The 115,343-nt window shown below is 54.7% G+C and carries 105 protein-coding genes, 3 tRNA genes, 2 rRNA genes and 1 pseudogene; 27 read left to right on the top strand and 84 right to left on the bottom strand.

Features of this window, described 5'->3' with window-relative positions:
* Positions 1-2: 2 nt before the first annotated feature.
* The 3 genes from ribE to nrdR form a co-directional block, all read right to left on the bottom strand.
* Positions 3-473 (bottom strand): 6,7-dimethyl-8-ribityllumazine synthase, encoded by a 471-nt coding sequence (ribE, locus tag QLG21_RS05615; RefSeq protein WP_006176874.1) that lies wholly within the window; start codon positions 471-473, stop codon positions 3-5.
* An 87-nt stretch (positions 474-560) separates the two neighbouring features.
* On the bottom strand, positions 561-1,664 hold the full coding sequence (gene ribD, locus QLG21_RS05610; RefSeq protein WP_282484034.1) for a bifunctional diaminohydroxyphosphoribosylaminopyrimidine deaminase/5-amino-6-(5-phosphoribosylamino)uracil reductase RibD: 1,104 nt from the start codon (positions 1,662-1,664) through the stop codon (positions 561-563).
* A 4-nt stretch (positions 1,665-1,668) separates the two neighbouring features.
* A complete protein-coding gene (nrdR, locus tag QLG21_RS05605) occupies positions 1,669-2,118 on the bottom strand; it encodes a transcriptional regulator NrdR (RefSeq protein ID WP_006176872.1) in 450 nt (149 codons plus the stop codon).
* Between the two features lie 153 nt (positions 2,119-2,271).
* Between nrdR and QLG21_RS05600 the strand changes: the two genes are divergently transcribed.
* Together QLG21_RS05600 and QLG21_RS05595 are read left to right on the top strand one after the other, a co-directional pair.
* Positions 2,272-2,811 carry a DUF3251 domain-containing protein gene (locus tag QLG21_RS05600; RefSeq protein ID WP_006176871.1) on the top strand — a complete coding sequence of 180 codons (540 nt, stop codon included), beginning with the start codon at positions 2,272-2,274 and terminating at the stop codon, positions 2,809-2,811.
* A 268-nt stretch (positions 2,812-3,079) separates the two neighbouring features.
* Positions 3,080-3,964, top strand: a complete 885-nt coding sequence (locus QLG21_RS05595) for a nucleoside-specific channel-forming protein Tsx (RefSeq protein WP_042321399.1) — start codon at positions 3,080-3,082, stop codon at positions 3,962-3,964.
* A gap of 161 nt (positions 3,965-4,125) precedes the next feature.
* Here the strand turns inward: QLG21_RS05595 and secF are convergent, their stop codons facing one another.
* Genes secF through queA form a run of 5 tightly spaced genes read right to left on the bottom strand, consistent with a single transcriptional unit; the run spans position 4,126 to position 9,589 of the window.
* Positions 4,126-5,097, bottom strand: coding sequence for a protein translocase subunit SecF (gene secF, locus QLG21_RS05590; protein WP_102891357.1), 972 nt, complete (start codon positions 5,095-5,097; stop codon positions 4,126-4,128).
* A 10-nt stretch (positions 5,098-5,107) separates the two neighbouring features.
* Entirely contained in the window at positions 5,108-6,955 is a 1,848-nt protein-coding gene (secD, locus tag QLG21_RS05585; protein WP_282484033.1) for a protein translocase subunit SecD, read from the bottom strand.
* Positions 6,956-6,982: 27 nt separating this feature from the next.
* Positions 6,983-7,315 carry a preprotein translocase subunit YajC gene (yajC, locus tag QLG21_RS05580; protein ID WP_042320789.1) on the bottom strand — a complete coding sequence of 111 codons (333 nt, stop codon included), beginning with the start codon at positions 7,313-7,315 and terminating at the stop codon, positions 6,983-6,985.
* 22 nt (positions 7,316-7,337) lie between these two features.
* On the bottom strand, positions 7,338-8,465 hold the full coding sequence (tgt, locus tag QLG21_RS05575; protein WP_006176865.1) for a tRNA guanosine(34) transglycosylase Tgt: 1,128 nt from the start codon (positions 8,463-8,465) through the stop codon (positions 7,338-7,340).
* A 53-nt stretch (positions 8,466-8,518) separates the two neighbouring features.
* The gene (gene queA / locus QLG21_RS05570; protein WP_101738171.1) at positions 8,519-9,589 is read right to left on the bottom strand and encodes a tRNA preQ1(34) S-adenosylmethionine ribosyltransferase-isomerase QueA; all 1,071 of its coding nucleotides are present in this window, start codon (positions 9,587-9,589) and stop codon (positions 8,519-8,521) included.
* A gap of 92 nt (positions 9,590-9,681) precedes the next feature.
* On the opposite strand from queA, the gene acpH reads away from it, so the two are divergent.
* Positions 9,682-10,263: an ACP phosphodiesterase gene (gene acpH / locus QLG21_RS05565; protein WP_282484032.1), complete on the top strand. Its 582-nt coding sequence runs from the start codon at positions 9,682-9,684 to the stop codon at positions 10,261-10,263.
* A 127-nt stretch (positions 10,264-10,390) separates the two neighbouring features.
* Entirely contained in the window at positions 10,391-10,993 is a 603-nt protein-coding gene (locus QLG21_RS05560; protein WP_006176862.1) for a peroxiredoxin, read from the top strand.
* Between the two features lie 43 nt (positions 10,994-11,036).
* On the opposite strand, the gene QLG21_RS05555 is transcribed toward QLG21_RS05560, so the two are convergent.
* From QLG21_RS05555 to phoB, 7 genes are all read right to left on the bottom strand, one after another.
* Complete coding sequence (locus tag QLG21_RS05555) at positions 11,037-12,410, bottom strand: DUF3999 family protein (protein WP_282484031.1); 1,374 nt, start codon at positions 12,408-12,410, stop codon at positions 11,037-11,039.
* Positions 12,407-15,022 (bottom strand): DUF2339 domain-containing protein, encoded by a 2,616-nt coding sequence (locus QLG21_RS05550; RefSeq protein ID WP_282484030.1) that lies wholly within the window; start codon positions 15,020-15,022, stop codon positions 12,407-12,409. The genes QLG21_RS05555 and QLG21_RS05550 overlap by 4 nt, the downstream gene beginning before the upstream one ends.
* A 90-nt stretch (positions 15,023-15,112) precedes the next feature.
* The gene (gene malZ, locus QLG21_RS05545; protein ID WP_282484029.1) at positions 15,113-16,930 is read right to left on the bottom strand and encodes a maltodextrin glucosidase; all 1,818 of its coding nucleotides are present in this window, start codon (positions 16,928-16,930) and stop codon (positions 15,113-15,115) included.
* A 139-nt stretch (positions 16,931-17,069) separates the two neighbouring features.
* Positions 17,070-18,443 carry a proline-specific permease ProY gene (gene proY, locus QLG21_RS05540; RefSeq protein ID WP_006176857.1) on the bottom strand — a complete coding sequence of 458 codons (1,374 nt, stop codon included), beginning with the start codon at positions 18,441-18,443 and terminating at the stop codon, positions 17,070-17,072.
* 80 nt (positions 18,444-18,523) lie between these two features.
* Entirely contained in the window at positions 18,524-19,843 is a 1,320-nt protein-coding gene (brnQ, locus tag QLG21_RS05535; RefSeq protein ID WP_282484028.1) for a branched-chain amino acid transporter carrier protein BrnQ, read from the bottom strand.
* 409 nt (positions 19,844-20,252) lie between these two features.
* The gene (gene phoR, locus QLG21_RS05530; protein ID WP_058609312.1) at positions 20,253-21,548 is read right to left on the bottom strand and encodes a phosphate regulon sensor histidine kinase PhoR; all 1,296 of its coding nucleotides are present in this window, start codon (positions 21,546-21,548) and stop codon (positions 20,253-20,255) included.
* Positions 21,549-21,569: 21 nt separating this feature from the next.
* Positions 21,570-22,259 carry a phosphate response regulator transcription factor PhoB gene (phoB, locus tag QLG21_RS05525; RefSeq protein ID WP_006176854.1) on the bottom strand — a complete coding sequence of 230 codons (690 nt, stop codon included), beginning with the start codon at positions 22,257-22,259 and terminating at the stop codon, positions 21,570-21,572.
* Positions 22,260-22,444: 185 nt separating this feature from the next.
* On the opposite strand from phoB, the gene sbcD reads away from it, so the two are divergent.
* Complete coding sequence (sbcD, locus tag QLG21_RS05520; RefSeq protein WP_282484027.1) at positions 22,445-23,650, top strand: exonuclease subunit SbcD; 1,206 nt, start codon at positions 22,445-22,447, stop codon at positions 23,648-23,650.
* The gene (sbcC, locus tag QLG21_RS05515) at positions 23,647-26,778 is read left to right on the top strand and encodes an exonuclease subunit SbcC (RefSeq protein ID WP_282484026.1); all 3,132 of its coding nucleotides are present in this window, start codon (positions 23,647-23,649) and stop codon (positions 26,776-26,778) included. Before sbcD ends, sbcC begins: the two co-directional genes overlap by 4 nt.
* Before the next feature lie 136 nt (positions 26,779-26,914).
* Here sbcC and mak read toward each other — a convergent pair whose 3' ends face one another.
* A complete protein-coding gene (gene mak / locus QLG21_RS05510; RefSeq protein WP_282484025.1) occupies positions 26,915-27,820 on the bottom strand; it encodes a fructokinase in 906 nt (301 codons plus the stop codon).
* 123 nt (positions 27,821-27,943) lie between these two features.
* Here mak and rdgC point away from each other — a divergent pair, with 123 nt between their 5' ends.
* On the top strand, positions 27,944-28,858 hold the full coding sequence (rdgC, locus tag QLG21_RS05505; protein ID WP_006176850.1) for a recombination-associated protein RdgC: 915 nt from the start codon (positions 27,944-27,946) through the stop codon (positions 28,856-28,858).
* Positions 28,859-28,903: 45 nt separating this feature from the next.
* Here rdgC and ppnP read toward each other — a convergent pair whose 3' ends face one another.
* The 5 genes from ppnP to QLG21_RS05480 form a co-directional block, all read right to left on the bottom strand.
* Entirely contained in the window at positions 28,904-29,191 is a 288-nt protein-coding gene (gene ppnP, locus QLG21_RS05500) for a pyrimidine/purine nucleoside phosphorylase (RefSeq protein ID WP_282484024.1), read from the bottom strand.
* 71 nt (positions 29,192-29,262) lie between these two features.
* Positions 29,263-29,940, bottom strand: a complete 678-nt coding sequence (locus tag QLG21_RS05495; RefSeq protein ID WP_282484023.1) for an AroM family protein — start codon at positions 29,938-29,940, stop codon at positions 29,263-29,265.
* Between the two features lie 236 nt (positions 29,941-30,176).
* Positions 30,177-30,368 carry a protein YaiA gene (gene yaiA / locus QLG21_RS05490; protein ID WP_006176847.1) on the bottom strand — a complete coding sequence of 64 codons (192 nt, stop codon included), beginning with the start codon at positions 30,366-30,368 and terminating at the stop codon, positions 30,177-30,179.
* Positions 30,369-30,412: 44 nt separating this feature from the next.
* Positions 30,413-30,937 carry a shikimate kinase AroL gene (gene aroL / locus QLG21_RS05485; protein ID WP_006176846.1) on the bottom strand — a complete coding sequence of 175 codons (525 nt, stop codon included), beginning with the start codon at positions 30,935-30,937 and terminating at the stop codon, positions 30,413-30,415.
* A 141-nt stretch (positions 30,938-31,078) separates the two neighbouring features.
* Entirely contained in the window at positions 31,079-31,540 is a 462-nt protein-coding gene (locus QLG21_RS05480) for a YaiI/YqxD family protein (protein WP_058609316.1), read from the bottom strand.
* Positions 31,541-31,635: 95 nt separating this feature from the next.
* Between QLG21_RS05480 and proC the strand changes: the two genes are divergently transcribed.
* On the top strand, positions 31,636-32,445 hold the full coding sequence (gene proC, locus QLG21_RS05475; protein ID WP_006176844.1) for a pyrroline-5-carboxylate reductase: 810 nt from the start codon (positions 31,636-31,638) through the stop codon (positions 32,443-32,445).
* Positions 32,446-32,461: 16 nt separating this feature from the next.
* Here proC and adrA read toward each other — a convergent pair whose 3' ends face one another.
* The 6 genes from adrA to QLG21_RS05445 all read right to left on the bottom strand — a co-directional run bounded on the left by adrA (position 32,462) and on the right by QLG21_RS05445 (position 38,103).
* Positions 32,462-33,565, bottom strand: coding sequence for a diguanylate cyclase AdrA (gene adrA / locus QLG21_RS05470; RefSeq protein WP_282484022.1), 1,104 nt, complete (start codon positions 33,563-33,565; stop codon positions 32,462-32,464).
* A 102-nt stretch (positions 33,566-33,667) separates the two neighbouring features.
* Positions 33,668-33,988 carry a phosphate starvation-inducible protein PsiF gene (gene psiF, locus QLG21_RS05465; protein WP_006176842.1) on the bottom strand — a complete coding sequence of 107 codons (321 nt, stop codon included), beginning with the start codon at positions 33,986-33,988 and terminating at the stop codon, positions 33,668-33,670.
* A gap of 91 nt (positions 33,989-34,079) precedes the next feature.
* Positions 34,080-35,495: an alkaline phosphatase gene (phoA, locus tag QLG21_RS05460; protein WP_282484021.1), complete on the bottom strand. Its 1,416-nt coding sequence runs from the start codon at positions 35,493-35,495 to the stop codon at positions 34,080-34,082.
* 99 nt (positions 35,496-35,594) lie between these two features.
* Positions 35,595-35,855: an anti-adapter protein IraP gene (iraP, locus tag QLG21_RS05455; protein WP_006176840.1), complete on the bottom strand. Its 261-nt coding sequence runs from the start codon at positions 35,853-35,855 to the stop codon at positions 35,595-35,597.
* 198 nt (positions 35,856-36,053) lie between these two features.
* Positions 36,054-37,280: a multidrug efflux MFS transporter gene (locus tag QLG21_RS05450; protein ID WP_042320776.1), complete on the bottom strand. Its 1,227-nt coding sequence runs from the start codon at positions 37,278-37,280 to the stop codon at positions 36,054-36,056.
* Between the two features lie 169 nt (positions 37,281-37,449).
* Positions 37,450-38,103, bottom strand: coding sequence for an extensin family protein (locus tag QLG21_RS05445; protein ID WP_137849272.1), 654 nt, complete (start codon positions 38,101-38,103; stop codon positions 37,450-37,452).
* A gap of 132 nt (positions 38,104-38,235) precedes the next feature.
* Here QLG21_RS05445 and ddlA point away from each other — a divergent pair, with 132 nt between their 5' ends.
* A complete protein-coding gene (gene ddlA / locus QLG21_RS05440) occupies positions 38,236-39,336 on the top strand; it encodes a D-alanine--D-alanine ligase (protein WP_137849229.1) in 1,101 nt (366 codons plus the stop codon).
* Here the strand turns inward: ddlA and QLG21_RS05435 are convergent.
* Positions 39,333-39,569 carry a DUF2754 domain-containing protein gene (locus tag QLG21_RS05435; RefSeq protein WP_282484020.1) on the bottom strand — a complete coding sequence of 79 codons (237 nt, stop codon included), beginning with the start codon at positions 39,567-39,569 and terminating at the stop codon, positions 39,333-39,335. The genes ddlA and QLG21_RS05435 overlap by 4 nt on opposite strands.
* A 248-nt stretch (positions 39,570-39,817) precedes the next feature.
* Here QLG21_RS05435 and QLG21_RS05430 point away from each other — a divergent pair, with 248 nt between their 5' ends.
* Positions 39,818-40,120, top strand: coding sequence for a YaiY family protein (locus QLG21_RS05430; protein ID WP_006176833.1), 303 nt, complete (start codon positions 39,818-39,820; stop codon positions 40,118-40,120).
* Here the strand turns inward: QLG21_RS05430 and QLG21_RS05425 are convergent, their stop codons facing one another.
* Both QLG21_RS05425 and sbmA read right to left on the bottom strand, forming a co-directional pair.
* The gene (locus QLG21_RS05425; protein WP_058609322.1) at positions 40,121-41,218 is read right to left on the bottom strand and encodes a DUF1615 domain-containing protein; all 1,098 of its coding nucleotides are present in this window, start codon (positions 41,216-41,218) and stop codon (positions 40,121-40,123) included.
* A 14-nt stretch (positions 41,219-41,232) separates the two neighbouring features.
* Positions 41,233-42,453 (bottom strand): peptide antibiotic transporter SbmA, encoded by a 1,221-nt coding sequence (gene sbmA / locus QLG21_RS05420; protein WP_137271661.1) that lies wholly within the window; start codon positions 42,451-42,453, stop codon positions 41,233-41,235.
* A gap of 353 nt (positions 42,454-42,806) precedes the next feature.
* Between sbmA and ampH the strand changes: the two genes are divergently transcribed.
* Positions 42,807-43,973 (top strand): D-alanyl-D-alanine-carboxypeptidase/endopeptidase AmpH, encoded by a 1,167-nt coding sequence (ampH, locus tag QLG21_RS05415; RefSeq protein WP_282484019.1) that lies wholly within the window; start codon positions 42,807-42,809, stop codon positions 43,971-43,973.
* A 1-nt stretch (position 43,974) separates the two neighbouring features.
* Here ampH and QLG21_RS05410 read toward each other — a convergent pair whose 3' ends face one another.
* Positions 43,975-44,601 (bottom strand): helix-turn-helix domain-containing protein, encoded by a 627-nt coding sequence (locus QLG21_RS05410; RefSeq protein ID WP_006176829.1) that lies wholly within the window; start codon positions 44,599-44,601, stop codon positions 43,975-43,977.
* Between the two features lie 83 nt (positions 44,602-44,684).
* Positions 44,685-47,423, bottom strand: coding sequence for an autotransporter outer membrane beta-barrel domain-containing protein (locus QLG21_RS05405; protein WP_282484070.1), 2,739 nt, complete (start codon positions 47,421-47,423; stop codon positions 44,685-44,687).
* A gap of 467 nt (positions 47,424-47,890) precedes the next feature.
* Here QLG21_RS05405 and hemB point away from each other — a divergent pair, with 467 nt between their 5' ends.
* Complete coding sequence (gene hemB / locus QLG21_RS05400) at positions 47,891-48,865, top strand: porphobilinogen synthase (RefSeq protein ID WP_042320773.1); 975 nt, start codon at positions 47,891-47,893, stop codon at positions 48,863-48,865.
* A 115-nt stretch (positions 48,866-48,980) separates the two neighbouring features.
* Positions 48,981-50,681, top strand: coding sequence for a GNAT family N-acyltransferase (locus tag QLG21_RS05395; RefSeq protein WP_282484018.1), 1,701 nt, complete (start codon positions 48,981-48,983; stop codon positions 50,679-50,681).
* Positions 50,682-50,782: 101 nt separating this feature from the next.
* On the opposite strand, the gene tauD is transcribed toward QLG21_RS05395, so the two are convergent.
* The 7 genes from tauD to QLG21_RS05360 form a co-directional block, all read right to left on the bottom strand.
* Complete coding sequence (tauD, locus tag QLG21_RS05390) at positions 50,783-51,631, bottom strand: taurine dioxygenase (protein WP_282484017.1); 849 nt, start codon at positions 51,629-51,631, stop codon at positions 50,783-50,785.
* The gene (gene tauC / locus QLG21_RS05385) at positions 51,628-52,455 is read right to left on the bottom strand and encodes a taurine ABC transporter permease TauC (protein ID WP_282484016.1); all 828 of its coding nucleotides are present in this window, start codon (positions 52,453-52,455) and stop codon (positions 51,628-51,630) included. Before tauC ends, tauD begins: the two co-directional genes overlap by 4 nt.
* Entirely contained in the window at positions 52,452-53,219 is a 768-nt protein-coding gene (gene tauB / locus QLG21_RS05380; RefSeq protein ID WP_088207874.1) for a taurine ABC transporter ATP-binding subunit, read from the bottom strand. The genes tauC and tauB overlap by 4 nt, the downstream gene beginning before the upstream one ends.
* 10 nt (positions 53,220-53,229) lie before the next feature.
* Complete coding sequence (tauA, locus tag QLG21_RS05375; RefSeq protein ID WP_058609327.1) at positions 53,230-54,192, bottom strand: taurine ABC transporter substrate-binding protein; 963 nt, start codon at positions 54,190-54,192, stop codon at positions 53,230-53,232.
* Positions 54,193-54,368: 176 nt separating this feature from the next.
* Positions 54,369-55,301, bottom strand: coding sequence for a homocysteine S-methyltransferase (gene mmuM, locus QLG21_RS05370; protein ID WP_102891374.1), 933 nt, complete (start codon positions 55,299-55,301; stop codon positions 54,369-54,371).
* Positions 55,288-56,685 (bottom strand): S-methylmethionine permease, encoded by a 1,398-nt coding sequence (mmuP, locus tag QLG21_RS05365; protein ID WP_006176816.1) that lies wholly within the window; start codon positions 56,683-56,685, stop codon positions 55,288-55,290. The genes mmuM and mmuP overlap by 14 nt, the downstream gene beginning before the upstream one ends.
* A gap of 237 nt (positions 56,686-56,922) precedes the next feature.
* Positions 56,923-57,831, bottom strand: a complete 909-nt coding sequence (locus QLG21_RS05360; protein ID WP_006176815.1) for a LysR substrate-binding domain-containing protein — start codon at positions 57,829-57,831, stop codon at positions 56,923-56,925.
* Between the two features lie 127 nt (positions 57,832-57,958).
* On the opposite strand from QLG21_RS05360, the gene QLG21_RS05355 reads away from it, so the two are divergent.
* From QLG21_RS05355 to QLG21_RS05340, 4 genes are all read left to right on the top strand, one after another.
* Positions 57,959-59,146 (top strand): MFS transporter, encoded by a 1,188-nt coding sequence (locus QLG21_RS05355; RefSeq protein WP_282484015.1) that lies wholly within the window; start codon positions 57,959-57,961, stop codon positions 59,144-59,146.
* Positions 59,147-59,157: 11 nt separating this feature from the next.
* Entirely contained in the window at positions 59,158-60,339 is a 1,182-nt protein-coding gene (locus QLG21_RS05350) for an amidohydrolase (RefSeq protein ID WP_282484014.1), read from the top strand.
* Between the two features lie 140 nt (positions 60,340-60,479).
* A complete protein-coding gene (locus QLG21_RS05345; protein ID WP_282484013.1) occupies positions 60,480-61,589 on the top strand; it encodes an AI-2E family transporter in 1,110 nt (369 codons plus the stop codon).
* A gap of 112 nt (positions 61,590-61,701) precedes the next feature.
* Entirely contained in the window at positions 61,702-63,486 is a 1,785-nt protein-coding gene (locus QLG21_RS05340; RefSeq protein ID WP_282484012.1) for a diguanylate cyclase, read from the top strand.
* Here QLG21_RS05340 and QLG21_RS05335 read toward each other — a convergent pair.
* From QLG21_RS05335 to QLG21_RS05240, 20 genes and pseudogenes are all read right to left on the bottom strand, one after another.
* Positions 63,483-63,779, bottom strand: a complete 297-nt coding sequence (locus QLG21_RS05335; RefSeq protein ID WP_058609333.1) for a hypothetical protein — start codon at positions 63,777-63,779, stop codon at positions 63,483-63,485. The two genes, QLG21_RS05340 and QLG21_RS05335, sit on opposite strands and share 4 nt — an antisense overlap.
* Positions 63,780-64,331: 552 nt before the next feature.
* Positions 64,332-66,632 (bottom strand): SIR2 family protein, encoded by a 2,301-nt coding sequence (locus tag QLG21_RS05330; protein WP_282484011.1) that lies wholly within the window; start codon positions 66,630-66,632, stop codon positions 64,332-64,334.
* Between the two features lie 554 nt (positions 66,633-67,186).
* Positions 67,187-67,399: a hypothetical protein gene (locus QLG21_RS05325; protein WP_282484010.1), complete on the bottom strand. Its 213-nt coding sequence runs from the start codon at positions 67,397-67,399 to the stop codon at positions 67,187-67,189.
* A gap of 308 nt (positions 67,400-67,707) precedes the next feature.
* The gene (locus QLG21_RS05320) at positions 67,708-68,448 is read right to left on the bottom strand and encodes a hypothetical protein (RefSeq protein WP_282484009.1); all 741 of its coding nucleotides are present in this window, start codon (positions 68,446-68,448) and stop codon (positions 67,708-67,710) included.
* Between the two features lie 82 nt (positions 68,449-68,530).
* Positions 68,531-70,054, bottom strand: a complete 1,524-nt coding sequence (locus QLG21_RS05315) for an SIR2 family protein (protein ID WP_282484008.1) — start codon at positions 70,052-70,054, stop codon at positions 68,531-68,533.
* Between the two features lie 712 nt (positions 70,055-70,766).
* Entirely contained in the window at positions 70,767-71,093 is a 327-nt protein-coding gene (locus tag QLG21_RS05310; protein WP_282484007.1) for a hypothetical protein, read from the bottom strand.
* 242 nt (positions 71,094-71,335) lie between these two features.
* Positions 71,336-72,121 carry a hypothetical protein gene (locus QLG21_RS05305; protein WP_282484006.1) on the bottom strand — a complete coding sequence of 262 codons (786 nt, stop codon included), beginning with the start codon at positions 72,119-72,121 and terminating at the stop codon, positions 71,336-71,338.
* Positions 72,118-72,291, bottom strand: coding sequence for a hypothetical protein (locus QLG21_RS05300; RefSeq protein ID WP_014830800.1), 174 nt, complete (start codon positions 72,289-72,291; stop codon positions 72,118-72,120). Before QLG21_RS05300 ends, QLG21_RS05305 begins: the two co-directional genes overlap by 4 nt.
* A 411-nt stretch (positions 72,292-72,702) precedes the next feature.
* Positions 72,703-74,466, bottom strand: a complete 1,764-nt coding sequence (locus QLG21_RS05295) for a primase-like DNA-binding domain-containing protein (protein ID WP_282484005.1) — start codon at positions 74,464-74,466, stop codon at positions 72,703-72,705.
* The gene (locus tag QLG21_RS05290) at positions 74,463-74,777 is read right to left on the bottom strand and encodes a DUF4222 domain-containing protein (RefSeq protein ID WP_282484004.1); all 315 of its coding nucleotides are present in this window, start codon (positions 74,775-74,777) and stop codon (positions 74,463-74,465) included. The genes QLG21_RS05295 and QLG21_RS05290 overlap by 4 nt, the downstream gene beginning before the upstream one ends.
* An 11-nt stretch (positions 74,778-74,788) precedes the next feature.
* Positions 74,789-74,992, bottom strand: coding sequence for a hypothetical protein (locus QLG21_RS05285; protein WP_014830796.1), 204 nt, complete (start codon positions 74,990-74,992; stop codon positions 74,789-74,791).
* 115 nt (positions 74,993-75,107) lie between these two features.
* On the bottom strand, positions 75,108-75,983 hold the full coding sequence (locus QLG21_RS05280; RefSeq protein WP_282484069.1) for a tyrosine-type recombinase/integrase: 876 nt from the start codon (positions 75,981-75,983) through the stop codon (positions 75,108-75,110).
* On the bottom strand, positions 75,976-76,221 hold the full coding sequence (locus QLG21_RS05275; RefSeq protein WP_089591343.1) for a host cell division inhibitor Icd-like protein: 246 nt from the start codon (positions 76,219-76,221) through the stop codon (positions 75,976-75,978). The genes QLG21_RS05280 and QLG21_RS05275 overlap by 8 nt, the downstream gene beginning before the upstream one ends.
* A 47-nt stretch (positions 76,222-76,268) precedes the next feature.
* A pseudogene (locus QLG21_RS05270) lies at positions 76,269-76,457 on the bottom strand (ash family protein); the annotation flags it as partial.
* Positions 76,458-76,684: 227 nt separating this feature from the next.
* Complete coding sequence (locus QLG21_RS05265) at positions 76,685-77,296, bottom strand: BRO family protein (protein ID WP_282484003.1); 612 nt, start codon at positions 77,294-77,296, stop codon at positions 76,685-76,687.
* A 21-nt stretch (positions 77,297-77,317) separates the two neighbouring features.
* On the bottom strand, positions 77,318-77,530 hold the full coding sequence (locus QLG21_RS05260; protein WP_074143186.1) for an AlpA family transcriptional regulator: 213 nt from the start codon (positions 77,528-77,530) through the stop codon (positions 77,318-77,320).
* Between the two features lie 209 nt (positions 77,531-77,739).
* Entirely contained in the window at positions 77,740-78,423 is a 684-nt protein-coding gene (locus QLG21_RS05255) for a hypothetical protein (protein ID WP_282484002.1), read from the bottom strand.
* Positions 78,424-78,432: 9 nt separating this feature from the next.
* Positions 78,433-78,804, bottom strand: coding sequence for a hypothetical protein (locus QLG21_RS05250; RefSeq protein WP_006809974.1), 372 nt, complete (start codon positions 78,802-78,804; stop codon positions 78,433-78,435).
* Positions 78,805-78,945: 141 nt separating this feature from the next.
* Positions 78,946-80,160, bottom strand: a complete 1,215-nt coding sequence (locus QLG21_RS05245) for an integrase arm-type DNA-binding domain-containing protein (RefSeq protein ID WP_020686322.1) — start codon at positions 80,158-80,160, stop codon at positions 78,946-78,948.
* Positions 80,161-80,326: 166 nt separating this feature from the next.
* Positions 80,327-80,402, bottom strand: a tRNA-Thr gene (locus QLG21_RS05240).
* Positions 80,403-81,122: 720 nt separating this feature from the next.
* On the opposite strand from QLG21_RS05240, the gene QLG21_RS05235 reads away from it, so the two are divergent.
* Positions 81,123-82,082, top strand: a complete 960-nt coding sequence (locus QLG21_RS05235) for a hypothetical protein (protein ID WP_006176802.1) — start codon at positions 81,123-81,125, stop codon at positions 82,080-82,082.
* Positions 82,083-82,318: 236 nt separating this feature from the next.
* Here the strand turns inward: QLG21_RS05235 and proA are convergent, their stop codons facing one another.
* Complete coding sequence (proA, locus tag QLG21_RS05230; RefSeq protein ID WP_282484001.1) at positions 82,319-83,572, bottom strand: glutamate-5-semialdehyde dehydrogenase; 1,254 nt, start codon at positions 83,570-83,572, stop codon at positions 82,319-82,321.
* A gap of 11 nt (positions 83,573-83,583) precedes the next feature.
* On the bottom strand, positions 83,584-84,687 hold the full coding sequence (gene proB, locus QLG21_RS05225; RefSeq protein WP_006176799.1) for a glutamate 5-kinase: 1,104 nt from the start codon (positions 84,685-84,687) through the stop codon (positions 83,584-83,586).
* Between the two features lie 304 nt (positions 84,688-84,991).
* Between proB and phoE the strand changes: the two genes are divergently transcribed.
* The gene (gene phoE / locus QLG21_RS05220; RefSeq protein ID WP_006176797.1) at positions 84,992-86,044 is read left to right on the top strand and encodes a phosphoporin PhoE; all 1,053 of its coding nucleotides are present in this window, start codon (positions 84,992-84,994) and stop codon (positions 86,042-86,044) included.
* A gap of 83 nt (positions 86,045-86,127) precedes the next feature.
* On the opposite strand, the gene crl is transcribed toward phoE, so the two are convergent.
* The 3 genes from crl to gpt all read right to left on the bottom strand — a co-directional run bounded on the left by crl (position 86,128) and on the right by gpt (position 88,394).
* On the bottom strand, positions 86,128-86,529 hold the full coding sequence (crl, locus tag QLG21_RS05215; RefSeq protein ID WP_006176796.1) for a sigma factor-binding protein Crl: 402 nt from the start codon (positions 86,527-86,529) through the stop codon (positions 86,128-86,130).
* A gap of 57 nt (positions 86,530-86,586) precedes the next feature.
* The gene (gene frsA, locus QLG21_RS05210) at positions 86,587-87,831 is read right to left on the bottom strand and encodes an esterase FrsA (RefSeq protein ID WP_202561720.1); all 1,245 of its coding nucleotides are present in this window, start codon (positions 87,829-87,831) and stop codon (positions 86,587-86,589) included.
* Between the two features lie 104 nt (positions 87,832-87,935).
* Positions 87,936-88,394, bottom strand: a complete 459-nt coding sequence (gene gpt, locus QLG21_RS05205) for a xanthine phosphoribosyltransferase (protein WP_003863205.1) — start codon at positions 88,392-88,394, stop codon at positions 87,936-87,938.
* 260 nt (positions 88,395-88,654) lie between these two features.
* Here gpt and pepD point away from each other — a divergent pair, with 260 nt between their 5' ends.
* A complete protein-coding gene (gene pepD / locus QLG21_RS05200; RefSeq protein ID WP_282484000.1) occupies positions 88,655-90,112 on the top strand; it encodes a cytosol nonspecific dipeptidase in 1,458 nt (485 codons plus the stop codon).
* 55 nt (positions 90,113-90,167) lie between these two features.
* Here pepD and dinB read toward each other — a convergent pair whose 3' ends face one another.
* Entirely contained in the window at positions 90,168-91,226 is a 1,059-nt protein-coding gene (dinB, locus tag QLG21_RS05195) for a DNA polymerase IV (RefSeq protein ID WP_282483999.1), read from the bottom strand.
* 241 nt (positions 91,227-91,467) lie between these two features.
* Here dinB and dpaA point away from each other — a divergent pair, with 241 nt between their 5' ends.
* Positions 91,468-92,208 (top strand): peptidoglycan meso-diaminopimelic acid protein amidase, encoded by a 741-nt coding sequence (gene dpaA, locus QLG21_RS05190; protein ID WP_006176792.1) that lies wholly within the window; start codon positions 91,468-91,470, stop codon positions 92,206-92,208.
* Here the strand turns inward: dpaA and QLG21_RS05185 are convergent.
* Both QLG21_RS05185 and lpcA read right to left on the bottom strand, forming a co-directional pair.
* On the bottom strand, positions 92,179-92,946 hold the full coding sequence (locus tag QLG21_RS05185; protein WP_006176791.1) for a class II glutamine amidotransferase: 768 nt from the start codon (positions 92,944-92,946) through the stop codon (positions 92,179-92,181). The two genes, dpaA and QLG21_RS05185, sit on opposite strands and share 30 nt — an antisense overlap.
* Before the next feature lie 57 nt (positions 92,947-93,003).
* Positions 93,004-93,582 carry a D-sedoheptulose 7-phosphate isomerase gene (gene lpcA / locus QLG21_RS05180; RefSeq protein ID WP_003863232.1) on the bottom strand — a complete coding sequence of 193 codons (579 nt, stop codon included), beginning with the start codon at positions 93,580-93,582 and terminating at the stop codon, positions 93,004-93,006.
* A 239-nt stretch (positions 93,583-93,821) separates the two neighbouring features.
* Here lpcA and fadE point away from each other — a divergent pair, with 239 nt between their 5' ends.
* On the top strand, positions 93,822-96,266 hold the full coding sequence (gene fadE / locus QLG21_RS05175; protein WP_282483998.1) for an acyl-CoA dehydrogenase FadE: 2,445 nt from the start codon (positions 93,822-93,824) through the stop codon (positions 96,264-96,266).
* A gap of 108 nt (positions 96,267-96,374) precedes the next feature.
* Positions 96,375-97,145: an amidohydrolase gene (locus tag QLG21_RS05170; protein WP_042320757.1), complete on the top strand. Its 771-nt coding sequence runs from the start codon at positions 96,375-96,377 to the stop codon at positions 97,143-97,145.
* Between the two features lie 55 nt (positions 97,146-97,200).
* Here QLG21_RS05170 and QLG21_RS05165 read toward each other — a convergent pair whose 3' ends face one another.
* The 9 genes from QLG21_RS05165 to dnaQ form a co-directional block, all read right to left on the bottom strand.
* Positions 97,201-98,802 carry a gamma-glutamyltransferase family protein gene (locus QLG21_RS05165; protein WP_282483997.1) on the bottom strand — a complete coding sequence of 534 codons (1,602 nt, stop codon included), beginning with the start codon at positions 98,800-98,802 and terminating at the stop codon, positions 97,201-97,203.
* 9 nt (positions 98,803-98,811) lie between these two features.
* Complete coding sequence (locus QLG21_RS05160; protein WP_137849251.1) at positions 98,812-99,687, bottom strand: ABC transporter permease; 876 nt, start codon at positions 99,685-99,687, stop codon at positions 98,812-98,814.
* 2 nt (positions 99,688-99,689) lie between these two features.
* Positions 99,690-100,631: an ABC transporter permease gene (locus tag QLG21_RS05155; protein ID WP_137849252.1), complete on the bottom strand. Its 942-nt coding sequence runs from the start codon at positions 100,629-100,631 to the stop codon at positions 99,690-99,692.
* A gap of 18 nt (positions 100,632-100,649) precedes the next feature.
* Positions 100,650-102,164: an ABC transporter substrate-binding protein gene (locus tag QLG21_RS05150; protein ID WP_171007394.1), complete on the bottom strand. Its 1,515-nt coding sequence runs from the start codon at positions 102,162-102,164 to the stop codon at positions 100,650-100,652.
* Positions 102,165-102,166: 2 nt separating this feature from the next.
* Positions 102,167-103,249 (bottom strand): oligopeptide/dipeptide ABC transporter ATP-binding protein, encoded by a 1,083-nt coding sequence (locus QLG21_RS05145; RefSeq protein WP_137849253.1) that lies wholly within the window; start codon positions 103,247-103,249, stop codon positions 102,167-102,169.
* Complete coding sequence (locus tag QLG21_RS05140; protein ID WP_102891391.1) at positions 103,246-104,259, bottom strand: ABC transporter ATP-binding protein; 1,014 nt, start codon at positions 104,257-104,259, stop codon at positions 103,246-103,248. The genes QLG21_RS05145 and QLG21_RS05140 overlap by 4 nt, the downstream gene beginning before the upstream one ends.
* Entirely contained in the window at positions 104,256-104,975 is a 720-nt protein-coding gene (locus tag QLG21_RS05135; RefSeq protein ID WP_088207889.1) for an FCD domain-containing protein, read from the bottom strand. The genes QLG21_RS05140 and QLG21_RS05135 overlap by 4 nt, the downstream gene beginning before the upstream one ends.
* 391 nt (positions 104,976-105,366) lie before the next feature.
* Positions 105,367-105,443: transfer RNA gene (locus QLG21_RS05130), tRNA-Asp, on the bottom strand.
* A 129-nt stretch (positions 105,444-105,572) separates the two neighbouring features.
* Positions 105,573-106,304 carry a DNA polymerase III subunit epsilon gene (gene dnaQ, locus QLG21_RS05125; protein ID WP_282483996.1) on the bottom strand — a complete coding sequence of 244 codons (732 nt, stop codon included), beginning with the start codon at positions 106,302-106,304 and terminating at the stop codon, positions 105,573-105,575.
* 64 nt (positions 106,305-106,368) lie between these two features.
* On the opposite strand from dnaQ, the gene rnhA reads away from it, so the two are divergent.
* Entirely contained in the window at positions 106,369-106,836 is a 468-nt protein-coding gene (rnhA, locus tag QLG21_RS05120; protein WP_101738193.1) for a ribonuclease HI, read from the top strand.
* Here rnhA and QLG21_RS05115 read toward each other — a convergent pair whose 3' ends face one another.
* On the bottom strand, positions 106,837-107,553 hold the full coding sequence (locus tag QLG21_RS05115) for a class I SAM-dependent methyltransferase (RefSeq protein WP_102891392.1): 717 nt from the start codon (positions 107,551-107,553) through the stop codon (positions 106,837-106,839).
* 32 nt (positions 107,554-107,585) lie between these two features.
* Between QLG21_RS05115 and gloB the strand changes: the two genes are divergently transcribed.
* On the top strand, positions 107,586-108,344 hold the full coding sequence (gene gloB, locus QLG21_RS05110) for a hydroxyacylglutathione hydrolase (RefSeq protein ID WP_282483995.1): 759 nt from the start codon (positions 107,586-107,588) through the stop codon (positions 108,342-108,344).
* Between the two features lie 68 nt (positions 108,345-108,412).
* A complete protein-coding gene (gene mltD, locus QLG21_RS05105; RefSeq protein ID WP_006176775.1) occupies positions 108,413-109,777 on the top strand; it encodes a murein transglycosylase D in 1,365 nt (454 codons plus the stop codon).
* A 52-nt stretch (positions 109,778-109,829) separates the two neighbouring features.
* Here mltD and QLG21_RS05100 read toward each other — a convergent pair whose 3' ends face one another.
* From QLG21_RS05100 to QLG21_RS05090, 3 genes are all read right to left on the bottom strand, one after another.
* Positions 109,830-110,603, bottom strand: coding sequence for a class I SAM-dependent methyltransferase (locus tag QLG21_RS05100; protein ID WP_101738195.1), 774 nt, complete (start codon positions 110,601-110,603; stop codon positions 109,830-109,832).
* A gap of 77 nt (positions 110,604-110,680) precedes the next feature.
* Positions 110,681-111,481, bottom strand: coding sequence for an endonuclease/exonuclease/phosphatase family protein (locus QLG21_RS05095; RefSeq protein WP_042320745.1), 801 nt, complete (start codon positions 111,479-111,481; stop codon positions 110,681-110,683).
* A 137-nt stretch (positions 111,482-111,618) separates the two neighbouring features.
* Complete coding sequence (locus QLG21_RS05090) at positions 111,619-112,794, bottom strand: MFS transporter (RefSeq protein ID WP_282483994.1); 1,176 nt, start codon at positions 112,792-112,794, stop codon at positions 111,619-111,621.
* Between the two features lie 104 nt (positions 112,795-112,898).
* Here QLG21_RS05090 and yafC point away from each other — a divergent pair, with 104 nt between their 5' ends.
* Complete coding sequence (gene yafC, locus QLG21_RS05085; protein WP_058609363.1) at positions 112,899-113,804, top strand: DNA-binding transcriptional regulator YafC; 906 nt, start codon at positions 112,899-112,901, stop codon at positions 113,802-113,804.
* 30 nt (positions 113,805-113,834) lie between these two features.
* On the opposite strand, the gene dkgB is transcribed toward yafC, so the two are convergent.
* From dkgB to QLG21_RS05065, 4 genes are all read right to left on the bottom strand, one after another.
* Positions 113,835-114,638 (bottom strand): 2,5-didehydrogluconate reductase DkgB, encoded by an 804-nt coding sequence (gene dkgB / locus QLG21_RS05080; protein ID WP_282483993.1) that lies wholly within the window; start codon positions 114,636-114,638, stop codon positions 113,835-113,837.
* 162 nt (positions 114,639-114,800) lie between these two features.
* Positions 114,801-114,877 (bottom strand) — tRNA-Asp (locus QLG21_RS05075).
* 55 nt (positions 114,878-114,932) lie between these two features.
* A 5S ribosomal RNA gene (gene rrf / locus QLG21_RS05070) occupies positions 114,933-115,048 on the bottom strand.
* Between the two features lie 70 nt (positions 115,049-115,118).
* Positions 115,119-115,343: ribosomal RNA gene (locus QLG21_RS05065) — 23S ribosomal RNA — on the bottom strand; the annotation flags it as partial.

The following is a 115,343-nucleotide window of genomic DNA, read 5'->3' as shown; positions in this document are numbered from 1 at the left end:
AATCAGGCCTTAATGGCTTTCAATACGTTGATCATTTCAAGCGCGGTCAGTGCAGCTTCTGCACCTTTGTTACCGGCCTTGGTGCCAGCGCGTTCGATGGCTTGTTCAATACTTTCGGTGGTCAGCACGCCAAACGCGACAGGAATTTCAGCGTCCTGGGCGACGTGTGCGAGACCATTGCTTGCACCGCCCGCTACGTATTCGAAGTGCGCAGTGCCGCCACGAATAACCGTACCCAGGGCAATCACCGCGTCGTATTTACCGGTTTTCGCCAGCGCGCCCGCTGCCAGTGGCAGTTCGTAAGCACCTGGAACCCAAACAACGGTAATGTTGTCATCTTTTACCTGGCCGATACGTTTCAGGGCGTCAATTGCACCTTCCAGCAGGCTGTCGTTGATGAAGTTGTTGAAACGCGCAATGGTGATGGCGACGCGAGCGTCCGGGGTAGCTACAGCAGCTTCAATAATGTTCATACTCTTCCTTTACGGGTTCATTTGGCCCCGCAGGGGGGCGGATTTTATCATAATACTTTGCATACTGCTTCCCTATTTCGGGAGCAATTATGCTGTCGTTAAGTGCAGGCAAACATCCGGGCCTACCGGACGGATCTCGCTGAATTTGAGTTGCGGTGCATCGGCCAGTTTTTCAAGGCCAGGCAGCACAAACAGGCCGCGCGCGTCGTTGCCCAACAGCACAGGGGCCACGTAGACAATCAGCTCATCCACCAGCCCCGCCTGCAACAGCGCACCGGCCAGCGTCGGCCCTGCTTCAACCCAGATGCTGTTCACCTGCTGCTTGCCCAGCAGCAGCATCAGCACCACTAAATCAAGATGGCCGTTGTGTTCCGGCACCATAATGCTGCGCACGCCTTCCGGCCATTGACGTGAATCGTCTTTGGTGCGGGCAAACAGCGTTTCACCGGGCTGGTGCACGATACGGTGTTCAGGCGTAACGCGGTTCTGGCTATCAATCACAATGCGCAGCGGCTGGCGCAGGTTTTCCTGCGGGTAGAGCGCCTGGGTATCGGCGTTCAGTTCGTCCCAGCGCACGGTCATCGCCGGATCGTCGGCCAGCACCGTTTCACTGCTGGTGAGGATAGCATGGCTTTGCGCGCGCAGACGTTGCACATCGCGCCTTGCCTGCGGCGAGGTGATCCACTGACTTTCACCGTTGGCCATCGCCGTGCGGCCGTCCAGAGACGCGCCCAGCTTAAGCTGAATATAGGGGAACCCGGTTCGCATACGCTTCAGGAAGCCTTTGTTGAGGGCTTCCGCATCCTGCATCATCAGGCCGTGGCTAACGTCGATCCCTTCCTGCTGCAAGCGGTACAGCCCGCGCCCGGCCACCTGCGGATTCGGATCCTGCATAGACGCGACAACGCGCGAGACACCTGCCGCAATCAGCGCTTCACAGCACGGCGGCGTGCGCCCGTGGTGGCTGCACGGCTCCAGCGTCACGTAGGCGGTTGCCCCCCGCGCCTTTTCGCCGGCCATCCGCAGCGCGTGGACCTCGGCATGCGGCTCACCCGCGCGGTAGTGGAACCCTTCGCCGACGATCTCGCTGTCTTTCACGATAACGCACCCGACGTTCGGATTAGGATGGGTGGTAAAACGCCCGCGCTGCGCCAGCTTCATGGCTCGCGCCATGTAAATCTCATCCTGCATGCGTTTAATCCTGTAAGCGGGCGATCTCTTCGCCAAACTCTTTGATATCTTCGAAACTGCGGTAGACCGAGGCAAAGCGGATATAGGCAACTTTATCGAGCTTTTTAAGCTGCTCCATCACCAGGTTGCCAATCATTTTGCTTGGCACCTCGCGCTCCCCTAACCCACGAAGATGCGATTTAATGTGGTTTAACGCCATTTCGACGTCATCTGCACTGACGGGCCGTTTTTCCAGCGCTTTTAGCATCCCGCTGCGCAGCTTCTCTTCATTGAACGGCTCGCGGACATCGTTGCTTTTGACCACGCGCGGCATCACCAGTTCGGCCACCTCAAAGGTGGTGAAACGCTCGTTGCACACCAGACACTGCCGACGGCGGCGTACGGAGGACCCTTCGCCCACCAGGCGAGAGTCGATGACTTTGGTATCCACAGCGGAGCAGAATGGGCAATGCATACGGTATCCCTGTTATCTGGTTAACTGAGTTTCATTTTACCCTGATCTGGCCCGACAACAAAGGAAGAGCTTTTTGAGACAAAGGATCTATGCCTGACGACAGGATGCTGGCTACCATTACACGCATCCGTTATTTCAAGGGAAATAAACGCAATGACAAGACGTTACCTAAGAATTCTCCTGGTGGGAAGCCTGTTCACCCTTAGCGCATGCGCACAGCAAACTGAAGTCCGCGAGATGAAACAAAGCGTGAATACGCTTAACACGGCGATGGACAAACTGAATAAAGAAACCGTGAAAATCACGCAGCAAAACGCGCTGAATGCAAAATCCGCCAGCGGTGTGTATCTTCTGCCCGGCGCCAATACGCCTGCGCGCCTGAACAGCCAGATCGGCATGCTGAAAATGTCGCTGGTTAACCTCGCGCCGAACGCCGAAGGCACGCGCGCCACGCTGCGTATTCAGGGCGAATCCAACGATCCGCTGCCGGCGTTTAGCGGCACCGTAGAGTGGGGCCAGATCCAGGGCACCACGGAAAGTTTCCAGGAGGTGAACGTGAAGAATCAGCTGATCACGGCCCCTGCCAGCACGCTCGCGCCGAGCGATGTTGATATCCCGGTTCAGCTGAACGGCCTCACGCCGGACCAGTTAGGCTTTGTTCGCATCCACGACATCCAGCCCGCCGCGCAATAATCCTCCCCTTTAGCGGAGTACGCTGTTACTCCGCTAACATTTACACGCTGAAAACATTGGCAACATAAATGGTTGTCGATACAATCCCCGCCGTTTAAAGTACGCAAACGTGAACGCAATCGATTACGTATGTGAGAGAACTGTGAAACAACACGTATTTTTGTGAGCAGGGATTCCTATAATAGGCTCCGCAGAAACACGAAATATTTAGAAACGCAATTCGCGCATTTTTCACTCCCGGAAGGGAATTTCAATCAGTGGCATGATTATGAAAAAAACATTACTCGCAGCCGGTGCAGCGCTGGCATTGTCCTCCTCTTTCACTGTTAACGCAGCGGAAAATAACAAACCAGAATATGTTTCCGACTGGTGGCATCAGAGCGTTAACGTGGTGGGCAGCTACCACACCCGTTTTGGACCGCAGATCCGCAACGATACCTACCTGGAATACGAAGCGTTCGCTAAAAAAGACTGGTTTGATTTCTACGGTTATATGGATGCGCCGGTCTTCTTCGGCGGTAACACCGACGCGAAAGGTATCTGGAACCACGGTTCTCCGCTGTTCATGGAAATCGAACCACGTTTCTCCATTGATAAGCTGACCGGCACCAGCCTGGCGTTTGGTCCGTTTAAAGAGTGGTACTTCGCAAACAACTACATCTACGACATGGGCCGCAACGCCTCCGGTCGTCAGAGCACCTGGTACATGGGTCTGGGTACGGACATTGAAACCGGCCTGCCAATGAGCCTGTCCATGAACGTCTACGCGAAATACCAGTGGCAGAACTACGGTGCAGCGAACGAGAACGAGTGGGACGGCTACCGTTTCAAAGTGAAATACTTTGTGCCACTGACCCAGCTGTGGGGCGGCAACCTGAGCTACATCGGCTTCACCAACTTTGACTGGGGTTCAGACCTGGGCGATAACGACTTCCGCGACCTGAATGGCCGTAAAGCGCGCACCAACGACTCCATCGCCTCCAGCCACATTCTGGCGCTGAACTACGATCACTGGCACTACTCTGTCGTGGCGCGTTACTGGCACAATGGTGGTCAGTGGAACGATGACGCCAGCCTGAACTTCGGCAACGGCGACTTCAGCGTGCGTTCTACCGGCTGGGGTGGTTACCTGGTGGTGGGTTACAACTTCTAATCTTTGCGGGATTCGCCCGGTGGCGCTGCGCTTACCGGGCCTGGGATCCAAAATGGTGCGGGCTGATGCCCTCACCCCTACCCTCTCCCACGGGAGAGGGCGCGAAGACAAAAAAAATCCCGGTCAACAGACCGGGATTTTTTTATGCGAAAGACGCTGTCTTACGGCAGAATTGACGGCTGATCCGCCCCTTCTTTTTCGACCTTCTGCTGCAGCAGGTGCTCACGCTTCATGCCGAGTTTCAGTGCCAGCGCGGACGCTACGTAGATGGACGACGCCGTACCGATAGAGACACCAATCAGCATGGTCAGCGAGAAGCCTTCCAGTACCGGGCCACCGAAGAGATACAGCATCAGGATAACCATCAAGGTGGTACCGGATGTGATCAAGGTACGGTGCAGCGTCTGGGTCAACGACACGTTAAAGATTTCGTACGGCGTACCGCGACGGATCTTACGGAAGTTTTCACGGATACGGTCAGATACCACGATACTGTCGTTCAGTGAGTAACCGATAACGGACATCAGGGATGCCACAATCGTCAGGTCAATCTCAATATGGAACAGAGACAGTATGCCCATGGTGATCACCACGTCGTGCGCCAGGGCGATAACCACGCCTGCCGCCAGTCGCCACTCAAAGCGGAAACCAACGTAAATCAGGATGGAAATCAGCGCCACCATCAGCGCCATCGCACCGGTTTGCGCCAGGTCCGCGCCCACGCTTGGGCCGACGAACTCAATACGCTTAACCGTCGCATTCTGGCTGGTCGTTTCGTTAATGACGTGAACGACCTTGCTGCCCAGCTCCTGGCTGCCGTTGGCATCGTGCACCGGCGGCATACGCACCATGATGTCGCGACTGCTGCCGAAGTTCTGCAGCAGCGGCTCTTCGAAGCCCGCTTTCTGCAGCGATTCGCGCATCTGGTCCATATCGACCGGTTTTTCCAGGGTGATTTCAATCACCGTACCACCGGTGAAATCGAGACCCCAGTTAAAGCCTTTCACACCCATAATGGCGATGGAGAGAATCAGGAGAAAACCTGAAATCCCGAAGGCCCAGTAGTCCCAGCGCATAAAGTCCCAGACTTTACGGCCATGGTTCAATTGTTCAACAGTATATTCCTGTGCCACAACGCACTCCTCAGATAGACAGCTTTTTGACGCGCTTGCCGCCATACAGCAGGTTCACGATGGCACGGGTGCCGACAATAGCGGTAAACATTGACGTTGCTACACCGATACCGGTCGTAATTGCAAAGCCTTTGATAGCGCCAGTCCCCACTGCATACAGGATTAGAACCTTAATCAGTGTTGTTACGTTCGCATCGAAGATGGAGCTGAACGCCCCTTTATAGCCTTCTTCAATCGCCTGCTGCACAGAGCGACCGTTGCTCAGCTCTTCTTTGATACGTTCGTTTATCAGTACGTTAGCATCGACCGCCACCGCAAGGGTTAAGACGATACCCGCAATCCCCGGCATGGTCAGCGTTGCCCCCGGCAGCAGAGACATGATACCGATGATCAGCACCAGGTTTGCCACCAGCGCGGAGGTCGCAATCAGACCAAACTTCTTGTAGAAGAAGATCATGAAGAGAATAGAGACCACCAGACCGGCCAGACACGCTTCCAGACCCTGTTTGATGTTCTGCATACCCAGGGTTGGACCAATGGTACGTTCTTCAACAATCTGGATCGGCGCAATCAGCGCACCGGCACGCAGCAGCAGAGAGAGCTGACGCGCTTCGTTCGGGTTGTTGATACCGGTAATACGGAAGCTGTTACCCAGACGAGACTGGATGTTGGCGATGTTAATCACCTCTTCCTCTTTCACCAGCACAGAGCGACCGTTAGCGTCTTTCTTACCGCTGTCTTTGTACTCCACGAACAGGGTTGCCATCGGTTTGCCGATGTTGTCCTTGGTGAAGTTAGACATGATGTTACCACCCGCGCTATCAAGCGAGATGTTAACCTGCGGCTGGTTGTATTCGTCCTGGCTGGAAGTGGAGTCGGTGATATGGTCACCGGTCAGGATCACGCGTTTGTACAGCACAACGGGCTGGCCTTCGCGAGTCTGTTTCACTTCGGAGTCGCCCGGCACACGGCCAGAAGCGGCAGCCGACTGATCGACGTTGGTATTCACCAGACGGAATTCCAGGGTTGCGGTTGCACCCAGAATCTCTTTCGCACGCGCGGTATCCTGGATACCCGGCAGTTCTACCACGATACGGTCAGCACCCTGACGCTGTACCAGCGGCTCGGCCACGCCCAGCTGGTTTACACGGTTACGCAGAATGTTGATGTTCTGCTGAACAGCGTATTCACGGGCTTCACTCAGACGCGCATCGGTCATGACCGCACGCAGCTGGTTGCTGCCCTGGGAGGTGATCACCAGATCGCGATGACGTTGAGACAGGTAAGTCACAGCCTGGTCGCGTGCCGCGCCGTTGCGGAACGCGATGCTCAAGCCGTAGTTATCTTCTTTACGCACGGTCGTGTAGGCGATGCCTTTTTCACGCAGATCGCTGCGCAGGCTGTCGATATTCTGTTCCTGCAGCTTGCCAAGGGCAGTGTCCATATCCACTTCCATCAGGAAGTGAACGCCACCACGCAGGTCAAGACCGAGTTTCATTGGCTCTGCGTTCAGCGCAGCCAGCCAACGTGGGGTTGCAGGAGCAAGGTTAAGCGCCACGACATATTTATCACCCAGCACGCCCATCAGCGCTTCACGGGCGCGGAGCTGCGTGTCGGTGGTGTCGAAGCGAGCAAGAATTGCGCCCTCTTCCAGTGCCACAGACTTAGCGGTAATTTTTTCTTCTTGTAACGTTTTCTGGACCTGGATCAGCGTTTGCTCACTGGCGGCGACACCGCGCGCGCCAGTGATTTGAACGGCCGGATCCTCACCATACAGGTTGGGAAGCGCGTACAGCAGGCCGACGATAATCACGACGACCAGCATGATGTACTTCCACAAAGGATAACGGTTTAACACGGCAGTTCCCTTTGGGAAAAGTTGGGATTACAGCGCCTTCATGGTGCCTTTCGGCAGAACGGCAGCTACGAAGTCACGTTTGATAACCACTTCAGTGGTGTCGTTCAGGGCGATAGCAATATAGCCGCTTTCAGCTACTTTGGTTACGCGACCGACCAGGCCACCGTTGGTCAGCACTTCATCGCCTTTCGCGATGGAGTTCATCAGGTTTTTGTGCTCTTTGGTGCGTTTCTGCTGTGGACGCAGGATCATGAAGTAGAAGATCAGACCGAACACAACCAGCATCAGAATCAGAGACATTGGGCTGCCCTGTGATGGCGCGCCAGTTGCTGCTACCGCATCAGAAATAAAAAAGCTCATTCAAATTCCCTCATTATTAAAATTAATCAACGTTCAACGGCGGAACATCCCGACCCTGACGTTGGTAGAAATCGGTCACGAAGCTCTCTAATTTACCCTCTTCGATAGCCTTACGTAAACCAGCCATTAAGCGCTGATAATAACGAAGATTATGAATGGTATTGAGACGCGCACCTAAAATCTCGTTGCAACGATCGAGATGATGCAGGTACGCACGAGAATAATTGCGACAGGTATAGCAATCGCACTCGGAATCGAGCGGGCTGGTGTCACTCTTATGCTTCGCGTTACGGATTTTCACCACGCCATCGGTCACAAACAGATGCCCGTTACGCGCGTTACGGGTTGGCATGACGCAGTCGAACATATCAATGCCGCGACGAACGCCTTCCACCAGATCTTCTGGTTTACCCACACCCATCAGGTATCGCGGTTTATCGGCCGGGATTTGCGGGCAGACGTGCTCCAGAATGCGGTGCATGTCTTCCTTCGGCTCACCCACAGCCAAACCGCCGACAGCGTAGCCATCAAAGCCTATCTCTACCAGACCTTTAACGGAGATATCACGTAAATCTTCGTAAACGCTGCCCTGAATAATGCCGAACAGCGCATTTTTGTTCTGCAGGGCGTCAAAACGGTCACGGCTGCGCTGCGCCCAGCGCAGGGACATTTCCATTGAACGCTTGGCGTAATCCCAGTCTGCCGGGTATGGCGTACATTCATCGAAGATCATCACGATATCGGAACCGAGATCGTACTGAATCTCCATGGATTTTTCCGGATCGAGGAAGATCGGATCGCCGTTGATCGGATTACGGAAGTGCACGCCTTTTTCGGTGATCTTGCGGATATCGCCCAGGCTGAAGACCTGGAAACCGCCGGAGTCGGTAAGAATAGGGCCTTTCCACTGCATGAAGTCGTGCAGGTCGCCGTGCAGCTTCATGATTTCCTGGCCCGGGCGCAGCCACAGGTGGAAGGTATTGCCGAGGATAATTTGTGCGCCAGTGGCTTCAACTTCTTCCGGCGTCATCCCTTTTACGGTGCCGTACGTGCCCACAGGCATAAACGCGGGGGTTTCCACCACGCCGCGATCAAACACCAGGCGACCGCGGCGTGCGCGACCGTCGGTGGTATCAAGTTCAAATTTCATTTTTTCTCCGACGTCAGAAAAACAGTCCAACGTTGTAAAACGGTGCCGCGGACTTATTCCCCGACACGCTCATTCAAAGCCTGCGGATTGTACGTGATAAACATCGCGTCCCCGTAGCTAAAAAAGCGATATTTTTGTTCTACCGCAGACTTGTAGGCCGTCATCGTGTGCTGATAACCCGCGAAGGCCGACACCAGCATAATTAATGTTGATTCAGGCAGATGGAAATTGGTTACCAGCGCATCAATCACTTTGTACTGGTAGCCTGGGTAGATAAAGATTTGGGTATCGCCAAAGAACGGCTCGATAAGATCGGTTTTTGCCGCCTGCGCCGCGCTCTCAAGGGAACGCACGGAGGTTGTCCCGACCGCCACAACGCGGCTTCCGCGCGCTTTCGCTGCCAGCACCGCGTCAACCACCTCCTGCGGCACTTCGGCATACTCGGAGTGCATGATGTGATCTTCAATGCTGTCTACGCGTACCGGCTGGAACGTCCCCGCGCCAACGTGCAGCGTGACGAATGCCATCTCAATGCCTTTTGCGCGCAGCTTTTCCAGCAGCGGTTCATCAAAGTGCAGGCCCGCCGTGGGGGCAGCCACCGCGCCAGGCTTCTGGCTGTAGACGGTCTGGTACAGCTCGCGGTCAGACTCTTCATCCGGGCGCTCAATGTACGGCGGCAGCGGCATATGGCCGATGGCGTTGAGGATATCCAGCACCGTGCGTTCGTCGTTAAACTCCACCTCAAACAGCGCATCGTGGCGCGCGGTCATGGTCGCCTTAATGCTCTCGTCATCGCCCAGCAGCAGCTCTGCACCCGGCTTCGGCGCTTTCGAGGCGCGAATATGTGCCAGAATACGTTTATCATCGAGCATACGTTCAACCAGCACCTCAATCTTGCCGCCGCTGGCTTTACGGCCAAACAGGCGCGCCGGGATCACACGGGTATTGTTAAAGACCAGCAGATCGCCAGGGTTGAGCTTGTCGAGCAAATCGGTGAAAGTACCGTGCGTCAGCTCGCCCGTCGGCCCGTCCAGTGACAGTAAACGGCAGCTACTGCGCTCAGGCATGGGATAGTGAGCAATCAGGGATTCAGGTAATTCAAAGGAGAAATCGGCGACGCGCATGACGTATACTCGTGACTTAAAAACAGGCGGCATAGTCTAGTGCTCACACCCTTTTGCTGCAACAACTAGCCGCCCCCGGACAAATAAAACGCATGAATTTTCTCGCTCACCTGCATCTTGCTCATCTCGCTGAAAGCTCTTTATCCGGCAACCTGCTGGCCGATTTCGTGCGCGGCAACCCCGCCGAGGCGTATTCCGCAGAGGTTGTCGAAGGGATCTTTATGCATCGCCGGATCGATGTCCTGACCGATAACCTGCCGGAAGTGACCGAAGCGAAAGCATGGTTCCGCCCCGAAACCCGCCGCGTCGCGCCAATTACGCTCGACGTCATGTGGGATCACTTCCTGTCGCGCCACTGGGAACAGCTGTCGCCGAACCTGCCGCTGCCAGAATTTGTACGCTATGCCCGTCAGCAGGTGGCGATAATTTTACCGGACTCCCCGCCGCGTTTTGTCAATCTCAACAACTATCTGTGGTCTGAACGCTGGCTGGAGCGGTATCGCGAGATGGATTTTATCCAGAACGTCCTGGACGGCATGGCCAGCCGCCGCCCGCGTCTCGATGCGCTACGCGATTCCTGGCACGACCTGGACACGCACTACGACGCGCTGGAGAGCCGTTTCTGGCAGTTCTACCCGCGCATGATGGCGCAGGCGAAAAACAAACAGCTGTAACAGGATCCGCATTGATAGGTAAAAGCTGGCTGAACGATTGTCAGCACCTCTTTGTCTTATGGCTGCACACTCTCTATACTGGCCCGCGTTGCGTTCCAAATAACCTTAGTATCTACAGGAGAATCATATGGTTCTGGTAACTCGTCCGGCTCCGGATTTTACGGCTGCAGCAGTTCTGGGCAACGGTGAAATCGTTGAAAACTTCAACTTCAAACAGCACACCAACGGTAAAGCGACCGTTCTGTTCTTCTGGCCAATGGACTTCACTTTCGTTTGCCCGTCTGAGCTGATCGCGTTCGACAAACGTTATGAAGAATTCCAGAAACGTGGCGTAGAAGTCGTTGGCGTCTCCTTCGACTCTGAATTTGTACACAACGCATGGCGTAACACCCCTGTCGACAACGGCGGCATCGGTGCGGTGAAATACGCGATGGTTGCGGACATTAAACGCGAAATCCAGAAGGCTTACGGTATTGAGCATCCGGACGCAGGCGTTGCGCTGCGCGGTTCTTTCCTGATCGACGCGAACGGCATCGTTCGTCACCAGGTTGTGAACGATCTGCCGCTGGGTCGTAACATCGACGAAATGCTGCGCATGGTTGACGCGCTGCAGTTCCACGAAGAGCACGGCGAAGTGTGCCCGGCTCAGTGGGAAAAAGGGAAAGAAGGCATGAACGCGTCTCCGGACGGCGTGGCTAAGTACCTGTCTGAGAACGTATCCAGCCTGTAATCGGCACGGTTTACGAAAAAGGCCCGCTTATGCGGGCCTTTTTTTATGCTTTACGCTGCGTCTCTCGCCAGATGCGCCAGGCCATAACGGCCAGCAGAATCACGCCCACAATCAGCACGCCCCAAACCAGCAACGCGTTCATCCGGCTCTCCTGCTCGCTCGCGAACGTGGCGGTCAAACGCCCCTCACCACCTAACGCAACATCATCCTCAATATCGACCTGCGGCAGATTCTCACTGTCATAGGTTTTGCGCAGGTCGGCGGGGATCAGCATCTCAGGCTCCACCTTTGCAGGTTTTGCCGCCCCGTTTCCCCATGCAAGCACGTACGGTGCTTTCCCCTGCGCGTTGAACACCAGGTCAACGCGGTCACGATGCCCGATGACGTCCGGAAGTTTTTCCGGTAAACGCGCATTCAGCGTGGTGATTTTTATCGCCTGGACCCGTTCTCCACCAAGTGAAACCGACGCAGACCTTTTGCCATTAAGACGGTAAAGAACCTCTTTTTTCAGGGGGTGCCATGTGTCTTTTTCCGTACTCCGCCACGCGATCTCCACGGGCAGGACGCCGTCGCCTTTCAAGAAAATGCTGACCGCGCTCAACGGCTGCGGATGCGCCCATTGCCACTGCGCTTCGCTTGTCGATAGCTGTTTCCCTTCCCCATCAAGGTCGATTGCTTCCGGGGCCGCCTGCGCCGGGGCGCTAATTGCGTTTACACCCGTCAACGTCATTCCCTGGCTTTGCGTATCCAGCACCACTATCAGATAGCGATTCGCATCGGGAGAAAGAACAATATCAGTATCGATCCGATCGAGCTTAAGACGATCCTGGCCGCTGACGACGTCCAGCAGCGGCATATCCTTGTACAGGGTAGACCAGCGCTTAAGATCCTCGCTGTAATAGACCGACGCCGTTCCCTGCCACGACGTCTGATGGGTATTCCAGAGCAACTCCAGTTGGGACAGGGCAAGTTCACCCGTCGTCTGTTCAGGCAGGGTGAGCAAATAATGTTGCCCGGCCGCAGCTGCTTTCGGCTCTTCCAGCACAATCTCAACGCCGTTTCGGGAACGGAGCAGGAGCGTATTGCCATCACCGGCGGTAAGCACTGACGCGTCCAGAGGAAAAAGGCGCAGCGCCGTGGATTGCGCTGTCGCCTGCGGGCGGGTCGCGGTAACCAGGCTGAAGGGAACCGGCTCGCCCGACTGATTAAAGACGCGGACATCATCCAGATTCGCCGACGTGCTCTGCGCGTAGACGGCGAGCGGCAACGTCAACCGATACCACAGTGAGGGAACAGACGTATTGAGTGAACGACCGAAGGCATAATCCTGCGGCGATTCAGTTTGTACCCCGTCGCAGAGCGCCGGGCCGGAAAACGCCAGCAGGGCGGTACACGCTACCGCTTTCATCCATTTCATTTTTCATATCCTGTTTTAGGCGGCAGTGGTGAGAAATAGCCCACGATCAGAACCAGTATCGCCACGCCGATAAACGCCACCGCACGCGACAGGCCGCCTCCGCCTGCGCTATCGACCAGCATCAGTTTAATTATCACCACACCCAGCAGGGCAGCACCGCAGAGCCACTCCTGACGGGAGGCTCTGCGGGTGGCATTCATCATGACCACCAGCGCACTCAGCATCCAGAACAGGGCAAACGTGGTCTGGATAAGCCGCGAGTCCCACAGCGACGCCATATTCCAGGCCACTTCCCCATACCAGGCCAGGGCGCGCATCAGCGCACCGTTAAGCCACCAGAAGCTCAATGCTGCGATCGCGGCGGCAGGCCACGGGCGAGCGTATGAAAGCAATGCGGGATAGTAGCGATCCACTGCCCGATAAAAGACTACCAGCCCCAGCAGCGCAAACGCTGCGCCTTCCTCAAGTGGGTTTATCAGCGGCAGCCATTTCTGACGATAAACGACGCCGTCCTGGAAATTGGTTAAGACCAGCATCAGCAGCAGCACCACGACGACGGGGATCGGTGCCAGGCAGGCGTAGAGCGCAGGCCACTCTCCGAACGGCCACGCGCGGCGACGCACCGCCGCAGAGACCGCCAGAATCACTCCGCCGCCTGCCGCCATCGCCAGTCCACAGCTCCAGGCCGCCATGCCCCACGGCAGCGCGCGAGCAAACCAGTAAAGCTCCGCCGCCAGCGCCAGTAAAATCATCCAGAATAGCGACAGGTGCAGCCCCATCGTGAAGCGCGGAAGGAACTTTTTAGCGTCGCGCCGCAACAGCATTAGCGCGGAAGGAAGCGCAATGCACCAGGCCAGATTTGACCAGCCGGCGGCAAAGATCTGCTGGTGCCCGAGCTGAAAAAGCACCATCAGCAGCATCACCGGCCACAGCAGCCATTTGCTGGCATCCAGCTCCCACCACGCCAGACGAGCGGCCACCTGACGCCAGCCCCAGACTGACGCCGCCGTCAGTGCCAGCACACTCGCCAGAATCGGTAATGCCTTCGTCAGCACCAGCTGCGAGGCACCCAGCTGCGCCACGATCCAGAACAACAGGCCGCCAGCCAACAGCGCCCGGCTGACTGACAGAAAACGACTGCGCCACAGCCAGGCCGCAGCCAGCCAGCAAAGGCTAAGGATGGCGAAGATGAGGAGCCGGCTCAGAGAGGTCACGCCGTTCATTTGCGACAACAGCGCGCTGCCGAACGCCAGCACCAGCAGCGCCGTACCGCTATAGCTCATGCGTTGCTGGTGCTGCTGTACGCCCAGCCAGAGGATACCCAGCCCCTCCAGCGCCCAGGCCATTGCCGTCCAGCGCGCGGAGAGCGCCAGCGGAATGGCAAGCGTGGCGAACCCACCGCCGATGGCCAGCGCCGCCATGACCATCGGTCGTCCGATGGATGGATAGCGCCGCAGCGCGAGGAACGCAAGAGCAAGATAAAATGCACCATATCCCAGCGCGCTCAGTGCCGGGCCATATTCCCAGTGCCGGGTCATGCCATACTGTATCCCGAAGCCGATCAGCGGCGGAGCGAACAGCAGTACGCCGTCAATGATCTGTTGCCCTTTTTTTTGCGCCCGTAGCGACAGCGCCACGCTCAGCACGCCGAATATCAGCGTATTGGCAATCAGGAACAGCTGGCAGAACCCATAGTCTTCAGGCTGATAGTCGTTCAGCCCCCACAGGCCACCCACACCGAACGTAAAAAGCAGCCCAAGCAGATTGAGCTCGCGCCAGTGCTGCCAGATGCTGATGGCGAGAATGCCGATGGAAAGCAGGAGATAGAAAGAGAACAGCGCCACAAAACTACCGCCTCCGGTAGACAGGAGCAGTGGGGCCAGATACCCACCAAGACTCGCCAGCATGGCAAGGCTCAATGCCTTTTGCAGCACGGCCAGCCCGACGCTCGCGGCGCAAATCACCACCAGCAACCCAAAAGCCAGCGTCACCGGCAGCATTTGCCAGAGCCTGAACGCACCAAACACGGTCAGGTAGAGAATGCCCGTTGCCCCGCCCTGTATGATAAGCGCATAAACCGGCTGGTTAGGCCGCAATCGCCAGCCAACCGCCAGCAAAACGATGGCAAACAGCGCCGTCGCCACCAGGCGCAACTCAAGCGGGAACTGAGAATGTTCAGCGGTATAGCGCAGCAGGAAAGAGAGACCGAGGAAAAGCAGCAGGATCCCCAGCTTCGCCAGTGGATTACCCTGCATAAACCAGCGCGCCAGCGATGTCAGTATGCCACCAACGGCAGAAGGCTGTTTTGCCGTAGGCGCAGGGGCCGGAGCGGGTTCTGCCACGAGAGTGGCGATTTCCCCACGCCAGGGATCCACAGATGCGGGAACGTCCGCCACCACAGGAGGAGGCACTCCCCCCGGCGCGGCGGTCTGCGCCGTCTGCGGTGCTATCTCAGCAACACCACATTGCTCGAGCGACTCAATACGCTGGCGAAGCCGGGCGATCTCCTGCCGCAACGCCGTACTCCGCTTAAAGCCGATAACCGCAAGCACGGGCGCAACCACCAGTGCAAAAACCAGGAACAAACAACCAAGGGTGTAGAGCACGTCCATGTTTCCACCTTCTACGTAAACGATCCGCGAAGATTGACATAAATAATTGCATTTACGCTATCCTAAAAGTTGGAAACACTCCCTGTCGCGTTAACTGCCGAGCCAGATCGTCGCGGATATCGTCGGCAGCGCCAGCACGCCGTCATGAATTGTCGCCTTGCCCTCTTTATTTTTCCACGTCGCCACCTTCAGCAGCGGGGAATCATCCAGCACCACCTCACAGGCTTCACCACGGTTTATCGCCACCAGCACGCGCTGCTGGTTATAGACGCGGACAAACACCACCACGTTATCGTGGGCGTAGACCACCTGACAGCCGCCGTAGCGCAGGGCGAGACTCTGTTTACGCACTTTCGCCAGACGCTGATAGAGGCTCAACAGCACCTTGTCCTGTTTTTCTGGCTCCCATGGGAAGGTTTTGCGGCAGAACGGATCGTTATTGCCATCCAGCCCCACCTCATCGCCGTAGTAAATGCAGGGTATACCCGGCCAGGTAAAGAGCCAGGTAACGGCCAGCGGCAGGCGTGTCACGTCCTTACCCAGTAGCGATTTAAAGCGGGCGGTATCGTGGCTGTCCAGCTGGTTGAACATCCTGAGCTGCTGCTGATGCGACAGGCCAGCGCGGTAATTATCCATCCACGCCATGCAGGTTTCAGCGTCGATATGCTGCGGATCGTAAGAGATATCCGTGTTGGCAAGGAATCCCCACAGTGGGAAGGTAAAGCCGCGATAGTTCATCGACGCATCTTCCGCATCGGCCTGCAGCCACTGGCGGGCGTCGCCAAAATGTTCACCAAAGACGAACGCGTCGGGGTTGGCGACTTTCGCCGAGTAGGTGATTGCGGCAACGTGGGTCAGGTTGTTTCGCGCCCCACCCGCTTCGCCCAGCATATGCACCACGTCCAGCCGCCAGCCGTCCATGCTCCACGGCGCCTTCAGCCAGTGGCGCACAATGCTCTCTTCGCCACCGTAAATCTCATTCACCAGCGTGGGCGACTGAAAATCCAGCTTTGGCAGGCTGGGATAGCCCAGCCAGTCGAGCGTGCGCCCTTCCTCATCGAAGCTGTACCAGTCGCGCTGCGGCGAATCCGGGTTGTGGCACGCGCCGCCCATCGACTGGTTATGGCGATCAAACCAGGCGTGCGAATCGCCGCTGTGGTTGAATACGCCGTCCAGAACCAGACGCATACCTTCGCGCTGCGTATTTTCACGTAAGCGCAGGAGCGCTTCATCGCCGCCAAACTGCTCGTCAACGTGACGATAGTCCTGGGTATCGTATTTGTGCACGCTCGGGGCTTTAAACACCGGATTCAGGTACAACGCGGTGACGCCGAGGGATTTCAGGTACGGAAGTTTTGCGCTGATCCCGTCGAGATCGCCGCCGTAAAAGGTCGAGCCGCCCGCCTGCGCGGTAAGCGGTTCATCCCATGCTTTCAGGATAATGTCGTGCCCTGCCGCATGGTGGTAATAGACCTTATCCTGATCCGCGGTCCGCTTTTCGCTTCGGGCAAAGCGGTCCGGGAAAATCTGGTAAAAGACCTGGTCATTAACCCACTGCGGGCCGTGATCGGGATAATCCACCGCGAACTGCTCCAGGCGCGCGGGCGGGAAACGGCTGAACCCCTGCGGAGTGAACCACAGCTGGCGGTTATTCCACAGCAGTTTAAAGCTATAGCGCCGACGCGGCTGGCCGCTGACCAAATCAATATTCGCCCGCCACGCCGTCACCCCTGGCTGCGGCTGGCTGCGCTGTTTGTGCATTTTCAGCGTCGTTTCTTCGTTATCCACTTCAGCGCGAAGCGTCACGCGTTCAGGCTGATTTTCTCCTGTCAGCCAGAGCGTAATCACCAGATTGTCTTTGTTTTGCTTAACAAATGGGGCAACCGGAAGGTGCCAGGCATTTAACATCACGAATCCCCTTTGATGAAATTGACGTCACCTTGCCACAGGGTAGTTAAGGTTAGCTCACCATGAGGGGATTTATTGGGGGAGGAGGACGGGGGAGGAGGCATTAGGCCCCTCTCCCACAGGGAGAGGGGAAAGAGGATTACTGCGCTTGCGCCAGCTGACGGTCATGGCGGCGTTTAAACACCCAGCCCACCAGCAGCAGGACGATCCACGCCAGGCCGACGTACAGCGAAATGCGGGTATCCGGGTGATAGCCAATCAGACCGATGATAAACACCAGGAAGATCAGCCCGGCCACGGTGGTTGGTACCCCGCCCGGCACTTTAAACTTCAGCGCCTTAACCTCGTCCGGCGGCAGCCGACGGCGGAATGCAATCTGCGACAGCAAAATCATGATCCACACCCACACGGTAGCGAACGTGGCCAGCGAGGCAATCACCAGGAAGACGTTTTCCGGCATGATGTAGTTCAGGTAAACCGAGAACAGCAGCGCAACGGTCATGACCACCACCGTCACCCACGGCGTACCGCGGCGCGACGTTTTGGCAAACACCTTCGGCGCGCTGCCCTGCTCCGCCATGCCGTGCAGCATACGGCCTACGCCAAACACGTCACTGTTGATCGCGGAAAGCGACGCGGTGAGCACCACGAAGTTCAGAATGCTGGCCGCAAAGGCAATGCCCATGTGCTGGAAGGTCAACACGAACGGACTGCCGTTGGTGCCCACCTGGTTCCACGGATAAATGGACATGATCACGAACAGCGTACCCACGTAGAACACCAGAATACGCATCGGCACGGAGTTGATGGCGCGCGGAATGGATTTCTCCGGGTCTTTCGCTTCGCCCGCGGTAATACCGATAATCTCGATCCCACCGTAGGCAAACATCACCATCTGCAGCGACATCACCATTCCAAGCCAGCCGTTGCTGAAGAAGCCACCGTTGGTCCACAGGTTATGGATCCCGGTCGGCTGCCCGCCGTTACCAATACCCCAGATGATAATGCCAAAACCGGCGAGGATCATGATGATGATGGTCGCGACTTTGAAGAAGGAGAACCAGAACTCCAGTTCGCCAAACACCTTCACGCTCATCAGATTCACGGCGCAGATGATCAGCACGACGCTCAGCACCCATATCCAGTGCGGGACGGCGGGGAACCAGACGCCCATATAGATACCAAACGCCGTGACGTCGGCAATTGCCACTATCAGGATTTCAAAGCAGTAGGTCCACCCGGTAATGAAGCCCGCCAGTGGGCCGAGGTTTTCCTGAGCATAACGCGAGAAGGAGCTGGCGGACGGATTATGAACCGACATCTCCCCGAGCGCGCGCATAATGATGTAGGCCGCCACGCCGCCGATGATATAGGCCAGCAGCACGCTTGGACCGGCCATTTTGATGGCATCTGCCGAGCCATAAAAAAGACCGGTACCGATAGCAGAGCCCAGCGCCATAAAGCGGATGTGGCGAGTGCTCAGTCCACGTTTAAGTTTGTTAGTGCTTTCCATTTAAGTCTTGCCATTCAACACGAAAAAACAAAAAACCACGGGGCCTTAAGCCCCGTGGTTAAACACTTTGTTGCCGTTGATTAATGGGCGTTCGATGTTACCTGACGCCCTGCTGCACGGTCCCAGACAATAGCCAGAACCAGCGCGACAACGGTAGGCAGCAGCCAGGCCAGACCTTGCTCGGACAGCGGCAGACGCTGTGTCCAGCCAGGCAGCACTTCACTGAATGCCGATGCTTTAATCCCGTCAAGGATACCAAAAATCAGGCTGATAAACATGGCCGGCGCAATAATTCGCGAGGAGTTGTTCCACCATGGACGGGTAAAGCTCAGCACCACCAGCACGATGCACGGCGGATAGATGGCCGTCAGCACCGGAATAGAGATTTGAATCAGGTGGCTCAGCCCCAGGTTGGATACCGCCATGGAGAAGATGCCAAGGATAAAGACCAGCGTGCGGTAAGAGAGCGGCAGATACTGGGCAAAGAACTCCGCACAGGCGCAGGTCAGGCCAACCGCGGTCACCAGACACGCCAGGAAGATCAGTACCGCCAGCAGCATGCTACCCGCACCACCAAAGGTGTGCTGAACGTAAGCATGCAGGATCGCCGCACCGTTGGCATTCTGATCAACCAGCGTTGCGCTATCGGACCCCAGGCGGAACAGCGCCAGATACAGCAGCGTCAGGCCCACACCGGCCATCAGGCCAGCCCAGATGGTGTAGCGGGTCAACAGACGCGCTTCGGTCACGCCGCGAGAACGCGCGGCATTAACGATAACAATACCGAAGACCATCGCACCCAGCGTATCCATCGTCAGATAGCCGTTTACAAAGCCGTTAGAGAAGGCTGCGTTCTGGTAGGCATCCATCGCGTGGCTGATAAGCCCCGCTGGCCAGATGATGGCGGCAACGGCCAGCACGATCAGCGCAATGATTTTCAGCGGAGCCAGGAAGTTACCCACGGTATCCAGCAGCTTGCCCGGATAGAGGGAAACCAGAATCACGATGGCAAAATAAACCAGGCTGTAGATAAACAGCGGCATCGCGCCGTCACCGGTCAGCGGAGCAATCCCCACTTCGAAGGAGACGGTCGCGGTACGCGGGGTCGCAAACAGCGGGCCAACGGCCAGATAGCAGACGGTCGCCAGCAGGACGCCCGCCACTTTGCCAATTGGCGTGCTGAGGCTATCGACGCCGCCACCCACTTTCGCCAGCGCGACCACGGTCAGCACCGGCAGCCCCACGGCAGTAATCAGGAAGCCAAACGCGGCGGTCCAGACGTGTTCACCCGCCTGTAAACCAACCATAGGAGGGAAAATGATGTTGCCTGCGCCAACGAACAGCGCAAATGTCATAAAGCCCAGCGCGATGATGTCACGCGATTTTAAGTGATGGGTCATAGAACCTTACTGCCTGTGGATGTGGTGTTGAAAACGTTGAGATTTTCGCCATCCCTCGCGGGACGATACAGCGGAAAATTTGCTCAATTTCAGCGGGATATGCTCCCGTCCTGGCGTGGCGAAGAATAGTTTTTCGATTTACCACGCAAATACAGTCGGTCTGACAGTATATGGGGGGCAATTTAAACGCTTATAACGTTTAAAGGCAAGGAGGGATCGTAAAACCAGAACAATATACCAGCATAGAAATTCAAGGTAGCACGATACGCCATATTCAGGAAAAACCCATGGCTAATCATGCGAACAAAAAAACAACAGCCGTATAATATTCACCCGCGTTTCGCTTGACTGCAAAGCAAACGGGCCAGCATACGCTGACCCGTGGAAAGGTAAAATGACACATCCGCCGTCAGGCGATCTTTTTGGCAATCAATCGTTCCGGCATGACGAAACTGAAACGGGTTCCTTTGCCCGGCGTACTCTGAATATCAAGACGGCTTTCGTGGTGATTCACCGCATGTTTCACAATCGCCAGTCCAAGACCGCTTCCCCCGGTCTGGCGTGAGCGCGCTTTATCCACACGGTAAAAACGCTCGGTCAGGCGCGGAAGGTGCTCCGGCGCAATGCCCGGCCCGTTATCCTCGACGCTAAACTCAGCCCCCGCCGGGGTAGGCTGCCAGCGCACTACGATATGCGTTCCCTCCGGCGTGTGATTCACCGCGTTATAGACCAGGTTGGAGATGGCGCTGCGCAGTTCATCCTCGCTGCCGAGCACTTTGAGGCTGTTATCCACCTCAAAGCTGAAGGTGTGTTTCTTATGGCTTAACGTCTGTGCTTCACGCTCCACCACGCGCAGCATCATCGGCACGTCTATGGTGTCAGTGAGCGCCAGCGACGGAGCCGCTTCAATTTTCGAGAGCGTCAGCAGCTGCTTCACCAGCCCTTCCATCCGGTGCGTCTGCTCGCGCATGGTGTGCAGCGCCTTCTCGCGCGGTGCTCCTTCCAGCGTTTGCTCCTGCATCATCTCCAGATAGCCCTGCAGCACCGTCAGCGGCGTGCGCAGTTCGTGGCTAACGTTGGCGAAGAAGTTGCGGCGCGCCCCTTCCAGCTGGTGCATCTGGGTCACGTCGCGCGCCACCATCAGCCACTGCCGATCGCTGTAGGGCATCACGCGGATCTCAAGATGACGGCCATTGTTGAGCTTCAGATCGTGCGGGCGGGTAAAGTCACGCTTTTTGAGGTACAGCGTGAACTCGGGATAACGCAGAAGGTTAAGGATATTCTGACCATTGTCATCCGGCCAGCGCAGGCCGAGCAGCTGTTGCGCCAGGCCGTTACACCAGAAGATGGTTCCCTCTTCGGTGGTTAAAATAACCGCGTCCGGCAGCGATTCTGCGCCGCTGCGAAAGCGTTTTATCAGGCTGCCCAGCTCGCGGCGGCGCTTTTTATTACGCATCTGCATCTGGTGCAGGCCGTACAGCAGCGGCTCCCAGCTTCCGCTTCCCGGCGGAGGGGTCATACTTCTGTCCACCCACAGCCACCAGGAGAGGCGCAGCAGATTCCAGAAATGCCAGATCAGCAGTCCGGTCACCGCGGCCAGTAAAAACCACGGCAGATAGCCAAAAATAGCCCCCAGAATGAAGGCCGGAATACAGCATAAGATCAGTTCAAAGACGAGCCTTTTCCATGACAGACGTTCCAGCACGCGTCACACTCCTGTCATTGTTCAGAAACGGGTCGAAAAACGATAACCCGTGCCGCGGACCGTCTGCACCATGCGATCGTGGCCGCTCAGTTCCAGCGCTTTACGCAGGCGGCGAATATGGACGTCAACCGTTCGGTCTTCGACATAGACGTTAGTTCCCCAGACGTTATTCAGCAACTGTTCGCGGCTGTATACGCGCTCAGGGTGGGTCATAAAGAAGTGCAGGAGCTTAAATTCTGTCGGCCCCATGTCGAGAGGATTTTCGCCGGTCATGACGCGGTGCGAGGTCGGGTCAAGGCTCAGGCCCTGCATCTCAATCACCTCTTCCACCGCCATCGGCGAAATACGGCGCATCACGGCTTTAATGCGGGCAACCAGCTCCTTCGGGGAGAACGGCTTGGTAATGTAATCATCCGCGCCGGTTTCCAGACCGCGAACGCGATCCTCTTCTTCACCGCGCGCCGTCAGCATGACCACCGGAATATCGCGGGTCATCGCTTCACGTTTAATGTGTTTGATAAACTGCAGTCCGGAGCCGCCGGGCAGCATCCAGTCCAGCAGGATCAAGTCGGGCCAGGGTTCATTCAGCTGATTCACCGCGCTGTCATAATCTTCCGCTTCAATCGGCTGGAAACCGTTTTGTTCGAGCACGAAGCACACCATTTCACGAATCGGAGCTTCATCTTCTACGACCAGAATACGTCTCGCCATACTTTGCCCTGTTTTGTCTTATTTAAGTTACATGTTGTAATTCGGCGCCATTATGCGTCAGATTTATGACAGATTTATGAAAAACATTACCATCATCAATGGCAAACTGTTGTTTTATTACAGCGGTTATTTTCCGTTCCCTGAAAGTTTATAATCCCCCCATCTTTTTTCGCCACGGATCTGATATGCGCATACTTCACACCTCGGACTGGCATCTGGGTCAAAATTTTTACAGCAAAAGCCGCGCCGCTGAACATGAAGCGTTTCTGAACTGGCTGCTGGAGACGGCCCGGTTGCAGGAGGTCGACGCAATTATCGTGGCAGGCGATATTTTTGATACCGGACAGCCGCCGAGCTATGCGCGCGAGTTGTATAACCGCTTTGTGGTCAACCTGCAGCAAACCGGCTGTCATCTGGTGATTGTCGCGGGCAACCATGACTCCGTCGCCACGTTGAATGAATCCCGCGATATTCTGGCGTTCCTCAACACGACCGTGGTGGCGAGTGCCGGGCACGCGCCGCAGATCCTGAACAAACGCGACGGCACGCCGGGGGCAGTGCTGTGCCCGATCCCATTTTTACGCCCGCGGGATATCGTTCAAAGCCAGGCAGGCCTTTCCGGCAGCGAAAAGCAGAAGCATTTATTGCAGGCCATCACCGACTATTATCATCAGCAGCACGCACAGGCCTGCACCCTGCGCGGTGAACAACCTCTTCCCGTTATTGCCACCGGCCATTTGACCACCGTCGGAGCCAGTAAAAGTGACGCGGTGCGCGAGATCTATATCGGCACCCTGGACGCCTTCCCGGCGCAAAACTTCCCGCCCGCCGACTACATCGCCCTTGGGCACATTCACCGCGCGCAGGTGATCGGCGGCTGCGAACACATCCGCTACTGTGGCTCGCCCATTCCGCTCAGTTTTGACGAAACGGGCAAGGCGAAATGCGTGCATCTGGTGAGCTTCACCGACGGCAAACTCAGCGCCGTTGAGCCGCTGGAAGTCCCTGTCACCCAGCCGCTGGCGGTACTGAAGGGCGATCTGGCCGCCATTACCGCCCAGCTTGAGCAGTGGCGCGGCGCAGAGCTTAACCCGCCCGTCTGGCTGGATATCGAAATCACCACCGACGACTACCTGCACGATATGCAGCGTAAAATTCAGGCGCTGACGGAAGATCTTCCCGTCGAAGTGTTGCTGGTACGCCGCAGCCGCGAGCAGCGCGAGAAACTTCTCTCAGGTGCCCGGCGCGAAACGCTTAGCGAACTCCGGGTGGAAGAGGTCTTCGAGCGGCGGCTTGCGCATGAAGAGCTGGACGATGACAGACGCACAAGGCTCAACGAGCTGTTTGTTCAGACTCTGCACACCCTGCATGACGAGGAAGAAAGCGCATGAAAATTCTCAGCCTGCGTCTGAAAAACCTCAACTCGCTCAAGGGCGAGTGGAAAATCGATTTTACCGCTGAGCCTTTTGCCAGCAACGGGCTGTTTGCCATTACCGGTGCCACCGGTGCAGGCAAAACCACCCTTCTCGACGCCATTTGTCTGGCGCTGTACCACGAAACGCCGCGCCTGCAAAAAGTGTCTCAGGCGCAAAACGACCTGATGACGCGCGACACCGCCGAGTGCCTGGCAGAGGTGGAATTCGAGGTCAAAGGCATCGCCTACCGCGCGTTCTGGAGCCAGAACCGGGCGCGCAATCAGCCGGACGGGAACTTACAGGCTCCGCGCGTGGAGCTGGCGCGCTGCGAAGACGGCAAAATTCTCGCCGATAAAGTGACGGATAAACTGGAACAAACCGCCGCGCTCACCGGGCTGGACTATGGCCGCTTTACCCGCTCAATGCTGCTCTCTCAGGGGCAATTCGCCGCGTTTCTTAATGCTAAGCCGAGCGATCGCGCCGAGCTGCTGGAGGAGCTGACCGGCACCGAGATCTACGGGCAGATTTCGGCCATGGTGTTTGAGAAGCACAAAGCCGCCCGCAGCGCGCTGGAAAAGTGTGAAGCGCAGGCCGCGGGCGTCGTGCTGTTAAGCGAAGAGCAACAGCAGCAGTTGCAGCAAAGTTTGCAGGTGCTTACTGACGAAGAGAAAACCCTGCTGGCAGAGCAGCAAAGCCACCAGAAAGCGTTCCAGTGGCTGACGCGCAGCGACGAGCTGATTCGTGAACAGCAGCGCGCCGCCGCTTCGCAGCAGCAGGCGCAGCAGGCACTGACCGATGCCGCGCCTGAGCTGGCAAAGCTCCAGCTGGCTCACCCCGCCGCCCAGCTACGCCCGCTGTGGGAGCGCCAGCAGGAGCAAACCACCCGCCTGGCGCAGACGACCCAGGTCATTGCTGAAGTAAACACTCGCTTACTCGACAGAGCAGCGCTGCGCTCGCGTATCCGCAACGGCGCGCTTCGCCATCGGGAGCAGCTGCAGGCAGAGCATACGGCTCTGGCGCAATGGCTGAGCGAACAGGATCGTTTTCGCCAGTGGGGACAAGAGATTGCTGGCTGGCGGGCGCAGTTCGCGCAGCTGAATCGCGATAACAGCCAGCTTGCGGCACAATCGGCGCGCATTGCTGAACTGCGCCAGAAGCTGGCTGAAATGCCGGAGAGCGCGCTGACGCTGACGGCTGAGGCTATCACCACGGCAATGGAGCAGCAGGCGCAGTCACGGGCGCTCCGTCAGCGTCTGACCGCGCTACACGCGCGCTATCAGCCACTGCAAAAACGGCTGCGCCAGAATGCGCAAAGCGTGCAGAAAGCGCAGGCTGAGCAGGTAAAACTTAACGAAACCCTGAGCCTGCGTCGTCAGCAGTACAAAGAAAAAAACCAGCACTATCAGGATGTTGTTACGCTTTGCGAACAAGAAAAAACCATCAAGAAACTGGAGGCGGAGCGGGCAGATTTGCAGGCAGGCAAACCTTGCCCGCTCTGCGGTTCAACCACTCATCCGGCCGTCACGGAATACCGGGCGCTGGAGCTGAGCGCCAACCAGCTGCGTCGTGACGCGTTAGCCAAAGAGGTTGCCACGCTAAAAGACGAAGGGTTGCTGGTGCTCGGGCAGGTGAATGCCCTGACCCAACAGATCCAGCGCGAGACAGAAGAAGCTCAGGCGCTCTCTCAGGAAGAGCAAGCACTCACTAAAGAGTGGCTGGAGGTCTGCACCTCCCTGAACATAGCGCTGAACATTCAGGATGATATCGCCCCCTGGATGAGCGAGCAGGAGCAGTACGAACGCCAGCTGTATCAGCTCAGCCAGCGCCTGACCCTGCAAAACCAGCTCAATGAACTGGACGCACAGGCGCGCCAGTACCAGCAGCAGCTGACGTCGACGCGTCAGGCACTGTCATCCTCGCTCCAGTCGCTGTCGCTTAACGTGCCCGATGACGGGACTGAAAGCGTCTGGCTCAGCGCACGCGAAACCGAATATGCTCAATGGCAGGAAAAACAGACCCAGCACGCCGCGATTCAGGAACGTATAAACGCGTTGATACCCATTCTGGATACGCTGCCGGTCGGCGACGACGCACAAGCCGAAGCGGTGATTCCTGAACACTGGCGCGCGATCCACGACGAATGCGTGTCGCTGCAAAGTCAGCTCAGCACGCTTCAGCAGCAAGAGACACTGGAGCGCGAACGGCTCCAGCACTCTCAGGCCCAGTTCAGCGCCGCGCTGGACGCAAGCTGCTTCACCGATCGCGACGCGTTCCTTGCCACACTGCTGGATGAGGATACCCTCCGTCGTCTTGAACAGCTTAAGCAGACGCGTGAAAATCAGCTTCAGCAGGCCACAGCGCTGGCCGGGAAGGCCAATCAGCAGCTTGCCGAACATCAGACGCTTCGCCCGCAGGGGCTGGAAGCCGATGCACCTGCGCTGCAGGCGACGCTGACGCAGCTGGCGCAAAAACTGCGTGAAAACACGACGCGCCAGGGTGAAATCCGCCAGCAGCTTAAGCAGGACAGCGACAACCGGCTGCATCAGCAGGTGCTGATGCAGCAAATTGAAGAGAGCGCCCGCCTGGCCGACGACTGGGGATACCTGAATGCGCTGATTGGTTCCAGTACGGGCGACAAATTCCGTAAGTTCGCGCAAGGCCTTACGCTGGATAATCTGGTGTGGCTCGCCAACCAGCAGCTTAACCGGCTGCACGGGCGCTACCTGCTTCAGCGCAAGGCCAGCGACGCCCTGGAGCTGGAAGTGGTCGATACCTGGCAGGCCGATGCCGTGCGTGATACGCGAACCCTTTCCGGGGGAGAGAGCTTCCTGGTCAGCCTGGCGCTAGCCCTGGCGCTTTCTGACCTGGTGAGCCACAAAACCCGCATTGATTCCCTGTTCCTTGACGAGGGCTTCGGCACCCTCGACAGCGAAACGCTGGATACCGCGCTGGACGCGCTCGACGCGCTGAACGCCACCGGGAAAACCATTGGCGTGATCAGCCATGTCGAGGCGATGAAAGAGCGCATTCCGGTGCAGATCAAAGTGAAGAAAATTAACGGACTGGGTTATAGCAGGCTGGATAAGGTGTTTGCGGTGGGGTGAGGGTACAGTGGTGCGGTCTGATGCCCTCACCCTAACCCTCTCCCACGGGGAGAGGGAATTGATCCCCCTCTCCCTCGAGGGAGAGGGCTGGGGTGAGGGGGAGCGGGCCGCACCACGGGCCGCACCACCCGATATCTCACTGTGGCCACAGCCACGCTGCGCCGCGCACGCCGCTGGAATCCCCGTGCACCGCTTTGCGGATGGGGGTTTCGCACTCTCCGCCGAAGACCCACTGCTTCACCAGGTTTGGCACCGTGGCGTACAGCCGATCAACGTTGCTCATGCCGCCGCCGAGGACGATAACGTCAGGATCAAGGATATTCACCACGTGCGCCAGCGATTTTGCCAGACGCATTTCGTAGCGGCTGAGCGCCAGTTCCGCTACCGGATCCTGCTCCTCAACCAGCCGCATGATCGCATTGCCCTTGAGCGACTGCCCGCTCAGACGATGGTAATCCGTGGCAAAACCGGTCCCGGAGATAAACGTCTCAATGCACCCCTGCTTGCCGCAGTAGCACGGAACCTCAGCACGGTATTTCAGCTCGTCTTCATCCATCCAGGGCAGCGGATTATGGCCCCACTCGCCCGCCGTGCCGTTACCGCCAATGTGCGCGCGGCCGCCAAACGCCACGCCTGCACCGCAGCCGGTGCCAATAATGACCGCAAAGACGGTCTGCGCGCCCGCTGCCGCGCCATCAATCGCCTCCGACACCGCCAGACAGTTGGCATCGTTTGCCAGACGCACGTCGCGGTTCAGGCGTTGACTTAAGTCTTTATCGAAAGGCTGTCCGTTGAGCCAGGTGGAATTGGCGTTTTTCACCACCCCGCTATAGGGCGAAAGCGATCCCGGGATGCCCATCCCCACGGTGCCGTGCTGCCCCGTGGCCTGCTCGGCCATCTCAATCAGGCTCGCGATTGTCTCGATGGTTTGATGATAGTCATCACGCGGCGTCGGCAGACGGTGGCGAAACAGCTGCTCCCCCTGCTCGCTCAGCGCGATAACTTCTGTTTTGGTGCCGCCCAAATCGATCCCAATACGCACAGGACACTCCTCTTTATTTTGATTATCAACAGAGTAGAAGCGGTCTACCCGATTAGCAATGCAAGCGATGCGACAATTCGCTATCATGCCCGCTGATTTAACGACAAGGCCGTGGAAATTATCATGCTGTGGTTCAAAAATTTGATGGTTTACCGTCTCAGCCGCGACGTTTCGCTGCGTGCAGAAGAGATGGAAAAACAGTTAGCCGCTTATACCTTTTCCCCTTGCGGTAGCCAGGATATGGCGAAAACCGGCTGGGTTCCGCCAATGGGTTCACAAAGCGATGCCTTGACCCACGCCAGCAGCACGGGCCAAATCATCGTCTGCGCCCGTAAAGAGGAAAAAATCCTGCCGACGCCGGTGGTGAAGCAGGCGCTCGAAGCGAAGATTTTCAAGCTGGAAGCCGAACAGGGCCGTAAGCTGAAAAAGACCGAAAAAGATTCCCTGAAGGATGAGGTGCTGCACTCGCTGCTGCCGCGCGCCTTCAGCCGCTTTAGCCAGACCATGATGTGGATAGACACCGTCAACGGGCTGATCATGGTGGACTGTGCCAGCGCCAAAAAAGCTGAAGATACGCTGGCTCTGCTGCGTAAAAGCCTCGGGTCGCTGCCGGTGGTGCCGCTGGCGCTGGAAACGCCGATTGAGCTGACCCTGACCGAATGGGTGCGTAGCGGCAGTGCCGCGCAGGGCTTCCAGATCCTGGATGAAGCCGAGCTGAAAGCGCTGCTGGAAGATGGCGGCGTGATCCGTGCCAAAAAGCAGGACCTGGTGAGCGATGAGATTGCGGTGCACATTGAAGCAGGCAAAGTGGTCACGAAACTGGCGCTCGACTGGCAGCAGCGCATTCAGTTTGTGATGTGCGACGACGGCTCCGTGAAGCGTCTGAAGTTCTGCGATGAGTTACGCGATCAGAATGAAGATATCGACAGGGAAGATTTCGCCCAGCGCTTTGACGCAGACTTTATCCTGATGACCGGCGAGCTGGCGGCGCTGATTCAGAGTCTGGTGGAAGGCCTTGGTGGAGAAGCGCAACGCTAAGGTAAAACACAGGCCGGGCACGCGTGAGCGCTACCCGGCTTAACGTTATTTCAGGTAGCGGCACAGATAAGAGGTCGGTTCAGCCACCTGCAAATGAAACTCGCTGTGGCCCGGCACGTTGAAAACCTGGCCCGCTGCAAACACTTTCCACTCTGTCTCGCCCGGCAGCAAGACGTTCAGCGCGCCGCTGACAACCGTCATCTCTTCCGCTTCTGCGGTACCAAAGGTGTATTCCCCTTCAGCCATCACGCCGATACTGGCACGGCCAGTACTGCTGCTGGTAAAACCAATGGATTTCACTTTACCGGAAAAGTATTCATTACTTTGAAGCATGGGCTGGCCCTTATATTTATTGATAAAAATTCACTATAGGGGCCAGGCTCATCGCCTGTCACGCAAAATCATCAGACCAGCAGTTCAGAGGCCAGGCGGGCCACCAGCACGTTGGACAGGAGCACCGGCACATCCAGTGCTTTTTGCAGTAAATCGCGATGCCGCTGGTGGAAACCCAGACAATCCAGCATCAGAACATCAGCACCCTTTTCAATCAGCTCCCGGCCCGCGGCAATCAGTTTTGTCTCGCTGTCCCAGAACGGATTGGCCAGCGCGTAGAGCGGGGTTTTCGGCAGGACCTTCCATTTATTGGCCTGGTTAGCCAGCAGCTCTTCGATAGGGACGATAACGCCCACCTGATGACCGTCCACAATAGAGGCAACCAGCGGCGGGATGATACGCATCGGTTCAAGGAGGATTGCATTACGCGCCACCAGGCCAGTAATGGGGGCGGTGCTCATCAGCAGGATGACGTCATAATTTTGATTATCAAGGACTTCAATGACGCCCTGCAGGGCGCGCTCAATTTTTTGTCGCGAGACGTGCGCTATTTCACCGTCACTTAACAATGTCGGCAGGGCATCCTCCCCCGGTTCAATAGCGTAGTCTTCCATGACCTCTTCCCGACTGATCTTACCCAACAGGCTCAGATGGACAATCTGTTGTTCAGAGATATGCTCGGTTAAGAGCGGTAACACTTCGCTTACGGGAACCACCCCAATAGTGAGGATCGCCAATGTTGCCTTCATTTTTTTCGCCTTCATTCACTACCACTGCGTTGACACAGGCACAGGCTCACTACGCTGCGCGCCTTCTGTTGCACTTTACCAGCACAAAAGCGTAGCAGCTGATCTTCAGACCGAAGTGTAAAGATCCCATGGCCTTTCCGAAAGCGCCTGTAATAACTAAATATTAACTCCTGCTTAACAACAACGCCGAGTTAAAAGTGTGATATCAACACAGTTGTAGCGAATTTAGGAATTTGTCAGGTCTTTTCAGGATCTTCGTAACGCCGTTTGGCGTCCCGCGCTTCCTGTTCAGTTTCATGTTCGCTGATCAGCGAGTCTGGTTTCGGGTGGTCAGCACGCAGCTGGTACCAGGTAACGGTTTGATCGCCGTTACCTTTTTCGACGGTAACAATACGGGCTTCACGCGGATAAGGGGGTCTGGTTGGCATAGTTCATCCTTTTTGACTGTCTGAACTATGAGTATAGACGGCGGCTAGCTGGCGCAAGCCAAACGCAGGGCGGTAATAATCTGAATTACCACCTCTTCAGGGGCAGCAGCGGCGTCAACCACGTGGTGTGCCGCTTCGCGGTAGAGCGCATCACGCTCCGCCAGCACCTCGCTTACCTCTTCGCTGATCGGCTTGCCGGTAAGCGTCGGGCGTTGCCCCTCTTCCGGGAAGGCTTCCAGTCTGGCCACCAGCGTGGAAACCGGGGCGCACAGATAGATTACGATCCCGTTCTCGTGCATAAACTGACGATTATAAGGTGCCAGAATGATCCCGCCGCCGGTAGCCACAACGGTGGAAGGTGCCGTTACCGCTTCGAGGGTTGCCGTTTCGCGTGCGCGAAAACTCTCCCAGCCCTCTTCGTCGACGATCTCCGCGATGGTTTTCCCGGCCTGCGTCTGTAGCCAGTGATCGGTGTCGACAAACTGACTGTGATTGATCCGCGCCAGTTCAAGACCAACGGTGGTTTTCCCACAGCCGCGGGGGCCAACTAAAAAGATGGGTGGGTTCATGACCAGGTGTTCCCCTTGAAGCCGGATGGCTGAAGACTGTAAAGAAATTATTGCAGAAGATGTTGCGTTTACTTTACTGCAAAGCGGTACGGAATGACAACCCTGTGGAGGCCACACTGTACCACAATTTAAGAAGGGTTCTTATTTCGCCGTGCGGCGCTTCACCTCGAGCAGCCATTTATCCAGTTCTGCGGCAAACTGCTGGCGGTCGCGTTGCGATAAGCTGTCTGGCCCACCGGTTTGCACACCGCTGGCGCGCATCGTATCCATAAAATCACGCATGGTGAGTTTTTCGCGAATGGTCGCAGGCGAGTAGCGTTCGCCGCGCGGATTCAGCGCCGCCGCGCCTTTCTCCAGCACTTCTGCGGCCAGCGGAATATCCGCCGTGATCACTAAATCCTCGGCGCTGCACAGGCGCACAATTTCATTGTCTGCCACGTCAAACCCCGCTGGCACGCGCAGGGAACGGATAAACTTCGACGGCGGTACGCGGATATTCTGGTTCGCCACCAGCGTCAGCTGCATCTGCACGCGGTCGGCCGCGCGGAATAAAATCTCTTTAATCACATTCGGACACGCGTCCGCATCAACCCAAATCGCCATATTGTCTCCCCTTGTTGATCTGTGACTATTGTCGCCTGCATTTCGTTGTTAAGCTATCCATCAGAGACGACAACGCATAATAACGGAGAAACGTGATGGATAAGAAAATCGGGTTTATCGGCTGCGGCAATATGGGCAAAGCGATTCTGGGCGGTCTTATCGCCAGTGGACAGGTCCTGCCGGGGCAGATTTGGGTCTATACCCCATCACCGGATAAAGTCGCGGCGCTGCGCGATGAGTATGGCGTTAATGCGGCGGAAAGCGCTCAGGAAGTGGCCCAGGTGGCGGATATCGTCTTCGGTGCTGTCAAACCTAACATCATGATTAAGGTCCTGAGCGATGTCACCTCCAGCCTGAATAAAGAGACGCTGGTGGTCTCGATTGCCGCGGGCGTGACGCTCGACCAGCTGGCGCGTGCGCTGGGACATGACCGCAAAATTGTCCGCGCCATGCCGAACACCCCTTCGCTGGTCAATGCTGGCATGACGTCCGTGACCCCGAACGCGCTGGTCACTTCTGAAGACATTGCCGATGTGCTCAATATTTTCCGCTGCTTCGGTGAGGCGGAGGTCATTAATGAGGCCATGATCCACCCGGTGGTGGGCGTGAGCGGCTCTGCACCCGCCTACGTATTTATGTTTATCGAAGCGATGGCGGATGCTGCCGTGCTGGGCGGAATGCCGCGCGCGCAGGCCTATAAATTTGCCGCACAGGCGGTGATGGGGTCTGCCAAAATGGTGCTGGAGACCGGCAAACATCCGGGTGAGCTGAAAGATATGGTCTGTTCACCGGGCGGCACGACCATCGAAGCCGTACGCGTGCTCGAGGAGCGTGGGTTCCGCTCGGCTGTCATCGAGGCGATGGAAAAATGCATGGAAAAATCAGAGGCGCTCAGTAAATCCTGATCCGCAGTGCCGGGCGTCAGGCGGCGACTTCAGTGCGTCCGCGCCCGGCGTTTTTCGCCTTATAAAGGGCAACATCAGCGGCTTTCAGCCATTCGCGATAGTGCCCAAACTGCGTCCTCCACGGCGCAACGCCGACGCTTATCCGTAACCGCACGCCGGGTGCCCGGGGTAATGTCATGTGATTCAGACGCTCATGAACGCGCGACATCGCCGCAATCGCACTCTCCGCAGGCGTGCCGGACATAATCACCGCAAACTCATCCCCACCGAAGCGGCCAATAAAATCGCCCGCGCGTAGCGACATCTGAAGCTGGCGGGTGATAGCAATAATGGCCTCATCGCCCACGTCGTGCCCCCAGGTGTCGTTAATGCTCTTAAAGTGATCGATATCGATCAGCAAAATGGTCGCTTCCCGATGGCTGCGTCGGCACTGCTCGTACTCATTGCGCAGGAGATTTTCCCAGTGGCGGCGATTGTAAACGCCGGTCATGCCGTCACGGCTGCTCATGAGTTCCAGCCGGCGCTTATGTTCGGCGAGGCGAATTGCCGTCTGGTGGCTGACCCAGGCGAAGAGCATGGGATAGAGGATCAGCACCGGCAGCGTCAGCCCCCACTCCAGCCCGCCGGGCGCGAAGGTTACGATGTTGCCGGTCAGGTGTAAGGTGATCAGCGCTGAGAGCACGGCCAGGATCGTGCCGGTTAAGAACAGGCGACAGCCGCCCGCCCCCATCATATTCATGCCGATCATCATGAACAGCGCGGCAGACGGCAACGCACCGATCCCCATCAGGCCAATCCAGACCCCGGCGATAATGGCTTCCACCTTCAGGTTGCAGACTTCCCGGCGGTAAGGCGCGGCGGAGCGGAAGGCGAGCTGCCAGGCCAGGTGCGGCCAGATAAACGCCCAGCCGACCAGCAGTAGCCACCAGCCGCCGGGCAGAAAATGGCTGACCAGCACGCCCGCAATCGGGAAAAACATCGCCGCCAGCCCCACGGTTCGCGCCAGCCGCACCCGCCGGGCAAACAGGATGCCGGAACGGTGTGAGTCATCCTGAAAAAGATCCTGATGCCACTCTTCCTGAACGCTCTCTTTAGTGTAAAAAATTTCATCATTGATCATTTTTGGGAATAGTCTGAAACAATTTCCCAAATTATAGAGAGGGGGTGTACGGGGGAAGTATGAAATTTCGGGTGAGCCACGGCACTGGCTCACCCGTTTGCACTACACCTGTTTCTTCAGGCAGGCACTCATGAATTTGCTGCGATCCTCGCCCTTAAGCATTTGCTGCGTTGCCTGGGCGCTGCATTCACGCATCTTTTGCTGCTGCGGCGTCAGGCTTTTCTCGCCCGGCTTTGAAGCGCCGTTTTTGAGGCAGTCGCTCATGTAGGTTTTACGCGCATCCCCTTTGAGGGTTTGCGCTGTCGCCTGCTGGTTGCAGGTGGTCATGCGCTGCTGCTGAGGCGTTAAGGTTTTTTCTGCCGCGTTCGCTGAAGCCATCAGGAACACGCCGGAGAGTAGCGTAATCAGTATTGTTGTTTTCATTGCACCATCCTTTTGTGAAATCACCCTTTAAGTCTGGTTCGTGGTGCAGAAAAAACCACCCGGCGGATCGCATTTCCGCCGGGAAAAACCGTTATTTCAAGCCCAGCGCCGCTTTCATGGTGTAGAAGAGATCCGTCTGGTCAGTCAGCCCTACCACGTTGGCCGCATGCGGGCCGTAGGCCGCAATGCGCAGCTGGGTGCCGGTATGCTCCATTGACTCTTCTTCAGCGTTGCCGTAGCTCATCACCATCACCGCGCCGTCTTTGGTGTTCAGCGCCTGGGTCAGGCCCGGGGCTTTAGCGTCTGACGGGATAATCTGGCTGGCATGCGCGTGGTCAGCGGTGACCACCACCAGGGTGTTACCGTCTTTCTTCGCGAACGCCAGCGCCTTCTGCACCGCTTCGTCGAGATCGACCGTTTCGCCAATCTGGCCGCATGGGTTGGCCGCGTGATCCTGTTTATCAATTGACGCACCTTCTACCTGAAGGAAGAAGCCTTTTTCATTTTTGCTCAGCAGCGAGATAGCTTTGTCCGTCATTGCCGCCAGGGTCGGCACTCTGTCATTGCGTTTTGGGTTGGGCGTGCAGGTCACGGCAGGTTTGTCGATGTTACCGTGGTAAGAGGCTTTCGGCCCTTCCCAGCGCACCGGCATATTCCCTTCAGAGAAGAGGCCCAGCAGCGGTTTGTCCTGATTCGCCTCGGCGATCGCATCCAGAGAGGCCGCATCGCTGACTATCTGGTAGCCGCGCGCCTGCGCCTGCTCGCGCAGGGTTTTACCCTGCCACTCGCCTGCCGTCGCAGTTTCTGCGAAGGTTTTCGCACCGCCGCCCAGCGTCACGTCTGGACGGGCGTTCAGCAGTTGTTCGGTAATCGAGCCTTTCCCGCCTTTTTCCAGCGCGTTACCCGGGCATTTCTCGCTGGTCACGGACGGGCCATAGCATTTCCGCGAGGTGACATGGGAAACCAGCGCCGCCGGGGTCGCATCCTGCAGCTCTGCGGTTGAAACGTTGCCCGTTGCCAGACCTGCCGCTTTGGCCATCTCAAGAATGGTTTGATGATCTTTTTCGTGGATATCCACGCCCAGCGCGCCATTGTAAGTTTTCACACCGGTTGACCATGCCGTTGCGGAGGCCGCAGAATCTGTCACGTAATCGGGTTTACCGGTTTTTTTATCCAGCGCGTAGTGGGTATATTGCCCGGTCAAGGGTAAGGCATCGATGCCTTTAAAAAATCCACCTGCCCCTTCGGCATAATTACGCGCGGCAGTAATTTCAGAATCGCCCATCCCGTCGCCAATCAGCAGAATAATATTTTTGGCGGGCTTGTCATTGAGCGATGCGCGAATAGCGGCAGTCTGATCTTCTGAAAGGCGGCGTGCTCCGCCGGGTTGGGTGATATCGCCCTGAGCCGCACGATTATCCAGCACCTGAGTATTGAGGGTATCGGCATGAATAGCGGGGGTAATTAACAGGGGAAGTAATGCGATGAAAAATGCGCTCTGTTTCAATTTATTTTCTCCATGTAAAAATACATAAAAATAAAAACAGAGCGACTATAGGCATCCTGCATGACAATTCAATGACACTGGCTCAGGCCCTGAAATCGTTTAGCTGCGAGGATGCCTTAAAAGCTTCTTTACGTATTGCTGGAGCATTTCGGCATCCTGGGCCGGAACCTGCAGGTCTGGCTTAGCCTTCTCCAGCGCCCCCTCAATGCTGTCTATCAGGGCCTGTTGCTCCTGTTTCGCCATATGCCGTAGCAGCGCCGTGACCACAATTTCCAGCGCCTCGACCTGGGCGACCAGCTCTTTTGACTCTTCTTCCTTTTCGGCAAGCTTCACCAACAACTCAGCAATGAGATTTTTCATCGTGCTATTTCCTTATGGGATTTTCCCTGAAATTAGCATTGTCATTGAATAATGCAAAGAGGAGAAAAGTATTATCTTATGCAAAAGTGATGTCGCTGCCAAAATAGAGTGAGGGAACGCGCAGCGAAACGTTTTTCTAAAAAAAGATGCTGCATTTAGTTATAAATAAACGCAGCGCACATAAGAATATATAATACATCATCCTTTTGATAATCGTGCTGACTTTGCCTCGGCTATTTGTCTGCGGCGGCGCAAGGCAATAGCGAGCTGAATAATATTCAGCAGCACCACGACAGCCGTGGCGGCGAAAACCCACCGGAACCCGGCCATCGCGGAAACTGACGCCCCGATAAGCGGGCCGGCCACGTTGCCCAAATACATAAACGACTGGTTGTATCCAAAAATACGCCCGGTGACCTGGTCACTGGAATATTTCACCAGCAGCGTCTGCACCGCCGGGAGCATGGCCCCATCGGCAAACCCGAGCAGGAATCGCAGCACGCCGAGCTGGAACGGCGAGGTGACGAACGACATGGCAAAAAACAGCACGACCGCAAAGATGAGCGTCGCCATCAAAATGCGCGCCGTGCCGATCCTGTCTCCCAGTTTCCCGAGCCGCGGCGCGGAGATCAGCGCAGAGACGCCCGGTACGGCCGCAATCATCCCACTGAGAAAAGCGATGTTGTTACTGTCTGGTGCCATCGATTTGATAAACAGCGCCAGGATCGGCCCGACGGAGCCGTTACACAGCTGGATCACCATGGTGGTGACGAAGAGGCTAATCATCAGCCCCGGATAGGGAAGCGACGCAAAGACCGCCTTGCCGCTCAGGCGCTCAGCTTTACTGACAACCGGACGCCCGCCCTCTTTGATGAGAAACAGCGTAACCAGAAAACTGACCACCAGCAAAATGGCGGTAATAAAGAAGACCGCGCGCAGGCCAACGTGGTCCGCCAGAAAGCCGCCCATCAGCGGCCCGCCAATCACGCCGCTTATCTGTGCGGTAGACAGCGTGCTCAGTGCCCACCCGCTGCGTTCGCGCGGGACCTGCGAGGCCACCAGCGCCATCGCGTTAGGGATATAGCCGGAGGTGAGCCCCATAATCGCGCGCAGAATAAACAGCTGCCAGACGTTGGTGGCAAAGGCCTGCAGCAGAATAGCGATTGCCATCCCCAGCGAGGCGCGCAGCAGCATGAGCTTACGCCCTTTGCGATCCGCCAGGCTGCCCCACATGGGCGAGACAATCGCGGAGACCAGAAAGGTGACGCTGAACGTCAGGCCTGACCACATCGACAGGGCTTCATGGGATGAAACCCCGAGTTGGGCAACATACAGCGGCAGGAACGGCAGGATCTGGCTAATGGCAAGCCCGGTAAAAAAGCAGCCGAACCAGACCGATATAAGGTTAACTTTCCACGATTCCATAACAGAGGCAGTCTTCATTTTTAGGCGAATTCGCCTGTAGATTAGCAAGTTACGCCAGGTCACGTAGCGCGAGAGATGCGGCCCGATCGACTTTGGTGTTTTATCTTCCCAGTCATCATATTTGTGAAACAAGTCACAAATCATACCGTTTTTGGCGGAGGATTATGCTTCAACGGCAGAGTCCGTACCCACGCATTCCAAGATGAAAATGGTTGGCGTGGGCGGCGTTATACTCCGGGCCGAGGCCATTGCCATAGTAGCCGCAACTTGCCGCCAGCAGCGCCTTAAGCCAGGGCTGGGTACGGGCTGAACGCCACCCGCTGAGGATGGTCACCCGCTGGCCATCTGCCAGACGAAACGCGCTGATATCCAGCGCGTCGGCCGTGGCGTGCTCGCTGCGTCGCGCGTCCGCACGATGATAGATATTGCGGCAGGCGAAGCTCCCCAGATGATCGATGCGTGTCAGCTCTGCGCCCATAAACTGTTTCGTGAGCGGGCGAGCCTGCTGACTAACGAATAACGCGGAGCTGAGCGCCAGCGGGCAGCTGGCCAAAAAGCTGCCGCTCAGGCTGACCGGGCCAAAGCTGCGCACGCGCACGACGTTGCTGAGAGGGCACTCTCCCGCACTGTCGGCAACCGGCTGCGAGCGGATGAGCTTTCTGTCGTTGGCCTCCGATAACAAATTCTCACAGGCCTCGGGCGTTAAACGGCGCAGTTTAAACTGGGTTATCTTGCCCGGCGGATCGTCAAGAGTAAGAGGCGCAAACGGGTTGTACCATGACGGCAACCAGCGGTAGCTCACCGTCACAGCAGCCACAATCATGATACAAATCAGCCATTTTATTCCTTTCACATATCCTCCTGACGCGGGTTAAAACATTATGGCAGAAGGCCGCGAAACCCGCCGGGCATCGTGGTATGTTATGGGCTTTTCGTCAGACTGGAAGAGAGTGAAATGGCAAAGCAGCGCGTAGGTATTGTCTTTGGGGGAAAATCAGCAGAGCACGAGGTTTCATTGCAATCGGCCAAAAATATCGTCGACGCAATTGATAAAAACCGCTTCGACGTGGTGCTGCTGGGCATTGATAAACAGGGCCAGTGGCACGTTAACGATGCCAGTCAGTACCTGTTAAATGCTGACGATCCGGCGCACATCGCCTTAAACCCTTCTGAAATCAGCGTCGCTACCGTACCTGGCGTCGTTCAGGGACAATTTATCAATGCCGGAAACGCGCAGGCGCTGGCCCAGATTGACGTGGTATTCCCGATTGTGCACGGCACGCTGGGCGAAGATGGTTCGCTACAGGGCATGCTGCGCATGGCTAATCTGCCGTTTGTCGGCTCTGACGTACTCGGCTCCGCCGCCTGCATGGATAAAGATATGACCAAGCGGCTGCTGCGCGACGCCGGACTGAATATTGCACCGTTTGTCACCCTGACGCGCGCTAATCGCGAAAGCTATACCTTTGCCCAACTCTCGGCCCAACTGGGCCTGCCGCTGTTCGTTAAGCCGGCAAATCAGGGCTCTTCCGTTGGCGTAAGTAAAGTGTCCAGCGAAACCCAGTATACCGAGGCGGTTCGCCTGGCATTTGAATTTGACCATAAGGTGGTGGTTGAGCAGGGAATTAAAGGCCGTGAAATCGAATGCGCCGTGCTGGGCAATGATTTCCCGCAGGCCAGCACCTGCGGCGAAGTGGTGTTAAACAGTGACTTTTACTCTTACGACACCAAATACATTGATGACCAAGGCGCGCAGGTGGTGGTCCCGGCGGATCTCGATCCGGCTATCAACGATAAGATCCGCGCGATCGCCGTTGAAGCCTATCAGGCGCTGGGTTGCAGCGGTATGGCGCGCGTCGACGTATTTCTCACCCCAGACAATGACGTGGTGATTAACGAAATCAACACGCTACCGGGCTTTACCAACATCAGCATGTATCCGAAGTTATGGCAGGCCAGCGGGCTTAGCTATCCGGACCTGATTACTCGTCTGCTGGAACTGGCGCTGGAGCGTCACGCGGCCGACAGCGCCCTTAAAAGCTCGGTAAACGGTTAATCGATCCGCTTTGCCGTTTCCGCCTCTTTCGCTGTCGTCTCTTCCGGACGGCGGCGGATAATCAACCCCGCCAGCCAGAAACCGATCACCCACGTCACCAGCCCGACCGCATAGGTTTGCCAGCCTTTCGCCTCGAACCCGAGCAGGCCCACCACACCGTTAAGAATAAAGATCAGCCCAATCGCAAAGGCATAGTAGTGCCAGTCACGGCGTAGTTTAGAAGTGAGTTTCATGGCAGCTCCGGCAGGAAAAATATCATCCTCTCACAGTTTTGCGGCCAGGTCTGTGGCGGATGCGGAAATTCTGAAACGAGCGCAAATTTCACCTAAGTCATAAATCTGTGATGCGCTGCAGAATTCATCAATCCAGGAGGATTCCCTGGCGTAAATTACCACGATTCTGATATTGACAAATGTTATGACCTGTCAAACTCACCTTGTAAGACCTATTTCTGAACTGGGTGATATTGTGGGAGGTCGTTATGGCTGATTTTACATTGTCGAAACCGATTTTTGGCGGTAAACAACCAAAAACCTCAACGCCGGGTAATATCGCTTACGCGCTCTTCGTGCTGTTCTGCTTCTGGGCCGGATCGCAGCTATTGAATATGCTGGTCCATGCGCCAGGCGTGTATGAACATCTGATGCAGGTTCAGGACAGTGGACGCCCGCGCGTAGAGATCGGCTTTGGCGTAAGCACCGTTTTTGGGCTTATCCCCTTCCTCACGGGTTGCATGGTGTTGGGCGCAATCGCACTCGTCATCCGCTGGCGTCATCGTCACTGATTACAGCCCCATACAGCGCGCCCGTCGATCGTCCACACGTTTGGCAAACCAGGCCGTCGTGAGGTTACGCGTGATCTTCGGGCTTTCAAGCTGAATGCCCGGCAGCATAGCTCTTGGTAATGCTTTCCCACTTTTCCGCTCGGCCAGTGCAAAGACCTGCTGATAGAGTTCGGTTTTCTCAAACGCCAGGCTGTCACCCTTTTCCAGCTGACGACGAATGTCGCTGTCGCTCATGCCCAACTTGGCGGAGAGCTTGCGCACCGCCCGCTCCGTGGTTCCGGCTTCGCTGCTGCCGTAGGCGATAAGGTCGCCGTCCAGCGCCAGCTTAACGCCGCTCGCACGGCTCACCGCATTCTGGAAAGCCGCGTTGCGGCTGGCGTACCATCCCGCGTTGAAGTCCGCGAAGCGATAGAGCGGTTCGTCATAGTTCGCGGGATAGTTCAGCAGATGATAGGTGCCAAACCACAGCCCGCCCCGCAGGGAGAACACTTCCTGACGCACCGTACCGTCGATTTTCCACGGGTATCCATCGGTATGTTTTTCCGCAAACGCAATGCTGACCTGCATCGGCCCGCCGGTATGCACCGGGTTAAGCGAGCCAAACAGCGTCTGGCCCATCGGCACCATATTGATGAAATCATCAAAAATAGCGCTCAGCTGCTTCTCGGTTTTGACCGTATCCAGCCGCTCGCTGTAGCTTTTGCCGTTCGGCGAGGTGATTTTGAGGGCGGTATGGACCAGGAACACCGGGATATGCATCGATTCGGCGCGCCTGTCGATCTCTTTCCAGGCAATTTTGTTCAGCCCGGGCACTGCCGGGTCTGACTGGTACATCGACTCCTGCTGCGCAACCGCCAGCACCGAGCAGATATTCGCCTCGGTGGGGGCGATCTTCTGGCTCTCAAAGGTTTTTGCCAGCGCATCGGCCCACTGATTGCGATCCTTCACGCTGGCAGGCATTTTTTGCCGCACCACGCTCGCCACATCCACGGGCTTCTCGCCTTTCTTGAGCGGCTCGGCCCCTTTCTCAGCACAACCCGCCAGCACGAAGGCAGCGAGTAAGGACAGCGGTAACGCACGCGGTACGGCAAATGGCATAGCAACTTCCTGTATTAACCTAAAGTATGGGTAACGTCCTGCAGTTCTTTATCGTCCAGCTCGCGTTCGAAGCTGCGTAAACGTTTATAAATGGACATCAGCTCCACCAGCGTAGTCCATGAGCTGATCAAATACTGGAACGAACCGCGTACCTGACCGAAAACGTTGGTGATCTGCGTCATCAGACCCAGCGTTATCGTACCCGCTACGATTGACGGGAACAGCAGGAACAAACCGAAAACATTATCGACCTGCAGGTAAAGAATACGGGCGATATTGAAATACATATAGTGGAAATAGAGGCGGAAGTAGTTTCTGCGCACCGCACCAAAAAGCTCGCGCACGGTAGGCGGCGACGCGCGATTGGCATCATCTTCGCCATACACCAGCTCTTTACGGTAGGCCGCTTCTACGCGCTGGTTTTTAAACTCCAGGCCCGGCAGCTTGATCCCGACGACCGCCAGCAGGCCCGTTCCCATCAGCGACCAGACGATCGCCGCAATCACCAGCCCGTACGGCAGATGGCCGACAATCGGCAGGTCCGGAACGTGCGCCGAGAGGGTGACCAGCACCGGCAGGAAGGCAATCAGGGTCATAATGGCGTTGATAAAGCTCACGCCCATATCTTCCAGCGTAGAGGCAAAACGCATGGTGTCTTCCTGCACACGCTGCGCGGCACCTTCGATATGGCGCAGGTGCTGCCAGTGCGCCATATAGTGTTCGTTCATCGCGGTACGCCAGCGGAAAACGTAGTGGCTGACGAAGAAGTTGTTCATGACGCCAATAATGACCGCAATCAGGGCAATGCCGAGGAAGATCCCCACCTCGTGATAGAACTGGTTAATCGAGACCTTGTGCGGCGAGCTGAGCGCGGTCTGGATGAGATCGTAGAACGGGGCATACCAGGCGTTAACCGCCACGCCCACCTCAACCAGAAACCAGGTCACAAAGATGATGAGCGCGGTGCCGAGAATCGACCAGTACTGCCAGCGGTGCGGCGAATAGATAAACCAGAACAGCGCGAAAATGCCGACGCAGAGCGCGTAATAGGCATAAAAAAGCAGATAGCTCAGCGACCAGAATCGCGCGGCGCTAATCGGCACGTCCTTCGTTGCGCCGATCAGATGCGACAGCCATGCGCCGCCGCCTGCCTGCCAAAAAATGACGGCAAGAATTGCCCAAATAAATGCCGACAAAAAAAACGGCCCCGGCTTTGGGAAAAAAGACTTAAACATGATGCTTCCTTCTTGTTGTTATGGCTGTTGCTACGTTCAGTAAATCACCACACGAAAACCTTGCCTGCGCCCATCTCATAGCGGAGGCAAAATGGTCAGACCCAACGGGTGAATATTAGTTCGCATCGGCGTTGACGAGAATTGTTTCGGTGCGTTTCAAACCCCGCCCCTCTGACCGGCCACTATCATAAGCCTGACGTCACAAAATGGGAGACGCGCCGCAGTAAAATTGCGCTTATTTACCCATGGTTACGTTTTTCTCGCTATGGTTATGCTATTCGGGTCATTGCGCCGTGTCGTTTAGTAGTATAAATACCCATTACCGTATTAATTCACTTCATGGATGCTTTTCGTTGAAACGTTGTCTGCTTACTCTTGCCGCGCTGTGTGCGCTAACGCTGTCCACCGCTCACGCTCAGGCAGTCCAGCCGCTGACGGCGCCTGTTCTGGCCTCTGATATTGCCGATCGCTATGCGAATCTGATCTACTACGGCAGCGGTGCAACGGGTATGGCGATGGTGGTTATCGACGGTAACCAGCGCGTGTTTCGCAGCTTTGGTGAAACGCGTCCGGGCAATAACGTCCACCCGCAGCTCGATTCCGTGATCCGCATTGCGTCCCTGACCAAGCTGATGACCAGCGAATTGCTGGTGAAACTGCTCGATCAGGGCGTGGTGAAGCTCGACGATCCTCTCAGCAAATATGCGCCCCCCGGCGCGCGCGTGCCGACGTATCAGGGTGCGCCGATTACGCTGGTCAACCTGGCTACCCATACCAGTGCGCTTCCACGTGAACAGCCGGGCGGTGTCCCCCATCGTCCTGTATTCGTCTGGCCTACCCGCGAACAACGCTGGAATTACCTGAGCACCGCGACGCTGAAAGCCGCGCCGGGGTCACAGGCGTCTTATTCTAACCTTGCGTTTGATCTTCTTGCCGATGCGTTATCCACGGCCTCGGGCAAACCGTATACGCAGCTGTTTGAAGAGCAGATAACGCGTCCGTTGGGCATGAAGGACACCACCTTTACCCCCTCTCCTGACCAGTGCGGTCGCCTGATGGTCGCCGAGAAAGGTGCCAGTCCGTGTAATAACACGCTGGCGGCAATCGGTAGCGGCGGGGTTTATTCCACGCCGGGGGACATGATGCGCTGGATGCAGCAGTTCCTCTCTTCTGATTTTTACTCGCGCAGCAGCCAGGCTGACCGTATGCAGACGCTGATGTATAAGCGCGCACAGCTGCACCGCGTGATCGGTATGGACGTGCCGGGTAAAGCCGATGCGCTTGGAATGGGTTGGGTTTATATGGCGCCGAAAGACGGTCGTCCCGGTATTATTCAAAAAACGGGCGGCGGTGGCGGGTTCATTACCTATATGGCGATGATCCCGCAATCCAACGTTGGCGCTTTTGTGGTGGTCACCCGCTCTCCGAACACGCGGTTCGTCAATATGAGTGATGGTATCAATAATTTAGTGGCTGAATTGAGCGCCAACAAAGCGCAGGTACTTACTGCGTCTAACTGATTTAATATTCCGTGGGCAAACGGTTGACGCTAACCAGTTTGCCCCGGCTCATATTAATATAATTTCCCCGGCGTAGCGCGGCGAGTATTTCCGCAACAACGGAACGGGAAATTCGGGTACTTCGCTGAATATGATTCATTACGCCTATTTTTGAACGCAGGGTTTCATCCCATTCGGCCATTTCCATGAGCATGGCGCGGATCTGGCTATACGAATTATTACCAACCAGCTGCATGTCGCGTTTTGCAAGAATATAATTCACCCAGGATAACCAGCCGAATGCTTCACGCCAAAGATATTCTTGCTGAATACGTTGGCGGGCCGTTACGGCGGGTAAATAAAATCCTGAACAGGGCGTCTGTGTGACCATAATATATTCTTTTAGGTTATCATTCATTCCAGCGGTCAAACCAAAAATAAACGGTGCCCTTGCAATGCCAATCAGTAATTCATCTGACTGACGGTAAATTTCTATAATGCCGCTTTGTATTACGAAGGTGTAGGGTTCTTCGCCAGAGACATTCTGTGAAATGCGTTGCTGCTTCGCAGTTTTAAAAGGCGTTCCATCGACTTTCAGGCACTGTTCGAGCCGGCTTAATTCAGAAAGTGGTTTAGCATCAACGTTCATGCAGACCTCAAGTCATCTGTATATGTCGGTTCTGTGATTTTTTCTAAAGAAAAAGCGGGGACAAAATCCCCGCTTTTCAGATGTTACCAGGTATATTTCACACCCAGGTTAGCGCCCCAGTTCTGGTCAACGTCGCCGCCGCCCAGATAGGTTGCATCAGTATAGGTACTGAAGTTTTTGGTGAAGCTGAACTGTGTGCCTAATCCAACGCGGACGGCAGAGCCCTTCACGCCATTGTCGATGTTGTCGTTATTAACATCGGCACTGTTGTTGGCATCGTCGTAGACGTACGCCAGTTTGAAGTAAGGCGTCAGCGCCTGCTCACCACCGTAATTGAAGGTGTAACCCGCATCAATACCCGCTTCGTAGCGCAGGCTATCGTAGGATTGACCATCGATACGCATATCGTTGCTCAGCTGGTAATCATCGCCAGACTGGAACAGGCCAGACACGGCCGCATACGGCGTGACGTAACCAGACAGGTTTGGTTTCCAGTCATAACCCAGCTTCAGGCCAAAGCCTACGGCATCGGTCGTGGTATTCCCGTCAACGTACTGACCATTGCTCATGTTAGCAGAGAGGTCGCTATTGAAGCGGGTATAGTTCAGGGAGCTGTCGAGGAACACATCGTTAGCAAATTTCGCCGATGCGTAGATCATCGCAGTCTGGCTATCCTGATCAACCTGACCGGTACGATCGCTAATGTCACCCTTCGCGAAACCAGCCGCGCCGCCGACAATCCACTTGGCATTATTGCCATCAATCTGGGTATCCAGACCGACCATAATGCCGCTGACGTCCTGATCGTAGCTGATGTCGCCATTATCCCCGTCAAAGTTCCCGCCGAAGTAGCTCACCCAGGCACCGCCGTTATCGGCCAGGCCATGACGGCTGTTGGTCAGACGCGTGCCTACGGTGTCCTGCTGCAGGTTCCAGATATTGGTGTTCGCAGAAGGAATGCTCAGCGCCATGTTAGCGGAGTCGGTCAGCTCTTTCTGCTGCAGAACCACGGTGTCGCCTTTCTGCTGTGCCTGGTAAGTATAAGCCCCCAGATCGGCTTTGTTTGCCGCCGTAAAGCTTGCGCTAGTCCCCGCGTTATTGTCGTAAACGCGAATAATTTCTTTGTTTTTGTAGTCCGCAACGGAACCTGCACCGGTCGCATCGTCGATACGCACGCTGTAGTTACCTGCGACATCTCCGTTCACGGCTAAGTGGCCGTCAGAGTTCATCGCCACGACGCCGTGGTCGTATTCCGCTTTGCTCTTATCGTTAGTGATATAGCGAGCGTTGTTCAGATCGGAATTCAGCACGTAATCACGGCTGGCCACGTTCAGCACACCGCCATCGGTCAGCACCATGTTATGGGTATCAACCTGGCCCAGACCCAGCGCCAGCTCAGCGCCGTTATCCACGGTGATGGTGTTGGCGTAGAGTTCTGCCGTTTCTTCCGTCAGCGCTGCACGGCTATCGCTGTCCAGATACAGGCTATCGGTTGCCACCGCACCGCTATCGCCCACGTTCAGGGTAGACGCGTTAGTCAGGGTGATGGAGTCGGCCAGCAGACCGGAGTTTTCAACGTTAACCTGAGAGTGATTATTCACCGTCAGCTTGTCGATGTTAGAGACCTTGTGGGTATCCCACTCGGAACCGTTGTCCAGCGTCACGTTGAACAGACCGCTCTGATACACCTCTTCACCCGCAACGTGGCCGTTGCTGTCGAAGGTAGAGTCAGGCCAGATGCTGTTCGGGGAGAGCGCTTTCCAGTCAACGTTGTTATAACCCTGACCGTACATATCAGAGGTGCCGATAGCCTCAACGCTGGATTGCGCTGCACCTACCCACTTGCTGCCGTTCGTCAGCGTGACGTCCAGTTTATCGGTACCATCCCAGCCGTTGGTGGTTGGGTTATACACACCGTCTTCGGTGGTATCGGTTGCCGGGTCGCCCTTCTCGTAGAAGTTGTTATCAAAGGTACTGGCGAAGAGGATATCGCCGGTAATGGTGGAGCGATCGAACGTCGCCGTGGTCTGCATCGCGTTGTCAGACGCGCCAGCGGCCACAATCAGCGCTGCATCATCAGCACCGGTCGCGTTAGTTTCGCCGTAATCGCTCGGCTTCGCAGTCTGACCGTAGAAGCCGCTGGTGCCCAGGTCGCTGTAGGCACCAGATGTCAGAACAGAGTCTTTCACCACCAGCGTATCGGTGAACACATTGCTGTTGTTCGCCACGCCCGTTGCATCGTCGTAAGGCGTATTATCCAGGTTTTGATAACCCTGCGTCAGGGTAATACCTGCAACGTGGGAATTATTCTGGATAACAATATCTGACTCCACGTCAAGGGTAATTGCATTACCCAGATCGTAAGTGTCCTGATAATGCGTTTCGCTGGTCTCCCCGTTCACCACATCATAAGCGTAGTGTTCGAAGGTATCATTGATCGTGGAATTATCGACGGTCAGGCTGAAACGGTCATATTGCGCATGCGCCGTGCCGTCTGTATCCACACCGTCAGCGCAGGTGGAGGTCATGCACTTCGAGGTGACCATACCATTAATGGTACTGTTAGAAATGCTCAGCGCATTCGCACGGCCATTTGCGCCATCATCCAGATAATAGGTTGAAATAACGCCGTTGACCGTCGATTTTTTGATAACGGGATAGATGTCGCCATCGTGTGCCGCACCGGAGTAATCCCAGTCGGCGTAACCGTAATACCATGGCGCAGTGGCCGTATTATCATATCCAAACGTATTAAACGTTGTGCCGGAAATATCTTTCGCATTTGCCTGAGAAGCGATCGCCACGGTGCAGGCTAATGCCAGTTAAGATACAACCAGTTTCTTTTTCCATGTTTGCATTGGGTCATCCCTCCTCAGGGACGTAAGCAAGTTTTTCCATCAAATCATTTGGCAATATTTTATTGCGGAGGGAATTATGCAATTGCACTTCGAAAAGGTTCAATGAATGATTCCATTAAGTCCGTATACAGACAAATAACGAAGAGAGTAACCTTGAGAGGCCAAATATTCTAGATAAATATTATAAAAACAGCGCATTAGAGATTAATCCCATAAACATTGAAAATATAAAAAATTAAAATAGATCATTATTAATTATATAATTTATCTAATATAGATATAATACAAATTATTCAGAGTTTCTTTTATCCCCTGCCCATGTTACCTATCGCGCAGCCGGGCGCTAAAAACAAAAAGCCCACTTTAGTAAAACGCCCCTTCTCACTTTCAGGTAAACTTACCCTCTTTGTTCCACAAACGTCAGGCATATCATGACCGATTTAATTGCTCGTCCCCGTCGCCTGCGCAAGTCACCTGCACTGCGCGCTATGTTTGAAGAGACAACACTGACCTTAAACGATCTGGTGTTGCCGATTTTTGTTGAAGAAGAGATCGATGACTACAAAGCCATCGACGCAATGCCGGGCGTGATGCGCATTCCCGAAAAACATCTGGCACGCGAAATCGAACGCATTGCCCGGGCGGGGATCCGCTCGGTGATGACCTTTGGGATCTCCCACCACACCGATGCTACCGGCAGCGATGCCTGGAAAGAAGATGGCCTGGTTGCCCGTATGTCCCGCATCTGTAAGGACGCCGTGCCGGAGATGATCGTCATGTCCGACACCTGTTTCTGTGAATACACCTCTCACGGCCACTGCGGCGTGCTGTGCGACCACGGCGTGGATAACGATGCAACCCTGTTGAACCTCGGTAAACAGGCGGTTGTGGCTGCTGCTGCGGGTGCAGACTTCATCGCGCCTTCCGCTGCGATGGACGGCCAGGTGCAGGCTATCCGCCAGGCGCTTGATGCCGCGGGCTTCACCGACACCGCCATCATGTCCTACTCCACTAAATTTGCCTCGTCTTTCTATGGCCCGTTCCGTGAAGCAGCCGGTACCGCCCTGAAAGGCGATCGTAAAACCTACCAGATGAACCCGCTCAACCGTCGCGAAGCGATCCGTGAATCGCTGCTCGACGAAGCGCAGGGCGCGGACTGCCTGATGGTCAAACCCGCCGGCGCGTACCTTGATATCCTGCGCGATATCCGCGAGCGCACCGAGCTGCCGCTGGGTGCCTACCAGGTCAGCGGCGAATACGCGATGATCAAGTTTGCCGCCCAGGCGGGTGCCATAGATGAAGAGAAAGTGATCCTGGAAAGCCTTGGCGCGATCAAACGCGCGGGCGCGGATCTGATCTTTAGCTATTTCGCGCTGGATCTGGCCGAGAAGAACATTCTGCGTTAATCCTCATCCCCTCTCCCTTCGGGGGGAGGGGATGCTCGTCATAACGTCACCAAACTGCAATACCACCGACATCTCCCCCTTCTACTGTCTTCGCAAGACGGCAGGAGGAGTGACCATGTTTAGTCTCGATAGCGTTCTCGATGACCTTTGGCCTCAGGCGAGGCCCGCACCCTGGCAAAAAAATCTCTTAAAAAGGCTGCTCTACGAAGAAGAATTCCAGCAATTTGCCGCCGCCCACTGCCACCTGAAAGGGCTGGATATGGTGGAGCAGGTTCTGGAGCATCTCGATATCCACTGCACCGTTTCAGCCCGCGACCTCGAACAGATCCCCGACCACGGTCCGCTCGTCATTATTGCAAATCACCCTACAGGCACCCTCGACGGGCTGGCGCTCATGTACGCCGTCTCCCGCGTGCGCCGTGATGTGAAAGTGGTAACCAACCGGCTGCTTACCCACCTTGAGCCGCTCGGCTCACTGTTCATCCCGGTCGATAACATCAACGGCAGAACGTCAAAGTCCTCGCTGATGCAGATGGAGCAGCATCTGCACAACGGCGGCGTACTGATTTTCTTCCCGGCAGGTGAAGTGTCGCGGCCAACGCGCAAAGGCATCCGCGATAAAAAATGGCATTCGGGCTTCATCAAACTGGCCGGTAAGCTGCGCGCCCCGCTGTTGCCGATGCATATTCAGGCGCGCAACGGCCTTTTCTTCTATGCCAGCACGCTGGTCTCGCCCACCCTGTCGATGCTTTTGCTGATGCAGCAGATGTTCCGCCGCCGCCACAGCACGCTGCCAATCACAATCGGCCAGCAGATTGCCTGGAGCCAGTGGTTTAGCGCCGGTCTTTCATCGCGTGAGATGGCCGAGCGATGCCGTCAGCACGTGATGCGTCTTGGCAAGGGCGTGCCGGACGTTTTCAAAACCCAATGCGCCATCGCCCGAGCGGAAGACCGGGCCACCCTGAAGCGCGCGCTGGCGCAGGCCGAGTGTCTGGGGAAAACCAGCGATGGCAAAACCGTCTACCTGTGGCAGCGCAACGGCCAGGAGGAGGCGCCAGTATTGCGTGAGCTGGGTCGTTTGCGGGAGATTGCGTTTCGCGCGGTCGACGAAGGCAGCGGTAAACGCCGCGACACTGACCGCTACGACGATGACTATCTGCACCTAATCCTCTGGGATGACGACGATCTTGAGATTGTCGGGGCGTACCGCTTTATGCCCACGGCGATGCAAATCGCTCAGCGCGGCGTGGAGGGACTCTACAGCCACAGCCTGTTCCACTATGACCAGCAGATGGAAGAAGTGCTGGAGCACGGCATCGAACTGGGGCGCAGCTTTATCCAGCCGCGCTACTGGGGACGGCGTGGCCTGGATTACCTGTGGTCGGGCATTGGTGCCTATCTGGCACGTTATCCGCACTACCGCTATCTTTTCGGGCCGGTCTCTATTTCTGGCGGGCTGCCGCCCGCCGCGCGGGATCTGCTGGTGGCGTTTTACCGGCTCTGGTTTCCGGCAAGCCACCCGCTCGCCGCCTCGCGCCAGCCTTATCCGGCATCGCTCCCGGACGTGCTCGCCCAGTTTGGCGGCGTGGATTACGCCGAGGATCTGACCAGGCTGAAATCCCTGCTCGGCAACCTCGGGTGCGGCATTCCCCCGCTCTACAAACAGTATTCAGAGCTGTGCGAGCCAGGCGGCGTGCAGTTTATCGATTTCGGCAGCGATCCGGCGTTCAGTCACTGCGTTGACGGGCTGGTGCTGGTGGATTTGTGCTATCTGAAGGCGAACCGTTATCAGCGCTATATCGCGGTGCACCTTTAGCCCCGCAGCCCGGTGGTGCTACGCATACCGGGCCTGCAAGGAAACCCAGGCCGGGTAAGGCAACGCCGCCACCCGGCAAGAACGGTGTACAAGCGGCGGGGTTAAGGACGATAAAACGGCTTATCCCCCAGAATCGTCGCCCGGTGCATAATCCGCCGCTGTGGCAGATAATCCGCATTCGCATAGTGCTGGGTGACGCGGTTATCCCAGATTGCGAGGTCATTCTCCTGCCAGCGCCAGCGCACCTGAAACTCTGGTTTGGTGATGTGCGCGAACAGGAAGCTCAGCAGCGCCTCACTCTCCTTTTCGCTCACGTCAACGATGCGTGTGGTAAACCCTTCGTTCACGAACAGCGCCTGTTTGCCCGTTACCGGATGCGTGCGCACCACCGGATGCAGCAGCGGCGGATGTTTCGCCACCGCCTCCTGCCAGCGCTGATGTTCCTCTTCGCTGTTCCGGTACTTGTACTCCTGGAAGGATTTTTTAAAGTCATGTTCCGCCCGCAGCCCGCTCAGTAGCGCCCTGAACGGTGCTGAAAGCGCTTCAAAGGCGGCAATCCCGCTGGCCCACAGCGTATCGCCCCCCGTTTCTGGCAGCTGCTTCGCCGCCAGAATCGCCCCGGCGGGCGGCGTCTCAATAAAGGTGACATCGGTGTGCCAGTTGTCATTATCCGGTGGATTATCATTGTGGGTATCCAGGACAATAATCTCCTCGACGCCTTCCGCATGCGGGTAAACCGGGTGGATATGCAGATCGCCGAAGCGCTGAGCCAGCGCCCGCTGCTGCTGGGGCGAGATCGCCTGCTCGCGCAGGAACACCACCTGATGGCGCAGCACCGCGTGGTAGAGCTGTTCAAACTGGTTATCGCTCAGCGGACGGGCCACGTCCAGGCCAGCGACCTGCGCGCCGATGTTTGGCCCCAGCGGGGTAATGATCAAACGTTCACTCATTGTATTTCTCCATGCCAGGGCGTCAGGCGGCGCTGTAACGCACGCAGCCCCAGTTCTAATCCAAAGGCGATCGCGGCGATGACCGCAATCCCCGCCAGTACGACGTCAGTCGCCAGAAACTCACCCGCCGACTGCACCATAAACCCAAGCCCGCGCGTGGCCGCGATAAGCTCTGCCGCCACCAGCGTGGACCAGCCGACGCCAAGACCAATGCGTAGCCCGGTTAATATTTCCGGCAGCGCACCGGGTAAAATCACGAACAGCAGCACCTGGACGCGGCTAGCCCCGAGCGATTGCGCCGCGCGGATCCGCACCTGCTGGGCACTCTTCACCCCCGCCAGCGCCGACAGGGCAACCGGCGCGAAGATAGCGAGATAAATCAGCAGGATTTTGGACGTTTCACCAATGCCAAACCAAATCACCATCAGCGGCAAATAGGCCAGGGGCGGAACCGGGCGATAAAGCTCAATCAGCGGGTCGAGAATGCCGCGCACCGTCGGGCTTAGCCCCATGGCGATACCCACCGGCACGCCGATCAGCACCGCTGCCAGCAGCGCGACCAGAATGCGTGCCAGGCTGGCCCCTAAGTGTTGCCAGAGCGTCGCATCCATAAACCCCTGTGGCCCGGCGATGGTGATCAGTTTTTCCAGCACCTGTCCCGGCGGCGGCAGGAACAGCGGGCTGATCCACTGCTGCGCCGCCACGGCCCACCACGCCACCAGCAGCACCAGCAGCGTGCCGACGCTCAGGGTGAGCTGACGTGAAAACGGCCAGCGCAACGCGAGGCGCGTGCGGCGCGCTTTTTCACTGAAAACGATGCTCATGAGAACGCCTCCCGCTGTTCAAACACGCGGCTCAGCACGTATTCACGTTTTTCGATAAACCGCGGATCGGACTTGATGCTGCGCACCGACTCCCCCGCCACGAAGCGGCGGGCAAAGTCGAGCGACAGGCGTTCCACCACTCGCCCCGGCCCCGGCGACAGCAGCACGAGGTGGGTCGCCATAAATACTGCTTCTTCGATATCGTGGGTGATCAGCAGGACCTGCTTACCGGTTTCATGCCACAGGCGTAAAAGCAGGGTCTGCATCTGCTCGCGGGTAAAGGCATCCAGCGCCCCGAACGGCTCGTCGAGCAGGAGCAGCTGTGGGCTGGCGGCTAAGGCTCTGGCAATGCCGACGCGCTGACGCTGGCCGCCAGACAGCTGCCAGATAAAGCGTTTTTCAGCGCCCTCAAGCCCGACTTTTTTCAGCATCTCCCGCGCGGTGGCAAGGCGCTGTTCGCGCCCGACTCCCGCCAGCTGTAAACCGAACGCCACGTTTTCCTGAACGTTGCGCCAGGGAAGCAGGCCTTCATTCTGAAAGACCACGCCGCGCTCGGCGCCCGGCCCGTCAACCTTTTTCCCTTCCAGGTGAATGCTGCCGCGCTGATAAGGGACAAATCCGGCGATCAGGTTGAGCAGCGTGGTTTTCCCGCAGCCGGAGGGGCCGAGTACCACCAGCAGCTCACCGCCATCCAGCGTCAGGTTAATCTCTTCCAGCGCCGGTTTGCCGCCGTAATCCGCAGACAGGTTCGTTATCGTCAGCATGGCAGCCCCCTTATTTCACAAAGCGATCGGTCACGTACTGGCTGTAATCCGCGGCCACCGCAGGCACTTTGCCCTGCTCTTTCAGGAACGTTGCCGTGTCGACGATGGCTTTGTTCACCGGCCCGGTTAACTGCTGTACCTGCTGAGCGGGCGTGAGATAGGTATTGCCCTTCACCAGCCCCGGCACGTCAGCCTCCGGAACGCCGCTCAGACGCGACAGTTTTTCCAGGTTAGCAGGCTGGCTCAGCCACGCATCGGGATTGCTGATATAGGGCTGCTGCGCGTCGAGGGCGCTTTTAGCAAAGGCTTTCACCACCTCCGGGTGTTTTTCGGCGAAATCCTTACGCACCACCCACACGTCGAGCGTGGGCGCGCCCCACTCACCGACTTTTGCGGAGTCAGTCAGAACGGTGCCGTCTTTTTCCAGCTCGTTCACGGCGGGCGCCCAGACGTAGGCGCCGTCAATATCACCGCGCTGCCAGGCTGCAATAATGGCCGGCGGCTGAAGGTTGAGAATTTGCACCTGGCCCGGCTTAATGCCCCAGTGTTTAAGCGCCGCCAGCAGGCTGTAATGGGTGGTGGAGATAAACGGCACGGCGATGCGCTTGCCAATCAGATCCTCGGGTTTGGTGATGGTTTTCTTCACCACCAGCGCTTCGGAGTTCCCGAGCTGCGAGGCCAGCAGGAAGACCTCAATCGGCACCTGCTGGCTGGCGGCCACGGCCAGCGGGCTGGAGCCGAGATTGCCAATCTGCACGTCGCCGGAGGCTAACGCCCGGACGATGGCCGCTCCGCTGTCGAACTTACGCCAGTCGACTTTCGCCCCGCTCTCTTTGGCAAAGGTGTTATCGGCCTGCGCGACTTTCGCCGGCTCGGCAGAGGTTTGATACGCGACGGTGACCTCCACCGCCTGCGCCTGAAATGCCCACAGCGCCAGCGCGCCGAGTAGTGTGATCCGCGATGAAATTGCCATAGTGCCTGCTCCCCTTGTTGTTATGGAGGCAGTATTTCCGGCGCAGGAATTTTGATAAAGGAATAAAAAAGAATCGCTAATGACGATTCGTTTTTAGATAAAAAGCGGGAAAGGATAGTTGGTTTTGTGCGGTTGTTTTGTGCCGGGTGGCGGCTACGCCTTACCCGGCAAAGCACTCAGCGCTGCGCGTTCAGCTCAGCAATGTCTTTCGGCGTGGTGCGGCAGCATCCGCCAATCAGCTTCGCGCCAGCTTCCAGCCACTGCGGCAGATACCCCGCCAGCGTCTCGCAGGCTTCACCGTGGTGATGCCAGGTTTTCGTCACCGCATCATAATGCTCCCCCGAGTTCGGGTAGACCACCAGCGGCAGCGCCGTCAGGCTGTTCAGGTGTTTCAGGGCCGCCGTGGTGTTTTCCAGCGCGATACAGTTAATCCCCAGCGCCACAATCTGCGGGTAATGACTCAGTGCAGAGACCACCTCGCGCAGCGCCGTGCCGTCGCTCAGATGCTCGCTGTCACGCAGCGTAAACGAGAACCACGCCCGGGCGCGGGGATACTCTGCCAACAGTGATGCCAGCGCTTTAATCTCCGCAAAGGATGGCAGCGTTTCGCAGGCCAGCAAATCGGCACCCGCATCCAGCAAGGCTTCCACGCGCGGACGGTGGAACCGGGTAAATTCCTCAGCGCTACGCACGTAGTCACCGCGATACTCAGAACCATCCGCCAGGTAAGCGCCGTACGGCCCCACGGATCCCGCCACCAGCAGCGTGCCCGCGTTTGCGTTTTCGGCGAGATACGCTTCCCGCGCCTTACGCGCCAGCTCCACGCTTTTGCCGATCAGCGCCCGCGATTGCGCCTCGTCCAGCCCACGCGCGGCAAAGCCCGCTGGCGTGGCCTGGTAGCTGGCGGTGATCGCCACCTGGGCACCGGCACGGTAGTAATCCAGATGCACCTCGCGGATTAGCTCCGGGTTTTCCACCAGGACTTTGGCAGACCAGAGGCTGTCAGCCAGGTTACAACCGCGCGCTTCCAGCTCCGTTGCCATCGCGCCATCGAGCACCACGTAAGGCTGCGTTTCAAGGAGGGCGGTGAGCGGATTATTCTGCGACATGTTCAGGCTCCTGCGTCGTCGTTTTTTGGGTCAGATAGTACGCACCATAACACAGGGCGACGAACGGCAGCCCGCAGTAAAGGGCAATTCTCTGGCTCGCGTCAAACGCCAGGCCGATACAGGCCACCACGCACAGAATAAAGCCCAGCACCGGCACCAGCGGATACCACGGCGCGCGGTACTGCAACGCCGAGAGCGGCTGGCCGGACTGCAGGTGACGACGACGAAAGACGAAGTGCGAGGCGCAGATGCTGATCCACACCGCCACCACCGCAAACCCGGAAATTGCCGAGAGTGCGACAAACACCGTGTCCGGGGCCACCACGCTTGAAAAGAGCGCCAGCACGCCGCCGAGCATCGACACGGAGAGCGCCGTCAGCGGCACGCCGTTTTTATTAACGCGGGCAAAGCAGCGCGGCAGGGTTTTCTCGTTGGACAGCGACCACAGCATGCGCCCGGATGCATACAGCCCCGAGTTGGCCGCCGAGAGGATCGCCGTCAGGATCACAAAGTTAAAGATATCCGCAGCATACGGAATACCAACTTTTTCAAACACCAGCACAAACGGACTTTTTTCAACGCCGGCCTGCTGCATCGGGATCAGCGCTGCCAGTACAAATACGGTGCCGATAAAGAAAATGATCAGCCGGGCGATGGTGGTACGGATCGCCACCGGAATGACCCGGTGCGGATCCTCGGTCTCCCCTGCCGCAATGCCGATCAGCTCCGTTCCCGAGAAGGCAAAATTCACCGCCACCATGGTCATCAGGATCGGCAGGCCGCCATGCGGGAACCAGCCTTCAGCGGTGATGTTGCTCAGGCCCGGCGCGGGCGAGCCGTCCTGCATCGGGATAAACCCGAAGATGGCCGCGCCACCGAGGATAATAAAGGCGATGATGGTGATGACTTTAACCAGTGAGAACCAGAACTCCCCTTCGGCAAAGAAGCGCGTCGAAATAACGTTGAGGCCGAAAATCACCGCGCAGAACACCACGCACCACGCCCAGACGGGAACCTGCGGGAACCAGTACTGCATGCAGAATCCGGCGGCGGTAAAGCTCGATCCGAGCGCCACCGTCCAGGTGAGCCAGTAGAGCCACGCCACGGTATACCCCGTCGCCGGGCCAAGATAGCGGGCGGCATAGACGTGAAACGCGCCGGTTTCCGGCATCGCCACCGAGAGTTCGCCGAGGCACTGCATCACCAGCCAGACCACCAGCGCGCCGATCAGGTACGCCAGCAGCGTGCCCGCCGCCCCGGTTGTAGAAATGATGTAGCCCGTATTGAAAAATAACCCTGTACCAATCACGCCGCCCAGCGAGAGCATAATCAGGTGGCGCGTTTTCATGGTGCGCTTAAGCTGTCCGTTTTGTTCTGTTTGCATATTACCTTCTAAACGTATGGACATCTAAACATCCAAAGAAGGTGTGTTATACCGCGATTGTTAACAAAAAGCTAGACGACACGCCGCAACCGGGCGCGTCGGGCGCTGAGTCGGGGATGGGTGGTGAGGATCACGTAAAGGATGGGACGCCAGGCCATAAGCACCTCCGCAGGCAGTTACTGACAGTATGGCGCGGCTGGCTGGCAGCTGCGGTCAGACGAAAGTGCGAGAGCGTCTTTACCAGCTAAACCCCCTGCACGCCTCGCGCAAGCGAATCAAAAACTGTCGGGCGTTGGTGGTCATCGCCGATTTCTGCGACCACACCGCGCAATACTGTGCCGACGGCAGCTGGGTGATCGGCAGCGCCACCAGCTTATCTTCAAGCTGCAGCGGCTGACACATCGCCCGGGCCACGACCGTCAGATAGTCTGCGTTGATGACCATATTTAACCCGGTGATGACGGAATCCGTGCGCAGCGGGGTAACATCGACCTGACGATAAAAATGGCTAAGTTCATTTTGTAGCTGCTGATAGTAGCCCATGGTCGACTCCGGCAGCAGCCATTTGGCCTGACGTAGCGCCATCAACTCGCGAGCCTCCGCCAGCGGATGCCCCTTGCGCGCGACGATGCAAAACGGTGAGGTAAACAGCGGCTCGATCATCACCCCTTCCGGCGGTGCCATCGGATCGACTGAGCCAATAGCGATATCAATTTCACCGCTGCGCACGCCGGGCAGCAGCGAGGACAGCTGCCCCTCTTTGGCCGTCAGTAACACCTGGGGCAGCGTCTCCTTAAAAGCATCGGCCACGCCCGGAAACACCGTCAGAGCAATGAGTGACGAGAATCCCACGGTCAGCCGCCCGTGAGTGAAATGGTTGATCTGTTCCACCTCATCGGCCGCGCGGCGCAACTCTTCCAGCACCCACTCCGCGCGCCGGGAAAACGCCATTCCCGCCTCGGTAAGCGTGATGCCCTCTTTGCTGCGCAATAAAAGTTGTGTGCCTAAAGTTTGCTCAAGCTCACGCAATGTTCGGCTCAATCCGGGCTGAGAGACGCCCAGCTCCCGCGCCGCCGAACGAATACTGCCGCTGCGCGCGACCTGACGAAAGGCCAGAAGATGGCCGAGTTTTGGCAGATAGTTCATCCCTCACCCTATAACAAAAAAGCATCACCTATAGAAAAATTATATCTTCCCGCCCCTCCGGTAAACCCCTAGATTCAGGATGCACACAACACCTTTCATCGCACTCTGACGCCAGGCGGAAAAAAATATGAAAAGCCAGTCACAGATGATTTTTTTGCTCTTTATCGGGTATGTCGTGGTCTATATTGATAAAACCGTGATGGGCTTTGCGCTGCTGCCCATCGAAAAAGAGTTTGGATTGAGCACCGCGCAGCTGGGGTATATCACCGGGATCTTCTTCCTGGCCTACTCCCTGTTTCAGATACCGGCGGGCTGGCTGAACGATAAAATCGGCTACAAAACCATGCTGATCCTCTCCCTGTGCGCGCTGGGGATCTTCGCCCTCTGCTTTGGCGCGCTGGGCATGAGCTTTAGCCTGCTGCTGGTGTTTCGCTTTCTCTCCGGCGTGGGGCATTCGGGCTATCCCTGCTCCTGCGCCAAAGCGGTGGTCAGTAACTTCGCGCTGGAAAAGCGCACCTTTGCCCAATCCGTTCTGCTCTCTTCCGCCGGACTGGCGATGACCGTAGGGCCGATTGTCGCCGTCTGGGCGCTGGAACACCTCGGCTGGCACGCGTCGTTTGTCTCGCTGGGGATCGTTGCCTGCGCCATTGCTGTGCTGATCGCCGTGCTTGTGCCGTACCAGAAACCCGCCGCCCGCCAGCACGCGCAGGGCCAGAGCGGCGCATTGTGGCGCAACCCAACGGTCGTGCTGCTGTTTATCTCCGTTTTCTGCGTCAATATTCCCAGCTACGGCCTGCTGGCGTGGCTGCCAAAATTTTTCGTCCAGAGCATGGGCATGCCGCTGGAGATTTCCGGTTATATCGTGGCGGCCGGTGGCGCGGGGATTTGGCTATCCTCATTAGGGACCGGCTGGCTGGTCGGGAAATATTTTCACAACCGCGAGCCGCAGGTGATCCTGACCTGCGCGCTGGTGAGTGCCGCTGCCATTTTTGGCATCTTCCACACGTCCACGGCGCTGACCGCCAGCGCCCTGCTGTTCGTCGGGGAGATCTTCCTGATGGCGACCTTTGTCACCGCCTTTACCCTGCCGATGAAGCGCCTGCCGGAAAACATCATGGGCTCGGCCATCGGACTGATTAACACCGGCGGGACCCTGGGCGGCTTCGTTTCGCCTGTTGTCATTGGTTATCTGGTTGGGCAAAGCCACAGCTATGAGAGCGCATTTATTTTCCTGTCACTGGCAATGGTGTGCGCAGGCGTGGCGATTGCGCCACTGATAAAAAAACCTGCCGCACCGCTGCCGGTCACTGACTGAAGGAGAGTGTCATGAAAAGTACCCTTGAAAACCTTATCCGCGACGTACACGACGATGTGATCCGCTGGCGCAGGCATATTCACGCCAACCCGGACCTGTCGTTTCAGGAGAAGCCGACCGCTGATTTTATCGCGCGGGAACTGGCAGCCCTGCCCGAGCTGGTACTGAGCCGCCCGGTAGAGAACAGCGTCATCGCGGTATTACAGGGCGAGAAGCCCGGCCCGATGTGGGCGCTGCGTGCGGACATTGACGCCCTGCCGCTACAGGAAGAGAGCGGTGAAGCGTTCAGCTCCATCAAAGCCGGGGTAATGCACGCCTGCGGACACGATGCCCACACCGCGATGCTGATGGGTGCCGCCAAAGTGCTCTGCCGCCTGCGCCATCAACTGCATGGCAGCATTAAGTTTATCTTTCAGCCTGCAGAGGAAGTGCCGCCGGGCGGCGCGCGTGAACTGGTGGAAAAAGGGGTTGTTGACGACGTCGAGAAGATCTTCGGACTGCACGTTTTCCCCACCAGCCCGACCGGCAAAATCACCCTGAAAGAGGGAGTGTACGTCGCCTCCAGCGACAACTTCGACATTACCCTTTTCGGCCAGGGCGGTCACGGCTCTATGCCGCAGTTCTGTATCGATCCGGTCGTGATTGGCGCGGAAGTGGTTACCGCCCTGCAAAACGTGGTGGCGCGGAATCTCGACCCGATTAATGCCCCGGTGCTGACCATCGCCACCTTCCAGGCAGGCGACAGCTATAACGTCATTCCGGACAGCGCACGTCTGGCAGGCACGGTACGCACGCATAATCAGCAGGTACGTGAGCAGGTGCCACAGCTGATGCAGCGGATTGTCGAGGGGGTTGTCAGCGCCCACGGTGCGCGCTGTGAGATCCGCTGGCAGCAGGGTTATGCCGTCGGGAACAACCATGCCGATACCAACGCCATCGCCAAAGCCGCCATCGCCGAACACTTTGCTGAAGGAACGCTCCAGCTGGCCGATCGCGCGCTGTTCGGCAGCGAAGACTTCTCCTCCTATCAGGAGAAAATCCCCGGCACTTTCCTGTTCATTGGCTGCGGTAACGAGGAAAAAGGCGCGGTATGGAACGTCCATAACCCGCACTTCCGCATCGACGAAGCCGCGCTGGCCGTGGGCGTGAAGACGCATATTGCGTTAGTCAGTGCGCTATTTGAGGAGATGTGATGCTCTCTTTTCACTGAGGGAGCGATAACGCATGCGGCCTGCCGGTGACACGCAACTGGCAGGCCGCCGCCGCACAATTATTGGTAAATCCTTAAATCAGTTCTATAGTCGACACAGTTTCTTCGTTACCAGGACTTACTATGCGCTTTAATGGACTGACCAAAGGTTTCTTCCTTCTCATTCTCGCCCTCGTTACCTGGGCCTTTTTCGATGTGCTCTCGCCCTACTTCTCCGCAATACTGTGGGCCGCGATCCTGACCATCATCTTTAACCCGGTAAAAAACAAGCTGCGCACTGCGCTTGGCGAACGCAACGGGCTGGCGTCGTTCCTGACCCTGTGCATTATCTGCCTGATCGTCTTTATTCCGTTAACGGTGATCCTCTCCTCGCTCGCCATTGAGCTGAACGTGGTTTACACCAAGCTGCAGCAAAACAATACCCAGTTCCCGGAGGTGGTTGCCGGGGTCTTTAACCGTCTGCCGGACTGGGCAAGCGGATTCCTGGCGGATCATGACCTGACGAACGCCGCCGAGATCCAGAAAAAACTCTCGGACGTGGCGCTCAAAGGCGGGCAATATCTCGCAGGCAGCGCGTTCCTGATCGGTAAGGGAACGTTTGGGTTCGCCATCAGCTTCGGCATCATGCTCTATCTGCTGTTCTTCCTGCTGAAAGATGGGCCGTATCTGGTGCGCCAGATCCTCGACTCTCTGCCGCTGTCTGATTTTGCCAAACAGCACCTGTTTGCCAAGTTCGTTGGGGTCTCCCGCGCGACGGTAAAAGGGACGGCCGTTGTGGCCGTGGTTCAGGGTACGCTCGGCGGGATCGCGTTTGCGATTGTGGGCATCGACGGCAGTATCCTTTGGGGCGCGCTGATGGCGTTCCTGTCACTGGTGCCCGCCGTCGGCTCGGCGATTGTCTGGGTTCCGGCAGCAATTTACCTGTTTGCCACCCATCAAATCTGGCAAGGGCTGTTCATCGTCGGTTTCTTTGTCATCATTGTCGGCCTGGTGGACAACATCCTGCGCCCGCTGCTGGTGGGCAAAGACACCAAAATGCCGGACTACCTGATCCTGATCTCCACGCTGGGCGGCATGGAACTTTACGGCATTAACGGCTTCGTCATTGGTCCGTTGATTGCCGCGCTGTTCATCGCCTGCTGGAACCTGTTCTCCGGTCGCGATCATGAAGGCAACGCCGAAGAGCTGGATGCCGAGTTTATCGAAGAAGGGCGAAACCCACCGGATTTATAACCCTATCGTTAAAACGAGGCGGCCCCGTGCCGCCTTTTTTTTCGCCATAAATCAAACGTTTTCTATAATTTGAAAGAACGCCATCCCACTCTTGTCGCAGAAGGATTAACAGGTGCGAATCGCCACAATCACAAACTGGGCCTACGGCGCCACGGTGTGTCTGACCCTCGCCTCCGGCGTCGTCATGCTGATGGCGTCCCATGCCGACAGCGTTGAGCGCGAGGCCGTTAAGCAGCGGCAGCAGTTCGATCAGCTGACCGAAAATGTGGAGACCGACGCCTGGATGCTCTCCGACCTGGCGCGCCTGTTCGTCATCAAAAAAGAGCCGTATGTCCTCGAAGAGTATCGGGCGAAAGAGCGCGAGCTGAAGGGCATTGAGCATCGGCTCGAAGCGCTCAAAGATACGGGAGCCTCGGTCGAAGAGCTTGCCCTGCTGCAGGAGGGGCTGAAAATCATCGACGAGCTGCAGGATGAACAGCAGGTGGCGCTCGCCAGCATGGCGCAAGGTGACGAGCAGCAGGCCGTTGCGCTGCTGTATGGCAAAAACTATGAGCAGGAGCTGGAGCGTGCGCAGAGCCAGATTGACCATTTTCGCCAGCTTCTGGATAAACGCATCATTGCCGACGTGCAGGCGGCCACAAAAACCTCGAAAACGCTGCGTACCGCCTCCGAGGTGATGGTCGGGCTGACTGCCCTGCTCTTTTTGTTCGTGATGGGCTTTATTCTCAAACGCCGCGTTCTGCATCCGGTCGTGCGGCTGAGCGACGTGGTACACCGCCTGGCGTCGCAGGACTATGCGGTCGAGACGCCGAACTTCACCCAAATCGATGAGATTGGCGATATGGCGCAGGCTATCCGTATTTTCCGCGAAAATGGCCTGGCGCGGCAGCGGCTGGAGAAAGAGCGCGACGCCGACTGGGCGATCCGCGAGCTGCTGGCGCGCATGACCCAACGATTTCAAGGCTGCGAGAGCTTCGCGGACGTGATTAACGTGGCGGAGCTGTTCGCCCCCAATATTGCGCCGGGCGTGCCGGGACGCTTGTATATCGTCGATCGCGCGTCGTGGGAGATGCGCTGCGCGGCCGAATGGCTGTCGCCTGAAGGAGAGAAAAAACCGTTCCACCCGGATGCGTGCTGGGCCATTCGGCGCGGGCAGAGCCATCCACCGGTAAACGGCAAGCCGGATGTCGCCTGCTCGCATCTGCCAGCCTCGCAAATGCATCAGTCGCTGTGCGTGCCGCTCATTGCGCAGGGCGAAGCCATCGGCCTGCTCTCTTTCCAGAACATCACCCCGGACACTGCGCCTTCCCGCGCGTATCTGGAGCTGATGGCGGAGGCGCTCGGGCTGGCGCTGGCCAACCAGCGGTTGCGCGATGCTCTGCTGGAGAAAGCCTTGTTTGATCCCCTCACCGGATTACGCAATCGCCATCATCTGGAGGATACCTTACGCACGCAGATGACCCAGGCCATGCGCAATAAGGAGCCGATAAGCTGCCTGATGATCGATATCGATCACTTCAAAAGCATTAACGATCGCTTTGGTCATGAAGCCGGTGACCAGGTGATCAAAAGCGTGGCAACCATTATTCAGCGCGCGGTGCACGATACCGGCCTGGCCTTCCGCTACGGCGGTGAAGAGTTCCTGGCGCTTCTCACCGGTGCGGACGAAGAAGCAGCGCATGCCTGCGCAACGAAGATTTACGACGGCGTGCAGGCCCTCTCCCCCCATTACGGGCTGACAGAAATTGGTCCGGTTGATGTCTCAATCGGGATCGCCAGCTATCCGCAGCACGCCCAGAGCGATAACCTGCTGCGCGCCGCGGATGTCGCCCTGTACCGGGCAAAAGAACTGGGCCGCTCGCGAATTGTGAGCTTTGGAATGCTGGAGGCGGGCTAACCGTTATTTTGCGCGCGCCACTCCCTGACCATCTCGTCTGTGACTTCGTTTTTATAGCAAATGGGGGCATAGCCGCCCGCTTTGCTCCAGGCACTGCGTCTTCCACAGGCGCTGCCGTTTCTCGCACGGTTAAAAGGACAGGCGCAAACGCCCGGATACGAAGCAATCGATTCGGCAATAACGTTCTCTTTTACCTGCTCATCGGATACTGAATGGCCTTTTGCCGTGGCGTTTCCCGCCAGAAAAAGGCCGCACGCAGCCAAAAGCACCATCCATGATGATTTACCGTTCATTTTAATGACTCGTTTTAACAGAAGGGAGAGGTCCAGAATAAGTATTGAAAACGCGGAATGTACTGATATAGAACAAGGTTATTATGGGAGGGGGTATAGGATGTTGGTGGGGTATTCGTGGTGTGAAAACTATCAGGTTTCATTATTCACCTGGAATATATATTTGGCGATGGAGAGGGAAATACACTCGTGTATTCATTCAGGCATGTCTGTTCTGAAACAGGGATAAATGCTTTTTGATGTTTGTTACGGGGGTTGAAGCAAGGGATTTTTCGCTGAGGATATTAGGAAAAAATTATACTTAACAATACATTGATTATTAACAACCTTATTAAAAATAATTTCAAAGCACCACCTAAAGTACCCCCAAAATGAATTTCCGTATTATGCAATGAGCAAAAAACCAGTTCTCATTTTCTTCTAACTCGTTGAGAACCACATACTACAGCCCTAGAAAAAAATTTACATTGACATCTGTTCATTTATTATAATTCAATTAAAAAAACCGCCATTAAGTATTCAAATAAACTGAATATAATAGCGGGTTATATTTTATCCTAAAGCCTTATTAATTTGTTTAAGTAGCCTACCGACATTTCTAATACTATTATCTTTATCAACCTCTTCTCCTAACCATTCTTTAGATTTTCTTAAATATCCCTGAGCTGTAGCATCTCTATATTTTCTCCAATAGTTCAGAGACTGGTCTGCATATGACATAGCATGAAATGCTTTTCTTAAATCAGCAGCATGGCATTGTTCTAACGAATCCATACTTTCATCCAATGCTTTTCTAACATCACTTGAATCCACTCTTCCAATGTTAGCTTTAAACTTAATGATCGCGTAAGAGTTCCTGACAGACCAGTTACCGCTTCCACTTTTCGCTATAGCCTCATCGATAACAATAAATGCTCTTTCGTGATTTCCCCTTCTACTCAAATAGAGAGCTTTCTGCTGCAAGTTAAATGGAGAACTATGTTTCCTGAAGATAATATCATATATGTCTTCACCATCCTGGGTATTTGGGAATGCTCTTTCAAATAACCGAGCATCATAAGCGCGCCTTTTAAAAGCATCATAATTAGGGATGCAGAAACGTGATACATTGTTGTGGAAATTTACTAGCATACATGCGAGATCTTTTTCTGGTGCTATTGTTGTTATATGCTCAGCCAGCAGATTAGAACGAATAGAGAAATAATCTTGATCGCTTTCAGTATATTCACCAACATTCTCCGATAAGCAACTACTCAGTATTTTTACTAACTCATATATTTGTTGATACCCCACTTTCTCCCCTTGAAAATAACTATAAATAACATCCATAGATGTTACACTTCGGCTATTATGAAGGTAACAAGCGAGCAAAAATAGCTGTACTAGTTTCACATCCCTCTTTTTTAATTCATTTAAAACATTCTGAAATCTTTCTCTAATACTTGGCGTACGGCAGTTATGCTCAATTAATTCAAACAATGAATCACCTTCTTTTATCTTATAATTCCTCCTGGATTTCAAATCTGCTGGTATATTATCTGTGATACCTTGGCAATCGGCATCAGTTATTTGAGTAATATCAATTATCTCGATATTTCTTCTTAAAAAGTTCGCTCTTGAAGCCGAAAGATAAGCATAATCCCTTTCAGCTATAACCATTCTTATATTTGGCTTAAGAGATAGATTATTAAGAGCATCCATTGAGGTTTGCATATTATCTACAAATAAAAGCACTGGAATATCTTTTAATCTTGCAGCTAAAGTTTCAGCTTTCGTAATGGATATATCAGAAAGAAACAACTTGACACCATTAAAGTCATGAAATGCTGCCAACTGCATCAAAAGTGTAGACTTTCCTGTGGCAGGCCCACCTGTAATTAGTATATTTTTCCCACTATTAATGTACTCTTCTACAAGAGAGTAGTAATGTAGTCTTATTACGCGAGACGAGTAAATATCACTCCAAGAAGGATTGGCCCCTTGATAAAAATCATTAATTGATCGTCTTTCAATTTCTGAATGAGAGGGAACAGAGTATTCCATGAACGGATTTTGATACTTATTAGTGGTAACCAAAGAGGGATCGATATTTTCAAAACTTGATAAATAATCCAAAAACTCTTCTGTGTCCGCACGTATTATTTTAAGATCTAGAGATTGATAGTATTCAACTTCACCTTCATCAACAAAATTGGGATGTACAATTATCCAAGCATTTTTCCTGTTTTTCTCATCCAATGCATCTGCAAATACCTGTAAAGTTCCTGCATCCTTCAGGGCATAACCCCAAAAAAGAGTTGGAAATTTGTTCATTACAGATTTTAAATAATTCCACTTTGTCGGTTCACTTGAAAAAGCATTAGCAATATCAAGATCTCCAAATATTAAGCTAGACTCAGGATCACTAACCGAACCATGCATATAAAAGTAATCTATTGCAATTTTATCTCTAAAGCTTACACCATTGAACATCGCATTATTAACGTATTTATGAGGATTGCCCTTGAATATTTTCTCAACAAGGTTATCTATGTTTGTAGTAAATATGTTTTTGATATTCACATTCGCTAAATGTACATATTTGTTACTAAATTCTCCGACTTCATATCTGGCACGTATGTAACGATAAAGATCCTCTCTCCTAGAGCGCGATATTAAAGTACATAATTGAGGTAATTGTAGTGTAGGAGGTGAGCCTGGAAAGTTTTTTATGATTTCCTTTCTAAGGCCATCACCAATAGGAAGTGTTTCCCCATTTAGATCAGAAGCTAAAACAGAAAATCCAGCCCCGGTAAAAATATTAATACCTTCTCGCAGGACTCGCTCAAACGTATTCTTACTTTCGATTTCCATTACAGTTCCCTATGATTATTTAGAGGTTGAAGGCTTATTTTATGAGCAATGACTGATTTTAGTGAAGCATCGAGCCTCAAGAGCTAAGGATTTCAACCTTATCCTTTATTTAAACAATTTTCAAATGTTAGTAAAAAAGACCACCATCAGCTATAATAAAGTCAACTAATTGAAAAAGAACAAATTTATATCTTTTCATTTTGTTTGCATTCCAGTCAAGCTGCTTGGCACTCAGTAAAATGAGTATCTTAATTTTGTATTTAAGTTAACAATACTCATTTAAGCAACTGTAACTTAGGGCGCATACGGCCAAAAATCCCCGCTGGCGGAGCCGGTGGATGATAACTTTTGACAACTCAGTCTGAACTCTAGCGTCCGGGCAAACCAGAACAGCGATCTGAAAGAGGCTCGATGATGCATGTAAAGGGTGGGTGCCCAACACCTCCCCTCCTGTGTTCCCGTACCTGAAGTTTTCTAAAGCGGTAGCGGTTGACACTTTCCCCTGTTTCTCGCGAAAAAGTGTCAAGTTTGAGAGACAGGCTTAGAGTGAGGGTTTACAGTTTTTCGCCGTCCAGCAGGCGGAGCGACATTAAACCTGTTTTGCTCCAGTCATCCGGCGTAACAAGGTGCATTTTGGCAACGTGGGCCAGCTCAGAACGAACAAACCGTAAAGCGCCCGCTGCATGGTCTTTGCCATAGAAGCTGTGAATGTCTTTATCCAGCCGGAAGAGAATCAGCAGTTGTTCATTGGGTTTCGTGCTAAACATCAAAACCCAGTTCAACGGCTTCTATTTGGCGGCGATACACTATTTAAGCAGCCGGTATTTATCGCCAAGAAGTTTAATAGGTAGATACAGACTACCAACAAAATGCAGGGGAGAATCTATAGTGATTTGGGGGAAACGTAAGAGTGGTGCGATAATAGGAACAAAAGGCAATACCTAAATAATTGTTTTTATTGTTTTTTGCTATAAAAAAGCGAAGAGGTACCCCCAAAGATACCCCCATGTGTTCACTTCTAAAGATTTTTTGAATGTTTTTTATGCAGTGAACTTTATATTACTAGCAAAAAACGTTAGCAATTTCGTCTAACATCTTTGTTAATAGCCTTTTCAGGCCACCATGTTGGATTGATACCTAAGGCTAGTTCGCTTTGGCAATGTTGTTGAAGATCTTGCCAGAACATTACTATTGCTGAACTGAACTCGTCAAAATCGGATTCTGTTATTTGTAGATTCTCATGGCTAGTTAAAGCTTCTCCAAATAATTGCTGGTAATACTTTGGATACCGTTGCAACAGGGTCTCATGACCCACCCCATCTCCATGTTTATATACATTTACAACAAGGCGGCAGGCATCTAGTAGATGAAAATATGGTTTATTTTTCACATCGAAACCTATCCACTCCATCAATTCTATAATTCGCTCAAAACTAGTACGCCAGACAATATCTTTTATAGCTTTTAACTTATTCCAATGACGAAATTCTCGAAGAATTAAATCACGTAACTGTTTATCGAACCTGTGGTACATTCCAGCATTCATAGCTAGAGTGACAGTATTTTTCATATCCATCAATGAATGCATATGTGCTATACCTATTTGTGTCGCATTTTCGCAAGCCTCTGCTGGATCATCTCTTTCAGGGTCAAAGTTTTTAGCCGTACGTTCGAGATATCTTTCCTCTTCCAGGTCACATTCAGCACTAAGATCTGAAAATTGTGATAAAAGTCTAGATTTTGCTTGCCCTACGTAAAAATTATGCGGATTAAGGACAACTCGAAGATCGAAGCAATCAAATGAAAAAATATTCATACCACCCTCAAAATTTTGTAAGTATAAATTATATCATTGTAATAAAATCATTATCTCGAAACTTAAAGGATTTAATTAATCATTACAAAAACATCTCGTCAGGATAGCGCTTATAATCGTACAAACTAACTAGTCTTTTATAGTCTGAAGGTAGAATTTCAAGTGCTACGCCCTCTCGCAGATAATCGGCCACATTATCTAAATTAATATTATCCACGTAAATATTGTAGAAAAGAATGCGCACAGTTTTATAAGTTTTAAATCCTAAAGCAAGTATTTCATCAACTGTATCGCAATCAATTTTCTCTGAAGGATCAATTGAGTCAAAATAAGTATTTAAGTTCCTTTCTTGGTTCTCTTTTAGATCTTCAATACCTTGAATTTCGTTACAAATGGTAGAAAAACCACGAGCGGTAAAGTACTGATTACGCGAAACTTTTATTTTATTCAACAACAATATTAGAGCATCATTTCTTGAATCCATTATATCAAAGTAATTCATAACCATTTCTGAAGCTGATTGGTAATGATATGTAATTTTCTGAACTGAACCAACTGCCATAACTAATTCATCATTAGATAAACTATCCAAATCACCTACAATTTTTACTTTTACAGAACCTCCTTCTTTAATTTTTCTCATTACACTTTCAACTTTCCTAATATCCATAGATGAAACAGGAAGTTTAAGCCCTACCAACTCTTCAAAAACACCACTGAAGTTATCAGTTTTTATTTTATTAATTTTTATATTGCCGATATTTTCAATAACTACGTCATGTTCTAAAACTTCTAGAGAGTCACTACCTTCTTCACGTTCTATCAAAAGGAAATTCTTTCTGACTTTATCTGCCAAATCAGAATCCTTTGAAATGTACGAGAAAATAGTTTTTAATATATCTCTAATATTTTCATCGCTAATACTATAACCGATGAAAATAATTGGGTTGTGAATGAATAATGAAATTAATTGAGCCCTAATTAAATGATTGCTAACGCGAAATCTTTCATAATCCGATTCAGAGATTACAATTGACTCTGGATGAGATACACAGCCATGTATTTTATAAACAGACCCGTAAGGGTTGCTTAATAAAATATCGTTACCAATAATAGGTTTAAAACCAATTAGAGTCTCAATGAATCTATCATAATTTGTTGTGATAATGGACCCTATATTTCTACTAGCCTTAGCAAATAACTCCATTTCTGTTGCATAACTTTCATTATTGTTTGTTTCATGGAGATCAACAAGCTCAGATATAAATATTTTTATTCGACTAGCCGAGTAGTTTCCAGAAGCAGCATATTCATAGTATCGGTCATTTATGGATTTAAATTTCCCGTTCCTATCTGACTCTAATAATCTGTTAAATTCAATTTCTATTTCACTTGCCACCTTTGGAAGATCAACCTCTCCCAATGAATTTGCATTCCTACCAGCCGAATCAAAATAGAAGTCATAGCTGCCTTTCATTTCATAAACAATTTTTTTTAACAGTTCAGGCCATGAGTACGTACCAGTTAAATATCGGCGACTGAAACCTGCACCAACAAACACAACTGGATGATTTACGTATGATCCCATGAACTCACTAAGTTTCATCTATCGTTCTCCTAAGAACAATTTCTGTAATTGATTTAACACAAAGCAACATTTTCAAGTGCATACAATTCTACTAACTAGCCTTCTACATCAGCTAATCACATTTTGATGCTTAAGACGCAACTTTTTACGATAAAAGTTGTGCATTAGGTCTTAAACTTTTATCCGCTTTAATCTCAGTTACACTGCATAAATCAGTTCATCTGGCTTATCGATTAGTAGTAAAAGAGCCAATCTTGCTCTAACTTCAGTAATGATAACTGTTTGAAGCAACTGTAACTTAGAGCGCGTTCTGCCAAAAATCCCCGCTGGCGCTGCCGGTGGGTGACAACTTTTGACAACTCAATCTGAACGCCAGCGTCCGGGCAAACCAGAACAGCGATCTGAAAGAGGCTCGAGGATGATTGCAAAGGGGGAGTGCTTAACACCTCCCCTTCACGAGTTCGTGTACCTGAAGTTTTCTGAAGCGGTAGCAGTTGACACTTCCCCCTAGTTTTCCCTAGTAAGGCATAACAAACCATAACAGGCTGACACCTGCCCTGCTTCGCATCAGGATTAACAAAAGTTAACAGCCAAGGCTCAACAAATCTCAACGCCAGCCCTTTACACTTCTGCTGTAGCTGCTGTTCGTAGGCGTCAGGATCCGTTAGGTTGGGTTGACACTTTTCCCAGTTTCTCGTGAAAAAGTGTCAAGTTTGAGGGGCTGGGGGGTTTACAGTTTTTCGCCGTCCAGCAGGCAGAGCGCCCTTAATCTTATTTTGCTCCAGTCATCCGGCGTATCGGGGTGCATTGTGGCAACGTAGGCCAGCTCAGAACGAAGAAACCGTAAAGCGCCTGCTGCACGGTCTTTGCCATAGAAGCAGTGGGTTTCTTCATCCGGCCGGAAGAGAATCAGCAATTGTTCATCGGGCTCGTGCTGAACATCAAAACCCAGCTCAGCGGCTGCTGCCTTTATTCGCTGTCCAGCATTAATATCAGCCGGCAGCTCTTTACCGCTGTCATGCCCCCATACCCACGCGGCGGCCTGCGCCCACGTCATTGCATTGTGACGATCACCAGCACCAGCACCAGCACCAGCACCAGCACCAGCACCAGCACCAGCACCAGCAGAATTTTGTTTAGCCTGCGATGCTTCGACATCCACTTTATCGCCTGAAATTACAATTTCACCGCGGGCTATCCAGCCGTAAACTGTTTGCCGGCTGACGCCCATATGCCTGGCGTAGGCTGATTTACTTAATAGCATCGTGATGTTTCCCTCCGGGCAGAAAAAAGCCGCCCTCAGGCGGCCTGCTTCTCTTCTGAATGTGTCTGCCGCTGGCTGCCTTTGAGCATCGCGCTGACATGTTCGCTTAACTGATCAAGGCCGGTCATGCGGGGCAGAACTTCTGATGGATCGTCGTTCTTCCCGTAAACGAGATTGTTATACCAGGTTCGGACAGCTGTAATTTGTGCGACGTCCTTCCTTACCGCATCAACCAGCTCGGCAACCGCGCTAATCACCTGCCCGTTCTCCGATGCGATACGGGAGAAGCCGAGACGTTTTAGCTGTTCCGTATCGAGTCCAGAACACACTGCGTGCGCCCTTAGTAAAGCGTCCGCCAGCTCCTGATGCTTTCCACTGTGCATCGACAGCAGCATTTTTTCCTGGCTGCGGCGATCCAGTCGGGCGAATGCCTGGCGCATTTCACTGTCACGCATGAATCCCTGAACATCATCAGTTGCCAGTGGATTAACCGGCGCGAGCTTGTTCTTCAGGTAATCGAGAATGTTTGCGGCCTGCTCGCTTACGGCTGCCGCCCCGCGGGTAAAGTCTTTGAGCGTGTCCGGGTTCCGGGCTTCACCTGCCCTGCGGTTTTTTGCCTGTTCGTTCAGATCCGGATCGTTGCGGATAACGTCCAGCAAATCCGCCTCAGCTTCGGCCTGCTGCGCCGTTGTCCTCAGGCTGGTGAGTTCGCCCGCCATACCACGGAATAAAGCGGCCATCTGAGTATTCGGCGCAACAACCTTACCGGCATAACCTGCCAGCTCGATGCTATGTTTCCCTATTTTGATTGAGTAGCTCACTGGCCAGCCTCCATTTTTGATAGCCCTGCATCAAATACCTTGCGCGCAACAGCATGGATTGACGGCGCGATCCCCATGCCCGACTTCTGGCGCTCCCTCTCCTGAATGGTTTTCAGAGCCTGAATCTGCTCCCCATTCAGCAAAACGGGCTTAACGTTAACCTTGCTCATGATGCCCCCTTTAATAGCGACCGTTGAAGTTCCATTAATCGCAACAATCAAATAATTAATTGCGATTTATGAAACGATGTTAATGAAATTGCAGGGGTGCACAACGTGAAAAGAGTGGATGCGTTTTAAAGAATTTGCCCTCAAGGTATACATGGTGTTCACAAAGGCAACAAAATACTTATAAAACAATATATTAATCCATGAATACCAGCCTACATTTTGGGATTTCAGGTCTACACGGTATACATCATTCTGTTTAATAAACCATCAGATGATTAATGTGAGAATGAACACCATGTACACCCTGTGTATACCTGAAAACAAGGTATACATGGCTTATTTCACTGATTTATATATAAATTATTCTCTCGATGTATACCATGTATACCTTTCTCCATATTTATCTGAACTTCATTCTTTATGACCGGCTACAGGATGCGTCTGAGGTAACCAGTCTTCCGCACTTTCCGAAAGTTCGACGTTAGTCACCATGCCACGGGCTCTCCGTTCCTTACGGTACTCGTGATTAAACTCCCTCATCGCGCTTTCCATCCCCTCTGCGAATTTATTCAGCGTCAGCGGCTTGTCGAAACCGTTGGCCTCCAGGAATGCCAGATATGCGTGATAGAGATAAATTCGCGGATAGTGAGGCGGATTGCGGTTTCCGACCATCATTCCCGCACAATCAGCCAGCCGCTCCAGATGCGCGCAGAAGGCATAAAGCGGATCCGTTTTCTGTTTCACCTCTAATGCCTCTTCGCTGTTCCGTTGCTCCAGCAGAAGCGCCCGCGCTTTTTCCGGGTTCGCAAAGTTCGCCAGCAGCCGGCGAACAACCACCGGGATTTCAGCGGATATCTTTTCTGCCAGGTCGGGATCCTTATCCTCTTCGCTGACGCGCCGGTTAAACTGGAAAATTACGCGGCGCCGGGAAACGCCGCCGGCACGTTCGGTGAAAATCATCGGCGTGTTGTTCGTGGCCACAACCACCGCCCGCAGAACGGCGGTGTACTGGTGCTCGTGCTTCGGGTCGATCTCGACCGCATCCCCGCCGGTGATAGCCTTTATACCGGTGCCCTCTCCTGAATATTTGGGCTGGTCAGGAAGGGTTATCATGCTCTTGCCGACGAACTGCGCCCGCCCGCGCGCGCTGTCGAGCGCCGCCATATTCCCGCTGGCGGTGTTATGCGCGCCGGACAGCATCGTGGCGATGTGGGTAAAGACGCTTTTCCCGCTGCCGCCCTCCCCGGTTATCTCGAGGAACAACTGCCAGTCGTACCGGTTCGCCAGCACCATAAAGAGCGCCGCAGCGATACGCTGCATCTTAATTGCGTCTCTATCTGATGCGTAACTTAGCCACTTATGGAAGTTCGGCGCGTGGTCGCGGAGGTTTTCGCCCGGCACCGCCGGCGTATAGGTCACGCCGTTATGGTTGGTCAGCCAGTTATCCTGGCTGTGTTCGTAGAAAACGCCGGTTTCCATATCGTAGACGCCATTAGCAAAGGGGATCAGGCTGCGCCGCGGCTCCCCCATTACCGGGATAACGATTTTCAGGGCGTCGATAACGTTGTTGATCGCGCGCTTGCTGAAGTTGGTTTTGTTCTCGTTGTAGATAGCCACCATTTCGCGGCTCAGTTCGAGCAGTGACGTTTTCTCCCAGATGCCGGCGCGGTAGACGTACACAACTTCGCTGTTTTCGTTGATTGCAATGCCGGTGTAACGCGCGGCCAGTATGAGCGCCTTTTCGTTATCAGCTAGGTCGCGGAGGTTTACATCCGTCAGCGGTTTGCCGATCACCATGCTTTTGCCGGCTTCCGCATCGGCTTTCAGGCGAGGCAGCTGCGGCGTCCAGTCCTCCAGAAGCTGATAACCTTCAGAGTAGAATTGCGCGCGCTCCACGCCGGCCACCGCCAGCTTTGTCGCGAGAATGGTAATCTGCCGTTCGGTCAGATGCCCGCCGCGGCATACCCGGGCATAGAGCCGGCCATCATCCACAATCCGGATATTCTCCAGCTCCGCCAGCTGCTTTTTATCCAGCACGACCGGCGGCACGGTGTCACCAATCGGGTTCATTTCCTGCCATGCTTTGGCGAACGTCCAGGCATCAGCGCCGGCAAAGATAATTGACTCCTCCATGAGATCCGCCGGCTGCTTTTTAAGGTTTGGTGCATTCTTCATTTTCTGTTCCCTCGCTCCCTGATGATTTCCCGCATAACCCGAATTCGTTCGATGCCCTGCACCCGCATAATTCGGTCGATATCTTTTTCGCCAGCGACCGGCGCGGAAGATACAAATTCAAATTCCCGCACCAGTCTTTCTGGCGTGCAAAAACACGGTGAGCTGTACCCCTCGCGGCAATATGTCACTCTGTCGAATCGGTAACTTTCGATAATTACGATGTTGCCCCGCCCGTCCTTCCATTTATCGCCCGGCCTGATTTCAGGGTGAGCGCGGCCACCAGCAGCTAAGCCGGATTTTTTAATCGTCATAATTTTTTACCTCACGCCGCTGGCGGGATTACCTGATAACCAATTTTCTTCAGAAAGCGCGCGGCACTCTCCACCGTAAAAATGATCTCGTCGTCCATAAGGGGGCGCATCGACTGAAGACCGTTTGACGTGTCCACCAGATAGCGGCCGCCGGCCGGGAAACTGAAAACGTTTTTGCCGTCGGCCCGGCGAACCAGATCGTAAACAGGAGTCATAATTTCTCCTCCCCGTCCCTTAATGACTGGCGGGCAAAACAATATCGCGCGCTATTTAATTGCTCAGATACGTGATCGAGAAAAGCACCGAGACGGCAAAATTGGATAACCATTTTCATACAGATACCTCCATGGCCAGACGGGATTGAATGGCGGAGGCCTTACTGCCTAACTGGAGGTAAGTTCGGGTGATTGCCGGGTTACTGTGCCCGAGCATTTCAGAGGCGACCAGCAAGCCCTGTTCGCCGCCGGCGGACATGAGATTAAAGGCGGCAATCTTGCGGCTGGAATAGGCACTCAGGCGCAGACGCGTGTTTACCACGCGGGTAAACCACAGCATTACGTTGTGCAGTTTCTTCCAGATCGTCTGGCGGCTCACGCTACCTTCCAGAGACTGGCAACGGTTACTTTCAATCTGGCTGCGGGAAAATACCAGGTCGTCACCGATAAGATTGCGCTCCATGCGTTCCTGCAGTCGTTTGATGATGCCCGGCGGCAGCTGTTTGGTGTCGTGCTTCACTTCAGCCTTTGCCACCAGCTCAAACACGATCGCCTGTTCTTCTTCCGTCATGCCGGCGGCCAGCTCGTCGCAGCTCACGCTATCCCAGTGCATGTACCCAATGTGATCGCCAGCAAGCCGGGCAGCGTCCTTGCGCTGCTGGCGAACAATCTCGATCCCCTTCCGGGTCGCTCTGGCTTCCGCTGCTTTGGTCTGCTTCGCCACGATGATTGTTGCTATGCCGGTTTCCCAGTTGATGCAGGAGTAACGGAAGTTGCACACGTCGCTGGTACGCCAGCCGGTAACGGTAGCAATATCCCACCAGAGTAAAACCCATTCTGGCTGGGTCTGCTGGATGCGTTCGCGCAGTTTGCGCTGCTCTTCCCGTTCGTAAACGGGGGTCATGGTGCGGGTACCTTTCGTGGTAGTAGCTCTTACCACGTTGCCGCGCAGCTCGCGGGCTTTAGCTGTCAAGGTCTGGAGGTTAAACATGGCTACCTCCCAGTTTCGCAACATCCAGTTCAAACGCGCCGCTGCTGTACTGATAAAGCGAACATTCAGAGCGAATTTTGGCGGCAAAGATAAGATCCCAGCGGGAATAAAACTCGCGGGCTTCTTGCTCACTGTCGGCAACGATGCGGATAACAACGGGAGTGCAGGTCCGGTCTTTCGGCGTACCGAGGAAAAGCCAGGTGAACTTGGGCAGTTTTTGGGTTGGGGTAGTAGCCATGTGGCAGCCTCCATACAGTGGTCTAGATAACCACCACCGGAAACGCCAATTTCACTGGTGGTGGACTGAGCAGGGTTGGCGTAACCGGACTGTATGGACTCCGGCGCGGATTTCTCCGCCCCCACCCAGCCCACCATAATTTTGCTAGCAGAGCGGTTTTGAACCACAACGCGTGAAAATAGGTGAGACGGATCAACGGCACAAAAAAAGACGCTTGGCGCGTCATGTGTCGCCATACAGTCATTCAGGACGCCAATCCTGGCACCAGATTTTGCCGGTGCTTTTAAAGCATACCCTTCAGCGGAATAACAAGGCAAGGAGTTTTTGGGGTGAGCGAAGCCCTGCCCCAGATGGGCATAAATGTTCTTCATGGCATTAACCTTTTCGAATTGTTTAGTGAGCTGTCGCGACAAACTTATTTTGAGTGCTCAACATCGCAAGAGCACGCAAGTTATTCACGAACTCAATTTTTTTCATCCGTTAAAGGGCGAACTTCAGTAAACGGCTTATGACAATCTTCGCCTAACAGCTCGGGCTGATACTTACGCCATAGCTGGCTCTCCTCCCGCACAAGAGCCTCTTTTACTGCCTTACACTGCTGCAACTTATACCCGCGTTTGCTGGCCTCCTGCTGATAAGCAGCCATGCGCCGGCTGTAGTCATTCAGGAACACGAACGGCACACCATAAGAGCCAGTTTTGCGGATAGAAGGGATAACCTCGCGAAATACCCAATTACTGAAACGATGGGCGAATGTGCCCGGCGTAATAGCTTTACGGCTGCGGGCGATCAGCTTGTAGAAACCAGATTCAGAGACAGCGCTATGATTTGGGTTCCCGCGAATACCGTAAGTTAAAGTTACGGTATTTCTCTCGTCATCATCCAGAGCCTGCAACGCCATGCGCGAATTGGATAGTTCCAGCGCCGCGCAAACATCTTTTGCAACGAACCACGGTTCACCGTTGATCTTAACAATACGGACTTTCGCGGCCTCAAATTTAATGACCGAAATATCATCACTGCTGTTTTCTGGGTGAGCAAGACCCTGCCCGGCACGGGCATTTTTGATAGTCATATTAGTTTTCCCCGGGCTAAGTTACAGTTGTGGCTTTGTGGAAATTAACGCATCACGCTCTTCGATCCTCTGGCTTATCCATTCGTCAATTTCACTTTCAACAAATGCGATAGATCGGGCTCCAATTTTAACTGATTGTGGAAAGCGATTTTCTTTAAGGAGACGATAGATCCACGCTTTGCTATAGCCTGTTCGTTTCTGTACTTCTGCAAATCTAATTAATGAATAAGACATATATACCTCGTGTCGTCTAATGAAGTTCACGAGAATAATTTAATCAGAACTAGAACTATGATTGTGGAAACCGATATAAGATTGTTGGAAGGGATGACAGATAGCCTACAGGCCATAAAATCGTTTTTTTAAGTGCGTTTGGAAATGACTAAAGCATGAACGCGAGACTTTGGAAGTTGAGACCCGCGTTCACATTAACTTTGGAAATGCTAACCATCGCTTTCTGGAAATGTGACTTCCAAAGCCTCCTTTATGAGGTTTGTCATCTGTTTTTCCGTCACTACCATCCCTTGATATCCCAGAGTAGCCAGGTTCTGTGCAACCGCACGAGCAATTGCCAGTTTGTTCAGGCGCTCACCATTTCGATAGCTCTTACTTGATTTTTCGAGGGCGATAGCCATACCTGCAATCATCATCAATGCAGTGTTTTTACCGGGGAACTCCCCCCATTGATCTAGATAGACCTGATTTGTTTGTTCATTTACAGTTGGTTGCTGTAAGGGTAAAGGCCAGTTGAAATTATGTTCTGTAACCCATTTTTCAACCTCACTACGCACGAGCATACAATCACGCCGATCATGATCCATGTTATCGTAGTGGGAAATATCCCTTGCGGTTAGTTTTGAATTATCAATCGCATCCCAGAGAGATTCTTTATAAGCTTCATATTCGTGAGATTTTTCACCTGTAATATTTTCTCTTGGATTTGCGCCAACAATTAAACGTGCAGAGTCACTAAGAGAGATGCTATCTCTTGAAAGATATGGAACAAGCCAACTTGGTAAACTTTTCTTTAACCCAATGTTATATTCCAATAAATTATCATGCAGATTAAGGCCTAACGTTTTCTCAATCTCTGAACGATTAAATCCTATAAAATCAAATGAATTCATAGCATCACCTTAAAATGGAATATCATCATGAAAATTGAGATCTGAAGAGCTAGAGGTTTGCTCTTGGCCTTCTTGTGTCATAGATGGAGTCCATCCCTCGTAAGGAGGTTCATCCATAGTAGGGTTTGCCATAACACTGCTAAGCATTTCATAAGCACTAAAAGAAGGATCACCGAAGGTTGGTCGTCTGGTGATTCCACGAGAGTCTTGTATTAATAGACTCGGCGCGTATTCTTGTTCTTCATCAAGTTTAATGATTATCCAATTTGCGATTTGATCCCTTGTCATATCAGGGAATTTTGCCTCAATTCGAGCAATCAATTCCCTAATGCTTATAAACTGCTGTTTTTTTGCTTTGAGCTCTACTGCTGGATTAAGCATACGCCACCTCGCGTCCTCTATCTGGTGGCATTGCCAGCCCGCAGAGGTGCGCGGGTTTTCGGTGATCAGCCTAGACAATGCCTAATTATTGTTCGTCTACTGAAGTCTACTACTGTCAATTAGCACTGTCTATACATACAGTTAAGCGCTTTTTCCAAACGTTCCATGCACTACATTTTCGCCGTTTTCCAAGGCCTCCATATAGTCGGCATACCACTGGAGCATTTCGCGGCGGCCATCCAGATACTGGGCGTGGTTGTACGTTCCTCGAATAGAGTTTTTGTCGACATGTGCCAGCTGCGTTTCAATCCACGCGGTGTTGTAGCCCTGTTCGTGCAGGATGGTACTCATGGTGTGCCGGAAACCGTGCCCGGTGACTTTTCCGTTATAGCCAATCCGCTTAAAGACTTGGTTTATGCTGGCTTCACTCATTGTTTTTCGCGGATCGTTACGGCCTGGGAACACAAGCGGGTAATTGCCTGTTAGCTCTTGGATCTGACCAATAAGCGTAAGAGCTTGCCTGGACAATGGCACCACATGAGGGCGACGCATTTTCATGCGTGAGGCGGGTATTTCCCAGACCGCCTTACTGATATTGATTTCATCCCAAAATGCCCCACGGAGTTCGCCGGGACGCAATCCGGTGATAATCAGCAAACGAGCAGCCAAAACTACTAACTCGCTTCCTGAATATCCTGACAACGCATTGAAGAAATCAGGCAATTCTTTAGGTGTGAGGAAAGGAAAATGATTGGACTCGTGCCCTTGCATCGCGCTGGTGAGATCCGGGGCGGGGTTATACTCAGCTCGACCGGTGACTATTGCGTAACGGAAAACTTCCCCACAGCGCTGCCTAACTTTTCTTGCCTTTTCGGTAGCGCCGCGCCCTTCAATGCGCCGTAGCACATTCAACAGTTCAAGCGGTTTGATTTCTGCTATTGGTTTTTTGCCAATGTATGGGAACACATCTTTATTGAAGGCTTCGAGGATGTCTGAAGCATAACCAGCAGACCATTTTTTTAGTTTGCTGCTGTGCCACTCAAGGGCAATATCTTTGAAGGTGTTGTTTAACTGAATTTCACGGGCAATCTTCTCCTCCCGTTTCGCTTCCATAGGATCGATACCCCCAGCGATACCCCTTTTCGCTTCTTCACGTTTTGCCCGAGCATCGGCCAATGTGACTTCAGGATACACACCAAGCGCTAACAGCTTCTCTTTGCCGGCTACACGATACTTGAGCCGCCAGTATTTGCCGCCATTAGGTTTAATCAGGAGATACAAACCACCACCATCAGCCAGCTTGTAAGGCTTATCTTTAGGTTTGGCGGCATCCACCTGCCGGGCGTTTAGTTTCACTTGGGGGTACCTCCTCTAGACCGAACAGCATATACCCCCATAAGTACCCCCAAACTACCGTAGATTTCAGGGAACTTTAGTAGACGTAGAAATACTAAAAGGGGCTGTAAAGCGCAGAGTATAAGGGGTTTCAGTGAACTTTAGTAGACTTGGGGAGACGTTAGAGTGGTGCCGATAATAGGAGTCGAACCTACGACCTTCGCATTACGAATGCGCTGCTCTACCAACTGAGCTATATCGGCCCTGAGAGGCCGGTTACGAGCGTAACCACGGGGCGAAAGAGTAGATCTAACCGGGGGATGCGTCAATGCCCTTTTGAATCGAACGTCTATTTTTGCATCACACGGGTTTTCGTTACGCACAAAAAGTACATTTGCCTTCGGCTTCATCCACCCGGTGGCACATCTTTGCGTCAGGATCAGGAACAGCCTCGCCAGACCACATGCCCTGAGGTCTGTTTTGGGGCGCATACGTAAAAAGGGAACAATTGTCGGTTACCCTTTTGCAGATGCATCTTATCTACAAGGTGAATGTCCAGCCGAGGGTGAGAGAGAATAAACAATATTAATCCCTATATAGCGTTCTCTTAGTTCCAAATATCAATAATAGCTGGGGTCGCGGATTATGCAAATGCGTTGTTTCTGATTTTATTGGTGTTTCTATTTTATCGCTGAGTATACCTTTTCGCTCAGGATGATTGATTACAAATATTTACAATTCCATGTGATATTTTTTATGCGCATTTATAGCTAACTGGCAAATTACGACTAGTATCATATAGACAGTAGGAATTATATCTTTTACTGGATATGGACGTTTACTCCACGGTTTATATTTATCAGGTTCGGCCATTATTATCACGCTATGTTAATTCATGGTGCAAAGGCGTTTGTTTTCGCTCAAATAATTCCCCCTCTCAGCGCGAAGCGTCAGGATTAGCGTTAATTTAAAGGACAACAGATATGACTCAAATTTACGACCAACCCACTACCCTCCGTCGGGATCCCGAGACATATTCATCCCTGCCCGCCGCCAGCAACAGCGCGGTATCATGGGGGGCCATATTTGCAGGTGCAGCCGCTGCGGCCTCTCTTTCCATGATTCTACTTATGCTGGGCGCAGGATTAGGCCTGACGTCTATTTCTCCCTGGGAAAATGATGGTCTGGATGCCTCGACGGTAGGTATCGCTGCCATCGTGTGGCTTGCCTTCACCCAAATAGCAGCATCGGGAATGGGTGGCTATCTTGCCGGGCGTTTACGCACTAAATGGGTGGCAACTCACTCAAACGAAGTTTATTTCCGCGATACAGCACATGGCTTTTTGACCTGGGCCGTGGCTTCACTTATCTCGGCAATATTATTAACGACCACCGCTGGCTCTATTATCGGCGGAAGTGCCAAAGCAATTGGTGCGGTAGCAGGTGGCGCCGCCACGGCCACGATGGGTGGTGTTGCAAATGCGACCTCTGGCTCGGATCCCTCTACGCAATATTTTATCCAGTCTTTATTCAGAACAATGAATACTGACACCGCGAATACGTCGGCAGTATCGACAAATACCCAGACACCTGGACCTGCACCGCAACAAGAAGTTTCCCCTGCGGAGTTAGGTGAAGTCACCGGTATTTTCGCCCACAGTATTACGACAGGTTCTCTGCCAAAAGAAGACCAGCAATATGTTGCCCAGCTGATTTCTCAGAAAACGGGCATTAGCCAGAGTGAAGCTGAACAGCGAGTGACTGCTACTTACGAAAAAGCGCAGAACGCGCTGAAAGAGGCCAAAACCAAGGCCCAGCAGGCCGCTGACGAAGCGCGGAAAACCACCAGCTACATCACTCTCTGGACATTCATCTCACTGCTGATTGGTGCTTTCGTCGCCAGCCTGTGTGCGACCTTCGGTGGTCGTCAGCGTGACTTATAATTATTGATAATTTGGGAGGTTCACATGCGTTCGATATTGCTGTTCTTTTTAGGCGTTCCTATTCCAATCATTATTCTGATTGCCTTGTTTATGCACTGATACCCGGCTTTTGACGGGGTAAAACAGAGTGAAGGATCGTTTGCAGGCGTAGCCGCGACGAGAAGGAAAGGTGATGGCGCGGGTGATGCATTAAGGCCTTTGGAATCCATTGGCTACTTGCATCACCCGCCCGTTATTTACGCACGGATGGTATCATCGCCGAAGCCTATCCACTTATACGTGGTCAGTGCTTCCAGCCCCATCGGGCCGCGCGCATGCAGTTTTTGAGTGCTCACGGCCACTTCCGCGCCCAGGCCAAACTGGCCGCCGTCGGTGAATCGCGTAGAGGCATTTACATACACGGCTGAAGAATCCACTTCGTTCACAAAGCGATTCGCGTTGCGCAGCGTGCGGGTCAGGATCGCATCAGAGTGTTGCGTCCCGTGTTCACGGATGTGCGCAATAGCGTCGTCGAGATCGGCGACCACCTTCACGTTCAGATCCAGCGACAGAAACTCATCATCGTATTGCTCCGCTTTCACGGGAACCACGTTCGCCGGGCCGTCCTTCAGCAGCACCAGCGCACTGGCATCGGCGTGCAGTGTCACACCGCTTTGCGCCATCTGCTGGCTCAGCGCAGGCAGGAAGGTGCGTGCAATGCCCTGGTGCACCAGCAGCGTCTCTACGGTATTGCAGGTGCTCGGACGCTGAGTTTTAGCATTAACGATAATTTTTAGCGCAGGGTCAATTTCTGCGGTGTCATCCACCAGAATATGACACACGCCGATACCGCCGGTGATCACCGGGATGGTTGACTGCTCGCGACACAGCTTGTGCAGCCCTGCGCCACCGCGTGGGATCAGCATGTCGATGTATTTATCCATGCGCAGCATCTCGTTCACCAGCGCGCGGTCCGGGCTTTCAATGGCCTGCACGGCACCCGCCGGTAAGCCGCACTCTTCCAGCGCCTGCTGGATGACCTTCACCGTTGCCGCGTTGGTGCGCCAGGTCTCTTTCCCGCCGCGCAGAATGGCGGCGTTACCGGTTTTAAGACACAAAGAGGCCACGTCAACGGTGACGTTCGGACGGGCTTCGTAAATCACGCCGATGACGCCGAGCGGCACGCGGCGGCGTTCAAGACGCAAACCGCTGTCGAGCAGCCCGCCGTCAATCACCTGCCCGACCGGATCGGCCAGATTACAGACCTGACGAACATCGTCGGCAATGCTTTTCAGGCGCGCAGGATTGAGCGCCAGGCGGTCGAGCATCGCCTCGCTCAGGCCATTGCGACGCGCTTCCAGCAAATCCTGTTCGTTAGCGAGCAGGATCTCGGATGCCTGGGATTCCAGATAATCAGCGATTTTTTCCAGCACGCGGTTTTTCTCACGGCTGGAAAGGAGCGCCAGTTTATAAGAGGCGGCCTTCGCGGCGGCACCCATTTGTTCCAACATGTTCTGGCTCCTTAACGAATGATCATGTCATCGCGATGCACGGCTACCGGGCCATATTCATAGCCCAGAATAGCGTCGATCTGCTGCGAATGGTGGCCCGCAATACGGCGCAATGCGTCGCTGTTGTAGCGGCTTACGCCGTGGGCGATGTCGCGACCCTCGAGGTTACGGATGCGGATCACTTCACCACGCGAGAAGTTGCCTGTCACGCTTTTAATTCCTTTTGGAAGTAATGAACTCCCCCTTTCCAGAATAGCGGCAGTGGCCCCTTCATCAACGGTCAGCTCACCTGCTGGCGGCGCGCCGAAAATCCAGCGTTTACGGTTTTCCAGCGGTGACGCCTGCGCGTGGAAGCGCGTCCCAACGGAGATCCCTTCCATGACGTCGCCAATAACGCCCGGGCGGCTGCCCGCAGCGATGATGGTGTCGATACCCGCACGGCAGGCAACGTCAGCCGCCTGAAGTTTGGTGCCCATTCCGCCGGTTCCGAGGCCGGAAACGCTATCACCGGCGATGGCGCGTAAAGCATCGTCGATGCCGTGAACGTCTTTAATCAGCTCCGCTTCAGGGTTGGAACGCGGATCGGCAGTAAACAGGCCCTGCTGGTCAGTCAGAAGCAGGAGCTTATCGGCACCCGCCAGGATTGCGGCCAGCGCGGAAAGGTTATCGTTATCGCCCACTTTGATTTCAGCGGTCGCCACGGCATCGTTTTCGTTAATAACCGGAACAATATTGTTGTCCAGCAGCGCGCGCAGCGTATCGCGCGCGTTCAGAAAGCGTTCTCTGTCTTCCATGTCGGCACGCGTCAGCAGCATCTGCCCGACGTGAATACCGTAGATGGAGAACAGCTGTTCCCAGAGTTGAATGAGTCGGCTTTGTCCCACGGCGGCCAGCAGCTGTTTAGAGGCGATCGTCGCGGGGAGTTCGGGGTAGCCCAGGTGTTCACGCCCGGCGGCAATCGCCCCGGAAGTCACAATAACAATACGATGCCCTGCGGCATGCAGCTGAGCGCACTGACGTACAAGCTCAACAATGTGGGCGCGATTAAGGCGGCGCGATCCGCCTGTTAACACACTGGTACCGAGTTTTACCACCAGCGTCTGGCTGTCACTCATGATTATCTGCCGTTCATCAATAAGGGGAAATGAAGTCAAACGAACGTTTTAACAGGACTCAGGCCCGTTGCCAACCGCCTTAGCATAAAGCAGAACACTTTGTTGCGCGGGATCAGGAAGCCTAACGGCAGATTTTGACGCTTATATGACAGAAAAAATAAAACTGACTTTTTTAAACATATTCTTACTTTGTCATAAAACGTTCATTCGAGAACGATAAAACCCTTCCTGTTTTTTCACGGGACTTAAGCAAGCGCTTATCGTCCAGCGAATTTTAGCGCGTATATAACACTCAGGATTGAAAATGAACAAGAGTACTCTGGCATTAGTGGTAATGGGCGTTGTTGCTTCCGCATCGGTTCACGCAGCAGAAGTTTATAATAAGAACGGAAATAAACTGGATGTGTACGGCAAAGTAAAAGCAATGCATTACCTCAGCGATGATGATGCAAAAGACGGCGACCAGACCTACGTCCGTTTCGGTTTTAAAGGCGAAACGCAGATTAACGACCAGCTGACCGGCTATGGCCGCTGGGAAGCAGAATTTGCTGGCAACAAAGCAGAAAGCGATTCTTCTCAGAAAACCCGTCTTGCTTTCGCGGGGATTAAAATTAAAGACTTCGGTTCTTTCGACTACGGCCGTAACCTGGGCGCGCTGTACGACGTCGCAGCCCTGACCGATATGTTCCCGGAGTTCGGCGGTGACGGCCTGGCGCAGACTGATAACTTCATGACTAAACGCTCCAGCGGCTTGGCAACATACCGTAATACCGACTTTTTCGGTCTGGTCGATGGTCTTGATATGACCCTGCAGTACCAGGGCAAAAACGAAAACCGCGACGTTAAAAAACAGAACGGCGACGGCTTCGGCACCTCTCTGGGCTATGACTTCGGCGGCAGCGATTTCTCCATCATCGGCGCTTACGCTAGCTCTGATCGTACCAACGAGCAAAACCTGCAGGCGCGCGGCGAAGGTAAAAAAGCGGAAGGCTGGGCAACAGGCCTGAAGTACGACGGTAATGATATTTACCTGGCGACCATCTATTCTGAAACACGTAATATGGCCCCGATTTCAGGCGGCTTTGCCAATAAAGCGCAAAACTTCGAAGCCGTGGCGCAATACCAGTTTGATTTTGGTCTGCGTCCATCCATTGGTTATGTTCAGTCTAAAGGCAAAGATATCGAAGGGATCGGTGACGAAGATATCGTGAAATATATCGACGTGGGCGCGACCTATTATTTCAACAAAAATATGTCCGCCTTCGTTGATTATAAAATCAACCAGATTGACGACGATAATAAACTGGGCGTGAGCAGCGATGATATCGTTGCCCTGGGGATGACGTACCAGTTCTGATTTTGCAGTAATAAAAAACCGGCATAATGCCGGTTTTTTTTGTCCGGTGGCGGCTTCGCCTTACCCGGATGACCAACCTGACCTTACGCCGTCAGCTTAACCGCTTCGCTTGAGAAATCATCGGCGGGTTCCAGCTTCAGGTCCAGCGTTGCCAGCAGCGCCGTTGCTTTGGCAAGGTACTCTTTCAGCGTGTGCTCCAGACGATCGATCACTTCCTGATCTTTGATAGGCGCAGGCTGCCAGTTCCCTTCTTTATTAAACAGACCAAACTGGTAGCTGTAGGTGAAACGTTTTTCCTCTGCTTCCATTTCCATCCACCAGCCCCAGAATTCACGGCTTTCAGGTGCAGGCTTCACGTTGACGCATACGGCCAGGCAGTCGAAAAAAAAGCGATTCTCTTCACACTGCTCTTCTCGAATGTACGGGCCAAGAGCCATGAACTTCTTAATCAGTCTACTTTTCGGGTGTCCACTCGGTAACGTCATTACGATCTCCTTTTGTGAAGCCACTGTTTTACCAAACCGTCAAAATTTAGCAATCTATTAACACACTCTCTGAGCGATCCAGCGCGTGATCTCTTTCAACGCTTTGTCAAAATTCTGATACACCGGGCTGAATGGCACCTCAAGCAGTTTGCCATCGGAAGATGACGAGGTGATTAAACGCGACTCTTCCTCCGGGCTGAACGGATCGTTTTTCCAGAATCCGGAGAGCATCGGCGTAGGACACCGCCGCCCCAGTAAGCCCTGCGTTTTAAGGGAGTAACGATTAAGCTCCACGCGCAACGCTTCGTCTGATGCATCATGCATGCCAAGACGGCTCGCCAGCACGTCCAGATACATCTCAGGCACGCTGCCCTGCCGCACGGGATCGCTGAGCAGAGCATGGACGACCGGGCCAAGACAGGCGACCGCTTTCAGGCGGGGGGATTCAAGGTAGGCCAGACGCACCGCGACGTTGGCCCCGAAGCGAAAACCAAAGGCTGCCACGCGGGTATGATCAACCCATGGAATATTTTCCAGCGCTTTCAGCGCATGCTGGTGCAGCAGGCTCGAGTCCTGCGTCAGTTTCCACTTGGTTGAGAAGCCAATTGAGGGCATATCCAGCGTCAGCATGGCGATCCCTTTTGGTGCAAAGTAACGCTCAAACAGGCTGAAGTAATCAATCTGAAGCGAATCGAGGCCGCCGCACATCAGCACCGTCGGGAATGGCCCCTCGCCTTCCGGCATATGCAGGAAGCCGGTTACGGACGCTCCGCCGGGGATGGTAAATTCAAGCTCGCGCATGCGGCACGACAGCCGCTGAGCCGCTTCTTCGTAGGCGCGATTGGCCAGCGCCTGAGCCTGCTCGGCCAGCTCATCCCCCTTAAGATGGGGATAGGCGGCAATGCTGTAGAGGTTTGAGGCGTGCAGCCAGTGCTGGCCGCTGAGCGTGGCATCCTCTTCCTGGCTGGCTTTTTGCTGCCAGAGCATCGCCTGTTTAGACCACTCATAGATCCAGTTGCCGCCGCGATAGCCAACGACCGTATCGTACAGTTCGCTGTCGGTACGTTCGGCCTCGCTCATCACGATGCGCGCCTGCACTTCGAGGATTTCACGGGGATCGATACCGCGCCAAATCCACATCAGGCGGTTGATCATGCGATACCAGTGGGGGACATTTTTGCCGTCTAACGCAGACTGCACTGAAGGCATGGTGCCAGGGTTAAACCGGCGCACCAGCGTCGACGTCTCAGGATGTTTGAAACGGGGTTTGAAAAGAGTCTCAGTGAGATTCGCCTGCGTCATTGCGTTGCCTCCATGGATACGTCATTAAGAGACCATTGTAACGCGGCAGAGGCTAAAAAGAACAACGCCCGGCATGGCCGGGCGTGTAAAGTTACGTACTGGAATTAGCGGCCTGAAATAGGCGGTACAAAGACCACACCCATATCCCATGGCTGTTCAATCCAGGTATCCTGCGGGATATCAATCACGTAATCATCCACCAGCGGGCGACCAGCCGGCTTCGCGAAGATGGTCACGAAGTGAGCTTTCGGATACATTTCGCGGATAGCCACCGCGGTACCACCGGTATCCACCAGGTCATCGATAACGATGAAGCCTTCACCGTCGCCTTCTGCGCGTTTCAGCACTTTCAGCTCGCGCTGGTTGTCGTGGTCATAGCTGGAGATGCAAACGGTATCGACATGACGAATACCCAGCTCACGTGCCAGCAGCGCCCCCGGTACCAGACCGCCACGGCTGACGGCAATAATGCCTTTCCACTGTTCGGAAGGCATCAGACGCGCAGCCAGCTTGCGTGCGTGAATCTGCAACATGTCCCAGGTGACGACGTATTTTTCGCTCATGTGAAGTGTCCCAGCCTGTTTATCTACGGCTTAAAAAGTGTTCAAGGGGGAAATAGGTTGCGCGAGATTATAGAGATCTGACGCACTAAAAACCAGTGTTTAGCGCCCTGAGCCTGAGTTTTTACATGCTTAATGCTACCAGCAACCAGAGAAAGTGGTATTCTCAGTTTCATCTCGCAAGCCCGACTTGTGGTAACTATTAACCTGCTAACCCTGTGTCCTGCATCATTGTTTGCAGCGCACCGACAAGGAGACTTATCGTGTCTGAACTGTCTCAATTATCGCCACAGCCGCTGTGGGATATTTTTGCCAAAATCTGCTCCATTCCGCACCCGTCCTACCATGAAGAACAATTAGCCGAACACATTATGGGCTGGGCGAAGGAAAAAGGCCTGTACGCCGAGCGTGACCAGGTGGGCAACATCCTGATCCGTAAACCTGCAACCGCAGGGATGGAAAACCGTAAACCGGTTGTGCTGCAGGCGCACCTGGATATGGTTCCACAGAAAAACAACGATACCGTTCACGACTTCACCAAAGATCCTATTCAGCCGTACATCGATGGCGACTGGGTGAAAGCGCGCGGCACCACTCTTGGCGCGGACAACGGTATTGGCATGGCCTCTGCGCTGGCCGTGCTGGCAGACGACAGCGTTGAGCACGGCCCGCTGGAAGTGCTGCTGACCATGACCGAAGAAGCGGGCATGGACGGTGCGTTTGGCTTACAGGCGAACTGGCTGCAGGCTGACATCCTGATCAACACCGACTCAGAAGAAGAAGGTGAGATCTACATGGGCTGTGCGGGCGGGATTGATTTCATCTCTACCCTCCCGCTCTCCCGCGAAGCCGTTCCTGCGGGCTTCGAGACCTTCAAGCTGACGCTGAAAGGGCTGAAAGGCGGCCACTCCGGCGGCGATATTCATTTAGGTCTCGGCAATGCCAACAAACTGCTGGCGCGCTTCCTGGCAGGTCATGCGGCTGACCTGGATCTGCGTCTGGTGGATTTCAACGGCGGTACGCTGCGTAACGCGATCCCGCGTGAAGCCTTCGCCACCGTGGCCGTGCCTGCGGCAAAAGCAGACGAGCTGAAAAAGCTCGCCAGCGTTTATCTGGATATCCTGAAAAACGAACTGTCTGAGAAAGAGAAAAACCTGAACGTGGTGCTGGAATCTGTCTCTACAGATAAAGCCGCGCTGACCGCACAGTCACGCGACAGCTTCATTCAACTGCTGAACGCCACGCCAAACGGCGTGATCCGCAACTCCGACGTCGCGAAAGGCGTAGTAGAAACCTCTCTGAACGTGGGCGTGGTCACCATGAGCGATGAGAGCGCAGAGATCATCTGCCTGATCCGCTCGCTGATCGACAGCGGTAAAGAGTATGTCGTGAGCATGCTGGAATCTCTGGGTAAACTGGCTGGCGCGAACACCTCCGCGAAAGGCAGCTACCCGGGCTGGCAGCCGGATGCCACCTCTCCGGTGATGGCGCTGGTACGTGAAACCTATCAGCGTCTGTTCAACAGCACGCCGAATATCCAGGTGATCCACGCGGGTCTGGAGTGCGGTCTGTTCAAAAAACCGTACCCGAACATGGACATGGTTTCCATTGGGCCAACCATCACCGGGCCACACTCCCCGGATGAGCAGGTTCATATCGAAAGCGTGGGCCACTACTGGACGCTGCTGACGGAACTGCTGAAGGCGATCCCTGCGAAGTAATTAGCCGTTTGATGCCCGGTGGCGCTTCGCTTGCCGGGCCTACGATTGATACACGCTACAACCCTAATACCAGTTGCCGCTCCAACTGCGGATCCAGCAGCGTAACGTGCACCCCCACCAGCCGAACCCCTCGCCCTGCCCGCCGCTCTTCCCACGCTTTTTTCGCCGTAGCGATAAGATCGTCTTTATTCAGCCGGGGCCAGACGTGTTCCTGGGTGGTCTGCTGGAAATCGTTGAACTTGAGCTTGATGCCCTGACGGGCAATCAGCAGGTCCGGTTTCACCTTTGCCAGACGTCGTTCCAGCTCGGGATAGAGCTGATCGGTAATAATGGCTTCGCAATCTGACCAGTCGTGAATATCTTCTATCAGCGTGCGCTCGACCCCGACGGATTTACGCAGCCGTTCGCTGTTCACGTCGCGATCGTCAATCCCCTGGCTGCGCTCCCACAGCACGCGGCCAAATTTGCCAAAACGCTTGAGCAGCATCGCCAGATCGCTGCGCTGCACGTCTTCACAGGTCCGTAATCCCATGCTTTCAAGCTTGGCGGCAGAGACTTTCCCCACGCCGGGAATTTTACCGAGCGGCAGGGTTTTCAAAAACGCCGGGACCTCTTCAGGGGTGATGACGTACTGACCGTTGGGCTTATTGAGATCGGACGCGATTTTCGCCAGGAACTTCACCGGCGCGATGCCTGCCGATGCGGTCAGGTTTAGCTCGTCTGAGATGGTCTGGCGGATCTCCTGCGCCATCAGCGTGGCTGAGCCGTGGCAATGCAGGCTGTCAGTGACATCAAGATAGGCTTCGTCCAGCGAAAGCGGCTCAATCAGCGAGGTATAGCGGGAGAAAATTTCCCGTATGTGGGCGGAGGCTTCTTTATAGGCGTCGAAGCGCCCCGGTAAAAGGGTGAGATGAGGGCACAGCTTCAGCGCCATTGCCGTAGGCATTGCGCTGCGTACGCCAAATTTGCGCGCAGGATAGTTGGCGGTACTGATGACGCCACGCTGGACGCGGTTTCCGCCTATCGCGATAGGGATATCCCGTAGCGCCGGATTATCACGCATCTCTACCGCAGCGAAAAAGCAGTCCATATCGACATGGATTATTTTGCGCATAGTAAACCCTCACTCATCACTGGATAAGTATACAGTAAACATAAGCAAATTGAGAAGCGTCCGTGATACGAGCGGCGTCTGCACACTTTATAAAGGAAAACTAATGTGTAAACTAACAGCTTCGCTATTGCGAAAATCTATAGCGATGATAATGTGAGCGCTCCTGTCCAGAATAATCTGATTTCGGGTCTCTTTTGCCGTCCTGGCAAGTTGGTCATGGTTTTATCAAGGAACAAGTAGTATGCGTAAAATCGCATTATTCATTGCGATGCTTCTGATTCCGTGTGTGTCGTTTGCCGGGCTGCTCAGCAGCAACAGTTCAACCACACCCATCAGCAAAGAATATAAGCAGCAGTTAATGGGATCCCCGGTTTATATTCAAATCTTCAAGGAAGAGCGCACTCTCGACCTGTATGTCAAAATGGGCGAGACGTATCAGTTGCTTGATAGTTATAAGATTTGTAACTATTCAGGGGGCCTTGGTCCAAAACAACGTCAGGGCGACTTCAAGAGTCCGGAAGGGTTTTACAATGTTCAGCGTAGCCAGCTAAAACCTGACAGCCGTTTCTATAAAGCGATTAACATCGGTTTCCCGAATGCCTTCGACCGTGCCCACGGTTATGAGGGTAAATACCTGATGATCCACGGTGCCTGCGTGTCTGTCGGCTGTTACGCGATGACCGATACGGGCATTGATGAGATTTTCCAGTTCGTGACCGGCGCACTGGTCTTTGGTCAGCCGAACGTGCAGGTGAGCATTTATCCGTTCCGCATGACCGATGCCAACATGGCGCGTCACAAATACTCTTACTACGCGGATTTCTGGAAACAGCTGAAGCCGGGTTACGACTACTTTGAACAGACCCATAAGCCGCCGGTTGTTTCGGTTGTGGATGGGCGTTATCTGGTCAGCAAACCGCTGAGCCACGAAGTCGTCCACCCACAGCTGGCGTCAAACTACACGGTCCCCGAGGCAAAATAACGCCCACTCGCCTGGCATAATCTTTTGCCAGGCTTCGTTGCCCGTCAGCGGCTGCGTCGCGATCACGGTGACCACATCGTTCGGCGTGGTCTCCTTCTGAAAATCTATCTCCACATCCTGATCGAGCAGCGTGGCCACACCAAACGGCGCACGGCGGGTGATCCAGAACAGGTTCGTCGAACAGTACGCCATCACGTAGCGCCCGTCAGACAACAGCATGTTGAATACCCCTTTCTCGCGCAATTCTGTCGCCAGTAACGCAATGTATTTGAACACCGCGGCCATGTTGCCCGGCGTGCGGGGATAGCGTTCCGTCAGCTTGTGCAGCAGCCAGCAAAACGCTTTTTCGCTGTCGGTTTCTCCAACCGGGCGGAAATTGCCCGTTTCAAGCGATTTATAGCCCGTCAGTTGGCCGTTATGCGCGTAGGTCCAGTTGCGGCCCCACAGCTCGCGGGTAAAGGGATGCGTGTTTTCCAACGCCACTTCGCCGCGATTTGCCTGACGAATGTGGGCGATAACCGAGTGGGATTTTATCGGGTAATCCTGCACCAGTTTGGCAATGGGCGAGTTGAAGCTGGGTTGTGGATCTTTAAACGTGCGACAGCCTTTGCCTTCGTAGAAGGTAATGCCCCAGCCGTCTTTATGCGGCCCGGTTCCCCCACCGCGCTGCACCAGCCCGGTGAAACTAAAGCAGATATCGGTTGGCACATTGGCGCTCATCCCGAGCAGTTCGCACATACATCACCTCCACAACAGCGGGGGCAGCGCCCCAATGGATATGCCCCCCGCGAAGTCTTACTTAACCATCTCTTTTTCGATCAGCTGGATCAGGATGTGGATCACTTTGATGTGAATTTCCTGAACGCGATCTGCATAGCCGAAGTGCGGAACACGAATTTCGATATCGGCCGTACCGTCCATCTTACCGCCATCTTTACCGGTCAGGGTGATGACTTTCATCCCTTTTTCACGCGCGGCGGCGATCGCTTTGATCACGTTTGCGGAGTTACCGGAGGTCGAAATCCCCAGCAGCACGTCGCCTTCACGGCCTACCGCTTCCACGTAGCGGGAAAAAATGTGGTCGTAACCGAAGTCATTGCCTACGCAGGAGATGTGGCTCACGTCGGAAATCGCAATCGCCGGGTAGCCCGGACGGTTTTCACGATAGCGCCCGGTCAGCTCTTCTGCGAAGTGCATGGCATCACAGTGGGAACCACCGTTACCGCAGGAGAGCACTTTACCACCGGCTTTGAAGCTGTCGGCCAGCAGGACCGCAGCGCGCTGAATCGCGTGAATATTGGCATCATCTTTCAGAAAATTAGCCAGCGTTTCCGCCGCTTCGTTCAGTTCGTTACGAATAAGATCCTGGTACATGAGGATAATCCTTCAGTATTGATGAGATAACAGGATGGAGTGTACCGGATACCACTAAAAGCGAGAAGCTAAAGCCTTGCGAAACGTCCGGCGTTTTGCTTTTTCGTGCCGGCTTAACCGCGAACAATGTGAACCAGGTTGTAATTATTTTGTAAACACATTGCTAAAGGAATTCACATCAACTACAACCATATCATCACAAGTGGTCAGACCTCCTACAAGCAAGGGAGCTTTTCGTTATGATGATTTTGAGCATTATCGCAACCGTTGTTCTGCTCGGTGTGTTGTTCTATCACCGCGTCAATCTCTTCCTCAGCAGCCTGATCCTGCTGGTATGGACGGCAGCGCTTGCCGTAGCAGGGCTTTGGAATATCTGGCTTTTAGTTCCGCTGGCCCTCATCCTTCTGCCGCTTAACCTGGTGCCGATGCGTAAGTCGATGATCTCCGCGCCGGTATTCAAAGGCTTCCGCAAGGTGATGCCACCGATGTCGCGTACAGAGAAAGAGGCGATCGACGCGGGCACCACCTGGTGGGAAGGCGATCTGTTCCAGGGCAATCCAGACTGGAAAAAGCTGCACAACTATCCGCAGCCGCGCCTGACCGCAGAGGAGCAGGCCTTTATCGATGGCCCGGTGGAAGAAGCGTGCCGCATGGCGAACGACTTCGCTATCACCCATGAGATGGCCGACCTGCCTCCTGAACTGTGGGCTTACCTGAAAGAGCATCGCTTCTTCGCGATGATCATCAAGAAAGAGTACGGCGGTCTGGAATTCTCCGCTTACGCTCAGGCGCGCGTGCTGCAGAAGCTGGCGGGAGTCTCCGGGATCCTGGCGATCACCGTGGGTGTGCCAAACTCTCTCGGCCCGGGCGAACTGCTGCAGCATTACGGTACTGAAGAACAGAAAGATCACTATCTGCCGCGTCTGGCACGCGGTCAGGAGATCCCGTGCTTCGCCCTGACCAGCCCGGAAGCGGGTTCCGACGCCGGTGCGATCCCGGATACCGGCGTGGTGTGTATGGGCGAGTGGCAGGGTGAGCAGGTGCTGGGCATGCGCCTCACCTGGAACAAGCGTTACATCACCCTGGCCCCTATCGCTACCGTGCTGGGCCTGGCGTTTAAGCTCTCCGACCCGGAAAAACTGCTGGGCGGCGAGGAAGATCTGGGCATTACCTGTGCGTTGATCCCAACCTCTACCCCGGGCGTTGAAATTGGCCGTCGCCACTTCCCTTTGAACGTACCGTTCCAGAACGGTCCAACCCGTGGACAGGATATCTTTGTGCCGATTGATTACATCATCGGTGGCCCGAAAATGGCCGGTCAGGGCTGGCGTATGCTGGTGGAGTGTCTGTCCGTCGGTCGCGGTATTACCCTGCCGTCAAACTCAACCGGTGGCCTGAAATCCGTGGCGATGGGGATTGGTGCTTACGCGCATATCCGCCGTCAGTTCAAAATTTCCATCGGCAAGATGGAAGGTATTGAAGAGCCGCTGGCGCGTATCGCAGGCAATGCCTACGTGATGGACGCCGCCGCATCGTTGATTACCTACGGCATTATGCTCGGCGAAAAACCGGCCGTGCTGTCGGCGATTGTGAAGTACCACTGTACCCACCGCGCGCAGCAGTCAATCATCGACGCGATGGATATTGCGGGCGGTAAAGGCATTATGCTCGGCGAAGGCAACTTCCTGGCGCGCGGCTATCAGGGCTCACCGATTGCGATTACCGTGGAAGGGGCAAACATCCTGACCCGCAGCATGATGATCTTCGGCCAGGGGGCGATCCGCTGTCATCCTTACGTGCTGGAAGAGATGGCTGCTGCGCAGAATAACGACGTGGATGCCTTTGATAAGCTACTGTTCAAACATATTGGCCATGTGGGCAGTAACGAGGTTCGCAGCTTCTGGCTGGGCCTGACGCGCGGCCTCACCAGCGCCACGCCAACCGGTGACGCAACAAAACGCTACTATCAGCACCTGAACCGCCTGAGCGCGAACCTCGCCCTGCTGTCGGATGTGTCGATGGCGGTGCTGGGCGGTAGCCTGAAACGTCGCGAGCGTATCTCTGCCCGTCTGGGTGACGTGCTGAGTCAGGTATTCCTGGCCTCTGCGGTCCTGAAACGTTACGACGATGAAGGTCGTCATGAAGCGGATCTGCCGCTGGTACACTGGGGCGTGCAGGATGCGCTTTATCAGGCTGAACAGGCGATTGACGATCTGCTGGCAAACTTCCCGAACCGCTTCGTGGCGGGCGCGCTGCGGGTGGCTATCTTCCCGACCGGTCGCCATCATCTTGCGCCATCCGACCTGCTGGACCACAAAGTGGCGAAGATCCTGCAAATACCGAGCGCGACCCGCTCCCGTATTGGCCGCGGTCAGTATCTGGCACCCACGTCGCATAACCCGGTCGGTCTGCTTGAAGAAGCGCTGCTCGACGTGATGGCCGCCGACCCGATTCACCAGAAGATCTGCAAACAGCTGGGCAAAAACCTGCCGTTCACACGTCTGGATGAGCTGGCGAAACAGGCCCTGGCCGGCGGCATTATTGATAACAATGAAGCCGCCCTGCTGGTGAAAGCCGAAGAGAGCCGTCTGCGCAGCATCAACGTGGATGATTTCGAGCCGGACGAGCTGGCGACGCAGCCGGTAAAGCTGCCGGAGAAGGTCCGCAAACCTGAAGCCGCTTAACGCGTTTCGCTTCCCTAAACCCCGCCTCGCGCGGGGTTTTTTATTGCCACATTTTCCCGTAATGACGTGCTACAGTGTCAAAAAGCGGTCTTGTGAGGAGTCTGAATCGTGCCGGGTTTAAAGCTTTCTATTTTGCAGCAACCTTTAGTGTGGATGGATGGCCCTGCCAACCTGCGCCACTTCGATCGTCAACTGGAAGAGATTACCGGGCGCGATGTGATTGTCCTGCCAGAGATGTTCACCACAGGCTTTGCGATGGAAGCGGCGAAACAGTCGATGCCGCAGGATGACGTCGTGGCCTGGATGCACGCCAAAGCCCGTCAGACCAACGCCCTGATTGCCGGTAGCGCCGCTCTGCAAACTGAGCGTGGGGCGGTAAACCGTTTCCTGCTGGTTGAGCCTGAGGGGAACGTGCATTTCTACGATAAGCGCCATCTGTTCCGCATGGCGGATGAGCACCATCATTACGAGGCGGGTAACGAGCGCGTGGTGTTCGAGTGGCGCGGGTGGCGCATCCTGCCGCTGGTCTGCTACGACCTGCGCTTCCCGGTCTGGTCGCGCAACCGCGACGATTACGATCTGGCGCTGTACGTCGCTAACTGGCCTGCCCCGCGTTCCCTGCACTGGCAGGCGCTGCTGACGGCGCGCGCCATTGAGAACCAGGCCTATGTGGCGGGCTGTAACCGTGTGGGTACCGATGGCAACGGGCATCACTATCGCGGCGACAGCCGGGTGGTTAACCCGCAGGGTGAGATTATTGCGACCGCCGAGCCGCATCAGGCGACGCGCATTGATGCGGAGCTGTCGCTGACGGCGCTGAAGGAGTATCGGGAGAAGTTTCCTGCGTGGCAGGATGCGGATCCGTTTAGTATTGGGTAAAAAAAAGCCGGGTGGCGGCTACGCCTTACCCGGCCTACAAATGCTGCTCGCGCGTTTAACTCACCAACGCCTGTCCGTCTTTACGGCTCTCCGTTGCCGCCACGTAGTGTCCCTCCGGCATCCGGTAAATCACCTGCGCACCGCCAAAGTTATAATCCTGCAGCGGATCTTCCACCACAATCTGATGCCCCCGCTCGCGCAGGGCGGCAATGGTGTTGCGGTCGAACGTCGACTCGACTATCACTTCCCTGCCCTGCACCACGCGCCAGCGCGGGGCATCAATTGCCGCCTGCGGGTTTTGGCCGTGCAGCATGATGCGCAGCGCCATCTGCATGTGTCCCTGCGCCTGCATCGGCCCGCCCATGACGCCGAATGACATCAGCGGTTTGCCGTTTCCGTCCATCGCAAAACCGGGAATGATGGTATGGAACGGACGCTTGCTGCCGGCCAGCGCATTGGGATGTTTTGGATCCAGCACAAACCCACAGCCCCGGTTTTGCAGGCTGATCCCCGTGTCCGGCACGACGATCCCCGAGCCAAAGCCCATAAAGTTTGACTGAATAAATGAGACCATCATGCCGCTGGCATCAGCCGTACTCAGGTACACCGTGCCGCTCTGGGTCGGTGAACCGTAGACAAAATCAGAGGCCTTATCCTGATCGATAAGCGCCGCGCGCGCCTTGAGATAATGGTCGCTCAGTAGCTCTTTCGCCGCGAACTCCATATGGTCTTCATCGGCAACGTAGCGATCGAGATCCGCCAGCGCCAGCTTCATCGCCTCAATGGCGAGGTGCAGCCCCTGCACAGAATCCGGGTGATGCTGCTCAATACCGCACTGCTCAAGAATGCCAAGCGCAATCAGCGTGGCGATCCCCTGGCCGTTCGGCGGCAACTCCTGTACCGAGCCACCGGCAAAATCGCGCGACAGCAGGTCCACCCAGTCTACGCGATGGTTTGCCAGATCTTCGGTTGTCAGGTGTGCGCCATGCTCTTTGGCGAAAGCGGCGATTTTTTGTGCCAGCTCGCCATGGTAAAACGCTTCGCCGTTAGTTTTGGCAATCAGTTCCAGCGAGTTCGCCTGGGCCGGGTTACGGAAGATTTCCCCCACGCGCGGCGCACGGCCTTGCGGCGCAAAACAGGCGCTAAAGCCCGGCTGGTCTTTCAGCTTGTTGTAGCCACGCTGCCAGAGATGGCCAATCAGCGGGGAGACGGGAAAACCGTTGCGCGCATACTCAATTGCCGGCTGTGCCAGCGTGGTGAGCGGCAATGTACCAAAACGTTCCGCCAGGGCAACCCAGCCCGATACCGCGCCCGGCACCGTAACGGCGTCCCAGCCAATTTCCGGCACGGCAGTTTTCCCGGCAAACAGATCGGCATGCCAGCTGGCAGGCGAGCGGCCCGACGCATTCAAACCGTGAAGCTTTTCTCCGTCCCAGACGATGGCAAACGCATCGCTGCCGATGCCGTTGCCGGTTGGCTCGACAACGGTTAACGCCATGGCCATTGCCACCGCTGCATCCACGGCGTTACCGCCCAGCTGGAGCATACGCATACCCGCCTGCGCCGCCAGCGGCTGCGAGGTTGCAACGGCGTTGTGGCCCAGCATCGGCGGGCGGCGTGAAGCGTAACCGGACGTAAAATCAAGCGCTTTGGTCATTATGACTCCTTAGTCGTGGCGCGGATCGAGCGCATCGCGCAGTCCGTCGCCGAGTAAATTAAAGCCCTGCACGGCAAGGAAAATCGCCACGCCGGGGAAAATAGACATCCACGGCGCTTGCTCAAGGAAACCTTTGGCGGTGTTGAGCATCGAGCCCCAGGACGGGTTCGGCGGCTGCTGTCCCAGCCCCAGAAACGACAGGCTGGCTTCGGCGATGATCGCCGAGGCAATCGCCAGCGTGGCCTGCACCAGAATCGGCGACATGACGTTGGGCAGTACGTATTTGATGATGATCCAGCGATCCGGCAGACCAATCGCCCGTGCACCGTCGATGTACTCTTCGTTGCGAATGGCGATCACCTGGCCGCGCGTCAGGCGGGCGAAGATCGGCATCGCCGAGAGGCCAATAGCGATCATCGCGTTGGTCAGGCTCGGGCCTAAAAATGCCCCGAGCGCGATCGCCATGATCAGGAACGGACAGGCCAGCAGCGCTTCAATAAAGCGTGAGATCACGCCATCCCACATCTTCTGGAAGTAGCCTGCCACCAGCCCCAGCGGCACGCCGATAACCACAGCGATGACCACCGACATACAGCCGGCCATCAGCGAGGTTTGCGCTCCCCAGATAATGCGCGATAAGATGTCGCGCCCCAGCTCGTCGGTGCCAAACCAGTACATCGCCGACGGCGCTTTGCGCACCGCCAGGAAGTTGGCTTTCACCGGGTCGAACGGGGCGATCCACGGCGCCAGCAGCGCCACCAGCACGAAGAAGCCCACCACGACCGCGCCGATCACCGCGCTTTTATTGGCAAGGAATTTTGTTAACACCCTGCTCTTCGCGCGTGGCAGCGCAGGCGCAACGGTTTGAGTTGTCAGTTCCGCCATCGTTAACCTCGCATTTTCGGGTTGATAAGCACGTAGAGCACGTCGGCCAGAAGATTGAGCATCAAGAAGCCGATCGCCACGATCAGCACCACGCCCTGCACCACCGCATAGTCGCGGTTGAATACCGAGTCGACGATCATCTTGCCAAAGCCCGGAATGGTGAAGACCTGCTCGGTCAACACCGCACCGCCCAGCAATTCACCAAACAGTAGCGTGGTCAGGGTGATCACCGGCACCAGCGCATTGCGAAAGGCATGCTTTAAGATCACGGCGTTTGGCAATAGCCCCTTTGCCCGTGCGGTGCGGATATAATCCGCTTTTAATACCGCGATCATGGAGGCGCGGGAATGACGCATCAGCGTGGCGGCCAGCCCCGTACCGAGCACGGAGGCAGGCAGCAGCAACGTGCGCAGGTTCTGGATCGGATCTTCACTGAACGGTACATAGCCGGACGCAGGCAGCCACTGCAGGTTGACCGAGAAAACCAGAATCAGCAGGATCCCCAGCCAGAAGTGCGGGATCGAGATCCCCGAGATCGCCACGAAATTCGCCCCGTGATCGACCCAGCTGTTTTTGTTTACCGCCGCGAGGATCCCCATGCTGATGCCAAACACCAGCGCGATGATCATCGCCAGCAGCGACAGCTCCAGCGTCACAGGCAGCTTGCTGGCGATCAGCTGCGTCACCGGCTCGTGGGTGCGCAGGGAGACGCCAAGGTCGCCCTGCAGCGCACGCGTCAGCCAGTTGAAGTACTGCACGGGGATCGGCGCATCCAGGTTAAGCTCGGCGCGCAGCTGGGCGATCACCGCCGGGTCGCGCTCCTCCCCGGCCATGGCGATCAGCGGGTCGCCGGGCAGCAGCTTTTGCAGCCCGAACACCATCATGCTCACCAGCAGCAGAGTGGGGATGGCCAGCAGCAGACGTTTGCAAATCAGTTCCAGCATGGGTTCTCCTCAGGGCGTTTATTTTGCCAGCGTCAAACCGGCCAGACGCACGATGCCGTCCGGGTAAGGTTTAAAGCCCTGCACGCGCTTGTTCAGACCAAAAATGCGCGGTTCGAAGTAGAGGTAAGCGATCGGCATGTCGGTCTGAAGCTGCTTGACCACGTTGTTGTACAGCGGCTGGCGCGCTGCCTGATCGGTGCTCTGGCGCGCCTGGGTCAGCCATTCATCCACTTGTGCATTGCTGTAACGCCCGTCGTTAAGCGTGCCTTTGCTGTGAACAAAGCCGTAGATGCTGCCATCCGGATCCGGACGTCCCGACCAGCCGGAGAAGCTCAGTTGATAATCACCGCTCTGCTGACGGTCGAGCAGCGTGGCGAACTCGGTCATTTGCAAATTGAGGGTAAAGCCCGCCTCCGCCACCATCGCCTGTAAAACCTGGCCGACCTGCTGGGAAATCGGGTTATTTGGCACCAGCAGATTGACGGTCAGCGGCGTGGTAACGCCTGCGGCTTTCAGTAACGCTTTGGCTTTATCGACGTCGCGCGGCGGCACCGGCAGGTTGACGTGATACGGGCTTACCGGCGAAAACGCCTGGTTGGACGGGGTGTAAAGACCTTCAAAGACCACCTGGTTTAACGCATCGCGGTCAATGGCCTGAGAGAAGGCTTCGCGCACGCGCGCATCCTTGAACGGATCGTTGGCCGGCACCTTGCCATTGTTAATGTTGAAGGTAATGCCCTGATAACCCAGACCGGTCACCTTCGCCAGCGCCAGCTTGCTGTCGGCCTCAACGGTTTTAACGTCGCTTGCGGCAATCCCTTCGGTCAGGTCAAGATCGCCCGCGCGCAGGTTGGCCAGGCGCACGGAGGCATCCGGGATCGGCAAATAGATGATTTTGTCGAAGTGGTAGGCGTCTTTATTCCAGTAGTTGTCGAAACGCGTCAGAACAATACGATCCTGGGACACGCGGCTGTCGAATTTATACGGCCCCGAGCAGACGGGATGCGCGGCAAAATCCGGTTTTTTCGCCGCGTCTGGCGCCATCATCGCTCCGGCGCGATCGGTCAACTGCATCAGCAAAGCGGCATCAGGGGTTTTCAGGTGCAGGGCAATCTGCATTGGACCCGTCACCTCAACCGACTCCACGGAGGAGATTTCACTTTTACGCAGCGAGCCTTTTAACGTCAGGGCGCGGTCGAGGTTGTATTTAGCGGCTGCCGCGTCGAATTTTTCCCCGTCGTGGAAAGTCACCCCTTCACGCAGATTCAGGGTCAAGGTTTTACCGTCATCGCTCCAGGCCCAGTCTTTCGCCAGCCCCGGTACCACTTTCAGATGCTCATCGACGTCCACCAGCCTGTCGCACAGGGAGGCAAAAACAAAACGACCGTAATAGGTGCGCGCCAGATGCGGATCGAGCATGTCCGGATCGGCACCCAGACCAATTCGCAGCACGCTTTCAGACTGGGCGGGCAACGCCGCGCCTAACAACATGACACTTCCCAGTACGGTCAAAAAAGAGTTACGCATTGTCATTATCATGAGTTCCTTGAAGAAAGGGAGGAGTGAGTGGCCGCGTGTTCAAACAGCGCGCGGCGGCGCAGAAAGGCTGCGGATGGCGGTGCTATCTGGATAACGCTGCGATCGCGATTAATGTCCTGCCAGCGGTGACAGGCCACCTGACGGCCGCCGTCGAGTAGCTGATTGATCGGCTCGACCTGGCGGCATTCGTCGGTAACGTACGGGCAGCGGGTGTGGAACCGACAGCCGGACGGCGGGTTGGCCGGGTTCGGTAAATCCCCCTGCAGCAGCGGAGCGTCTCGCTCAACGCCCGGCTGCAATTGCGGCGCAGACGCCATTAACGCCTGGGTATAGGGGTGCAGCGGTGCGTCAAAGATTTCATCTACCGTGGCAAGCTCGACAATTTGCCCGAGATACATCACCGCCACGCGGTCGCTCATATGGCGGATGACCGCCAGACCGTGGGCGACAATCACCATCGTCAGGCCCAACTGATGCTTCAGGCTTTCCAGCAAATTCACCACCTGTGCCTGGACGGACACGTCCAGCGCCGAAACCGGCTCATCGCCCAGCAACAGTTTTGGACCGGACGCCAGGGCGCGCGCAATGCCGATACGCTGACGCTGTCCGCCGGAAAACTCATGCGGATAACGCCCGGCCCAGGCGGCGGGCAGCCCCACGGTGTTGAGCAACTCAGCCACACGGTACTGGCGATCGTTTTTGTTCATCTTCTGGTGCAGCCACAGCGGCTCGCCGACGATTTGCTCGACGGTCATGCGCGGGTTCAGCGAGGCGAAGGGATCCTGAAAGATGATTTGCAGTTCCCGACGGAGCTGGTTCAGACGGGCACCGGATGCATCGGTGATCTCCTCTCCCTGATAAAACACGCGTCCTTCGCTGGCACCCAGTAACCGCAGAAGCAGGCGACCAAGGGTAGATTTACCGGAACCGGATTCGCCAACAATCGCCAGCGTTTCACCGGGCATCACCGCGAGGGAGACGCGATCGACCGCCGTAACGAACCGTGCCGGGGCGAACAGTTTTTTAGGACCGGGAAAGCGCTTGCTCAGGTCACGCGCTTCCAGAATGGGTGTAGTCATGCAATTTCTCCCAGCGCAATGTGATGTTCCAGCGGTACGCGGAAACAGGCAACCTCGTGGCCCGCGCCGAGTGCGCTGAGCGGCGGTTTTTCATCGTGGCAGCGTGTCTGCGCAAACGGGCAACGGGTGGCAAAACGGCAGCCTTTCGGCATGGCTCCCGGCAGAGGGACAGACCCCGGGATAGTGGAGAGCTGGCCTTTGCGTGCGCCAAGAGAGGGAATCGACCCCATCAGACCGATGGTGTATGGGTGCTGCGGGTCGGCAAAGATAGCCTCCACGCTCCCCTGCTCTACCACCTGCCCGGCATACATCACCGCGACCTGCTGAGCCACCTCGGCCACCACGCCCAGATCGTGGGTAATCATCAGAACCGCCGTGCCCGTTTCTTCTTTTAGGGTGTTGAGCAGCGTAAGAATTTGCGCCTGAATGGTGACGTCCAGCGCGGTGGTGGGTTCATCGGCAATCAGTAAACGGGGATGGTTAATCAGCGCCATGGCGATCATCACGCGCTGGCGCATCCCGCCAGAGAGCTGGTGGGGATAGGCTTTCAGACGCATCTCAGCGGCCGGTATCTGGACTTTTTCGAGGATGCGCAGCGCCACGTTCATCGCCTCTGCGCGTGAGACATTCTGATGGCGCATGACCGCCTCGCTGAGCTGGTCGCCCAGGGTAAAGGCCGGGTTTAGTGAGGTCATGGGTTCCTGGAAAATCATCGCCAGCTCGCTGCCGCGCAGGTCAGCATATTCCCGCGGTGAGAGCTTACGCAGATCGTGGCGGCGGAAGTGCATCTCACCGCTGACGATTTGCGCGCTGGCGGGCAACAGCCCCATCAACGCCAGCGAGGTGATGCTTTTTCCGCAGCCGGATTCCCCCACCAGCGCCAGCGTTTCACCCGCCTTCACACAGAGCGAGATGCCGTCCAGCACGCTAACCGGAGAGCCAGCAAACCTGACGTTGAGGTTTTCCAGCCGCAGTACGGGGGCGGTTTCCTTAAAAGGGATTGTCGTCATAGCGTGGCGTCGTCCTCATTGTGAATGGCCTGAATCAGCGCGGTTTGCAGGCTGAGCAGATGTTCGCGCATCGCGCCGGCAGCCTCGTTCGGCTGGCGATGGATAATCGCTGACATGATTCTATGATGGTGGTCGTTGTAGCTATCGACACGTTCAGGGGTGCGGGCAAGCTCGCGCAGATGCTGCCAGCCGGGTTCGCGCCGGACGGCATCAATCGCATCGAACAGGCCGAGCATCAGGCGGTTGCCGGCAGCCTCTGCAATCGCACGGTGAAATGCGCTGTCCCACAGCTCATTCAGATCGCGGTCATCCGGGCTGACCTTATCGATGCGCTCCAGCATGCGCTGCATCAGCGCGAGGTTTTCCCTGGTGGCACGCAGTGCCGCAAGACGGGCTAAGCCGGGTTCGAGCTGCAGACGAGCTTCCATGACTTCCAGTAGGTTGGTTTGCTGAACCAATCCCTGAAGGGCCAGGGGTTCAACGGGGGCAGCCGGACCGATAAAGGTGCCTTTCCCCTGTTTACGCCAGATCCGCCCTTCTTCTTCCAGCACGTCCAGCGCACGACGGACTTCACGCCGTCCTACGCCGAGAGTGTCCGACAGCTCACGTTCGGTGGGCAGCGGAATGCCTGGTGTTGACTCATGCTGGTGGATTAGCCCGCGCAACTGCTCAAGCGCGGTGCTGGAATTTGCCAGAAACCGTGACGCTTTTTCCATATTGGTTCGCTCGCTGTCATCATTGCTCTGTTTTTATTAACGATAAGTTATTGATATGACGTGCTACTTATTGTGCTAATGATTAAGCAATTAGCGAACCAATAGCGCATTGGTTCAGGAAGTTTTTGGAAAACAAAAGGTAACCGAATGATTTCTTATGAATTATTTTTACATAATTATTACATTCGGATGTATGGCTTACGAACGAATGAGAGCATATCGCACAATAAAAGTGCAATTAATGCACTAAAATCGTGCAATTGTTAATAAATTGCACTGCATATATTAACTTTTTGTTAACCAAGAGGGAGAGGGAGTGATACGTAAATAGCGTGAGGGGAGTTAAAACGACGAAGGCCTGAATCATTTCTGATTCAGGCCTTCTGAATAGTGGCGGAACGGACGGGACTCGAACCCGCGACCCCCTGCGTGACAGGCAGGTATTCTAACCGACTGAACTACCGCTCCACTGTTCCCGTTGGGGAACGAGGCGCATATTACGGTTTGCCTCTGAACTCGTCAACGCTTTTTCTCACGTTTTGAATCGTTTGCTGCAAAAATCACCCGGGCGGCGATTTTACGCGCATTTATTGGTGATTAACCCCGCCACATACAGCTTCCGCCCTTCTTCTGGACCAGGTCCAGGCGGGATTCATGGTTAAGCAGCTCTTCATCGCTGGCGTGGACAACCCGCAACCGGCTGGCCTGGCGAACAAGGCGCTGAATTCCCGCCTCGCCCTGCGACTGCTGGGATTCGTTTTCCATACTGAATTTCATCGACGTCTGCCCGCCGGTCATGGTCAGATAAACGTCGGCCAGGATCTGGGCATCGAGCAGTGCGCCGTGCAGTGTTCGCTTGGTGTTGTCTATCTCGTAGCGTGAGCAGAGCGCATCGAGGCTGTTACGCTTGCCCGGAAACATTCTCCTTGCCAACGCCAGGCTGTCGGTGATTTTACAGAACGTGTTGGTTTTCGGTATATCGCGGTTCAGCTTGCTGAATTCATAATCCATAAAGCCGATATCAAACGACGCGTTATGGATGACCAGCTCAGCGCCTTTGATGTATTCCAGGAACTCGTCCGCCACGTCCGCAAAGGTTGGCTTATCCAGCAAGAACTCATCGGCAATGCCGTGAACGCCAAACGCTTCGGGATCGACCAGCCTGTCGGGCTTAAGATAGACGTGGAAGTTGTTCCCCGTGAGGCGACGGTTTACCACCTCAACGGCACCGATCTCGATGATTTTGTGCCCTTCGTAGTGGGCGCCAATCTGGTTCATACCGGTGGTTTCGGTATCGAGGACAATCTGGCGAGTAATTGCAGTGCTCATAGCGGTCATTTATGTCAGACTTATCGTTTAACTGAACGTTTCAAATACAGGAAGTCTACCAGAGATGCGTAAACAGGTAGAAATTTTCACCGATGGATCGTGTCTGGGCAACCCAGGGCCAGGTGGCTATGGCGCCATTATGCGCTATCGCGAACATGAAAAAACTTTTAGCGAAGGCTATTTTCTGACAACCAACAACCGCATGGAGTTGATGGCTGCCATCGTGGCGCTGGAAGCGCTGAAGGAGCATTGCGACGTGACGCTGAGCACCGACAGCCAGTATGTGCGTCAGGGCATTACCCAGTGGATCCATAACTGGAAAAAACGCGGCTGGAAAACCGCAGAGAAGAAGCCGGTCAAAAACGTGGATCTCTGGAAGCGTCTTGATGCCGCCCTGGGGCAGCACGTTATTAAGTGGGAGTGGGTCAAAGGACATGCCGGGCATCCCGAAAACGAACGCTGCGACGAGCTCGCCCGCGCGGCCGCATCCAACCCCGCGCACGAAGATGTTGGCTATCAGGCCGAAGCCTGATCAGGGCTTTTTGTACTGCCGTGTTGCGCCGACGGTCTGGCGGATCCGGGCTTTCGATTTACTCTGCTTCATCGGGTTAAGCGTAAGGGGGATGGTCCGCTTACGCGCCACGATAAACTGCATACAGCCTAACGCTGGCAGATGGGTACTTAACACCACGCCCCCTTTGCGCGTCCAGGGCAGTACCTGAAAACCGCCATAGCAGAGTACTTCAAAATTCAGCAGTGAAAGCCAGTCCAGCTGGCGCGTCATTGTGAACATGCGGCTGTTATACGGCGGCGTGCGGCGCAGTACGGGAACCAGCTTACGCAGCCCCATCAGGCTAAGCGGGTTAAAGCCACTGATGACCAGCCAGCCGTCATCTATAAGCACGCGATCAGCTTCACGCAGCAGACGGTGCGGGTCACTGCACCAGGGCAACGTGTGTGCCAGCATACATGCATCAACGGACTTTTCAGCAAACGGTAAATGCAGCGGGTCTGCCTTCACCTGCACGGGAGAGCCGTTAAGAGAAACATTCACCTGATGAGAGATAGCGCAACTTTCGGTATTGATTTCAGCACTGAGATTGCCAATCTTAAGCAGGTGAAAACCGTACATTTTCGCGAGCCAGGGCTTAAGCTGGCGTTCTAACGCCTCGCGATAATAGTCACCCCAGGGCAATTCCGCCCAACGTTCAGGTGCTGCGACAGTTCGAGGTATCCTTGCCTGTTTCATCAACACATCCGCCACGCCGTAAGAGGTAATGTATGAATCTTATCAGTATTCCCGCCTTTCAGGACAATTACATCTGGGTAATCGTTGACGACGCTCGTCGGTGCATCATTGTCGATCCGGGTGAGGCTGCGCCGATTTTGCAGGCCATCAACGACAATAACTGGCAGCCCGAAGCCATACTCCTTACCCATCACCATAACGACCATGTGGGCGGCGTACCGGCTCTGCTGGCGCAGTTCCCGGACCTGGCGGTGTACGGCCCGGCGGAGACGCGCGATAAAGGCGTCACGCAGGTAGTCGATGAGGGCGAAAAGGTGATCATACTCGGGTTGGCGTTTTCCGTATTTGCTACGCCAGGTCACACTTCAGGACATATTTGTTTCTACAGCGCCCCTTATCTGTTTTGCGGGGATACGCTGTTTTCCGGCGGCTGTGGAAGGTTGTTCGAAGGAACGCCAGCGCAGATGTACCAGTCCTTACAGAAGATTAACGCCCTCGCGGACGACACCGTAATATGTTGCGCACATGAGTATACATTAGGGAATATGAAGTTTGCGGCCAGCATTCTACCGTACGATCGTGCTATTCAGGATTATTACCAGAAAGTGAAGGAGTTACGTGCAAAAAACCAAAAAACACTACCCGTAATTCTGAAAAAAGAGCGAGAAATAAATTTATTTTTACGCACAAATGATGTTGATTTAATTAATGAAATTTCTCAAGAAACAAATTTGCAACACCCAGAAGCGCGATTTGCATGGTTAAGGTCAAAGAAAGATAACTTCAGATAAATGCGGGTTGCCTTTTCAAAATTTCGCCGTTATCATCGCTCGTCTTTTAAGCAACTATTGACACACACATGAAGGCAAAAGCGATATTACTCGCCTCTGTCCTGCTTGTCGGTTGCCAGTCGCAGACTGGCAATAACGTACAACAGCACGCACAGAGCCTTTCTGCAGCTGGTCAAGGGGAAGCAGGGAAGTTTACAAGTTCGGCGCGTTGGATGGACGATGGGACATCATTTGCGCAGGAACAGAACTTGTGGGCCTCTATTGGCGACGAGCTAAAGATGGGAATTCCGGAAAACAGCCGGATTCGCGAACAGAAACAGAAGTATTTGAGAAATAAGAGCTATCTCCACGATGTAACGTTACGGGCAGAGCCGTATATGTACTGGATAGCCGGGCAGGTTAAGAAACGTAACATGCCTATGGAGCTGGTACTCCTACCCATAGTGGAGAGCGCTTTTGACCCACACGCAACGTCTGGCGCCAATGCCGCAGGTATTTGGCAGATCATTCCGAGCACCGGGCGCAATTATGGTTTGAAACAGACCCGCAACTACGATGCGCGTCGTGATGTTGTCGCTTCAACGACAGCCGCTCTCGACATGATGCAACGTCTGAACAAGATGTTTGACGGCGACTGGTTATTAACGGTCGCAGCGTATAATAGCGGCGAAGGTCGTGTACTTAAGGCGATGAAATCGAACAGAGCGCGTGGTAAATCCACTGACTTCTGGTCGCTTTCGCTGCCTCAGGAAACGAAGATTTACGTACCGAAAATGCTGGCTTTGAGCGATATTCTCAAGAACAGCAAGCGTTACGGTGTATCACTGCCAACACCAGACGAAAGTCGTGCACTGGCGCGTGTTCGTCTCAGCAGCCCGGTTGATATTCAACAGGTTGCCGATATGACGGGTATGTCGGTAAGTAAATTGAAAACCTTTAATGCAGGCGTTAAAGGCTCAACGCTGGGGGCAAGTGGCCCGCAGTATGTGATGGTTCCGCAGAAGCATGCTGAACAACTTCGCGAGTCTTTAGCTTCGGGTGAGATTGCAGCCGTTCAGTCAACGCTGATTGCAGATACCTCGCCGGTAAGCAGCCGTAGTTATAAGGTTCGTTCAGGCGATACGCTTTCAGGCATTGCATCACGTCTTGGCGTGAACACGAAAGATCTGCAGCAGTGGAATAACCTGCGCAGTTCAGGCCTGAAAGTGGGTCAGACTCTGACGGTCGGTGCGGGTAGCAGCGCACAGCGTCTTGCCAGAAACAGCGATAGCATTACCTATCGCGTGCGTAAGGGTGATTCGCTGTCCAGTATCGCAAAACGTCACGGCGTGAACATCAAAGATGTGATGCGCTGGAATAATGATACTGACAATCTGCAGCCAGGTGACCAGCTGACGTTGTTTGTGAAAAACAGCGCCACACCAGACTCCTGATTACACGACGAAACGTAAGAAAGGCACCGATTCCCCCGGTGCCTTTTTTGTTTTATCCCGCTTTTTGCGCTTCAGCCATAATGGTGTCGCTGGTAAACGAGCCATCTTCCTGCAGTTCAAAGTACCTCTTCACATCAGCAGACGCACTCTCCTGATATAAACGAATAGCCTGGCTTAACGCGTCCGGCGTGCGCATGCGTGCGATCCAGGAGCTGAACTCCAGCGGTAACCGATCGGTTATCAACGAGCGTGAAATTAAGCCGGACTCGGTGATTAACGATAACCACTCGCCGCTGGAGTAGTTCTGTACATGCGACGTGTCGCGCAGCGCCTCGACCGTTTGCAGCCAGATATTGCGCACAGGATGGCCTGGCGACATCACATCCATGATGATGAAAACGCCGCCGGGTTTCAGGACGCGCTTGACTTCCCGTAATGCCTGGCCGACATCGTGCCAGTGGTGAGCCGAGTAACGGCTGATGACAACATCAAAGGTTTCATCCTCGAAGGGTAAGGATTCAGCATACCCCTGGCGCGTAGCAACGTTGTTCAGCCCTTTCGCCCTTGCGGCTTCCGCGACCACCTCCAGCATCTGGCTGGATAAATCGTACGCCACCACCTGTGCCACCTTCTGCGCGGCGGTAAAGCTGGCGTGCCCTGCTCCACAGCCTAAATCAAGCACGTGAGCCTGTGGGAAAGCAGCCAGACGTTCTCCCAGCCGGACCAAATCCCGCCCGGAAGCGTGTACGGCGCTGCTCAGATAAGCGCTCGCCTGTGAACCAAACTGTTTTTCTACGTTGTCATGATGGGATTGCGTTGTTGTCATCTTACTGTCCTTTGGTTGGTTACAAAATAAAGGGCAGCACCCGTACAGGCCTGCCCCATGGCAGACCTGACACACCATTATTTATCAGGTTTGCCGGGACTGAATTCAACGAGTAGAGGATTATGATCGGAGGCGCGCGTCACCAGAACAGAGGCGTCATGCACGCTTAAACCACGATAGAAGACAAAATCGAGTGGACGACCAAACGCTTTTTTGCGCTGGTCATCGCTGAAACGAACTTCCCGGAGCGACATTTCACGCGCGAAGCGGTACAGCGCGTTCATGCGCGGGCGACTCCAGGCGTTGAAATCACCGGCCATGATGATCGGCCCACTGTGGTGAGCAATCTGATCGCCGATTGGAAGTAACTGCTTACTATAGACATCCACGCCCAGGCTGAAGTTGACTGCATGGATATTCACCACCATCAGCAAGCGGGTGTCCGGCAGCGGATAGACCGTTACCAGCGCTGATTTTGCCAGGCGCAGGATGGGCTCGCGTTCACGTAACGGGCAGCAGTACACCGGATGCGCGGCCGACAGAGTCATGACGCCCGAGGGATGTTGCGGCAGGACAAACGCAGGCACCTGATCGGCGGCGAGGTAGTTAGTGGTAGCAAACCTCACCAGCTCAGGCGTGGTTTGCGCCTCCTGCAGCAGAACCAGATGCGCGTCCTTTCCGAAATTTTTGAGCACGGATAACCACTCCGCGCGCTGCTGCTTAAAAATATTCCACACCAGTACCCGGATTTTTTCATCGCTGCTTAACGGGGTGCCAGCGGGCAATGCCTGGCTAAGGCTCGCAAACGACCCCGGAGGTAAGATTCTCTCCGCGGGCATTCCGGCAACATAACGCATGGCATAGGTATTTTTTCGCACTTTTGGAAACGACCTCTGTAACGTGAACCAGCCCGGAAAACGGACTGGTTCTACTGTTATAGGGACTTTAGGTTACACTTTCAACGCAATTTCTGAGAAACCGCTTTCCAGTTTTGTAAGCAAGCACTTACACAGGTTCACCCCATCACCACGCGCGCGGGTTTATCCAGGCGTCCGCTCAGGCCAATCAGCAGGAATGCCACGAGTACAATTGCCGCACCAATCCACGGCGTTTGCGCCAGGCCAAAATGCTCCACGGTCTGCCCGCCAATAATCGAGCCGAGCGCGATACCGATATTAAACGCCGCAATGTTCAGGCCGGATGCCACGTCCACCGCGTTAGGGGTATAAAGCTCAGCCTTCTGAACCACGTATACCTGCAAGCCCGGCACATTACCGAAAGCAAAGATCCCCATCACCAGAACCGTGACCAGCGCGGCGTACTGCATCGATGCGGTGAACTGGAAAACCAGCAGCAGAATGACCAGCGCAGCAAAAATGAACTTCAGAGCCGGGACCGCGCCGTGCCTATCGGCCAGTTTGCCACCCCAGATATTGCCAATCGCCACGGAGATACCGTACCCCAGTAGGATCCAGCTCACTGCACCCGGTGTAAAGCCCGCGAGATCCTGCATCATTGGCGCAAGGAAGGTGAAAGCGGTGAAGACGCCGCCGTAACCCAGAGCCGTTACCGCATAGATGAGCAGTAATCGTGGGTGAGTGAGCACCTTGAGCTGTTCGCTCAGGCTGGCGCTGGCACGACCGGGGATCGTCGACGGGACTAATAACAGGCTAGCCACCAGGGCAATGACGCCCAGCAGGGATACCGCAAGGAACGTTTCGCGCCAGCCGAAATGCTGGCCGATAAAGGTCCCTAACGGCACGCCGGTTACCAGCGCGACGGTCAGACCGCCAAACATAATCGCAATGGCGGATGCGGCTTTCTCTTTCGGGACAAGGCTGGTTGCGATGGTCGAGCCAATGGAAAAAAACACCCCATGCGCAAGGCCGGTCAGCAGGCGGGCTATCACCAGCGTGGTGTAATCGGGTGCCTGCCAGGCCAGGATATTCCCGGCAGTGAACAGCACCATCAGGGCCATAAGCAGCTGCTTACGTGGAAACCGTCCGGTGAGTGCCGTCAGCACGGGCGCACCGATGGCGACACCGAGAGCGTATATAGAAACCAGCAGCCCGGCTGAGGGCAGCGAAATAGAAAGTTGGTCAGCAATCGTTGGAACCAGTCCAACAATCACGAATTCGGTCGTGCCAATTGCAAAAGCACTGATCGTCAGGGCAAGTAGCGCCAGTGGCATAAAATACTCCGTCTCTTCAGGATTAAGATGACACGAAGTATGCACCAGTGTTTAAATAACAAAAATGGTCAAAATATCAATTGAATTTTGCGGATGGTGCAACAATGAAAGCAACGTCGGAAGAGCTAACAATCTTTGTCGCCGTGGTAGAGAGCGGCAGCTTTAGCCGTGCTGCGGAACAACTGGGTCAGGCCAACTCGGCCATCAGCCGCTCGGTGAAGAAGTTAGAGATGAAGCTCGGGGTGAGCCTGCTCAACCGAACGACGCGGCAGCTCAGCCTGACGGAAGAAGGTGAACGCTACTTCCGTCGCGTCCAGTCTGTTTTGCAGGAGATGGCGGCGGCAGAGACGGAAATCATTGAATCACGTAATACGCCGCGCGGACTGTTGCGTATTGATGCCGCGACCCCTGTCGTCCTGCATTTCCTTATGCCGCTGATTAAACCCTTCCGCGAGCGTTATCCGGAGATGACGCTTTCACTGGTGTCGTCAGAGACGTTTATCAACCTGATTGAACGTAAGGTCGACGTGGCGATCCGGGCGGGAAACTTAACGGACTCGAGTCTGCGCGCCCGTCCCCTGTTTACCAGCTATCGTAAAATTATCGCTTCGCCACAGTATATCGCGCAGTTTGGCAAGCCTGAGACGGTCGAAGACTTAAAGCAGCATACCTGCCTGGGATTTACAGAACCTTTATCGCTCAATACCTGGCCTGTAGCCTGTCATGACGGGCAACTTTACGAAGTCAGCTGCGGTTTATCGTCTAATAGCGGTGAGACGCTGAAACAGCTTTGTCTGGAGGGAAACGGCATCGCCTGTTTGTCTGACTATATGATTGATAAGGAAATTGCGCGCGGCGAACTCGTAGAACTGATGGCAGATAAGCGTTTGCCCGTTGAGATGCCTTTTAGTGCAGTGTATTACAGCGACAGGGCGGTAAGTACGCGTATACGCGCCTTTATCGACTTCCTGAGTGAGCATGTAAAAACAGCTCCAGGAGGAGCTGTGTGAGGGTTTAAGGCATCGGGTGAGGGGTTAATCTCAGTCCCAGTCTGGGGCTAACCCTTCCGGGCTGACCAGGCGATCGTTGCAATCCAGGGCGGCGATCGCTTTTTTATCGTCCTCATCCAGCTTGAGATCCAACGCCAAAAGGTTGCTGGCCAGGTTTTCACGTTTGGTTGATGACGGGATCACGGCATAACTTTCGCCTGTCGCCCATGCCAGAATCACCTGCGCGGCAGTGGCGTTATGCTTCTGCGCGATACGTCCGATCGTTTCGTCTTTCAGCGCCTTACCGTAAGCCAGCGTCATGTAAGAGGTGATATGGATCCCGTGCTGTTTCGCCCATGCCACGACTTTACGGTTTTGCAGGTAGGGAGAGAGTTCAATCTGGTTGGTGGCGATGTTCGCGGCACCTACCGCCGCAATGGCTTTTTCCATCAGCGGGATCGTGAAGTTAGAAATACCGATCTCCCGGGTTAAGCCCTGCTCTTTCGCTTCCAGCAGTGCCTGCATGAACTCTTTTACAGAAACAGCATCGTTCGGTGACGGCCAGTGGATCAACGTCAGATCAACATATTCCGTACGCAGTTTTTTCAGGCTCTCTTTGAGGCTTGGGATGAGCTTATCTTTGCTGAGATTCTCGATCCAGATTTTGGTGGTGATGAAAAGTGCGTCACGCGGTACGCCGCTCTCTTCAATGGCCTGACCAACGGCTGCTTCATTTTCATAAATCTGTGCCGTATCAATGGTGCGATAGCCCAGTTCAAGTGCAGTTTTTACCGATGCGATAACAACGTCGTCTTTCAGGCGGAAAGTGCCGAGACCAAGTGCAGGGATAGTCATGTCATTCCTCATAAATCATTATGTTATTAAGTGAGGAAGATTATCGCTGTTGCCGTTATGCAGAAAAAGATCGTGAAACGCAGAGGATTTTTGCTGTTTAAGCAATAATTATAACGCGGACAAGAAAAAAGCCCTGAGCAAATGCTCAGGGCTTTCAATAAGTGGCGGAACGGACGGGACTCGAACCCGCGACCCCCTGCGTGACAGGCAGGTATTCTAACCGACTGAACTACCGCTCCACCGAAGACTTCTGTAACCACCGGATTTATGCACCGGCTTACTACTTAATTTGATGCCTGGCAGTTCCCTACTCTCACATGGGGAGACCCCACACTACCATCGGCGCTACGGCGTTTCACTTCTGAGTTCGGCATGGGGTCAGGTGGGACCACCGCGCTAAAGCCGCCAGGCAAATTCTGTAATCTGTATCAGGCTGAAATTTGATTGTCTGTCTCTTCGCCGAAACAGCTTCGGCGTTGTAAGGTTAAGCCTCACGGTTCATTAGTATCGGTTAGCTCAACGCATCGCTGCGCTTACACACCCGACCTATCAACGTCGTAGTCTTCAACGTTCCTTCAGGACTCTCAAGGAGTCAGGGAGAACTCATCTCGGGGCAAGTTTCGTGCTTAGATGCTTTCAGCACTTATCTCTTCCGCATTTAGCTACCGGGCAGTGCCATTGGCATGACAACCCGAACACCAGTGA

It is taken from the genome of Enterobacter sp. V87_3, from assembly GCF_029967835.1.
Classification (GTDB): Bacteria; Pseudomonadota; Gammaproteobacteria; order Enterobacterales; family Enterobacteriaceae; genus Enterobacter; species Enterobacter cancerogenus.
This window is presented reverse-complemented; position numbering and strand designations above follow the sequence as displayed.

Bases quoted from the DNA above. Each gene is read 5' to 3' on its own strand.
- ribE (WP_006176874.1), bottom strand. From the start codon at position 473: ATGAACATTATTGAAGCTGCTGTAGCTACCCCGGACGCTCGCGTCGCC.
- ribD (WP_282484034.1), bottom strand. From the start codon at position 1,664: ATGCAGGATGAGATTTACATGGCGCGAGCCATGAAGCTGGCGCAGCGC.
- nrdR (WP_006176872.1), bottom strand. From the start codon at position 2,118: ATGCATTGCCCATTCTGCTCCGCTGTGGATACCAAAGTCATCGACTCT.
- QLG21_RS05600 (WP_006176871.1), top strand. From the start codon at position 2,272: ATGACAAGACGTTACCTAAGAATTCTCCTGGTGGGAAGCCTGTTCACC.
- QLG21_RS05595 (WP_042321399.1), top strand. From the start codon at position 3,080: ATGAAAAAAACATTACTCGCAGCCGGTGCAGCGCTGGCATTGTCCTCC.
- yajC (WP_042320789.1), bottom strand. From the start codon at position 7,315: ATGAGCTTTTTTATTTCTGATGCGGTAGCAGCAACTGGCGCGCCATCA.
- tgt (WP_006176865.1), bottom strand. From the start codon at position 8,465: ATGAAATTTGAACTTGATACCACCGACGGTCGCGCACGCCGCGGTCGC.
- queA (WP_101738171.1), bottom strand. From the start codon at position 9,589: ATGCGCGTCGCCGATTTCTCCTTTGAATTACCTGAATCCCTGATTGCT.
- acpH (WP_282484032.1), top strand. From the start codon at position 9,682: ATGAATTTTCTCGCTCACCTGCATCTTGCTCATCTCGCTGAAAGCTCT.
- QLG21_RS05560 (WP_006176862.1), top strand. From the start codon at position 10,391: ATGGTTCTGGTAACTCGTCCGGCTCCGGATTTTACGGCTGCAGCAGTT.
- QLG21_RS05555 (WP_282484031.1), bottom strand. From the start codon at position 12,410: ATGAAATGGATGAAAGCGGTAGCGTGTACCGCCCTGCTGGCGTTTTCC.
- QLG21_RS05550 (WP_282484030.1), bottom strand. From the start codon at position 15,022: ATGGACGTGCTCTACACCCTTGGTTGTTTGTTCCTGGTTTTTGCACTG.
- malZ (WP_282484029.1), bottom strand. From the start codon at position 16,930: ATGTTAAATGCCTGGCACCTTCCGGTTGCCCCATTTGTTAAGCAAAAC.
- proY (WP_006176857.1), bottom strand. From the start codon at position 18,443: ATGGAAAGCACTAACAAACTTAAACGTGGACTGAGCACTCGCCACATC.
- brnQ (WP_282484028.1), bottom strand. From the start codon at position 19,843: ATGACCCATCACTTAAAATCGCGTGACATCATCGCGCTGGGCTTTATG.
- phoB (WP_006176854.1), bottom strand. From the start codon at position 22,259: ATGGCGAGACGTATTCTGGTCGTAGAAGATGAAGCTCCGATTCGTGAA.
- sbcD (WP_282484027.1), top strand. From the start codon at position 22,445: ATGCGCATACTTCACACCTCGGACTGGCATCTGGGTCAAAATTTTTAC.
- sbcC (WP_282484026.1), top strand. From the start codon at position 23,647: ATGAAAATTCTCAGCCTGCGTCTGAAAAACCTCAACTCGCTCAAGGGC.
- rdgC (WP_006176850.1), top strand. From the start codon at position 27,944: ATGCTGTGGTTCAAAAATTTGATGGTTTACCGTCTCAGCCGCGACGTT.
- ppnP (WP_282484024.1), bottom strand. From the start codon at position 29,191: ATGCTTCAAAGTAATGAATACTTTTCCGGTAAAGTGAAATCCATTGGT.
- QLG21_RS05495 (WP_282484023.1), bottom strand. From the start codon at position 29,940: ATGAAGGCAACATTGGCGATCCTCACTATTGGGGTGGTTCCCGTAAGC.
- yaiA (WP_006176847.1), bottom strand. From the start codon at position 30,368: ATGCCAACCAGACCCCCTTATCCGCGTGAAGCCCGTATTGTTACCGTC.
- aroL (WP_006176846.1), bottom strand. From the start codon at position 30,937: ATGAACCCACCCATCTTTTTAGTTGGCCCCCGCGGCTGTGGGAAAACC.
- QLG21_RS05480 (WP_058609316.1), bottom strand. From the start codon at position 31,540: ATGGCGATTTGGGTTGATGCGGACGCGTGTCCGAATGTGATTAAAGAG.
- proC (WP_006176844.1), top strand. From the start codon at position 31,636: ATGGATAAGAAAATCGGGTTTATCGGCTGCGGCAATATGGGCAAAGCG.
- adrA (WP_282484022.1), bottom strand. From the start codon at position 33,565: ATGATCAATGATGAAATTTTTTACACTAAAGAGAGCGTTCAGGAAGAG.
- psiF (WP_006176842.1), bottom strand. From the start codon at position 33,988: ATGAAAACAACAATACTGATTACGCTACTCTCCGGCGTGTTCCTGATG.
- iraP (WP_006176840.1), bottom strand. From the start codon at position 35,855: ATGAAAAATCTCATTGCTGAGTTGTTGGTGAAGCTTGCCGAAAAGGAA.
- QLG21_RS05450 (WP_042320776.1), bottom strand. From the start codon at position 37,280: ATGGAATCGTGGAAAGTTAACCTTATATCGGTCTGGTTCGGCTGCTTT.
- QLG21_RS05445 (WP_137849272.1), bottom strand. From the start codon at position 38,103: ATGATTGTGGCTGCTGTGACGGTGAGCTACCGCTGGTTGCCGTCATGG.
- ddlA (WP_137849229.1), top strand. From the start codon at position 38,236: ATGGCAAAGCAGCGCGTAGGTATTGTCTTTGGGGGAAAATCAGCAGAG.
- QLG21_RS05435 (WP_282484020.1), bottom strand. From the start codon at position 39,569: ATGAAACTCACTTCTAAACTACGCCGTGACTGGCACTACTATGCCTTT.
- QLG21_RS05430 (WP_006176833.1), top strand. From the start codon at position 39,818: ATGGCTGATTTTACATTGTCGAAACCGATTTTTGGCGGTAAACAACCA.
- QLG21_RS05425 (WP_058609322.1), bottom strand. From the start codon at position 41,218: ATGCCATTTGCCGTACCGCGTGCGTTACCGCTGTCCTTACTCGCTGCC.
- sbmA (WP_137271661.1), bottom strand. From the start codon at position 42,453: ATGTTTAAGTCTTTTTTCCCAAAGCCGGGGCCGTTTTTTTTGTCGGCA.
- QLG21_RS05410 (WP_006176829.1), bottom strand. From the start codon at position 44,601: ATGAACGTTGATGCTAAACCACTTTCTGAATTAAGCCGGCTCGAACAG.
- hemB (WP_042320773.1), top strand. From the start codon at position 47,891: ATGACCGATTTAATTGCTCGTCCCCGTCGCCTGCGCAAGTCACCTGCA.
- QLG21_RS05395 (WP_282484018.1), top strand. From the start codon at position 48,981: ATGTTTAGTCTCGATAGCGTTCTCGATGACCTTTGGCCTCAGGCGAGG.
- tauD (WP_282484017.1), bottom strand. From the start codon at position 51,631: ATGAGTGAACGTTTGATCATTACCCCGCTGGGGCCAAACATCGGCGCG.
- tauC (WP_282484016.1), bottom strand. From the start codon at position 52,455: ATGAGCATCGTTTTCAGTGAAAAAGCGCGCCGCACGCGCCTCGCGTTG.
- tauB (WP_088207874.1), bottom strand. From the start codon at position 53,219: ATGCTGACGATAACGAACCTGTCTGCGGATTACGGCGGCAAACCGGCG.
- tauA (WP_058609327.1), bottom strand. From the start codon at position 54,192: ATGGCAATTTCATCGCGGATCACACTACTCGGCGCGCTGGCGCTGTGG.
- mmuM (WP_102891374.1), bottom strand. From the start codon at position 55,301: ATGTCGCAGAATAATCCGCTCACCGCCCTCCTTGAAACGCAGCCTTAC.
- mmuP (WP_006176816.1), bottom strand. From the start codon at position 56,685: ATGCAAACAGAACAAAACGGACAGCTTAAGCGCACCATGAAAACGCGC.
- QLG21_RS05360 (WP_006176815.1), bottom strand. From the start codon at position 57,831: ATGAACTATCTGCCAAAACTCGGCCATCTTCTGGCCTTTCGTCAGGTC.
- QLG21_RS05355 (WP_282484015.1), top strand. From the start codon at position 57,959: ATGAAAAGCCAGTCACAGATGATTTTTTTGCTCTTTATCGGGTATGTC.
- QLG21_RS05350 (WP_282484014.1), top strand. From the start codon at position 59,158: ATGAAAAGTACCCTTGAAAACCTTATCCGCGACGTACACGACGATGTG.
- QLG21_RS05345 (WP_282484013.1), top strand. From the start codon at position 60,480: ATGCGCTTTAATGGACTGACCAAAGGTTTCTTCCTTCTCATTCTCGCC.
- QLG21_RS05335 (WP_058609333.1), bottom strand. From the start codon at position 63,779: ATGAACGGTAAATCATCATGGATGGTGCTTTTGGCTGCGTGCGGCCTT.
- QLG21_RS05330 (WP_282484011.1), bottom strand. From the start codon at position 66,632: ATGGAAATCGAAAGTAAGAATACGTTTGAGCGAGTCCTGCGAGAAGGT.
- QLG21_RS05325 (WP_282484010.1), bottom strand. From the start codon at position 67,399: ATGTTTAGCACGAAACCCAATGAACAACTGCTGATTCTCTTCCGGCTG.
- QLG21_RS05320 (WP_282484009.1), bottom strand. From the start codon at position 68,448: ATGAATATTTTTTCATTTGATTGCTTCGATCTTCGAGTTGTCCTTAAT.
- QLG21_RS05315 (WP_282484008.1), bottom strand. From the start codon at position 70,054: ATGAAACTTAGTGAGTTCATGGGATCATACGTAAATCATCCAGTTGTG.
- QLG21_RS05310 (WP_282484007.1), bottom strand. From the start codon at position 71,093: ATGACGTGGGCGCAGGCCGCCGCGTGGGTATGGGGGCATGACAGCGGT.
- QLG21_RS05300 (WP_014830800.1), bottom strand. From the start codon at position 72,291: ATGAGCAAGGTTAACGTTAAGCCCGTTTTGCTGAATGGGGAGCAGATT.
- QLG21_RS05295 (WP_282484005.1), bottom strand. From the start codon at position 74,466: ATGAAGAATGCACCAAACCTTAAAAAGCAGCCGGCGGATCTCATGGAG.
- QLG21_RS05290 (WP_282484004.1), bottom strand. From the start codon at position 74,777: ATGACGATTAAAAAATCCGGCTTAGCTGCTGGTGGCCGCGCTCACCCT.
- QLG21_RS05285 (WP_014830796.1), bottom strand. From the start codon at position 74,992: ATGACTCCTGTTTACGATCTGGTTCGCCGGGCCGACGGCAAAAACGTT.
- QLG21_RS05280 (WP_282484069.1), bottom strand. From the start codon at position 75,983: ATGTTTAACCTCCAGACCTTGACAGCTAAAGCCCGCGAGCTGCGCGGC.
- QLG21_RS05275 (WP_089591343.1), bottom strand. From the start codon at position 76,221: ATGGCTACTACCCCAACCCAAAAACTGCCCAAGTTCACCTGGCTTTTC.
- QLG21_RS05265 (WP_282484003.1), bottom strand. From the start codon at position 77,296: ATGACTATCAAAAATGCCCGTGCCGGGCAGGGTCTTGCTCACCCAGAA.
- QLG21_RS05260 (WP_074143186.1), bottom strand. From the start codon at position 77,530: ATGTCTTATTCATTAATTAGATTTGCAGAAGTACAGAAACGAACAGGC.
- QLG21_RS05255 (WP_282484002.1), bottom strand. From the start codon at position 78,423: ATGAATTCATTTGATTTTATAGGATTTAATCGTTCAGAGATTGAGAAA.
- QLG21_RS05250 (WP_006809974.1), bottom strand. From the start codon at position 78,804: ATGCTTAATCCAGCAGTAGAGCTCAAAGCAAAAAAACAGCAGTTTATA.
- QLG21_RS05235 (WP_006176802.1), top strand. From the start codon at position 81,123: ATGACTCAAATTTACGACCAACCCACTACCCTCCGTCGGGATCCCGAG.
- proA (WP_282484001.1), bottom strand. From the start codon at position 83,572: ATGTTGGAACAAATGGGTGCCGCCGCGAAGGCCGCCTCTTATAAACTG.
- proB (WP_006176799.1), bottom strand. From the start codon at position 84,687: ATGAGTGACAGCCAGACGCTGGTGGTAAAACTCGGTACCAGTGTGTTA.
- phoE (WP_006176797.1), top strand. From the start codon at position 84,992: ATGAACAAGAGTACTCTGGCATTAGTGGTAATGGGCGTTGTTGCTTCC.
- crl (WP_006176796.1), bottom strand. From the start codon at position 86,529: ATGACGTTACCGAGTGGACACCCGAAAAGTAGACTGATTAAGAAGTTC.
- frsA (WP_202561720.1), bottom strand. From the start codon at position 87,831: ATGACGCAGGCGAATCTCACTGAGACTCTTTTCAAACCCCGTTTCAAA.
- gpt (WP_003863205.1), bottom strand. From the start codon at position 88,394: ATGAGCGAAAAATACGTCGTCACCTGGGACATGTTGCAGATTCACGCA.
- dinB (WP_282483999.1), bottom strand. From the start codon at position 91,226: ATGCGCAAAATAATCCATGTCGATATGGACTGCTTTTTCGCTGCGGTA.
- dpaA (WP_006176792.1), top strand. From the start codon at position 91,468: ATGCGTAAAATCGCATTATTCATTGCGATGCTTCTGATTCCGTGTGTG.
- QLG21_RS05185 (WP_006176791.1), bottom strand. From the start codon at position 92,946: ATGTGCGAACTGCTCGGGATGAGCGCCAATGTGCCAACCGATATCTGC.
- lpcA (WP_003863232.1), bottom strand. From the start codon at position 93,582: ATGTACCAGGATCTTATTCGTAACGAACTGAACGAAGCGGCGGAAACG.
- fadE (WP_282483998.1), top strand. From the start codon at position 93,822: ATGATGATTTTGAGCATTATCGCAACCGTTGTTCTGCTCGGTGTGTTG.
- QLG21_RS05165 (WP_282483997.1), bottom strand. From the start codon at position 98,802: ATGACCAAAGCGCTTGATTTTACGTCCGGTTACGCTTCACGCCGCCCG.
- QLG21_RS05160 (WP_137849251.1), bottom strand. From the start codon at position 99,687: ATGGCGGAACTGACAACTCAAACCGTTGCGCCTGCGCTGCCACGCGCG.
- QLG21_RS05155 (WP_137849252.1), bottom strand. From the start codon at position 100,631: ATGCTGGAACTGATTTGCAAACGTCTGCTGCTGGCCATCCCCACTCTG.
- QLG21_RS05150 (WP_171007394.1), bottom strand. From the start codon at position 102,164: ATGACAATGCGTAACTCTTTTTTGACCGTACTGGGAAGTGTCATGTTG.
- QLG21_RS05145 (WP_137849253.1), bottom strand. From the start codon at position 103,249: ATGACTACACCCATTCTGGAAGCGCGTGACCTGAGCAAGCGCTTTCCC.
- QLG21_RS05140 (WP_102891391.1), bottom strand. From the start codon at position 104,259: ATGACGACAATCCCTTTTAAGGAAACCGCCCCCGTACTGCGGCTGGAA.
- QLG21_RS05135 (WP_088207889.1), bottom strand. From the start codon at position 104,975: ATGGAAAAAGCGTCACGGTTTCTGGCAAATTCCAGCACCGCGCTTGAG.
- dnaQ (WP_282483996.1), bottom strand. From the start codon at position 106,304: ATGAGCACTGCAATTACTCGCCAGATTGTCCTCGATACCGAAACCACC.
- rnhA (WP_101738193.1), top strand. From the start codon at position 106,369: ATGCGTAAACAGGTAGAAATTTTCACCGATGGATCGTGTCTGGGCAAC.
- QLG21_RS05115 (WP_102891392.1), bottom strand. From the start codon at position 107,553: ATGAAACAGGCAAGGATACCTCGAACTGTCGCAGCACCTGAACGTTGG.
- gloB (WP_282483995.1), top strand. From the start codon at position 107,586: ATGAATCTTATCAGTATTCCCGCCTTTCAGGACAATTACATCTGGGTA.
- mltD (WP_006176775.1), top strand. From the start codon at position 108,413: ATGAAGGCAAAAGCGATATTACTCGCCTCTGTCCTGCTTGTCGGTTGC.
- QLG21_RS05100 (WP_101738195.1), bottom strand. From the start codon at position 110,603: ATGACAACAACGCAATCCCATCATGACAACGTAGAAAAACAGTTTGGT.
- QLG21_RS05090 (WP_282483994.1), bottom strand. From the start codon at position 112,794: ATGCCACTGGCGCTACTTGCCCTGACGATCAGTGCTTTTGCAATTGGC.
- yafC (WP_058609363.1), top strand. From the start codon at position 112,899: ATGAAAGCAACGTCGGAAGAGCTAACAATCTTTGTCGCCGTGGTAGAG.
- dkgB (WP_282483993.1), bottom strand. From the start codon at position 114,638: ATGACTATCCCTGCACTTGGTCTCGGCACTTTCCGCCTGAAAGACGAC.